Raw genomic sequence first — 107249 nt, 5'->3', positions numbered from 1 at the left:
TCCCGGCCCGTCCTTGCCCCTGACAGCGACCAGGGGCAAGGACGGGCCGGGAGGCCCGTGAAGGCGGCCCCTGAAGGCGGGCCTTGTCTTCGCCCTCGTCCCCGCCGTCCGGCGCAGCGCAGGGGGCTTTTCGCAACGTTTAGGGCACCTCTTCGCCTTCAGCCTTGACATGACTTCACCCCATTGGCTCTGCTTGAAGTTCAGAAGTTGTATTCAAGGCCGAAAACAAGGCCGCGCACAGGTCTCCGCCGCAAGGGCGCGGGGAGGATGGATCGATCATGTCCGTGGAAACGCCGGGTTCACAGTCGTCGCTGCACCGGGCCAATCTGGAGCGGGTGCTCCGGGCGGTCCGCATGGCCGGATCGCTGACCCAGGCCGAGATCGCGCGGAGCACCGGGCTCTCCGCCGCGACGGTCTCCAACATCGTCCGCGAGCTCAGTGAGGCCGGGACGGTGGTGGTGACGCCCACCTCGTCGGGCGGTCGGCGTGCGCGCAGCGTGTCGCTCAGCGCGGACGCGGGCATCGTCGTCGGCGTCGACTTCGGCCACTCCCACCTGCGGGTGGCCATCGGCAACCTCGCCCACCGCGTGCTGGCGGAGGAGAGCGAGCCGATCGACACCGACGCCTCCGCCGACCAGGGCTTCGGGCGCACCGAGCAGCTGGTGGCCCGGCTGCTGGAGCAGACCGGTTTCCCCGCCGAGAAGGTGATCGGCGTCGGGCTGGGCGTCCCGGGGCCGATCGACGTGGAGACCGGCGCGCTCGGCTCGACCGCGATCCTGCCCGGCTGGACCGGCATCGCCCCGGCGAAGGAGCTCTCCCGCCGGCTCGGCATGCCGGTGCGCGTCGACAACGACGCGAACCTCGGCGCGCTGGGCGAGCTGGTCTGGGGCGCCGGCCGCGGGCTGTCGGACCTCGCCTACATCAAGGTCTCCAGCGGCGTCGGCGCCGGCCTGGTGATCGCCGGGCAGATCTACCGCGGCCCGGGCGGCACCGCGGGCGAGATCGGGCACATCACCCTCGACGAGGCCGGTCCGGTCTGCCGCTGCGGCAACCGCGGCTGCCTGGAGACCTTCGTCGGCGCCCGGCACATCCTCGGTCTGCTGCAGCAGAGCCACGGCGCGGACCTGACCATGCCGGGCGTCGTGCAGCTCGCCCAGCGCGGCGACCTCGGCTGCCGCCGCGTGATCGCGGACGTCGGCCGCCAGATCGGCACGGGTGTCGCCAACCTCTGCAACCTCTTGAACCCGCGCCGGGTGATCCTCGGCGGCGACCTGGCCGAGGCCGGCGACCTGGTGCTGGACCCGATAAGGGAGTCGGTGGCGCGTTACGCGATCCCGAGCGCCGCGCGGCAGCTGTCGGTCGTGCCCGGAACGCTGGGCGGACGGGCCGAGGTTCTTGGAGCCTTGGCGTTGGTCATGTCCGAAATGAGCGATTCCAACGCATTGCCCATGGGCTGATGTCCGCATTCCGGGGGCGGGTGGCCGCCCTGCCTTCAGGAAGATAACGAATGGATTCGGATCGCCTGTTCATCGACTTTAATTATTGACGCCAGCCTGGGCTGCGGGGTTGACTCCTCACACCTCGGTCGCAGTGTGGCGACCGCGTCAGGGAGGCACCCCAAACGATGAACAGCACTCTGCGCCGCACGGTCGTGGTGACCACAGCCGTTTCCATCGCGCTCGGCCTGGCCGCTTGTGGCAAGGCCGGCAGCAGCAACGCCAGCTCTTCTTCTTCCTCCACCTCCGCGGCCGGCGGTTCCCAGACCATCGGCCTGCTGCTCCCCGAGAACACCACCACCCGGTACGAGCAGTTCGACAAGCCGCTGTTCGAGGCCAAGGTCAAGGCCCTGGCCCCGAGCGCCACGATCCAGTACGCCAACGCGGGCGGCAGCGCCCAGACGCAGGCGCAGCAGGTCCAGACGATGATCAACGCGGGTGTGAAGGTCCTCGTGGTCGACGCGCAGGACGCCGCCCAGATCAAGTCCTCCGTGCAGGCCGCCCACGACAAGGGCATCAAGGTCGTCGCCTACGACCGTCTGGCCCAGGGCCCGGTCGACGCCTACGTCTCGTTCGACAACGAGAAGGTCGGTGAGCTCCAGGGCCAGGGCCTGCTCAACGCCATGGGCCCCGCCGCCACCCCGTCCGCCAAGGTCGTGGAGATCGACGGCGACTCGGCCGACCCGAACGCCGCCGACTTCAAGAAGGGCTTCACCACCGCCGTCCAGGGCAAGGTGAACATCGCCTACGACGCCTCCGGTCTGTGGAAGCCCGACGTCGCCGCGCAGAAGGCCACCGCCGCGTTCAACCAGCTCGGTGCGAAGAACGTCGCGGGCGTCTACTCCGCCAACGACGGCATGGCCGCCGGTATCGTCACCTCGATGAAGAACGCGGGCGTCACCGCCCCGATCGGTGGCCAGGACGCCCAGCTCGACGCGGTCCAGCGCATCGTGGCCGGCACCCAGGCGTACACCGTCTACAAGGCGTACAAGCCGGAGGCCGAGGCGGCCGCCCAGCTCGCCGTCGACCTGCTGAACGGCCAGTCCATCAGCTCCGTCGCGACGGTCACCAAGACCAGCCTCTCGGGCAACTCGGTCCCGTCCGACCTGCTCACGCCGGTCCTGCTGACCAAGACCAACATCAAGGACACCGTCGTCGCCGACGGCCTGTACCAGGTCAGCCAGATCTGCACCGCGGACTTCGCCGCCGCGTGCAAGGCCGCCGGCCTGCAGTAATCCGGTCCGTCAGCCGTCCGCCCGCGCACGGGATTCCCGTGGGCGGGCGGACGCGGGACAGTCAAGTCATCTTGCTCTACGCACGACCTCGCAGGCGCCCGGACGGCGCGGCATCCCACCCGAGGCACCGGGATGGGAAGAAGGAGTTGGTTCACGTGACAAGCGCGCCCGTACTGGCGTTGCGCGGAGTCTCCAAGCGGTTCGGCGCCGTCCAGGCCCTGACCGACGTCGAGTTGGAGGTCCACGCCGGAGAGGTGGTGGCCCTCGTCGGTGACAACGGCGCCGGCAAGTCCACCCTGGTCAAGACGATCGCCGGGGTGCACCCCATCGACGAAGGCGCGATCGAGTGGGAAGGGCGCGAGGTCCACATCAACCGGCCGCAGGACGCCCAGCACCTCGGCGTCGCGACCGTCTACCAGGACCTCGCCCTGTGTGACAACCTGGACGTCGTCAACAACCTGTTCCTCGGACGGGAGTTGAGGCGTCGTGGGGTCCTCGACGAGGTCGCCATGGAGCAGAAGTCCCGGGAGCTGCTGGACACCCTGTCCATCCGCATCCCCTCGGTCCGCATCCCGATCGCGTCGCTGTCCGGTGGCCAGCGCCAGGTCGTCGCGATCGCCCGCTCGCTGATCGGCGAGCCCAAGGTCGTCATCCTGGACGAGCCGACCGCCGCCCTCGGCGTCGAGCAGACCGCGCAGGTCCTCGACCTGGTCGAGCGGCTGCGCGAGCGCGGCCTCGGCGTCATCCTGATCAGCCACAACATGGCCGACGTCCGCGCCGTCGCGGACACCGTCGCGGTCCTGCGCCTCGGGAAGAACAACGGCACCTTCCCGGTGCAGGAGACCACGCAGGAGACCATCATCGCCGCCATCACCGGCGCCACCGAGAACGCGGTGACCCGGCGCGCGGCGCGCACGGCGGAGGCCGCGAAGTGAGCAACGACACCAAGACCCAGGCCAGCGCGCCGACCTCGGCCGTCGACCCGCGGCTGCTCCAGCGCGAGTCCGGCCTCCAGGGCTACCTCAACGAGTTCAAGCGCAAGATCCGCGGCGGCGACCTCGGCTCGCTGCCGGTCGTCGTCGGACTGCTCGTCATCTGGGCCGTCTTCAGCTTCAACGACAGCAAGTACTTCGCCGCCACCACGGGCACTTTCGTCGCCTACTACATGGTCGGCGTCGGCCTGCTCTCGCTCGGCCTGGTCTTCGTGCTGCTGCTGGGCGAGATCGACCTCTCCGTCGGCGCGGTCAGCGGCCTGGCGGCTGCGTTCTTCGCGGTGCTCTCGGTCAACCACGGGATGAACCCCTGGCTCGCCGTGGTGCTCACGCTGGTCGGCGGCGCGCTGATCGGCGCGCTCCAGGGCTGGATCTTCGCCAAGATCGGCGTGCCCGCCTTCGTGGTCACCCTGGCCGGATTTCTCGGCTGGCAGGGCGTCATGCTCTGGCTGCTCGGTTCCACCGGCACGATCAACCTGCCGGACAGTGGCCTGAACCACTTCCTCTCCGGGAACTCCTTCTTCCTGGGCGGTGACATCTCCGGCGGCTACATCCTGGCCCTGCTGGCGGTCGCCTCGATGGCCGTCAGCAGCCTGCTGGAGCAGCGCCGCCGGCGTTCGGCGGGCGTCCCGTTCCGCCCGACCAGCGAGATCGTGCTGCGCAGCGCCCTGCTCGCGGTCGGCGCCTTCGGTGCCGCCTTCGTGCTGAACCAGGACCGGGGCGTGCCGAACGACCTCGTGCTCTTCCTGGCGCTGCTGATCATCGCCGACTTCGTGCTCCGTCGGACCAGCTACGGCCGCAAGATCTTCGCCGTCGGTGGCAACATCGAGGCCAGCCGTCGTGCCGGTATCTCCGTCTCGGCCATCCGCATCTCGGTCTACGCGATCTCCGGAGCCTTCGCCGCGCTCGGCGGTCTGGCCATCGCGTCGACCACCAGCGCCGCCGGTCAGGCCGGCGCCGACCCGAACAACCTGATGATGGCCATCGCCGCGGCCGTCATCGGCGGCACCAGCCTCTTCGGCGGGCGCGGCCGGGTCTGGTCGGCCCTCCTGGGCATGCTGGTCATCTCGTCCATCCAGGCGGGTCTCTACATGCTCGGACTGAACCTGGACATCCAGTACATGATCATGGGCGTGGTGCTCCTCGCCGCCGTGGTCGTCGACTCCCTGTCCCGCCGTACCCAGAAGTCCTCGGGCCGCGCCTGACGGCGCACCGCCTTCGCCCGAAAGGCTGAGACCTCCGGAGACGGCGTGCGAAACGCCGTCGGCCCTCCGCAACGTGCCCGGTTCTCTTGAGGGGGAGAGCCGGTCACGGGGCTGACGGAACGCAAAATGACCGCCCGGCACCGACACCGCTCCGGTGCCGGGCGGTCGCGCGTCCACGGCAGCCAACTAGACTGAGCGGACTTGGGCGCGTCCACGGCGGCCCGGGTGGGAGAGGGCTCCGGGCGAAGACGCCCTGAGTCGGACGAGATAGAGGAGGAACGGGTGGCCCTGCTGACCCGCATTCGGGGACCGCGCGATCTGGACCGTCTCAGCCCGGGACAGCTGGCCGTGCTGGCCGAGGAGATCCGTGGCTTCCTGGTCGAGGAGGTCTCGAAGACGGGCGGCCACCTGGGGCCGAACCTCGGCGTCGTCGAGCTGACGATCGCCCTGCACCGGGTCTTCGAGTCGCCCGCGGACCGCATCCTCTTCGACACCGGACACCAGTCCTACGTCCACAAGATCCTCACCGGCCGTCAGGACTTCAGCCGGCTGCGCAGCAAGGGCGGCCTCTCCGGCTACCCGTCGCGCGCCGAGTCCGAGCACGACGTCATCGAGAACTCGCACGCCTCCACCGTCCTGGGTTACGCCGACGGACTGGCCAAGGCCAACCAGCAGCTCGGTCACCACGACCGCACCGTCGTCGCCGTCATCGGCGACGGCGCGCTGACCGGCGGCATGGCCTGGGAGGCGCTCAACAACATCGCCGAGGCCAGCGACCGCCCGGTGATCATCGTCGTCAACGACAACGAGCGCTCCTACTCGCCCACCATCGGCGGCCTGGCCAACCACCTCGCCACGCTGCGCACCACCCAGGGCTACGAGCGCTTCCTCTCCTGGGGCAAGGACGCGCTGCAGCGCACCCCCGTCGTCGGCCAGTCCCTCTTCGAGACGCTGCACGGCGCCAAGAAGGGCCTGAAGGACTTCATCGCCCCCCAGGGCATGTTCGAGGACCTGGGCCTGAAGTACGTCGGCCCGATCGACGGCCACGACGTCCAGGCCGTCGAGTCCGCGCTGCGCCGCGCCAAGGGATTCGGCGGGCCGGTCATCGTCCACTGCATCACCCAGAAGGGCCGCGGCTACCGCGCCGCCGAGCAGAACGAGGAGGACCGCTTCCACGCGGTCCCGGTCATCCACCCCGACACCGGCCTCCCGGTGAAGTCCTCGGGCCAGGACTGGACCTCGGTCTTCGGCGAGGAGATGGTCGCCATCGGCCGCGAGCGCGAGGACGTGGTCGGCATCACCGCCGCCATGCTCCACCCGGTCGGCCTGGCGCCCTTCGCCAAGGAGTTCCCGGACCGCATCTACGACGTCGGCATCGCCGAGCAGCACGCGGCGGTGTCGGCGGCCGGTCTCGCGACGGGTGGGCTGCACCCTGTCGTCGCCGTCTACGCGACCTTCCTGAACCGTGCCTTCGACCAGGTGCTGATGGACGTGGCGCTGCACCGGTGCGGCGTGACGTTCGTGCTCGATCGAGCCGGTGTCACCGGGGCTGACGGCGCCTCGCACAACGGCATGTGGGACATGTCGATCCTGCAGGTCGTCCCCGGCCTGCGGCTCGCCGCCCCGCGCGACGCCGACCAGCTGCGCGCGCAGCTGCGCGAGGCCGTCGCGGTCGAGGACGCTCCGACGGTCGTCCGCTACTCCAAGGGCTCGGTCGGCCCCGCGGTCCCGGCCGTCGGCCGGATCGGCGGCATGGACGTGCTGCGCGACGGCGCGGTCGACGGCACCGACGCGGACCTGCTCATCGTCTCCGTCGGTGCCATGGCCCAGACCTGCCTCGACGCGGCCGAGAAGCTCGCCGCCCAGGGCATCGCGACCACGGTGGTCGACCCCCGCTGGGTCAAGCCCGTCGACCCCGAGCTCGCGCCCCTCGCTGCGCGGCACCGCGCGGTCATCACGGTCGAGGACAACGGCCGCGTGGGTGGCGTCGGCGCGACGATCGCGCAGGCGCTGCGCGACGCGGGCGTGGACGTCCCGCTCCGGGATCTGGGCATCCCCCAGGAGTTCCTGGACCACGCCACCCGCGACGAGATCCTCAACCAGATCGGGCTCACGCCCGACGGCGTGGCGGAGAAGGCGGCGGCGCTGGTCGCCAAGGTCTCCCTGGATCCGGCCACGGTGCTCTGACGTCACGGCTGACCTCAGGTGGCACAACCTCAGGGGCGCGGTGAACTGCGCGGGCAATCACCCAGTGCGAATGGCCCTGCTCGATCAGGGACCTACCACTTCGGCTGGGGGCACCCCCGCCCGAAGGGTGGGGGATTGTCGCGCAGTTCCCCGCGCCCCTGGGTTGTGCACATGGCTCTTCTCGCAGCCGTAGCCGTGCTCGTCCACATTCCCTCGTTCGTACGACCCTTCTGGAATCCCGACGAGGGCTACCTCGCCACCGAGGCGAGGATGCTGGCGCACGGGGGCACGCTCTACGTCGACGTCGTGGACCGCAAGCCGCCCCTGCTGCCATGGCTCTACCAGGGCGCGTTCGCGGTCTTCGGCTCGGACTCCCTCTGGCCGCTGCGCGTCCTCGCGATTTTTGCCTGCTTCGTCACCGCGCTGTTCGTGGCGTCCGTCGCCCGGCGGCGGTGGGGCGGGAGCGCGGGCACGGTGGCGGGCCTGTTCACGATCCTGCTGAGCGTCGCCCTCGCGCCCGAGGACACCCAGGCGGCCACCTTCGAAGTCTTCATGCTGCCTGCCACCGCCGCCGCGTTCTGGTGCGCGGACCGTCACCGCTGGACCGGGGCCGGACTGGCCACCGCGCTCGCCGCGATGGTGAAGCAGACCGGGGGAGTGGTGCTGCTCCCCGCGCTCTACCTGCTGTGGCGTCACGATCGCAGCCCCCGTGCGGCAGCGCGCCTGCTGCTCGCGGCCGCCCTCCCCGTCCTCGCGCTCGCGCTGCTGACCGGCCCGAGGAACTTCCTCTTCTGGGTGGTCTCCGGCTCCGGCGACTACACCTCCCTCGACGGCGCCTGGGCGACCGCCCTCGGGCGGGCCGCCGGGAACGCCGGGATCATGCTGGCCGCCCTCGTGCCCGCGGTGATCCTCCTGGCCCGCCGCCTCCGCGTCTCCCTGCGCGAGGACGCAGACCTGTGGATCTGGCTCGGCGGGTCCGCCGTCGGGGTCGCGGTCGGCTTCCATTTCTTCGGGCACTACTACCTCCAGCTCGTGCCGGCGCTTGCGCTCCTCTGCGCCGGGGCCCTGCACCGCGTGGCGGAGCCGCGGTGGGCCCGGCTCGCGCTCGGGTGGGCCGCGGTCGCGGCCGCGGTCTTCGTCACACTGGGCCTGACCGCGTCGACGCAGCCGGTCGGGCGCGTGCAGGCCGTGGCCCGGGCGATCGACGCGCGGTCGACCCCGGACCAGCGGGTGCTGGTGTGGGGCATGCATCCGGAGATCTACTGGCTCGCCGACCGCGCGCCCGCGAGCCGCTATCTGACCGCCGGCCTGCTCACCAACTTCGCCGGCGGCCGGGACGGCAGGGGCGTGAGCGTCCAGAAGGCCGTGGCGGGCTCCTGGACGACCTTCGAGCACGAGATGCTGGCGGCCCCGCCGACGCTCGTCGTGGACGACTCCCAGGGCGCTCCGTACGCCCCGGCGGCCGTGCCACCGATCCGGACGCTGCTGGCCGCCCGCTACGAGCGCGTCGGCACCGCCGGAGGGGCCGTGATCTACCGGTTGCGGGGGCGTTGAGCGGTGATCCAGTTGAAGCCTTCTCACGTTCGCATGAGAGGCTGACCTCCGTCCGCCGACTGAGCAGTAGGCCAGTCGGGATTCACAGCACGGACCGAGTAGTCGAGGACAGGTGGAAGTGGACAGCTCCACGGACAAGAGCCCGCAGCCGGCGGGGGCGCAAGTTCGCAAGACCCCGTGGCGACGCTGGGTCACGGCCGGGGCCGCGATCGTCGCGATCTTCGTGGTCGCGGGCCTGATCGGTTCCGTGGTGCGTGCCCACAAGCAGACGCAGCTGGCCCCGCCCGCCGGTACCACCGGTGAGAGCGCGCTGGCCGTGCCCGAGTGGGGCCACGCGGCGGTCACCCTCACCGTCTACGAGGACATGCGCGACCCGGCGACGCTCTCCTTCGAGAACACCTACGGCGCGACCCTGCGCCAGCTGGTCGCCTCCGGCGCGGCCAACGTCCTCTACCGCGAGACCACCGGTGTCGACACGACCCAGGGCGGCAGCGGCTCGCTGCAGGCCGGGAACGCGCTGGGCTGCGCGCTGGACGCCAAGAAGTTCGCGGACTTCCGCGCGGTCCTGCTGAACCACCAGCCGGCCGAGTCGGACGACGCGTTCGCCTCCAAGGGCCACCTGATCACCCTGGCGAAGAAGGTCAAGGGCCTGGACACCGACGTCTTCCGCGCGTGCGTGGACAACGGCGACCACAAGGTCTGGGTGCAGGACTCCACCAAGCTCTTCTCCGCGGCGAACCTGGGCGCGGTCCCGGTCCTGCAGATGCAGGTCGACGCGACCGACACCAACAGCGCGGGCGCGCAGACGATCCTGTCCTCGACCCAGTCGCTGACCCCGAAGCAGCTGCAGGACCGCGTCCTGGCCGCGGCCGTCGCCGCGACGCCGACCTCGGCCGACCTGCCGTCGATCAGCGTCACCAACGGCGCGACAGCCACGCCGCAGGCGGCGCTCACCCCGAGCACCTCGCCGACCGCGAGCGCGACCCCGTCCGCGAAGGACGGCGCCAAGGACAAGAAGAAGCCCACGGCGACGGTCTCCCCGTCCGCCTCCGCAACGCACTAGCAGGCGCACCCGCACGAAGGCGCGGGGCCGTACCGACCTCCGGATCGGTACGGCCCCGCGCCTTTTGGTGCGCCGACGCCGAAGGGCGGCCCCCCGATCTCTCGGAGAACCGCCCTTCGGCGTTGTTCGGCTACCGCCTCACGCCGGGATGCTCGCGACGCCCTGGGCGAGGAAACGCTTGCCGTTGACCCGCTCGGAGACGCCCTCGCGGTCCAGGTACGGCGTGATGCCGCCCAGGTGGAAGGGCCAGCCCGCGCCGGTGATCAGGCAGAGGTCGATGTCCTGCGCCTCGGCGACGACGCCCTCGTCCAGCATGAGCTGGATCTCCTGCGCCACCGCGCCGAGCGCGCGCTCGCGGACCTGCTCCTCGGTGAGGACTTTGTCGCCGAGCTGGAGCAGCGCCACGACCTCGGGGTCCAGCTCCTGCTGGCCCGACGCCCAGGTGTAGAAGCCGCGCTTGCCGGCCTGGACCACGCGGGCCAGGTTCTCGGAGACGAAGAAGCGCTCCGGGAAGGCGTTGTGCAGGGTCTCCGACACGTGCAGGGCGATGGCCGGACCGACCAGCTCCAGCAGCACGATCGGGGACATCGGCAGACCGAGCGGCTCGACGCCCTTCTCGGCGACGGCGATCGGCGTGCCCTCGTCGATGATCTGCTGGATCTCGCCCATGAAGCGGGTGAGAATCCGGTTCACGACGAACGCCGGGGCGTCCTTGACCAGAACGGCGGTCTTCTTCAGCTTCTTCGCGACACCGAACGCGGTCGCGAGCGACGCGTCGTCCGTCTGCTCACCGCGGACGATCTCCAGCAGCGGCAGGACCGCGACCGGGTTGAAGAAGTGGAAGCCGACGACCCGCTCGGGGTGCTCCAGCTTCGACGCCATCTCGCTGACGGACAGCGAGGAGGTGTTGGTCGCCAGGATGCAGGTGGGCGAGACCACGGCCTCGACCTCGGCGAAGACCTGCTGCTTGACGCCCATCTCCTCGAAGACGGCCTCGATGACGAAGTCCGCGTCGCCGAAGGCGGCGGCCTTGTCGAGCGAGCCGGTGACGAGGCCCTTGAGGCGGTTGGCGTTGTCGCCGTTGACGCGGCCCTTGGCGAGCAGCTTGTCGATCTCGCCGTGGACGTAGCCGACGCCCTTGTCGATGCGCTCCTGGTCGATGTCCGTGAGGACGACCGGCACCTGGAGACGGCGGGCGAAGAGCAGCGCCAGCTGCGAGGCCATCAGACCGGCGCCGACGACGCCGACCTTGGTGACCGGGCGGGCCAGCGCCTTGTCCGGCGCACCGGCCGGGCGCTTGCCGCGCTTCTGCACCAGGTTGAACGAGTAGATGCCGGCGCGCAGCTCGTCACCCATGATCAGGTCGGCCAGCGCCGCGTCCTCGGCGTCGAAGCCGGCCTGCAGGTCGCCGTCCTTGACCTGGGCGATGATGTCCAGCGCCCGGTAGGGGGCGGGAGCCGCGCCGTGGACCTTGCCGTCGACGACGGCGCGGCCCCAGGCCACGGCGTCGTCCCAGGCCTGGCCGCGGTCGATCTCCGGACGCTCGACCGTCACGGCGCCGGTGAGGACCTGGGCGGTCCACAGCAGCGACTGCTCGACGAAGTCGGCCGGCTCGAAGATCGCGTCGGCGATGCCGAGCTCGAAGACCTGCTTGCCCTTGAGCTGCTTGTTCTGGGCCATCGCGTTCTCGATGATGACCTGGACGGCCTTGCCCGCGCCGATCAGGTTCGGCAGCAGGGTGCAGCCACCCCAGCCCGGGACCAGGCCCAGGAAGCACTCCGGCAGCGAGAAGGCCGGCAGGCCCGAGCTGACGGTGCGGTAGGTGCAGTGCAGGCCGACCTCGACGCCGCCGCCCATCGCCGCGCCGTTGTAGAAGGCGAAGGACGGGACGGGCAGGGCCGCGATCCGCTTGAAGACGTCGTGGCCGCCCTTGCCGATGGCCAGCGCGTCGCTGTGCTCCTTGAGCACCTCGACGCCCTTGAGGTCGGCGCCGACCGCGAAGATGAACGGCTTGCCGGTGATGCCGACGGCGACGATCTCGCCGGCCGCGGCCTCGCGCTCGACCTGGTCCAGCGCCTCGTTCAACTTGGCGAGGGAGCCCGGGCCGAAGGTGGTCGGCTTGGTGTGGTCGAAGCCGTTGTCCAGAGTGATCAGCGCGAAGCGGCCGGCACCCAGCGGCAGGTCGAGGTGACGCACGTGAGCGGTCGTCACGACCTCGTCCGGGAACAGCTCGTGAGCCTTGAGCAGCTGCTCGGTGGTGGTGGTCATCACTTGCTCCCGTTACCGTCGAAGTGCGGGTTCTCCCAGATGACCGTCGCGCCCATGCCCATGCCGATGCACATGGAGGTGAGGCCGTAACGGACGTCCGGACGCTGCTCGAAGCGGCGGGCCAGCTGCGTCATCAGACGCACGCCGGAGGAGGCCAGCGGGTGGCCGAAGGCGATCGCGCCGCCGAACGGGTTGACCCGCTCGTCGTCGTCCGCGATGCCGAAGTGGTCCAGCATCGACAGGACCTGGATGGCGAAGGCCTCGTTGATCTCGAACGCGCCGATGTCGTCGATCGTCAGACCGGCCTTGGCCAGCGCCTTCTCGGTCGCCGGAACCGGGCCGATACCCATGACCTCGGGCTCCACGCCGACGAAGGCGTAGGAGACCATGCGCATCTTGACCGGCAGGCCCAGCTCGCGCGCGACGTCCTCGGCGGCGATCAGGGAGGCGGTGGCGCCGTCGTTCAGACCGGCCGCGTTACCGGCGGTGATCCGGCCGTGCGGGCGGAACGGGGTCTTGAGGCCCGTCAGCGACTCCAGCGTGGTGCCCGGGCGCATCGGCTCGTCGGCGGTGGCCAGGCCCCAGCCGGTCTCGCCGCCCGCCGGGTCGGTGCGGCGGATGGCCACCGGCACCAGGTCGGGCTGGATGTTGTTGTCGGCGTAGGCCTTGGCGGCCTTCTCCTGGCTGCGGACGGCGTAGGCGTCGCAGCGCTCCTTGGTCAGGTGCGGGAACCGGTCGTGCAGGTTCTCCGCGGTCATGCCCATGAACAGGGCGGACTCGTCGACCAGCTTCTCGGAGAGGAAGCGGGGGTTCGGGTCGACGCCCTCACCCATTGGGTGACGGCCCATGTGCTCGACGCCGCCGGCGAGGGCGATGTCGTAGGCGCCGAAGGCGATGCCACCGGCCACGGACGTCACGGCGGTCATCGCGCCGGCGCACATGCGGTCGATGGAGTAGCCCGGAACGGACTTGGGCAGGCCCGCCAGCAGCGCCGCCGAGCGGCCCAGGGTCAGGCCCTGGTCGCCGATCTGGGTGGTGGCGGCGATCGCGACCTCGTCCACGAGGGCCGGGTCCAGGTTGGGGTTCCGGCGCATGAGCTCCCGGATCGCCTTGATCACCAGGTCGTCGGCGCGGGTCTCGGCGTAGATGCCCTTGGGGCCGGCCTTGCCGAAGGGGGTGCGGACGCCGTCGACGAAGACGACGTCCCTCGCGGTACGAGGCACTATGGCTCTCCTCCCAAGCGCCCGTTCGCGGCGGGCACGGTGTGGTCACTGGGGAACGGAGGCAGTCGACGGCGACAACGGCTCGCGACTGCACGTCCCGACAGTGATGCTACCCGCCGGTAACCAACGCGCCAAGGAGGGGGAGGATGAGCTCTGGGTCACTCCCGGGCGGAGCCGCTCGGCGAGTCGCCGTTCGGGCTGACCTTCGCGGTCGCGAAGGCGGTGGCGATCACCGGGGAGACCTGCGCCACCTGCCAGGGGCGCGCGCCGAGCAGGGCGAGGGCGTCCGCGACCGAGTCGGCGGTGACGCGGTGCGGCGGCGCCCAGGCGAGACGTCGCACCAGTTCGGGGGTGACCAGGTTCTCCTGCGGCAGGTGCAGGTGCTCCGCCAGCGAGGTCACGGCGGCGCGGGCGCCGGAGAGCCGGGCGGCCGCGAGCGGGTCCTTGTCCGCCCACGCCCGGGGCGGCGGCGGGCCGTCGTGTGCGGCGGTGGCCGGCGGCAGTTGTGCCTCCGGCAGCGCGCGGGCGACGTCGATCGCGGCTATCCACTGTTCCAGCGCGCGTCGGTGCACGCGCGGTCCGAAGCCGGGCACCGCCTGCAACGCGGGCACGTTCGGCGGCATCGCGAGCGCGGCCGCGACGATCGCGGCGTCGGAGAGCACCCGCCCCGGCGAGACGTCGCGCTCGCGCGCCAGCCGGTCCCGCACCTGCCACAGCTCCCGCACCGCCGCCAGCTGGCGGCGCCGACGGATCTTGTGCACGCCGGACGTCCGCCGCCACGGGTCCACCCGCGGGGCGGGCGGGGGAGCGGCGACGATCGCGGCGAACTCCTGCTGCCCCCACTCGAGCTTGCCCTGCTCGCTCAGCTCCTGTTCGAGCGCGTCGCGCAGCTCGACCAGCACCTCCACGTCGAGCGCCGCGTAGCGCAGCCAGGGCTCGGGGAGCGGACGCGTCGACCAGTCGACGGCGGAGTGCCCCTTCTCCAGGCTCAGTCCGAGCACGTTCTCCACCATCGGGCCGAGGCCGACGCGGGGGAAGCCCGCGAGACGCCCGGCGAGCTCGGTGTCGAAGAGGCGCGTGGGTCGCATGCCCAGCTCCGCGAGGCACGGCAGGTCCTGGTTGGCCGCGTGCAGCACCCACTCCGTGTCGGCGAGCACGCTTCCGAGCGCGGACAGGTCCGGGCAGGCGACGGGGTCGATCAACGTGCTGCCGGCGCCTTCGCGCCGCAGCTGCACGAGGTAGGCCCGCTGCCCGTACCGGTACCCCGACGCCCGCTCGGCGTCGATCGCGACGGGCCCGTGCCCCCGCGCGAACCTCCGCACGACCGCGTCGAGCGCGTCGGCATCCGCGATGACGGGCGGAATGCCCTCACTGGGCTCAAGCAGGGGAACCGCGTGGACCTCTTGCCCGGGGGCATCGCTGCTGACTCTGTCGATGGCGTCTTCACGGGCGTCGGTCACGAGCTAAAGACTACGCCCGTAGGAGCTGGATGCTCTTGCTGACGTATGCAGAGAGGGACGTCGCACAACCAGGGGCGCGAGGAACTGCGCGACAGGCCACGCTGTGCGGTTGAGCCCCGATCGAGCAGGGCCATCCGCACGCCGTTGGTTTCTCGCGCAGTTCCCCGCGCCCCTGACGGCGCGCTGAAACGTTCCCTCGGGACCCCTAGTGGATGATCCCCGTGCGTAGAGCGACAGCGACCATGCCCGCGCGGTCACCCGTGCCGAGCTTGCGGGCGATGCGGGCCAGGTGGGACTTGACCGTCAGTGCGGAGAGGCCCATGGCGACGCCGATCGCCTTGTTCGACTGGCCCTCGGCGACGAGCCGCAGCACCTCGACCTCGCGGCCGGAGAGCTCGCGGTACGCCTGGGGCGCCGGCTGGCCCGGCGTCGTCGGCTGCGCGCCCGGCGCGCCAGGGGGGAGTTGCATGCCGGGACGGCGCAGGTGGGACGCGGCCGAGGGGAGGCCGGGACGGAGCGCGGGGACGCCGCCCATGCCGGGACGCTGCGGGACGCCGTTGCCGACACGGGTGCCGGTCACGACGTAGCCCTTCACGCCGCTGGCAAGCGCACTGCGGACCGCGCCGATGTCGTCGGCCGCGGAGAGCGCCAAGCCGTTCGGCCAGCCCGCTGCGCGGGTCTCGGCCAGGATGGCGAGCCCGGAGCCGTCGGGGAGGTGGACGTCGGCGACGCAGATGTCTCGGGGGGTGCCCACACGCGGCCGGGCCTCGGCGAGAGAGGAGGCCTCGATCACGTCGCGCACGCCAAGGGCCCAGAGATGCCGGGTGACCGTGGAGCGAACGCGCGGGTCCGCGATGACCACCATGGCGGTGGGCTTCGTCGGACGGTAGGCGACCATGTTTGCGGGGTGCTCAAGGAGAACGGACACCAGGCCTCCTGTATGAGGTGCCGGGAAGAGGGTCACTGTCTGCTTCGGCACCATCGCTGCCCGGCTTTAGCGAATGATCACGATTGAGTGAGGGGCAAATCGGGCAGTTCGGATATTTTGTTCAGCTTGAGTGAGCCTAAGTCACCCGTAAGTGATCAAAAGCGGTCGACACGCCGAACATGTGACCCAAATGTCCGAAATCGGATACCCCAGCGTACGCCGAAGCTGACGAACCTTCACCTGATGGGACAGGAGAAACCCGCGTCGCAGCTCACACACCGCCGCGCGGCTGGCGGCGCGTCGGCATGGGCACGACGCTGCTCGTCTGGGCCGCGGTGGACGGTGACGGGGCGCCCGGCGCGGGCAGCGGCAGCGGTGACGGGGGCAGACCCGCGCACTGGCACAGCAGCTCGCCCCACGCACGCAGGTGCGTGCCGAGGTCGAGCGAGCCGTCACCGCGCGGAACCGGCGTCCAGGACGCGCGGATCTCGATCTCCGTGCTGGACGGGCGCTCCGCCATCGCGCCGAAGTACTGCGAGTACGCACGCGAGACGGTGCCGCCCGGTTCGACGTAGGCGCAGCCGAACTGCTCCAGCGCGTCCGTCAGCCAGGACCAGCCGACCTCGGCCAGCAGCGGGTCGTCCGCGATCTCGCGCTCCAGATCGGCCTGCGCGAGCGAGACCAGCCGGAACTCGCCCCGCCACGCCTCGTGCCCGGAGGGGTCGTGCAGCAGCACCAGCCGGCCGTCGGCGAGCTCCTCGCCGTCGACCTCGACGGTCGCGGTCAGCGCGTGCGCGTAGGGCGCGAGCCGGCGGGGCGCCGGGGTCTCCCCGAGCGTGATCTCCGGCCGCAGCCGGGTGCCGAGCAGGTCGGCGACGGCGGCACGGAACGCCTCGGGCAGAGCCGGCTCCCCCGACGCCCCGTCACCGAACCCGGAACCGCCCTCGTACCTCGGCTTTCCGCCGCTCACCCCAGCCATGCCGGAAGACTATGCGCCCGGCCCTCCCGCGCAGCGCAGACACCACGGAAGAGGCCCGCTTCGAGCGTGCGAAGATTTCAGGGTGACCCAGAGCGAGAGCGGCCCGATCGGCCAGAGCAGCCCCACGTACGAATCCGCGTTCATGCGCGCCTGCCGTGGGGAGGAGGTTCCGCACACCCCTGTCTGGTTCATGCGCCAGGCGGGTCGTTCGCTGCCGGAGTTCCGCAAGGTGCGCGAGGGCATCGCGATGCTGGACTCCTGCATGATGCCGGAGCTGGTCAAGGAGATCACCCTGCAGCCGGTCCGCCGGCACGGCGTGGACGCGGCGGTCTACTACAGCGACATTGTGGTGCCGCTCAAGGCCATCGGCGTCGACCTCGACATCAAGCCCGGCGTCGGCCCCGTCATCGCCCACCCCGTGCGCACCCGCGAGGACCTCGCGCAGCTGCGCCCGCTGGAGCCCGACGACGTCCCCTATGTCACCGAGGCCATCGGCCTGCTGGTCGCCGAGCTCGGCGCGACCCCGCTGCTCGGCTTCGCCGGCGCGCCGTACACGCTGGCCAGCTACCTCGTCGAGGGCGGCCCGTCGCGCACGTACGAGAACACCAAGGCGATGATGTACGGCGACCCGGAGCTCTGGGCCGAGCTGATCGACCGCCTCGCGGTCATCACGGCGGGCTTCCTGAAGGTCCAGATCGAGGCCGGCGCCTCGGCCGTGCAGCTCTTCGACTCCTGGGCGGGCGGGCTGGCGCCGGACGACTACCGCCGCTCGGTGATGCCGGCCTCGCAGAAGGTCTTCGCGGAGGTCGCCTCCTACGGCGTCCCGCGGATCCACTTCGGCGTGGGCACGGGCGAACTGCTGGGCCTCCTGGGCGAGGCGGGCGCGGACGTGGTCGGCGTCGACTGGCGCGTCCCGCTGGAGGAGGCGTCCCGCCGGGTCGCCCCCGGCAAGGCGCTCCAGGGCAACCTGGACCCGACGGTCCTGTTCGCCCCGGAGTCCGCGGTCCGCGCGAAGACGGACGAGGTCCTCGCCTCGGCGAAGGCCTCCGGCCGCGGCCACGTCTTCAACCTCGGCCACGGCGTCCACCCGACCACGGACCCGGACGCCCTCACCCGTCTCACGGCATACGTGCACGAGCGGACGCAGCGGTAGCCGCCGCTCACGCTCCCGCAGCTGGTTGCACCATCCAGGGGCGCGGGGCGCTGCCGATGTGCGACCATCCCCCGGCCGAAGGCCGGGGGATGGTCGCGCCCACGCGGCGGAGCCGCATCATTGGCAGAGCCTCGCGCCCCCTGTGTCAGTCCTCGTTCGCCTCGTCTTTCCGGTTCCTCCGCAGGTAGCGGTAGAGGGCGTAGCCGAGTACGGCGAGCAGCACCAGGAACGGCAAGCTGGCCGACACCACGACCAGCAGGCCGCGGCCGACCAGGTACAGGCCGTGCCAGCCGGCGGCGAGCGCGTGGCCGGCGGAGCCCCACGCGCCGGAGGGCTTGGGCTTGGGCGCGGGCGGGGCCGCGGTCTGGAAGAACTCAACCGTCACGGTCGACATCGCCACCTGCCCGCGCAGGGACGCCTCCTGGGACTCGAGTGAGTTGAGGTCGGACTCCCGCTGGGTGACCGCCTGTTCCAGGGTGAGCATGTCGTTCAGGGAACCCGCCTGCCGCATCAGTGCGTCGAGCCGGTCCAGGCTCGCCTTCTCGCTGGTGATGCGGGCGTCGAGGTCGACGACCTGCTCGGTGACGTCCTGGCTGGCGCGCTCGCGGGCCAGGACCGTGCCGAGCGTGCCGAGCTGGGTGAAGACCGCGTCGTAGGACGCGGAGGGGATCCGCAGCTGCATGATCGCCGCCTCGCCGGACGCGTCGGGCGGGGGAGCGAGCGGCAGCGCCTGCGACGGGGGTGGCGTCGAGCCGTCGGGGTTCGTGGACGGGGCGGCCACGCCGACGTTCCACGGCATGGAGGCGGCGTCGCCGACCTGCTCGGAGTCGATGTAGCCGCCGACGGCCTGGACCACGGCCTGTGCCTGCTGGACCGCCGCGTCGACGCGCGCCGAGCGCAGCTGGATCTCACCGCTGTAGATGACCGACCGGTCCGCCGCCCCGGCGTTCGGCGTCCCGGACGGCGCGGACGAAGCCGACGGCGCGGGGCTGGGCGCGCTGCCGGCGCTGCCGCCGCGGGGCTGGACGCCCACCCCTGCGCCGCTCCTCGCCTGGCCGCCCGCCGCCGCGCCGTTCGAGCTCCCGCTCGACGCCGAGCAGCCGGTCAGTGCCAGCCCGGCCGCCAGGACTCCTGCGGCAAGGGACGTCCCGAAAAGGCGTCTGTGGCTCCTCTTTCGCATCTGTCTGCTCCCCTCGTCACGTGGTCGCGCATTGGATGCCCGGAGCGGCCCGCGGGTTCCCGACACGGTGTCAACAAGGCGGTAACGAAAGCGTTGAGAACCGGCCGCGGTCGGCGGCCCGAGGACGGTGTGCGAGAGTGAGGGACATGCACAGCACGCCATCCCTCCCGCATGTCCTGGTCGTCGGCGGCGGCATCGCCGGCCTCGCGGCCGCCGCGCGGCTGCGCGGGGTCGTCGACGGGACGGTGCGGGCCCGCGTCACGCTGCTGGAGGCCTCGCCGCGCTTCGGCGGCAAGCTGCTCTCCGGCGAGGTCGGCGGAGTCCGGGTGGATCTGGGCGCGGAGTCGATGCTGGCCCGGCGGCCGGAGGCGACGACCCTCGCCCGCGCCGTCGGCCTGGCCGACGCGCTGCAGCCGCCGAGCACCGCGAAGGCGTCGATCTGGACCCGCGGTGAGCTGCGCCCGCTGCCCACCGGACACCTGATGGGCGTGCCCGGCGACCTCGACGCGCTCGCCGCCTCCGGCGTGCTCTCCGCCGAGGGCCTGGCCCGCGCCGCCGAGGACCTGACGCTGCCGCGCACCGAGGTCGGCGAGGACATCGGCGTCGGGGAGTACGTCGCCGCACGGCTGGGCCACGAGGTCGTGGACCGCCTCGTCGAGCCGCTCCTCGGCGGCGTCTACGCCGGCCACGCCGACGCGATCTCGCTCAGCGCGGCCGTGCCGCAGCTGCTGGCCATCGCGCAGCGTTCGCGTTCCGCGGTCGAGGGCGTGCGGGCGGCGCTGGCCGGTGCCGCGAAGAACCCGAACCCGGCCCCCGTCTTCACCGGCCTCGACGGCGGCATCGGCGCCTTCCCCGGCGCGGTTGCGGAGGCCTGCCGCGCGGCCGGGGCGGAGCTGCGCACCGACACCCCCGTCGCCGCGCTGCGCCGCACCGCGAACGGTTGGGACGTGGTCACCGAGGACGGCGGCACGGTGACCGCCGACGCCGTGGTGCTGGCCGTCCCGGCGCCCGTCGCGGCGCGGCTGCTGGCCGAGCTCGCGCCGGAGGCCGCGGCCGAGCTGGGGGCGATCGAGTACGCGGGCATGGCCCTGGTCACCCTCGCCTACGACCGCGCCGAGCTCGGCCCGCTGCCCGGCAGCGGCTTCCTCGTGCCGCCGGTCGACGGCCGCGCGATCAAGGCGTCCACCTTCTCCAGCAACAAGTGGGGCTGGCTCGACAAGTCCGCCCCCGACCGGTTCCTGCTGCGCACCTCGCTCGGCCGCCAGGGCGAGGAGGCGGTGCTGGACCTGGACGACGACGAGCTGGTCGCGCTGTCGCGCGCGGACCTGCGCGAGGCGGCGGGCATCACCGCCACGCCCTACGCGCAGGCCGTCACGCGCTGGCGGTCCGGTCTGCCGCAGTACCCCGTCGGGCACCCGCAGCGCGTCGCCCGCGTCGAGGCGGCGGTCGCCGCGCTGCCCGGCCTCGCCCTGTGCGGCGCGGCCTACCACGGCGTCGGCATCCCCGCCTGCATCGCCGACGGCTGGCGTGCGGCGACTACGGTGACTGCCGGCGAGGTCTCGCCGGACCTGCTGTCCGGAACCCAGTGAGCAAGGGAGACAATGGCCCCATGAGTGACCAGCACACCGAAAAGTCGAAGCCCAAGGCCCGCGAGCTCAACGACGTCATCCGCTACACCCTGTGGTCCGTCTTCCGGCTCAAGGACGTGCTGCCGGACGACCGCGCCGCGATGGCCACCGAGGTCGAGGAGCTGTTCGCACAGCTCGCCGAGAAGGACGTGACGGTGCGCGGTACCTACGACGTCTCCGGCCTGCGCGCCGACGCCGACCTGATGATCTGGTGGCACTCCGAGAGCAGCGACAACCTGCAGGAGGCCTACAACCTCTTCCGCCGCACCGAGCTGGGCCGCCGCCTGGAGCCGGTGTGGTCGAACATGGCGCTGCACCGTCCGGCGGAGTTCAACAAGTCGCACATCCCCGCGTTCCTGGCGGACGAGACGCCGCGGGGTTACGTGTGCGTCTACCCGTTCGTGCGCTCGTACGACTGGTACCTGCTGGACGACGCGGAGCGTCGGGAGATGCTGTCCGAGCACGGCAAGATGGCGCGCGGCTACCCCGATGTCCGCGCCAACACGGTCGCGTCGTTCGCGCTGGGCGACTACGAGTGGCTGCTCGCCTTCGAGGCGGACGAACTGCACCGCATCGTCGACCTCATGCGCCACCTCCGCGCTTCCCGCGCCCGCCTCCACGTCCGCGAGGAGGTCCCCTTCTACACGGGCCGCCGCCGCGCGATCGCGGACCTGATCACCGGGCTGGCGTAAGGCCCCGCGCCCCTTTGGCCGTGCAACTACCTCTTGGAGCGCGCGGTCAGCGCTGTGCGGAGCCGTGGGTCGCGGAGCGCGGAGGGGCCGCGGAGGATCAGCGCGAGCAAGGGGTCGGCGACCCGGCGGAGGCCGCGTGGGCGGAGGACGCGGAGGAGGTCCTGGCCGGCCGGGGCCGCCCATGGCGTGATCGGGTGGAACTCCGCACGGGCCATCAGCAGCGTGCCTGCCGTGAGGATCAGCGGCAGGACGAACCAGGCCGTGGGCACGAGCACGCCGTCGTGCCCACCGAGCAGCAGGTCGCGGACTCCGATCACGGCCAGCGCCGTTCCGCCCAGGGCCAGCGTGGCGAGGAACGCGAACCGGACCGCCGCGACCGCCTCGGCGAGAGCCGACGCCCCGCCCGGCGGGACGGCGAGGCCGAGGTCCGCGAGGGAGAGGCCGAGGGCGCGGACGGACGCGCCCGACGCGACCTCGCGGCGGACCTCGTCGGTGCGGCGCTGGCCGTCGGGGCCGAGCGCGGCGAAGACCTCGGACTCGAGCTCGGTGTCGGGCTGCGGGCGGGCCACCGAGGTCCAGCCGGTGTGGGCGATGTGGAGCAGGCCGCGGCCGGTCATGTCGACCAGGGTCACGTCCACGACGCGGTCCGGACCGCCGGCCAGGTACGCGGCCTCGGTCGGCGCGGGCAGGGGGCGGTCATACGGGCTCGGCCCCGACGCGTCGGTCCGCAGCACGTCGCTCGCGGCAGCCAGTCGGCACAGGCGGAGCGACGACAGGGCCGCCAGCAGCACGGCGGGCACCAGGAACAGGTAGGGCATGTCCGCCAACCAACCCGAGCGGAGCCCGCTGCTCAAGGCGGCGGCGCCGACGGATACCCAACCGTGATGCCACACCGCCGCGTCGGCGCAGCGCGACGGCCCGCGCGGCCCAGGCCACGACCGCGAGGACGAGGAAGCCGACGAGCGGCGGACGGCCCGGCGCCGTCGGCGCGGGCGGGCCGGGAAGGGACGTGCTGGCGCCCATCGTGGCGTCGGACCAGCGGAACGTGGCGATCGCCGCCAGCAGCAGGGCCAGCAGCAGCGAGGCGCGGAGCAGACGCCGGGCGGCCAGGAAGGCGCGGGCACTGAACCGGGCGCACGAGCTGGTCAGCAGCACCAGGCCGGCCGCCGGGCCGACCGTGGCGGCCGCGGCGAGGCACAGAGGATCGAGGCTCATCCGGACACCTCCTCCAAAGAGGGAAGGAGCCAGGTCCCCCGCACCTGGCTCCATGGGGAGAGCATGTCGGCTACGCCGTTCCCCGGGAAGGGCCGGATCGGATTCTCAGAGCTAGATTTGAGCTTTCCTCATCTGTTGTCCGGGAGCCGCGGCGCGAACTCCTCGGGGCCGGAACTGGTCCGGTGCAGGTGGCGGCCGGTTTCCGTCATCCGGTGCAGCAGTTCGTGCGCTTCCGACGGGGTCAGCAGGCGCTCGCGCGCGGCGGCGGCGACGAGGTCGTAGGTCTCCAGCGTGGTGACGCCGCGACGGCGGGCGTAGCGGGCGGCGTCACGGTCGTCGGAGATCCAGACGGAGCGGCGGAACTCCGGCTCCTTGGTGATCAGGGCGAGGGTCTCGGCCTCGCCGAGGTGCTGGGTCGGGCGGCGGCGGTCGCCGCCGAAGACGGCGCGGCGCAGGCGTTCGACCTCGCCTCGGACGTCCGTGTCGGTGATCTCGATCGGCTCGCCCAGCGAGCTGCGCTCCACCAGGCCGGTCAGCGGCGGCAGATGGCGGGCGGACAGCCGGGCCTCGTGGGCGACCGCCTCGGACCAGCGGCCTCTCCCGTCGAGCACCTTCTCCAGTAACGTCAGCCGGTCGACGGCCGCGAAGTTGCAGAGCACCGTGTTGTCGGGGAACCACCACTGGGTCCGGCCGGTCATGGTTGGTAGATCAACTCCCCGCCCTCGGCCCGGAGTTCGAAGGCCGGGTCGAGCAGTGTCTCCGACGTCTCCAGCCGGCCCTCCAGCTCGTCCGGGGCCATGCCGAGCAGCGCGGCGAGCGGGCGCAGCGTCGTGTCGCCCGCCTCGAACGCGGCCCACAGGCCCTCGGCGAGGCGCGCCGGCGGGCGCTCCGCCGTGGCGAGGGCGGCCTCGCGCAGGTAGGCGTCCATCGCGGCGGCCGCGAGGTGGCACTCGGCGGTGGTCCGCCGGCGCAGCCGCGCGTGCTCGGCGGCGTCGACCAGGCCGAGGCGGCGCAGTCGGGCGGCCAGCGCGCTGGGGGAGACCCGGAAGCGCACCACGAGCTCGGCGAAGTCCAGCTCGGCGGCGGTGGCGCGGACCTCCGGCTCGGGCAGGAGCAGCGCGGCGGCGAAGGCGTTGGCGCGCACCTCGTCCGGCTCGGCCTGGCGGCCGGGCGCGACGGGGGATTCGGCGAGCGGCTCGGCGGCGTCCCCGGCGAGCAGATGACCGAGCTCGTGCGCGAGGGTGAAGCGCTGTCTGGTCCAGCGTTCGTCGCGGCGGGCCAGCGCGAGCCGGAAGCCCTCCTCCTGCCAGGCGAACCCGTCGACGGCGCCCGGGAGTTCGGTCACGGCGAAGTCGACGCCGAAGGCGTGCTCGCACACCGACAGCAGGTCTCCGGTGCCGAGCAGGGCCGGCTCCGCGCCGGTGGCGGCCTGGAGCCGGGTGCGGGCGTCGGCGGCCAGCAGTTCGCCCTGCTCGTCCGGGGCGCCCGGCGGCAGCGGCGGCAGTTCGGGCAGTTCGGGGGTACGGCCCAGTAGTTCGAGCACGTCGAAGGCGGCCGTGAAACGCTCGGCGTACTCGGCGAGGCGCTGCCCGTGCGCGGCGGCGCTGTGGCCGACGGTGGCGGTGCGCGCCGCGACGCCGGCCGGTGCGTGGCGGCGGCCGGTCAGCAGCCAGTCGACGCTGACCTGCGCGGTCTCCGCGATCAGTGCGAGGTCGAGGGAGCTGAAGCGGCGTACGCCGCCCAGGGACTTGGAGAGCTTGTCGGGCGTGATTCCCGTGCGCGCGGCGAAGGCGGCCTGGCTCAGACCCGCCGCCCGGATCACCTCGCGTACCCGCCCGGAGACGGAGTCGTCCATGCCTCCACGGTACGGCCGTATTGCGAGAATCGCAACGCTGCTACGGTTCCCCGGAAGGGCCGCTCGACGGGGCCCGTAACGGGAGGGGAGGCGGCCATGAGCACGCCCGGGTATCAGCAGGTCCAGGTCTCCGACATCGCGCGCGGTCGGCTCGACGGCTCGCGACAGGGGCGTCCCTGCTTCACCTCGGACCTGTCGGTCAACGAGTTCGTGCTGGTCGCCGAGTCGGGCTTCGACCCGCTCGGCATGGTGATGGGCACCAGCGTCTACCACGTCGGTGTGCAGTACGGGAACTGGAAGGCCAGCCAGGAGCTCGGCGTCCTCACCCAGGCCATGTACAACGTGCGCGAACTGGCCATGGCCCGGATGGAGGCGGAGGCCGCCCAGCTCGGCGCGGACGGGGTCATCGGCGTCTCGCTGCGCCCCATGCACTACCAGTTCCTCGGCGACGTGGTGGAGTTCATCGCGGTCGGCACCGCCGTCAAGGCCACCGACGGCGCGAACTACCGCGCGCCGAACGGCAAGCCCTTCACCACCAACCTCTCCGGCCAGGACTTCTGGACGCTGTGGGAGCACGGCTGGCTGCCGCGCCGGCTGGTGCTCGGCAACTGCGTCTATCACGTGGCCCACCAGACCCTGCGGCAGACGCTCTCCCAGGTCGGCCAGAACGCGGAGCTGCCGCAGTTCACCCAGGCCCTCTACGACGCCCGCGAGCTGGCCATGGCCCGCATGCAGTACGAGGGGCAGCAGTTGGGCGCGGACGGCGTCGTCGGCACCTTCGTGGAGGACTTCCGCTACTGGGGCGAGCACGCGGTGGAGTTCTTCTCGACGGGCACCGCGGTCAGCAAGGTGCGCCCCGACGTGAACCCGATCAAGCCGACGATGACGATGCCGCTCAACTGCTGAGACCTGCTCGGTCCGGCACATGCGACGCACAGGCCACCCGTGGGTGGACTACCTGTGCGAACCGTGTGAACAGACTCGGTCATAGCTGGATTATCCGACCGATCGGTCGATATGGTCGCTCGGCAGTGCCCCCCATGCGAACGAGACTGTCGTGACAAGTACCCTCCTCGACCAGCCGACCGCCGCCAAGGACCTGAAGGAGTCGACACCGCAGACCGAGCCGCGGCCCGCCGAACGGAGACGTCCCCGGCTGGCCGTACTGGACGGGCTCCGGCTCGTCGCCGCGCTGGCGGTGCTCTCCTGGCACTGGATGGGGGTCCAGGGCTGGCCGGCGATCTGGCACGGCATGAGCGGCGCGAAGATGCCGTTGGGCGCCTCGATCGGCGCCTACGGCTGGCTCGGGGTCCAACTGTTCTTCCTGATCAGCGGCTTCGTCATCTGCATGTCCTGCTGGGGCCGCAGCCTGGGCGACTTCGTGACCTCGCGGGTGACCCGCCTGTTCCCGGCCTTCTGGGTCGCCGTGCTGGTCACCACCGCGGTGCTCTGGTTCGCGCCCCAGCGCTGGGGCGTCGACTCGCAGCGGCCCACCCTGGTCCGGATGCTGACCAACCTGACGATGATGCCCAATCCCGTGGGCACCACCAACATCGACCAGTCCTACTGGACGCTCTGGATCGAGATCTGCTTCTACGTGCTGTTCGGCGTCGTCGCCGCGTTCGGCCTGACCTACCGCCGGGTGCTGGTCTTCTGCGGAGTCTGGGCCTTCGCCTCGATCATGGCGATCAGCTCGGGCTTCCCGCTGCTGAACAGCCTGGTGCAGCCGGACTTCTCCTGGTACTTCATCGCCGGGATCGCGTTCTTCCTGATGCACAGGTTCGGCCCGAACCTGCTGCTCTTCGGCATGGTCGGGTTCTGCTGGCTGATGTCGCTGAACCGGATCGAGCGGCTGGTCCACGACAACTCGGCCGGGGCGGGGCACCAGCTGTCGTGGAAGATCACCGCACTGGTCATCACGGCGAGCTTCGCGCTGGTCGGGGCGACCGCCCTCGGCGCCTTCAACCGGGTGCAGTGGCGCTGGCTCACCGTGGCCGGCTCGCTGACCTACCCGCTCTACCTGGTGCACCAGGAGATCGGCTTCGAGATGATCACGCGGGTCAGCCGCTACCTGCCCGGCTACGCGACCGTGGCCGTCTGCCTGGCGGTGATGCTCGGCGCGGCCTGGCTGCTGCACCGCTTCGTGGAGCGTCCGTTCGCGCCGATGCTCAAGCGGGGCCTGGCCCGGTCCTTCGCGCAGGTCCGCTCGAACGGGCAGGTCGCGGCGCGCTCCTGAGCGGACGGACGAACCCGTCCCGGGGCGGGTGCCCGGGGACGGGTCCCGTGTCGGCTAGGCCTCGGCCGGGCGCAGCTTCAGCGAGATGGAGTTGATGCAGTACCGCTGGTCGGTCGGGGTGTTGTAGCCCTCGCCCTCGAAGACGTGGCCCAGGTGCGAGCCGCACTTCGCGCAGCGGACCTCGACACGGTGCATCCCGTGGCTGTCGTCGGTGATGTACTCGACGCGGTCCTCGGCCAGCGGCGCGAAGTAGCTCGGCCAGCCGCAGTGCGACTCGAACTTGGTCTCCGAGCTGAACAGCTCGTTGCCGCACGCGCGGCAGGAGTACACGCCGACCGTCTTGGTGTCGGTGTACTCACCCACGAACGCTCGCTCGGTCCCGGCCTCCCGCAGCACCGCGTACTCGGCCGGCGTCAGCTCCGCGCGCCACTCCGCGTCGGTCTTCTCGATGTCGTAGCCCATGACGGTGCTCCTCCGGTCGGCTCGGTCGGCTGCGGCGACGGTTCGCCTCAGCCGAGGGTGTCCAGGCGGGAGAGGATCTCCGGACCGAGGAAGGTGACGTCCCCGGCGCCCATGGTCAGAACGAGATCACCCTGCTTCGCGATTCCCGCGACCAGCTCCGGCACGGCGGCCAGCGAGTGCGCGCCCTGCACGTCCGCGCCCTTGGCGCGGGCCGCCTCGATCACGATCTCGCTGGTGATGCCCGGGATCGGGTCCTCACGGGCCGGGTAGATGTCCAGCACCACGACCTGGTCGGCCAGCGACAGCGCCTCGCCCATCTCCAGGCCCAGCTCGCGGGTCCGGCTGAACAGGTGCGGCTGGAACACCACGACGACCCGGCCGTCGCCCGCGGCCTCGCGGATCGCCTGCAGGTCGGCGGCGATCTCGGTCGGGTGGTGCGCGTAGGAGTCGATCACCTGCACGCCCGCCGACTCGCCCTTGAGCTGCAGGCGCCGCCGCACGCCCTGGTAGCTGCTCAGCGCGGGGGCCAGCTCGGCGGCCGGAACGCCCAGCTTCACGCCCGCGGCGAGCGCGGCCACGGCGTTGTGCGCGTAGTGGCGTCCCGGGACGTTGACGGTGAAGGTGAGCTCCTCGCCCGTCGGCAGGGCGACAGTGACCTCGCTGGTCATCCCGCGCGGGGCGATCGTGAGGATCCGGAAGTCGGCCCCCTCGGTCTCGCCCACGGTGACGACCTCGAACTGCCGCCCGGCGACGCGCGAGGCCAGCTCGGCCGCGCCCGCGTGGTCGACGTCGACGACCAGCGCGCCGCCCGGCGTGATCCGGTCGCAGAAGGCCTCGAAGGACTCGTAGATCTCGTCCATGGAGGCGTAGTTGGCGTGGTGGTCCAGCTCCACGTTGAGGACGATGGCGACCTCGGGCGTGTACTTCTGGAAGCTGCGGTCGCTCTCGTCCGCCTCGGCGACGAAGATCTCGCCGGTGCCGTGGTGGGCGTTGCTGCCGGGCTCGTTCAGGTCGCCGCCGATGGCGAAGGACGGGTCCAGCCCCAGCGCGGTGAGGCTGACCGCCAGCATGCTCGTGGTGGTCGTCTTGCCGTGCGTCCCGGCCACGGCCAGCGCCCGGCGCCCCTCCATCAGCGCGGCCAGCGCGTCGGAGCGGTGCACGATCGGCAGGCCGCGGCGGCGGGCCTCGGCGATCTCCGGGTTGTCCTCGCGGATCGCACTGGAGACCACGATCGCGCTGGCGCCGGCCGGCACGTGCTCGGCGGCGTGCCCGACATGCACCTCCGCGCCGAGCTGGCGCAGCGCCAGCACGACCGTCGACTCCTTCGCGTCACTCCCGGACACCTGCGCGCCGCGCAGCGCGAGGATCTTGGCGAGCCCGGACATACCGGCGCCCCCGATGCCGATGAAGTGCGGTGCGTTGAGGGGCGCGGACGAGTCGGTCATGGTGTCGGGCTCCGAGGGTCGCGTCGAGCGGTCCCGTCGATTCTGCCGTATCGGGGGACGGGCGCGATGCAGGTGGCCACCTCACCGAGGTGGCGCCCGCCCGCCGAGCGCTAGCTCTGCTGCGCGAAGAGCTGCAGCACCGGGACGCCCACCTTGTGCCGGGCCTGCGAGGCCCAGTCGCGGTGGAAGAGGCCCTCCACCCAGTGCGGCGCGGCCAGCACGATCACCTCGTCCGCGGAGACCTCCTTGACCAGCTCCTGCAGGCCCTCCAACGGGTTGTGGTCCACAACGGCGCCCTCCGCGCCGGCCGCGCCGGAGTGCCGGAGCGCGCGCAGCGTGTGCTGGAGCGCCGCGTCCGCCGCGCCGAGCGCGGCCTGGCCGTGCGGCTCCTCCCGCTCCTTCGCGGCCTGTTCGAGGTAGCCGAAGGCGACGTCGTCGATCGCGCGCAGCAGCTCGTCCTGCTTGCCGCGCGGCTGCATGATCACGTGGAAGAAGACCTGCTCGTCCGTGTGGAGGGTGGTGACCAGCTCGACGTCGGCGGCCGACAGCGCCTTCTCGATCAACAGAACGGTAGTGAACACGTGAGTCCTTCTTCCCTCGTCAGCCGGAGAACGTCGTCCAACTGCCACTGCCTCTGCATCTTCTCGCAATATCCGGAGGTGATCCCTCCGTTATTGCGCAATCTTCACGCTACGGGCGTAGCGAGCGAAGAGGAAACCTTTCTCCTCCAGCAGTCCGACCAGTTCCAGGCGCTGAGCGATCGACTTCGATCCGTGTGCGATCCGAGGCGCGTCTCCGGCGGCGAGCAGGGGTGCGAGCGTCAGACAGAGTTCGTCCAGATGGTCCGACTCGGCGAGCTGGCCGAGCAGCCGCGGCCCGCCCTCCGTCAGCTGGCGGGTCCAGCCGCGCTCCGCGAGGGCGGCGACGGCGCGGGCCAGGTCCACGTGGTCCGGGCCGGCCAGGACGACGTCGGCGACCCGACGGGCCGCGGCCAGCCGGTCGGCCGGGGCGGACTCGGCAGTCACGACGACGGTCGGCACCAGCGGCGAGGTGAACAGGGGGAGGGTGAGGTCGAGGTCCAGGCTGTTGCTGACCACCGCGATCACCGGCGCCGGGCCCTGCCCGCGGGCCGCGCGTTCCGTCGCGAACTCGGCCCGCGCCCGGGCAGGGCGGTAACCCTCGGCGCGGACCGTCTGCGCGCCGACCAGGATCACGTCCGCGAGCGCCCGCAGCACCCCGAAGATCCGCTTGTCGGCAGGGGAGGAGAGGCCCTCCGAGAGCCCGTCCAGCCGGGCCGCGCCGTCGAGACTGCTGACCATGTTCGCCCGCAGCCAGGGCCGGCCGGCGCCGACGACCTCGGCGGGATAGGCGTAGGCGTCGGCGAGCGCCTCGAGGCTCCACTCGCCCTCGTCGGACCGGCCCGGACCAGCAGCGTTCTCGCCCGGCCTGGAGGTGAGGTCCGTCACATCCGGGGCGTAGGAAAGCAGTCTGCGCACATGAGGCAGTCTTCCACGCCCCCGCGGACCGTACCCTTGGGACTCGTGTCGCCTGTGCCTCCCATAGCCCTTGCCGAGCGTCGGCCCGTCGTCGCCGCGGAGCGGCTGATCGCCGAGATGGTCCCGCCGCCCCGCTTCCAGCAGGCGCGCTTCAGCACCTACATACCCGACCCGGAGCAGCCCAGCCAGGCTGAGGCCGTCCGGGTGCTGGAGGCCTTCGCGGCGGGCCTCACCCCTCGGGACGGTGCCGGGGCCAAGCCCGCGAAGAAGCGCTGGTTCGGCCGCGCCGCGCAGCCGGCCGTGCCGGCCGGCCCCGGCGGGGTCTACCTCGACGGCGGCTACGGCGTCGGCAAGACCCACCTGCTGGCGTCCCTGTGGCATGCCACCCCCGGCCCCAAGGCCTTCGGCACCTTCGTCGAGCTGACCAACCTGGTCGGCGCGCTCGGCTTCCAGCAGGCCGTGCAGGCGCTGTCCGGGCACACGCTGCTCTGCATCGACGAGTTCGAGCTCGACGACCCGGGCGACACCGTCCTGGTCTCCACCCTGCTGACCCGCCTCGCGGAGGCGGGGGTCAAGCTCGCGGCCACCTCCAACACGCTGCCCGGCAAGCTCGGCGAGGGCCGCTTCGCGGCGTCCGACTTCATGCGCGAGATCCAGGGCCTGGCCTCCCGCTTCCGCAGCCTGCGCATCGACGGCCAGGACTACCGCCACCGCGGCCTGCCGGAGGCTCCGCCGCCGTACTCCGACACCCAGGTCACCGAGCTGGCCGCCGCGTACGGCGCGGGCGCGACCCTGGACGACTTCGACAAGCTGCTCGCCCACCTCTCCGACGTCCACCCGAGCCGCTACGGCGCGCTCCTCGACGGTGTCGACGCGGTCTTCCTCCGCGACGTGACGGCCGTCCCGGACCAGAGCACCGCACTGCGCCTGGTCGTCCTGGCCGACCGGATGTACGACCGCGAGCTCCCGATCGTCGCATCCGGCACGGCCTTCGACGCCATCTTCAGCGAGGAGATGCTGAACGGCGGCTACAAGAAGAAGTACTTCCGCGCCATCTCCCGCCTCGTCGCGCTCGCACGCGACAGCAAGCAGATCGCCCCCACGAGCTGAGCCGACGGTAGGGGCCCCGCGTGGGGCCACCCCTGCCCTCGCGCGCCCACGCGGCGGAGCCGCCCTGCCTCCGTGGCGGGTGCTGGTAGCTAGACCCTGGCCGCAGCCAGGAGGTGGGCGCTGGAGGCGAGGAGGGCCGGGTCCTGTTCGGCGGCGCGGGCGGCGCGGGTCGCGGCGGTGATGAGGTCCTCGCGGTCTTCGACCAGCTCGGAGGCGAGGAGGGGCCACAGGGGGCCCTCGACGCCGTAGAGCTCCGGGTCGTCGAGGCCCGCGTCGAGGTACTCCGAGCGGAGTTCCGCAGCCGTGTGGAAGTAGGCGACCGTGAAGCCGGTGGCCGGGTCGTTCACGCCGCTCTCGGCCAGCTCCGCGGCGAGCGTCCGCGCCGCCTCGTCGGTCGGCAGGCGGCCGAGTGCCGACAGGTGCAGCAGCGGCGAGTGGCGGGAGATCACCGCGGCCAGCACCACGCCGCCGGGCCGCACCACGCGCCGTGCCTCGCGCAGCGCCGCGACCCGCTCCTCCCGGTCCGTGAGGTGGTAGAGCGGACCGAGCAACAGCGCCACGTCGACGGAGGCGTCCGGCTGCTCCAGGCGGCGGGCGTCGCCGTGGGCGGCGGTGAAGGAGCCGTGCCGGGAGGCCTGCTCGACGTGGAACGGGACCGGGTCCAGCAGCGTCACCTGGTGGCCCCGCGCGGCCAGCTCGGCCGCGTAGACCCCGGGGCCGCCGCCGATGTCCAGCACCCGGGCGGGGGCGGCCGGCAGGTGGCGGTCCAGCAGCTCCAGGGTGCGGAGCCGCTCCACCCGGCCGCGCGCGTTCCGCTGCAGGCGTCCGGCCTCGTCGTAGGCGTCCGTGTAGAAGTCGATGATCTGTGTATCGATGGTCTGTCGGATCGCGGTCATGACGGGATGCTGCCACCCTGCCCGAGGGGGCGCCTCCCGATTTCGCGGCCGTTTGTCAGTGGGGGGTCGTACGGTTGGTGGCGTGAGACCCATCACCGAGCTTCAGCGGTCCGTGGCGCCCTTCGAGGTCGTCAGTCCCTACGAGCCCAACGGCGACCAGCCCGCCGCCATCGCGGAGCTGGAGCGTCGCGTCCGCGCGGGCGAGAAGGACGTCGTGCTGCTCGGCGCCACCGGCACGGGCAAGTCCGCCACCACCGCGTGGATGATCGAGAAGCTGCAGCGCCCCACGCTGGTGATGGCGCCGAACAAGACGCTGGCCGCCCAGCTGGCGAACGAGTTCCGCGAGCTGCTGCCGAACAACGCGGTCGAGTACTTCGTCTCGTACTACGACTACTACCAACCCGAGGCGTACATCGCGCAGACGGACACCTACATCGAGAAGGACTCCTCGATCAACGAGGAGGTCGAGCGGCTGCGCCACTCGGCCACCAACTCGCTGCTCACCCGGCGCGACGTCGTCGTGGTCGCCTCCGTCTCCTGCATCTACGGCCTTGGAACGCCGCAGGAGTACGCGGACCGGATGGTCCAGCTGAAGGTCGGCGACGAGATCGACCGGGACGCGCTGCTGCGCCGCTTCGTCGAGATCCAGTACAACCGCAACGACGTCGCCTTCGCCCGCGGCACCTTCCGGGTGCGCGGGGACACGATCGAGATCTTCCCGGTGTACGAGGAGCTCGCGATCCGGATCGAGATGTTCGGCGACGAGATCGAGGCCCTCTCCACGCTGCACCCGCTCACCGGCGAGGTCATCAGCGAGGACGAGACGGTCCACGTCTTCCCTGCCTCCCACTACGTCGCCGGCCCGGAGCGGATGGAGCGCGCCATCGCCGGGATCGAGGCGGAGCTGGAGGAGACGCTCGCCCGCATGGAGAAGCAGGGCAAGCTGCTGGAGGCGCAGCGGCTGCGCATGCGCACCACGTACGACATCGAGATGATGCGTCAGATCGGCACCTGCTCCGGCATCGAGAACTACTCGCGCCACATCGACGGCCGCACCGCCGGCAGCGCGCCGAACACCCTGATGGACTTCTTCCCGGAGGACTTCCTCCTGGTCATCGACGAGTCCCACGTCACCGTGCCGCAGATCGGCGCGATGTACGAGGGCGACGCCTCGCGCAAGCGGGCCCTGGTCGAGCACGGCTTCCGGCTGCCCTCAGCGATGGACAACCGGCCGCTCAAGTGGGAGGAGTTCGTCGAGCGCATCGGTCAGACGGTCTACCTCTCCGCCACGCCGGGCGACTACGAGCTCTCCCGCGGCGACGGCGCGGTCGAGCAGATCATCCGCCCGACGGGCCTGATCGACCCGGAGATCGTGGTCAAGCCGACGGAGGGTCAGATCGACGATCTGGTCCACGAGATCCGGCAGCGCACCGAGAAGGACGAGCGCGTCCTGGTCACCACACTGACCAAGAAGATGTCCGAGGACCTCACCGACTACCTGCTCGAGCTCGGCATCCGCGTCCGCTATCTGCACAGCGACATCGACACGCTGCGCCGGGTGGAGCTGCTGCGCCAGCTGCGCGCGGGCGACTACGACGTGCTGGTCGGCATCAACCTGCTCCGTGAGGGCCTCGACCTGCCGGAGGTCTCCCTGGTCGCGATCCTCGACGCGGACAAGGAGGGCTTCCTGCGGTCGCCCCGGTCGCTGATCCAGACGATCGGTCGTGCCGCGCGTAACGTCTCGGGCCAGGTGCACATGTACGCGGACCGGATCACCCCGGCCATGGAGCACGCGATCTCCGAGACCAACCGGCGTCGCGAGATCCAGCAGGCCTACAACGCCGAGCACGGCATCGACCCGCAGCCGCTGCGGAAGAAGATCGGCGACATCCTGGACACCCTCGCCCGCGAGGACATGGACACCGCCGAGCTGCTGAGCACCGGCTACCGCGGGTCGGGCGGCGGTGGCCGCGGCCAGAAGGCGCCGGTTCCGGTGCTCGGGCTCAAGGCGGACGGCCAGCAGGCCAAGAGCCTTCCGGCCGCCGAGCTGGCGGAGCTGATCGCGGAACTGACGGAGCGTATGCACGGCGCCGCGGCAGAATTGCAGTTCGAGGTGGCCGCCCGCCTGCGCGACGAGGTGAACGAACTGAAGAAGGAGTTGCGCCAGATGCGGGAAGCCGGAATGGCCTGAGTGTTCGACGCCCCTTTCCTCCGCGCCAAGTCGAGGTCGAGCGCCTAAGGTGCTCGATAGCAGCTGCATGGAACGGACAGAGGTCCACGGGCGTCCGACAAAGGGGAGGGCCGAGCCGTGTCGGTGAGTCTGAGTACGGGCCAGAGCATCCGCCTCGAACGGGCGGACGAGGCGGGGGGACCGCCGGTGATCCGGCTCGACCTCGGCTGGCTGGGAGCGCCGCGCCGGGGCATCTTCGGATCGCGTCGGCGCGATGTCGAGCTGGACGCCTCGGCCGTGCTCTTCGCCGGCCGGACTCTGGCCGACGTGGTCTTCTTCCAGCACCTGGTCAGCAACGACGGCTCGGTGCGGCACACGGGCGAGAGCGAGTCGATCACGGTGGAGCTGAGCCGGGTCCCGCCCCGGATCACCCAGATCGTCTTCACCGTGAACTCCTACGTCGGCCCCAGCTTCGCCGAGGTCCAGCGCTTCCACTGCCGGCTGGTGGACGACGCCAGCGGGGCCGAGCTCGCCAGCCTCACGCTGAGCGGCGGCGGGGAGCACCGCGGCCAGGTGCTGGCCAAGGTCGCCCGGGATCCGGACGGCGCGTGGGAGCTGACCGCGATCGGCGTTCCCGCGCAGGGCCGCACGTTCCGGGAGATGCTTCCCGCGATCGAGGAGCACTTGTGAGCCCCATGGGGCTCGAGTAGGTGCGTGTGAGAGAAATCTCTTCCTCGAAAGAATGTTTGGAGTCGATCTTTATATCTGCCTAATGTGCCTGCGTCCGTCCCCACAGTCGACGGACGCCGGTAGCGGGCACGCCTAGTCCAGCCCCTCGATGCCGGGAAACGACGAGTCACCAGGGCCGGAGCGGGGGAACCAGGTAAGCCGCCCCTGCCCGTTTTCCGGTCGGGGCTCGGGGTGAAGCCGCGTGTGCGCGCGGCCGGGCCACACTTCTCCGGTCCGAATCCGACAGCTCACCTCGCAGGCGTCGGAGAGGCCCGACCCATGCGCCGCACCCTGTCGACCCCTGCCCGCATCGCCGCACTCACCGCCGCGCCCGCCCTGCTCCTGGGCGGTGTCGCCGTCACCCAGGCCCAGGCCGCGACGCCCCGCGTCACCGAGACCGGCCTGACCGCGACCACCACCGCCTCCGGCACCTCCGCGAAGGTGACGGTCAAGGCGAGCTCCTGCGTGACCGTGCGCGCCCTCGGCGTGGCCGTGCGCGACGCCCACGGCAACAACCTGGACTTCCCGCAGTGGCGCAGCAACGCGCGCGTCTGCGCCGGGGGTCTGACCTTCGCGGCCGGCTCCCGCCAGTTCCCCGCCGGCAGCTACACCATGTTCGGCGCCTATCTGGACACCGCCGGTACCTGGCACAACCTGACCTCGAAGACCCTGACGGTCGGCTCCGCCGTGGCCCCCAAGCCCGCGCCGGCGCCCTCCGGCACCCCCTCGTCGACGCCGACCCCGTCGGGCACCCCGTCGACCCCGGCCGCCACCGGCTCCATCCCGGCGGGTGTCGCCTCCTCGAACACCCCGATCTGGTCGGACGAGTTCAACTCGCTGAACACCAGCCGCTGGGTCTCCAACACCACCAGCTCGTACCAGTACGGCGACCACAACCCGAACGACAACAAGCTCGACTGGCTCGACCCGAACGACGTCTCCGTCGCGAACGGCGTCGCCACCTTCACCGCGCAGCCCAGCTCGCACACCCTGGAGAACGGCCAGAAGGCCTGGACCACCGGTCTGCTCACCACCGAGGGCTCCTCGGAGGGCTTCCAGGTCAAGACCGGCGACTACGTCGAGGCCCGCGTCAAGCTGCCGACCCAGCAGGGCGCCTGGCCGGCGCTGTGGACCTGGAAGAACGGCAACGGCGAGATCGACTCGTTCGAGTACCACCCGGACAACCCGAACCTGCTGGAGCTGTCCAACCACGTCAACTCCGGGTCCGACTACTACACCGACGCGAACGCGATCAAGCCGGGCCAGTGGGTCACCATCGGCACCAAGTACGGCGCGAACTCCGTCGACTGGTACGTCAACGGCCAGAAGGTCTACTCGGACAACACCGGCGTCGGTGCCAACTGGTCCGCGTACCTGATCCTCAACCTGTCCCTCTCCGCCGGTCAGTACCACCCGGCGCCGAGCGGCAGCACCCCGATCACCTTCGCGGTCGACTACCTGCGCGTCTACCACTGAGTCCGGTTTGTTAACCTGGTCTGGTCATCGGAGGGGAGTACTCCCTGAAACGATGCGTCCGTCATCACGGAGCTGCCACGGCGGCTCCCGGGCGCATCGGCCCGGCCGGGCTCGGCGGGCGGAGGAGACCTCCGGCAGTCTCGTCTGCCGGAGGAGCACCGTCCCATGGACGTTTCCGTGACCATGTGGGTCACCACCATCCTGGTCCTTGTCGCGTTGATCGCCGTCGACTTCTTCGTCGGCGCCCGCAAGCCGCACGAGGTGTCGCTGCGCGAGGCGGCCGTCTGGTCCGCGATATGGATCGCGCTCGCCGGGCTGTTCGCCTGCTTCCTGTGGTGGCACTCCGGCTCCGCGCCCGCCGGGCAGTTCCTGGCCGGGTGGGTCACCGAGAAGTCGTTGAGCGTGGACAACCTCTTCGTCTTCGTGCTGGTCATGGCGAAGTTCGCCGTCCCGCGCGTGCTCCAGCAGCGGGTGCTGATGATCGGCGTGCTGATCGCGCTGGTGCTGCGTGCGGGTTTCATCGCCGCGGGTGCGGCGGTGATCGCCTCCTTCTCGTGGATCTTCTTCCTCTTCGGCGCCTTCCTGATCTGGACCGCCTGGAAGCTGATCAAGGAGGCCCGCGCGGGGGAGCAGGACGGCGCGTACGAGGAGAGCCGGCTGCTGCGCGCGGTCGAGCGCCGCTTCCCCACCGCGGACGGCTACCGCGGCACCCGGCTCACCGTCGTCGAGGGTGGCCGCCGGCTGGTCACCCCGATGCTGCTGGTGATCCTCGCGATCGGCAGCACCGACGTGCTCTTCGCGATGGACTCGATCCCCGCGATCTTCGGGCTGACCCAGGACGCGTACATCGTCCTCACCGCCAACGCCTTCGCGCTGATGGGCCTGCGCCAGCTGTACTTCCTCATCGGCGGCCTGCTGGACCGCCTGGTCCACCTCTCCTACGGCCTCTCGGTGATCCTCGGCTTCATCGGCGTGAAGCTGCTGCTGCACGCCCTCCACGAGGCCGGTGTGCACGGCGCGCCGGAGATCGGCACGCCGCTCTCACTCGCCGTCGTGGTCGGGGTCCTGGCCGTCACCACCGTCACCTCGCTGCTGTCCTCCCGCCGGTCCGCCCGCGCGGGCGAGGCGAAGGAGCTGTCACGCGCGGGGGAGCGCTAGTTCCTCCAGCTCCACCGCCGGGACGATCCCGGCGACGCGCGGCGGGTCGGCCGGCTCCACCAGCCGGCTGGGCTGCCCGTCCACACCGACGGGCACGTCCCCGTCGAGGGTGATCCGCCGGACCAGGCGCGGCTCGTCGCCGTAGTCGTTGACGGCGTAGTGCTGGGTGGCGCGGTTGTCCCAGATGGCGACGTCGCCGACCTCCCAGCGCCAGCGGACGGTGTGCTCGGGCTTCTCGACGAAGCGCTGGAACAGCGCGATCAGCTCCCGGCTGTCGTCGCTGGAGAAGCCGACCAGGCTCTGCGTGAAAGCGCCCAGCAGGATCGTCTTCTCGCCGGTGACCGGGTGCACCCGCACCACCGGGTGCTCGGTCTTGAACGCGGTGGCGACGAAGACCTGCCGGAACAGCTCGGCCACCTCGCGGTTCTCGGCCAGCTCCGGGCGCAGCCCGAGCCGGGCGGCGTAGTCGAAGTCGTTGGTGTGGATGCCGCGCAGGTGCTCGGCGAAGACCTTGAGCGCGGGCGGCAGCGAGCGGTAGGCGGCGGCGGTGTTCGCCCAGACGGTCTCGCCGCCGTAGGGCGGCAGTTCGATCGCCCGCAGGATCGAGGCGGCCGGGTAGGCCGGCACGAAGGTGACGTCGGTGTGCCAGTTGTTGGCCCGCACGCCCTTGGTCGCGTCGAGCTCGAAGACGTAGCGCCCGTCGGCGGCGGGCACGGTGGGGTGGCCCACCGGCTGCCCGAGCAGCCGGGCGAAGGCCTCGTGGCTGATGTCGTCGAGGTGCTGCTGGCCCTTGAAGAAGATCACCTTGTGAGTGTGCAGGGCCGTGCGGATCGCCTCGACGGTTTCCGTGCCGAGCTCGCCGCCGAGCCTCACGCCGTGCACGAGCGCGCCGATGCGACCGCCGAGTCGCGTGAGTTGCAAGGGAGTTGGCGCCACAGCCATGGCATTCGTCCTTCCAACGAGAACGTGTTTCAGGTCATCGTGGACCCGTCCTGTTGCGAAGTCATGGCCCGTGCATGAAGGATCATTCGACGCCTTGGGCGAGGATGGAGGGCATGAGCGATCAGCAGGAGGCCCCGAAGCGCGCCGCCGCCCGTCGGCCGGGCCGGCGTCCCGGCGGGGCCGACACGCGGGGTGCGGTGCTGGAGGCCGCGCGCGCCGAGTTCGGCGCCCGGGGCTACGACAAGGCGAGCATGCGCGGCATCGCGCGGGTGGCCGGGGTGGACGCCGCCCTGTTGCACCACTACTTCGGCAGCAAGGAGCAGTTGTTCCTCGCCGCGCTCGACTTCCCGATCGACCCCGCCGCCGTCGTCGAGCTGATCATGGACGGCGAGCGGGAGCAGATGGGCGAGCGGCTGGTGCGCTTCATGCTCACACTGTGGAGTCAGCCGGAGATCCTCGACCGGCTGCTGGCCGTGCTGCGGACCGCCGTCGGCAGCGAGCAGATCGCCGCGCTGCTGCGGGACTTCATGGTCCGCGAGCTCGTGGTCCGGCTCGCGGCCGAGCTGGACCTCGAAAACCCGGAGCTCCGGGCGGAGTTGGTGCTCTCGCAGATCCTCGGGCTGGCGGTGGCGCGCTATGTGCTGCGGGCCGAGCCGATCGCCTCGGCGACGGCGGACGATCTCGTCCCGCTGCTCGCGCCGACCTTCCAGCGGTATCTGGTGGGGCCCGTGGGTTGACGGGCGTCCCCGTGGACGCAAAACTCAACACATGATGAATTCAGCGCCTCCCGCCGACGGGCCCGCCGTCGACGTGCGCGGACTGCGGGTGCTGCGCGGCGGCAGACCCGTGCTGCAGGAGATCGACCTGACCGTCGCGCGGGGCTCGGTCACCGGCCTGCTCGGGCCGAGCGGGTGCGGCAAGACCACGCTGCTGCGCAGCATCGTCGGCGTGCAGCGGACCGAGGCCGGTGAGGTCCGGGTGCTCGGGCTGCCGGCCGGAGCCCCGGCCCTGCGGGACCGGGTCGGGTACGTGACCCAGGCGCCGTCCGTCCACGCCGACCTCTCCGTGCTCGCGAACCTGCGCTACTTCGCCGAGGTGCTCGGCGCCCCGCGCAGCGACCCGGCTCGCGTGCTCGACGAGGTCGGGCTGCGCGAGCACGCCAAGGACCTGGTCGGGAAGCTCTCCGGCGGCCAGCGCGCCCGCGTCTCGCTCGCCGCGGCGCTGCTCGGCGCGCCGGAGCTGCTGGTGCTGGACGAGCCGACCGTCGGGCTCGACCCGGTGCTGCGTCAGGAGCTGTGGCAGCTGTTCCACCGGCTGGCCGAGGCCGGCGCGACGCTGCTGATCTCCAGCCACGTCATGGACGAGGCCGCGCGCTGCACCGCGCTGCTGCTGATGCGTGAGGGCCGGCTGCTGGCCCACGACACCCCGCGGGCGCTGCTCGCGGCGACCGGCACGGCCGACGTCGAGTCGGCCTTCCTCGCGCTCGTCGCCGACGCCGACGCCGACGCCGACCCCGGCCGCACCGCCTCGGAGGGTGTCTCGTGAACGCCGCCCGGACCCTCGCCACCGCCCGCCGGGTGCTGCTGCAGCTGCGCGCCGACCCGCGCACCGTCGCGATGCTGCTGCTCGTCCCGTGTCTGCTGATCGTGCTGCTCAAGTACGCCTTCGACGGCCGGCAGGCGGTCTTCGACAGCCTCGGCGCGCCGCTGCTCGGGATCTTCCCGATGGTCGTGATGTTCCTGGTCACGGCCGTCGCCACGCTGCGCGAGCGCACCACCGGCACGCTGGAGCGGCTGCTCACGATGCCGCTGGGCAAGCTGGACCTGCTGCTCGGCTACGCGCTCGCCTTCGGGCTGGTCGCGCTCGTCCAGGGACTGCTGGCCTTCGGGCTGACCGTGGGCCTGCTCGGGCTGGACATCGCGGGTCCGAGCTGGGCGCTGCTCGCCGTCGCCGTCGCGGACGGGCTGCTCGGCATGGCGCTCGGGCTCTTCGTCTCGGCCTTCGCGGCCACCGAGTTCCAGGCCGTGCAGTTCATGCCGGCCTTCCTGCTGCCGCAACTGCTGCTCTGCGGCCTGTTCACGCCGCGGGACACCATGGCGGGCTGGCTGCACGCGCTCTCGGACGTGCTGCCGCTCAGCTACGCCGTCGACGCGATGAACCGGCTGACCTCCGAGACCGGCCTCGGCGGTGCGGTCGCCGTCGACCTGGCCGTGGTGCTGGGCTGCACGCTGCTCGCGCTGGCGCTCGGCGCGGCCACGTTGCGGCGGCGGACGGAGTGAGCGGTGGCCGCTCCGGGCAGGTTGTCTTATGGTCCGAGAAGACTGCAGGGACGAAAGGGGCGAAACGTGAAGGTGCTGGAGATGATCGGGTTCTCGATCGCCGTCATCGCCATCTGCGCGGGGCTGCTGATCTTCCTGATGGGCGGCCTGAAGTTCCCGAACGAGGGTGGGCACAAAGGCGCCCACTGAACCGCCGAACCGCATGACAGAGCCCCGCACCGGGCAGGCCGGAGCGGGGCTCTGTCTCGCGCTTTCGCGTGCCGCTGAGTTCAGCTCTGCGGGACGATGTTCTCGGCCTGCGGGCCCTTGGGGCCCTGGGTGACCTCGAACTCGACCTTCTGGCCCTCGAAGAGCTCGCGGTAGCCCTGCGAGGCGATGTTCGAGTAGTGGGCGAAGACGTCGGCGCCGCCGCCGTCCTGCTCGATGAAGCCGTAGCCCTTCTCGGCGTTGAACCACTTCACGGTACCGGTGGCCATAGGAATCCCCATTCTCCAGAGTTGGTCGGCCGGCGCGGGTGTGCGTTGGCCGGGTCGCCGGAATGATCACCCTGGTCGGAGAGACCTCAGAAAGCACGAACGCCCGTGATCGCGACCACGGGCGGTGAAGCTTAGGGAACCACGACTGCAACTGTTACCAAGCGTACAGGATGGGTCCGGATCACTCTTCGGCGTGGCGTACCGCGAGCTTCGTGGTGAGGTGATCGCCGAGCGTGTACCGTCATGGCTTGCACGACCGCAGATCTGGAGAAAGAAAAAAATTATGGCGACCGGTACCGTCAAGTGGTTCAACGCCGAGAAGGGCTTCGGCTTCATCGAGCAGGACGGCGGCGGCGCCGACGTCTTCGCCCACTACTCGAACATCAACGCCCAGGGCTTCCGTGAGCTGCAGGAGGGCCAGAAGGTCGAGTTCGACGTCACTCAGGGTCAGAAGGGCCCGCAGGCGGAGAACATCACCATCATCGCCTGAGACGCCCGCGCCGTCTGCTGACGGTCCCGGCTCACGTACGACGCCCCGCCCCGGTCCGCCGGGTGCGGGGCGTCGTCGTGTGCGGCGTCAGACGGCGTGGCGCAGGAAGCCGCTGGTCGCGCGCTTGGGCGCGGCCGGGTCCGGCAGGATCGCCAGGGCCTCGAGCTCCGGCTGCCGCTCCGCCCAGGAAAGGCCCAGCTCCGGGCCCATCGCGAAGGCCGCGGTCGCGTACGCGTCGGTGCGGGCGAGCCTGGCCCGGCCGGAGGCGACCAGGGTGAGCGAGAGCAGCCCCGTCGGCGCCTCGCCGGTGCGCGGGTCGAGGATGTGCGCGCCGCGTTCGGCCGTGCCGGAGGTGGCGACGACCAGGTCGCGGCCGGCCACCACGGTCGCCAGCTCGCCGGGGCGGAACGGGTCGGCGACGCCGATCCGCCAGGGTCCGCCGACCGACTGCACGTCACCGCCGCCGTTGACACAGTGCTCCCGCGACCCTGCCTCGCACAGGAGTTCGCAGGCTTGCTGCACGGCCCAGCCCTTGACCCACCCGCTCGGGTCCAGCCGGCCCTCGCGGTAGGGGCTGAACCAGCCGTCGGTCTGCTGCGCGACCTCCGCGCAGCGCTCCAGCACCTCGGCCAGCTCCGGGCTCGCGTCCGCGAGCTCCCGCTCCCCATGGGCGATCCGGCTGACCTCGCTGTCCGCGCGGTAGGGGGAGAAGCGCGCGTCGATCGCGTGCAGCCGGGCGACCGCCGCCCGTACCGCCTCGTCGACGGCCGGGCTCGGGTCGCGCACCATGAAGGAGAAGACCGTGCCCATCACGTGCTCGGCGTGACGGGTGATCACTTGAGGCCGGCCTGGTCGAGGGCGCTCTGCAGTGACTGTGTGTAGCCGTCGCTGGTGTAGGTGGCGCCGGAGACGGCGTCGATCTGCGCGCTCTGGGCGGAGAGCGCCTCCTGGTTGAGGACGGGCAGCGCGTAGCTGTTGATGTCCTGGTCGCGCTGCTGCCCGTTCGGGTACTGCAGTACGTCGATCTTGCTGACCTTGCCGCCGCTGACGTCGATGCGGACCTGGACCGGCCCGTAGCGGGTGTCGACCGCCGTGCCGGTGTAGCTGCCGCTGCCCGACTTGGTCCCGGACGGGGCCGAGGTCGAGGACCCGCTGCCGGCGGAGCTGCCACTGCCCGAGCTGCTGCTGCCGGTGCTCGAGCTGCCACTGCCGGTGTTGCCGGTGTTGCTGGTGTTCGAGGTGTCGCTGCCGGAGCTGATCACCGGCGCCTGGGCCGAGGCCGACTGGCTGCCGTGCGGCTTGAGCGAGAGCAGCAGGACGACGCCGGCCGCCGTGGCGGTGGTGGTGACGATGGCGCGGCGCATGGCGGGCCTCCGGAGCGCGAGGATGGTTCGGAACGCGGGGACGGTTCGGACGCGGGGGCGGATCAGAAGCTGAAGGACTCGTGGTGGATGCGGTGCCGCGGCACCCGCGCCTGGCGCAGGGCGGTGACCGCCTGCTCCATGAACGCTTCCGGTCCGCAGACGTAGACGTCGTGGGCGGCCAGACCCGGGACGAGGTTGCGCAGCACGGTGGGCTGGATCGGGTTGCCGACCTCGCTGCGCCGGCCGAGCAGGAACTGCAGCCGCGCGCCGCGTGCCTCGGCGATCGCGGTGAGCTCCCGTCGGAACAGCAGGTCCTCCTCGGCGCTCGCCCGGTAGAGCAGGGTGAGCTCGCCGGGCGCGGCCGGCAGGGTCTCGAAGAGCGCGCGCAGTGGGGTGATCCCGACGCCCGCCGCCAGCAGCAGCACCTGCCGCGAGCGGCGGCGGCGCGCGGTGAACGCCCCGTACGGACCCTCGGCGCGGACCTTGGTGCCGGGCTTCACCCCGGCGACGGCCGCGCTGTGGCCGCCCAGGTCCTTGACCGTGAAGCGCAGGTAGTCGCGGGTCGGCGGGGCGGAGAGCGAGTAGGGGTTGGCGGCGAAGCGCAGGCCCTTGGCCAGGAACTGGAGCCGGAAGAACTGGCCCGCCTCCGCGCCGAGCTCGTCCAGGTGCCGCCCGGTCAGGAAGAGCGAGACGGTGCCCGGCCCCTCCGGACGGACCTCGGCGACCCGCAGCTGGTGGCGCCGGTCGAGCTGCCAGGGGCGCAGCAGCCGGTACCAGCCGATCACCGCGGCCGTACCCAGGTAGAGGCCGTACCAGAGCAGCCGTTCCGGGCCCTCGCCCAGGTCGGCGCCGTTGCTCAGCTGGTGCGCGAAGCCGAGCGCGACGGCGACGTAGGTCGCCAGGTGCAGGTAGTACCAGGTGTCGTAGCCGAGCCGCTTGCGGGCGGCGCGGGCCGAGAAGAAGCCGGTGGCCAGGAGCAGCAGCGTGCCGAAGCTCGCCTTCAGCATGTCCGGGTAGGTGAGCACCATGGTGACGCCCTCGCCGATCACGTTCTTGCGGGCCGTCAGCGCGTAGCCCCAGATGATCGTGACGACGTGCGTGGCGATCAGACCGACCAGGTACCGGCCGCCCATCGCGTGCCAGCGGGCCAGCCGGTCCGAGCCGACCTCCCGCTCCAGCAGCGGGATCCGCGCCATCAGCAGCAGCAGGACCGGCGCGGTGTAGCCGGCGAGCAGGCCGGTGATCCGGCCCGCGTTGGTCAGCCACTGGTCCAGGCCGACGACCCCGAGGGTGTTCTTCCACCAGATCGCCACCACGGCGAGGGCGCCGACGGCTATCGCCGCCAGCACCACCCGGGCCACCGTGTCCACCGGCATCGGGGACCCGGAGGCGGAGGCGCCGCGGTGCGCGCCCGGACGTGCGGCGCGCTGCTGCGTGACAGCACTCATCCTGCGGCTCCTTGTGTCCCACTGTCCTGAAATCGGCACAGCGTCCTGATTCGCGTACAGCAGCACCCTGACAGCGCAGATTCAGAATTCCCTATGAGTAAGAGGTGGATCAGCCCTGAAGCGCAAGCGATCACCGCAGGTCAGGAGCGTGTCGCCGCGGACTTTGGCGCGCCGGGCGGCCGAGGTGATCTCATTGCATTCTCATGGCACGTCCCCCGGTTGCCCCAGAATGGCCCCATGTCCCAGGAGACCCTCATGTCCACCACCGCGCGGCGCATCCTCGTCGTGGACGACGAGCCCGACCTCGTCGAGGTGCTGTGCGGAGCGCTGCGCTACGAGGGGTGGGAGACGCGCGGAGCCAGAAACGGCGAGGAGGCCGTCGAGATCGCCGGTCTCTGGCGGCCCGACGCGATCGTGCTGGACGTGATGCTGCCGGACTTCGACGGCCTGGAGGTGCTGCGCCGCGTCCACGCCGAGCAGCCCGAGGTGCGAGTGCTCTTCCTGACCGCCCGCGACGCCGTCGAGGACCGGATCGGCGGGATCGCGGCCGGCGGGGACGACTACGTGACCAAGCCGTTCAGCCTGGCCGAGGTCGTGGTCCGGCTCCGCGGCCTGCTGCGCCGCGCCGCCCAGCCGGCGACCGGGACCGCCGGGTCGGCAGGCTCGGCCGAGGCGGACACCGAGGACGTGCTCACCCTGGCCGACCTCGTGCTCGACGAGCGCGCCCACGAGGTGACCCGTGGCGGCGAGCTGATCGACCTGAGCCCCACCGAGTACGCGCTGCTGCGCTACCTGCTGCGGCACCCGCGCCGGGTGCTGAGCAAGGCGCAGATCCTGGACGCGGTCTGGTCCTACGACTTCGGTGGGCAGGCGCACGTCGTCGAGCTCTACATCAGCTACCTGCGCAAGAAGATCGACCACGGGCGCGAGCCGCTGATCCACACCGTGCGTGGCGCCGGCTACCTGATCAAGCCCCCGCACGCGTGAGCGCCGCGTGAGCATCCGGGCCGGGCGTTTCCACCGGGGACTGCGCCGGTTGACCCCGAGGCCGCCGCGCACGCTGCGCGGCCGGCTGATCGTGGGTCTGCTCGCGCTGCTCGCCGCGGCCAGCACGGCGATCGGCCTGGTCACGGTCTCCGAGCTGCACCGGTTCCTGGTCGACAAGGTCGACCAGCAGCTGATGGAGACCGGCGGCCGCTACGCCGCGAGTCTGGAGACCGAGCCGCACGGCGACACCCGGGCGCAGACCGTCGGCACCCTCGGCGTCACCCTCACCGGCGGGCAGGTCGAGTCCGCCGGCGTGGTCGACGGCGACGCGGACGACGCCATCGGCGGCGACACGGACGACCACCCCGTCTTCGCCGAGCACCTCCGGGCCCAGCTCGCGTCCCTCCCGATCGGCGGCCGGCCCACCACCCGGCACCTCGGCCCGCTGGGGGAGTACCGCCTCGTCGCCCAGCGCGCCGCGGACGGCGACACGCTCGTCACCGGCCTGCCGCTGAGCCAGGTGGAGAGCACGGTGCGCCGTCTGCTCCTGGTCGAACTGCTGGTCTTCGCCGGGCTGTTCGCCGTCATCGCGGTGGCCGGCACGTTCTGGGTCCGGCTCGCGCTGCGCCCGCTGGAGCGGGTCACCCGCACCGCCGAGCAGGTCAGCGCGCTGCCGTTGGCCAGCGGCGAGGTCGAACTGCGCGAGCGCGTCCCCGACGAGAACCCGCAGACCGAGGTCGGCCGGGTCGGCGTCGCCCTCAACCTGATGCTCGGTCACGTCGAGGACGCCCTCGCCAAGCGCCAGGCCGTCGAGGAACGCCTGCGCGAGTTCGCCGCCGACGCCAGCCACGAGCTGCGCACGCCCGTCGCCGCCATCCGCGGCCACGCGGAGCTGGCGCTCCGCAGCCCCGAGCCGACCCCCGAGTCCGTCCAGCACTCGCTCCGCCGGATCGAGGCGGAGTCGCTGCGCATGGGCGCGATCGTCGAGGACCTGCTGCTGCTCGCCCGCCTCGACGCCGGCCGCCCGCTCGCGTCCACCGAGGTCGACCTCACCCGCCTCGCCCTCGACTGCGTCACCGACGCCCGCGCGGCCGGCCCCGAGCACAAGTGGCAGCTCGAACTCCCCGCGGAGCCGGTCCACGTCCCCGGCGACGCGGACCGGCTCCGCCAGGTCGTCGCCAACCTGCTGGCCAACGCCCGGGTCCACACCCCGCCCGGCACCCAGGTCTCCCTCGCCCTCCGGTCCACCCCCTCGGACGTCCGCCTCACCGTCACCGACACCGGCCCCGGCATCCCGCCCCAGCTCACCCCGCACGTCTTCGAACGCTTCGTCCGCGGCGACCGCACCCGCTCCCGCGCCACCGGCTCCACCGGACTCGGCCTCGCCATCGTCCACGCGGTCACCACCGCCCACGCCGGCACCGTCACGGTCGACTCCGCCCCGGGCCGCACCACGTTCGAAGTGCGGTTGCCCGGCTAGGAATCAGCGCGTCAGGTCGCCGAGGCCGGCGCGGGTGTGGAGGGCGCGGAGGTCGCGGAGGAGGGCGTGGTCGGGGCCGAAGGAGGCCTGGGCGGCGGCGAGAGCGGGGTGGAGGACCGCGGCGGCCTCCTGGGGGCGGCCCAGGGCGAGGAGGGCTCGGGCCTGGGTGAGCGCGGTGGCCACGGAGGTCTCGGTGGTGAGCTGGGGCGGCCGGGGCGCGACCGCGAGGAGGTCGAGGGCCTCGGCGGCGCGACCCTGCGCCTCCACGGCGTTGGCCAGGTTGACGTAGAGGACGTAGGCGTTGGTCGCCGACCGCGGTCCGCCCTCCGTCGAGGCGATCACCAGGCCCTGACGGGCCGCCGACTCCGCCTCCACGGCGCGGCCCTGGCCGCAGAGCGCGACGGAGAGCAGGATCAGCGCGGAGAGCCGCACCCCGGCGCCGTTCGGACCCGCACCGCTGCCCGCGGACTCCAGCAGGCGCTGCGCCTCCTGCTCGGCCTCCGCGTAGCGCTCGGCATGGCACAGCGCGGCGGCCCGCTGTGCGCGGGCGATCCGGGCCACGTCCCTGCGGTCCAGGTCGTTCGCGGCGTGCTCGCCGAGCGCCGCCCAGGCGTCGGCGGCCTCCGCGTGGCGGCCCTGGCTGTCGAGCGCGTCCGCGGACAGCACCCACGCCTGGACCAGGACCTGACTCAGGCCCAGTCGTTCCCGCTGCGCCACCACCGCGGCCGCCTGCTCGCCCGCCTCCGCGACGGCGCCCGTCGCCCGCAGCGCCGCGGCGAGCCGGTACCGCAGCTCCACCGTCACGTCATGCTCGGGCCCGAGCCCCACGAGGGCCTGGTCCAGCCAGGTGCGCAGCGGATGCACCATCTCGCCCTGGCGCCCGCTGTCGAAGTACGGCTTCGTACCCAGCACCTTCGCCGCCAGATCCCCCTCGAGCCGCTGCCGCTCCCGCCGCTCCTGCCACCACCCCATGCCCACCCCTCCTCGATCCCGGTGCCCGGCATTGTGCCAGGTCACTGGGAGGGGAGGTCCTGGAGACAGCGCTGCCCGTCCGCGACAACGGGGGAATGGCGCGGACGGGCAGGCGGGAGCCATCCTGCACCGTGGGTGATCAATTGTCGAGACCTTGCGGAGCCTGATCCTCCGTCGCCGCAAAGCCGTGACATTGGAGAACCGGCAGACGCGGGTAGCGCGGCAGGGTCGCGTCCGTGCCGGCGAGGCCGCAACGGAGGTAGGCGGTCCCCCGTCGGGTCTCGTTCAGGAGCCGGTGGCGGCAGGCCGCGCACAGGCCCGGGTGGGCGCCGAGCTTGGCCAGGACGTCGCCGGACTGGGCGGCGGACTCGTCGGACACGGAGACTCCTACAGCTGGACGGACGCGGGGTCGACGGGCCACGCCCGACGGAACCACCGCCGTGAGTGCACTGACCTGCTCCGGACCGGTGGGCACCGGCGCGTCGACGACCACCAGCGTGCCACCCACCCGCACCACGAACGCGCCGCCGCGCTGGACGCGGGTTCGACCGGCATTCGACCGCCACTGGGTCGCGGACGTGTTGAGTGAGACGCCGGGCCCTCACCGCGTCCGGCGCGGCCGATGAGGAGCTGAGGACATGGCAGAGGGCGTGGAGCAGCGAACGCGGCGAACGGCGCCGTCCGGCCTCGGCGAGATGCTGAACCGAGCCCGGCTGCGCACCGGTTGGCGGCGGCGAGAGGCGGCGCGGATCCTCGGGATCGCCCCGTCGTACCTCTTCGACCTGGAGGTCGGTCTGCGCTCCCCCTCCGTGACGGTGGCTCAATCCCTCGCCGACGGCCTGGCACTCACCGATCCCGAGCGCGCCGCGCTCCTCGCCGCCGCAGTCGCGGACGCCGGTCCGAACCGTCCGATCAGGCCGGCTGCCCGGGACGTGGTACGGCTCGTCAAGCACTGATGGTCCCCGGCGCGGCCGGGCGACCCGCCCCGGGGTCACCAGCCGCGGGACTCCCACTCGGGCAGGTGCGGGCGCTCCGCGCCCAGCGTGGTGTCGTCGCCGTGGCCGGGGTAGACCCAGGTCTCGTCCGGGAGCGGGTCGAAGAGCTTGGTGCTGACGTCGTGGAAGAGGCTGCGGAACGCGGCCGGGTCGCCCCAGGTGTTGCCGACGCCGCCGGGGAAGAGGCAGTCGCCGGTGAAGAGGTGCGGGTGGCCCTGCGGGTCGTCGTAGAGCAGGACGATCGCGCCCGGGGTGTGGCCGACCAGGTGGCGGGCGGTGAGGGAGACCTCGCCGACGCGCAGCGTGTCGCCGTCGTCGAGCGGGAGCTCCGTCGGGACCGGGATGCCCTCGGCGTCGATGCGGCCGGCCGCCGTCCGCGCGCCGGTGGCGCGGACGACGTCGGCGAGCGCGTTCCAGTGGTCCTGGTGCCGGTGCGTGGTGACCACGGTGGCCAGGCGGTCGCCGATCGACTCCAGCAGGACCGGCGCGTCCGCGGCGGCGTCGATCAACAGCTGCTCGTCGGTGGCGCGGCAGCGCAGCAGATAGGCGTTGTTGTTCATGGGCCCGACGGCGATCTTGGTGATCACCAGGTGTGCCAACTCCCGGACGTCGGGCGTCCCGCCGACCTTCACCGCTCCGTGGTACGTCATGGGATCAGCCTAGCGGCGGGAGCGTCGGCAGGACGGAGTTGGCCGCCACGTCGAGGGCCAGGCCGTCGGAACGGCCGGTGAGCCAGGCGAGCAGGGCCGGGCCCGGGCCGTGCACGGTGAGCTCGGGTGTGCCGGCGGCGGGCCGGGCGCCGGTCTCGTAGGCGTCCCCGGTCACGGCGTCGACCACGGTGAGCCGCGGCAGGTCGGAATGGCCCGCGAACTTCCCGCTGACGAGCTCCAGCTGCCCCCGCACGAAATCCGGCGGCCAGTCCGCCGGGGCGTAGGCGTCCGGCAGCCCGAGGTCGACGTGGTGGTACTCGACCTCCTGGATCCGCTTGGCGACCACCCCGCTCGCGGGGAACGCCCCGAGCCGGTGCGGGACCTCGACCGACCAGGCGGCCTTCGGCATCGCCGCGACCGCGGCGTCGAAGCGGGCCGCGCTTGCGCGCAGGTCCGCGACGTGCTCGGCGAGGGAGCGCTTCGAGCCCGCCTCGATGTCGCGCTCGCGCGCCTCCATGCTGGCGTACATGGGCGTGGGCACGCCCGTCCGCGCGCCGTCGAGCAGGTTGGCGAGGCCGTCGGCGTTGCGCGCGAGGTGGGCCAGCACGTGGCCGCGCGTCCAGCCCGGGAGCAGGGAGGCCTCGGCCGGCTCGGGCTCCCGCATGGCCTCCACGGTCGCCAGCAGGCGGGCCGTCGCGGCGGTCAGGACGGGAATGTCAGTGGTGGGTGCGATGCTCAAAGGATGTCCCCCATGGAAGCCCTGGCAGCTGGTTCGGCCCCGGATCGTGACTCGGCGCACTTGTCCGTCGTTCCCACGAGCGGAGCCCTTCACGCGCTAGCGTTTCATCCGTTCGGGCGAACGCGGTCGATTGCCTGAGAAATCGAACACGTGATCCCATTACTCTTGACTCAACCATGGTTCATCCGTCCCGTTCATCCCGCTTCGAAGGGCGCAGTAGCGTGGCAGACCGCCTCATCGTCCGCGGTGCTCGCGAGCACAATCTGAAGAACGTCTCGCTCGACCTGCCGCGTGACTCGCTCATCGTCTTCACCGGCCTCTCCGGCTCCGGCAAGTCCTCCCTGGCGTTCGACACGATCTTCGCCGAGGGCCAGCGCCGCTACGTCGAGTCGCTGTCCTCCTACGCCCGGCAGTTCCTCGGGCAGATGGACAAGCCCGACGTGGACTTCATCGAGGGCCTCTCCCCGGCCGTCTCGATCGACCAGAAGTCGACCTCGCGCAACCCGCGCTCCACGGTCGGCACGATCACGGAGGTCTACGACTACCTCCGCCTCCTCTTCGCGCGCATCGGGCACCCGCACTGCCCGGAGTGCGGCCGGCCGATCTCGCGGCAGTCGCCGCAGCAGATCGTCGACAAGGTGCTGGAGCTGCCCGAGGGCACCCGCTTCCAGCTGCTGTCGCCGCTGGTCAAGGGCCGTAAGGGCGAGTTCGTCGACCTCTTCGCCGACCTGCAGACCAAGGGCTTCTCCCGCGCCCGGGTCGACGGCAGGACCATCCAGCTCAGCGAGCCGCCGACGCTCAAGAAGCAGGAGAAGCACACCATCGAGGTGGTCGTCGACCGCCTCACGGTCAAGAAGAGCGCCCAGCGCCGGCTGACCGACTCGGTGGAGACCGCCCTGGTCCTCTCCGGCGGCACGGTCGTGCTCGACTTCGTCGACCTCCCCGAGGACGACCCGGAGCGCGAGCGCATGTACTCCGAGCACCTCTACTGCGTCTACGACGACCTGTCCTTCGAGGAGCTGGAGCCGCGCTCCTTCTCCTTCAACTCGCCGTTCGGCGCCTGCCCCGAGTGCACCGGCATCGGCACCCGGATGGAGGTCGACCCGGAGCTGATCATCCCCGACGAGGAGAAGTCCCTCGACGAGGGCGCGATCCACCCCTGGTCGCACGGCCACATCAAGGACTACCACCTGCGCCTGATCAAGGCGCTGGGCAAGGAGCTCGGCTTCCGCACCGACATCCCGTGGGCGGGCCTGCCGCAGCGCGCCAAGAAGGCGCTGCTGTACGGGCACAAGACGGAGATCGAGGTCACCTTCACCAACCGCTACGGCCGCGAGCGCTCCTACACCACGGGCTTCGAGGGCGCCGTCCCGTTCGTCCAGCGCCGCCACGCGGACGCGGAGAGCGACAGCGCCCGCGAGCGCTTCGAGGGCTACATGCGCGAGACGGCCTGTCCGGCCTGTCACGGCGCGCGCCTGAAGCCGGTCGTGCTCGCCGTCCGGATGGCCGGCAAGTCGATCTCCGACATCTCCTCCATGTCGATCGCCGACTGCGCCGAGTTCCTGGGCGGCATGGAGCTGAACGACCGCGAGAAGACCATCGCCGAGCGGGTGCTCAAGGAGGTCAACGAGCGGCTGAAGTTCCTGGTCGACGTCGGCCTCGACTACCTCTCGCTGGACCGCGCGGCCGGCACGCTCTCCGGCGGCGAGGCGCAGCGCATCCGCCTGGCCACGCAGATCGGCTCGGGTCTGGTCGGCGTGCTCTACGTGCTGGACGAGCCCTCCATCGGCCTGCACCAGCGCGACAACCACCGACTGATCGAGACGCTGGTCCGGCTGCGCGACCTCGGCAACACGCTGATCGTCGTCGAGCACGACGAGGACACCATCCGCACCGCGGACTGGGTCGTCGACATCGGCCCGGGCGCCGGTGAGCACGGCGGCAAGGTCGTCCACTCCGGCTCCCGCGAGGGCCTGCTGGCCAACAAGGAGTCGCTGACCGGCGCCTACCTGTCCGGCCGCAGGGCGATCCCGCTGCCGGAGGTGCGCCGTCCGCTGGACGCCAAGCGGCAGATCACCGTGCACGGCGCCCGCGAGCACAACCTGCGCGACGTCGACGTCTCCTTCCCGCTCGGCCTGTTCACGGCCGTCACGGGCGTCTCCGGCTCGGGCAAGTCGACGCTGGTCAACGACATCCTCTACACGCACCTGGCGCGTGAGCTGAACGGCGCGCGCAGCGTGCCCGGCCGCCACACCCGGGTCACGGGCACGGATCTGGTCGACAAGGTCGTCCACGTCGACCAGTCGCCGATCGGCCGCACCCCGCGGTCCAACCCGGCCACGTACACGGGCGTCTTCGACCACGTGCGCAAGCTCTTCGCGGAGACGACGGAGGCGAAGATCCGGGGCTACCTGCCCGGCCGCTTCTCCTTCAACGTCAAGGGCGGTCGCTGCGAGAACTGCGCGGGTGACGGCACGATCAAGATCGAGATGAACTTCCTGCCGGACGTCTACGTCCCCTGCGAGGTCTGCCACGGCGCCCGCTACAACCGGGAGACGCTGGACGTCCACTACAAGGGCAAGTCCATCGCCGAGGTCCTGGACATGCCGATCGAGGAGGCCCTCAGCTTCTTCGAGGCCGTCCCGGCGATCGCGCGGTACCTGAAGACGCTGTCCGAGGTCGGCCTCGGGTACGTCCGGCTGGGCCAGTCCGCGACGACGCTCTCGGGTGGCGAGGCGCAGCGCGTCAAGCTCGCCTCGGAGCTGCAGAAGCGCAGCAACGGCCGGACGATCTACGTCCTGGACGAGCCGACCACGGGCCTGCACTTCGAGGACATCAGCAAGCTGATCAAGATGCTGACGGGCCTGGTCGACAAGGGCAACACGGTCATCGTCATCGAGCACAACCTCGACGTGATCAAGACCGCCGACTGGGTCATCGACATGGGCCCCGAGGGCGGCTCCGGCGGCGGCATCGTGGTCGCCGAGGGCACGCCGGAGGCGGTCGCGGCGGTGGGGGAGAGCCACACCGGCAAGTTCCTCCGCGACATCCTCGGCGAGGAGCGGGTCTTCGACTCCGTCCCCAAGCCGCGGAAGAAGCCCGCGGCACGGAAGAAGGCCGCGGCGAAGGCCTAGGGCCTGTCCGCTGAGCTCGCACACAGGCAAGCCGCATAGGGTGGTGGGCGGTCCCCGCGAGGGCGGGGACCGCCGCCCGATCGCGAGGAGAGCCTGCCGCCGTGAACAGTGAGAACACTTCTGAGTCGGCCGGCTGCTGCCGTCGCCAGGTGCTGCGTGGCGCGGCGGCCGTCGGGGTCGCCGGGGCCGGCGTCGCAGTCCTCGCCGCGTGCGGCGGTTCCTCCTCCGCCTCGACCCAGTCGGGCCCGGTGACCCTCGGCCCGACCAGCGACGTGCCGGTCGGCGGCGGCAAGGTCTACCGCGCACAGCAGGTCGTGGTCACCCAGCCGAGCGCGGGCTCGTTCAAGGCGTTCAGCGCGGTCTGCACGCACGCCGGCTGCGTGGTCGACGGCGTGACCAACGGCGTCATCACCTGCCCCTGCCACGGCAGCCAGTTCAAGTCCACGGACGGCTCCGTCGCCCAGGGCCCGGCCCAGACGGCGCTGCCCTCCATCCCCGTCGCCGTCCAGAACGGCAAGCTGGTCGCGACGCTGAGCTGACCCCTCAGCTCAGAGCGCGGCGTGGCGTTCGCACAGGAGGGCGACTCCCTGGCCCTCCAGTTCCTCGCAGTAGGCCATGCGTCCGGCCATGGCCATCACCAGCGCCAGGGTGGTGCCTGACAGTTGTGGCCCGTCACCGGCGGCGAAGGGGCCGTCGGTGGCCGTGAGGCGCAGGCCGGCGACCCGCTTCTTGGAGCGAACGGGCAGGTCGGAGCACTGGTAGTAGGTCGCCAGGGTGGTCAGGGTGGCGACGGGGTAGTCGTGCCCGATACCCAGCGGCCGCCGGATGTCCTCGGCGTGGACGACGGTCTCGCCGAGCATCGCCAGGGTCGACGGAAGCGGCTTGGTCGTGCTGCCCGCCACCTGCCGGAACCGCGCGAGCGTCTCGGTCGGGGTGGCACCCAACTGCTCGGCCAACCGCATGGCGACCTGGCGGTCGAAGTCGAAGCGGCAGCGGAGCACGCCCGTCATCCAACGCAAGAAGCCGAGGTCGGCCCCCGCCGTCAGGTGGGCCAGCACCTCGCGGACGGTGAGCCCGTCGCACAGCGACCCGGTCACCCACTGCTCGCCGGTCAGTCCCGCGAGGTCGTCGGCCAGGGCCTCCCGCTCGGAGTGGATCAGTGACCAGGTGCTCGATGCCGGCGGCGTGGTCGGTGTCATGGCGGTGATGCTCCTTCGCTCCCCGGTGGGGTGGGCGCGTGTTCGTGTGTGGTCACAGGTGAGACCGCGGCCATCGGGCAGAATCGTCGCTCATGGGAGAGATTTCTTCCGACCCGGAGAGCGGCCCGGTCGCGGACCTGGCCCAGGCCCGCGCCGGGGACGACGCCGCGTTCACCCGCCTGGTGACCCCGCTGCGCGGAGAGTTGCACGCCCACTGCTACCGGATGCTCGGTTCGGCCCACGACGCCGACGACGCCGTGCAGGAGACGCTGGTGCGCGCCTGGCGGTCGCTGGCCCGGTTCGAGGGCCGGAGCACACTGCGCACCTGGCTCTACACGGTGGCCACCCGGGTCTGCCTGGACGCGGTCGCCGCCCGCGGCCGACGGGCGCTTCCGGTGGACCTCGGCCCCGCGAGCGGCCACGCGGTGCTCGACCAGCAGCCGCGGACGGACATCCCCTGGCTCGGCCCCTACCCCGACGCAGGCCTCCCGCACGGCCCGGCCGGGCCGGAGGCCCGCTACGAGCAGCGCGAGGCGGTCGAGTTGGCGTTCGTCGCCGCCTGCCAGCACCTGCCGGGGAACCAGCGGGCCGCGCTGCTGCTGTTCGACGTCCTCGGGTTCTCCGCCGCCGAGATCGCCGCGATGATGGACACCTCCACGGCGTCGGTGAACTCCGCGCTCGCCCGTGCCCGCCGCGTCCTGGCGACGCGGATTCCCGCCCGCAGCCAGCAGCAGACCCTGCGCGCTCTCGGCGGGGCGGAGGTGCGGGCGCGGGCGGCGGGATTCGCCGGGGCGTTGGAGCGCGGCGACGCCGACGCGCTGGTCGCGCTGCTCACCGAGGACGTCACCTGGTCGATGCCGCCGCTGCCGCACTGGTACCAGGGCATGGACGCAGTCCGCGACTTCGCCGTGGAGGTCCCGATCACCCGGTGCCCGAGCTGGCGACACCGGGTGATCAGCGCGAACGGCCAGCCGGCCGTCGCGTTCTACCTCGGCCCGGACCCCGCGGGCCCGCATGACGGCTGGGCGGTCGCGGTCCTGGACCTGCGGGACGGCCTGATCGCCGGGATCACCTCGTTCCTCGACCCGGCCCAGTTCGGCCGGTTCGGTCTGCCCGCCCGCCTCGACTGAGCGGCGGCTCGAAGCGGGCGCGTGAGCCGGCGCGCGGGCCGGACGCGCGGGTCAGTCGGAGAACTCGCTCAGCAGGGCTTCGGCGGCCTGCGCCGCGGGGACGGCGCCGATGTGCCGGTAGAGCGCGAGAGCCTCGCGCAGCTCGGTGACCGCCTGCGCGGCGTCGCCCAGCGACGCGTGCGCGCGGCCGAGGCCCTCCAGCGCGCGGGCCGCCTCCAGCGGGCTCGGGACGCGCCGCGCGAGGCGGAGCGCCTCCTCGTAGCAGGGGAGGGCGGACTCCGGGCCGGAGACGGCGGAGCGCAGCGCACCGGTGCTGTTGAGGACCTCCGCCTCCCCGTGGGGGTCGCCGAGGTCGTGGAAGAGCGAGCGCGCCTGCGTCAGCAGCTCGGCCGCCTCCGCCGCGCGCCCGAGCGCGTGCCGGGCGCGGCCGAGGTCGTGGCGGGCGTTGGCCTCGCCGTTGCGGTTGCCGGAGGCGAGGAAGATGGCCAGCGACTGCTCGTGCAGTGACGCCGCGCTCTCGGGGTCCCCGGCGCTGAGGCGGACCCGGCCGAGGTCCCAGAGGCTGCGGGCGACGGCCTGCTCGGCCGCCATCGCGCGGAAGAGTCGCAGCGCCCGCTCGAACAGGCCCGTGGCCGCGGCGGGTTCGCCGAGGTCCTGGTGGATGCGTCCGAGCGCCTGGCAGGCGGTGGCCTCGCCGAGGTGGTTGTCGATCGCGCGGAACGCCGCGAGCGCCCGCTCGCCGAGCTCGACCGCGGCGCGCAGCTCCCCGCTCAGCTGCCGCACCCGCGCCAGATCGCAGAGCACGTGGCCCTCGCCCCAGCGCTTGCCGAGCGCGACGTAGAGCTCCAGGGCGCGCTCGCCGCGTTCGCCGCCGCGGGAGAGGTCGCCGGTGAGGCGGTAGGCGCGGCCGAGTTGGAAGAGCGCGTTGGCCTGGCCGAGGTCGCTGCCGATCTCCCGGTAGAGCTCCAGGCACTGCTCCAGCAGCGGCACGGCGGCGGCGTAGTCGCCGCTGAACAGGTGGACGCAGCCGCGCTCGTAGATCGCGTTGGCCTCGCCGAGGCGCGCACCCTGCGCGCGGTAGAGGGTGAGTGACTCCTCGTGGGCGCGGTGGGCGTCGGCGAAGTCGCCGCGCTGCATGTGGATGCGGCCGAGCTCGGTCAGGCACTCGGCCCGGCCGAACCGGTCGCCCGCGTCCCGCGCCGCCTCGGCGCAGGCGCGGAGCAGGTCCGCGGCGTCGGCCAGCGGGCCCTCCTGGTGCAGCAGCGGCGCGAGCGCGAGGGCCAGTTCGATCCCGACGGGTACGCGGTGCGCGGGCCGGCCGTCGCCGACGGCGAGCCGCGCCGAGGCGAGCAGGTTCTCGCGCTCCGCCCGCATCCACGCCAGCGCCGACTCCTCCGCCCACCCAGCTACCCGGCCCCACCCCGGCCCGGCGCTCCGGTCGCCGACCCGAGCTTCGCCGGCAATGCCCGAGCCGGGGCCTTTGTCTGAGCCGCTGCCCGCACCCGCGCCCGCGCCCGCGCCCCGCTCGTCCGGACAGGGTGTCGGGACTGCGCGGGGCCAGCGGCGGAGTTGGGTGGCGGCGTGTTCGGCGCCGTGGGCGTAGTGGGTGAGGAGGCGGTCGAGGGCCGCGTCGTGCTCGACCGCGTCCCATTGGCGCGGCTCGCGGCAGTAGAGGCGGATCAGGTCGTGGAAGCCGTAGCGGCCGGGCACGTGCTGGGTCAGCAGGTTCTGGTCCAGCAGCGAGTCCAGCAGCTGTTCCGCCGTGACGCCGTCCCCGCCGAGCAGGGCCGCGGCGGCGGGCGCGTCGACGTCGGTGCCGGGGGTGCGTGCGAGCAGGGTCAGCAGGCGCTGCTCGGCGGCGGGCAGCGCGGTGAAGGAGGTCGCGAAGACGGCGCTCAGCCCTCGCTCCTCCGGCTCCGCCGCCAAGGCATCGCCCGCGTCGGAGCCGTCCAGCTGGTCGAGGCGGGGGAGTCGGTGGTGCTCGTCGCGCAGGCGCTCGACCAGGTCGGTCAGGCGCAGCGAGCGGCGGCGCCGCAGCTGCGCGGCCGCGATGCGCAGCGCGAGCGGTACGAAGCCGCAGAGCGCGGCCAGTTCGCGTGCCTCGGGCTGCTCGGCGGGCACGCGCTCCGCGCCTGCGACGCGGCGCAGCAGGGTGAGCGACTCGGCCTCGCTGAGGACGCGCAGCGAGACGGCGTGGGAGTCGTCGAGCCCGGTCAGCCGCTTGCGGCTGGTGACCAGGACCAGGCAGCGGGAGGTGGCCGGCAGCAGTGGGCGGATCTGCGCGCTACTCAGCGCGTTGTCGAGGACGATCAGGGTCCGCGTCCCGGCCAGGCGGTCGCGGAGCTGGACCGCGCGCTCCGCCGGGTCCCTCGGGATCGTCTGCGGGGGCACGTCGAGGGCGCGCAACAGTGCGTCGAGGGCCTCGGCGGTGGTCATCGGCGCCGCGCTCGGGGTCCAGCCGCGCAGGTCGACGAAGAGCTGGCCGTCGGGGAAGTCGGCGCGCACCCGCTGGGCGACGTGGACGGCGAGCGCCGACTTGCCGACTCCGGCCATGCCGTCGACGGCGGCGACCACCGCCCAGCCGGTCTCCTCCCCGTCCGCGGCCTGCCGGGCGCAGCCGAGCAGCCGCTCGACCTCGGCCGCACGCCCGGTGAACGCGCGTGCCTCCGCGGGAAGTTGGCAGCGCACCGGCGGCCCGGCGAGCGCGGCCGCAACGCCGGACGCGTCGGCTGCCGCGGCCGTCGGCGACGACGGCGTCGGTTCGGCCCGCCGCCGGGCGGCGGGCGGAGCCTGGCGCTCCAGCCCCGCCGGTGCGTCCTCGGCCAGCGCCTGGAGGTAGACCTCCTGCACGGCCGCGCCCGGATCGACGCCCAACTCTTCACTGAGGCGCAGCCGCAGGCGTCCGTAGACGTCCAGGGCCTCGGCCCGGCGGCCGTCGTGCAGCAGCGCCGTCATCAGGTCCCGCTGCAACTCCTCGGCGAGCGGATGCTCGGCCGCCCAGCTGGTGAGCTCGGGGACGAGGTCGTGGTGGCGGCCCAGCCGCAGTTCCGCCGCGGCGCGCCAGGAGCGCAGCTGCAGACGGGAGTTCTCCAAGGCGTGCTGGAAGGTGTCGGCGGTGTCGGCCTCGGCGAGCGAGGGGAGGTCCTCCAACGGCCGCCCCCGCCACAGCCGCAGCGCGGCGTCGGCCTCGGCGCTGACGGCCTCCCAGTCCCGGGCGAGCCGGGCCCGCCGGGCGTCGTCGGCGCGACGGCGGAACTCCTCGGTGTCCAACTCGTCCGTCTCGACCCGGATCAGGTAGCCGGACGCGGTGGTGCGGATGCGCTCCTGCTCGGCCGCGCCGAACAGCCCGCGCAGCCGGGCGACGTGGTTCTGCAGGGAGGCGCGCGCGGTCGGCGGCACGGCGTCGCCCCACAGCGCGTCGAGCAGGCCGGCCGTCGGCACCGTCTCGTTGGCGCGCAGCAGCAGCGCACCCAGCAGCAGCCGGCCCTTGCGCGACTTCAGCGGCATCGCGCCGGCCGTGCCCTCCACCACGAGCGGCCCGAGCAGCCCGAATCGCATCTCCCACCCCTCACTCACCCCGCGTCCCAGTACGCGAACGGGAGGCGCGAAGGATGCTAACAGCCCGTTCGACTGCGGCCGACCCTCGCCCAACTGCGGTTTCCCTCACGCCGGGACGGTCTGTTGGTGATCCGTTGGCGAAAGCGTGGAATATTCCGTTATCGGCTCGGCCGACGGTCCGGGGGGAGCGTCGGCCGTGCCCGACGGGGGCATGGGCGTGTCCGACGTCACCGTGGTGCCGAGGCGGGGGGACCGCCGAAGCTCGGTGCTCGCTCCGGGACGAGGAACGCCGCCGCACGGGCTCGGATCGGGGGATACCGAGCCCGTGCGGCTGAGTGCTGCCCACAGACGCCGCTGTCGTAAACACCGGCGTCTGTGGACTCAGGGGCACCGTGCGCTACAGCATGACGGCGCCTACTCGAGGATCGCCTGCACCGCCCCGGCCGCGACCGTGCGGCCGCCCTCGCGGACGGCGAAGCCCAACCCCGGCTCCAGCGGCACGGCCTGACCGAGCGTCACGGTCAGCTCGACGGTCTCGCCCGGCCGCGCGACCGCGACGCCGTCCGGCAGCAGCACGTCACCCACGACGTCACCGGTCCGCAGGTAGAACTGCGGGCGGTAGCCGCTGGTGATCGGCGTGCGGCGGCCGCCGTCCGCCGCGGAGAGCAGGTGCAGCCGCGCGGTGAACACGCTGTGCACCGACGCGCTGCCCGCCGCCGCGACGACCATGCCGCGGCGGACCTGGCCGCGCTGCACGCCGCGCAGCAGCAGGGCGACGTTGTCGCCCGCCTCGGCGCTCTCCATGGTGCGCCCGAAGGTCTCCACCCCGGTCACCACGGAGCCGAGCTCCGAGCCGTAGCCGATGACGTCGATCCGGTCGCCCATGCGCACGGTGCCGCGCTCGACCGCGCCGGTCACCACCGTGCCGCGGCCGGTGATGGTCAGCACGTTCTCGACCGGCATCAGGAACGGCGCGTCGGTGTACCGGACGGGGGTGGGCACGTACGCGTCCACCGCGTCCAGCAGCTCCAGCAGCGCCGCGGTCCAGATCGGGTCGCCCTCCAGCGCCCGCAGCCCGGAGACCCGGACGACGGGCGCGCCCTCGCCGTCGTAGCCGTGGGCCCCGAGCAGCTCGCGCACCTCCAGCTCGACCAGGTCCAGCAGCTCCGGGTCGCCGGCGTCGGCCTTGTTCAGCGCGACGACGACGTGCTCGACGCCGACCTGCCGCGCGAGCAGCACGTGCTCGGCGGTCTGCGGCATCACGCCGTCCTGCGCGGAGACCACGAGGATGGCGCCGTCCAGCTGGGCCGCACCGGTGATCATGTTCTTCACGAAGTCGGCGTGGCCGGGCATGTCGACGTGGGCGTAGTGCCGCGTGGCCGTCTCGTACTCGACGTGCGCGATGTTGATGGTGATGCCGCGGGCGGCCTCCTCCGGCGCGCGGTCGATCCGGTCGAACGGCACGAAGGCGGCGCCGCCGTGCTCGGCGAGCACCTTGGTGATGGCGGCGGTGAGCGTGGTCTTGCCGTGGTCGACGTGACCCATGGTGCCGATGTTGAGGTGCGGCTTGGTCCGCACGAAGGCCTGCTTGGCCATGACGCTTCTCTTCTCCGGGAGTTGACTCCTGACGGGACCTCAGGGCGGGGCCGACCTTCCCCGGCAGAGGTCCCGGGGGATCGACCCGGGGAAGGTCAGCTTCGCGCGCCGCCGAAGGCGGCTGCGGGCCGTGCGTCGCACGCGCCCGCGGCGGCTGCGGACGTCAGGGCAGCGGCCATCGCGCCCGCGACTGCGGGGAACTGGGCGATGGCGTACCGGAACATGCGCACCATCGTGCCCGGGCCCTCGCCCCGGACGCCAACGGTTTTCGGGCGGGCGGCGGTTTCCGGGCGACGCGGACGCGATGCGCACAGCCCGGGCGTAGCCTGGGAGGACGGTGTGCGAGTGAGGAGGCGCACCATGCTCGGCGACCTGATAGGCGAGGAACAGGGCCGGATCACGGTCCAGCGGGTGCTCCCGTCCGAACACGGGCTGCCGCCAAGCGTCGAGACCACGTTCCAGGCGTCCGGGACCTTGCTCGGGGTCACGATCAGTGACATGGGGACCTACGTCGGCACGCTGCGGCCCGACGGCACGCTCTACGGCACGGGGACGGGCGTCATCATGAGCCCCGACGGGGCCTTCGCCAGCTGGCAGGGCACCGGCGTCGGGACGCTCGGCGAGGGCGGGACGGTCTCCTGGCGCGGCTCCATCGTCTACCTCAGCGACTCACCGGCCTTCGCCGGACTGCGCGGTGTGGCGGGAGCCTTCGAGTGGGAGACGGACCAGTCCGGGAAGGCGAGTGGGAAGCTCTGGGCCTGGCGTTGAGGCCAAGCCCGCCACAGGTGCGGGAGCCGACCAGATCGGGGTCCGGCATGGACACGGTGATCCGGGTCTCCGCCCTCCGGATGCGGTACGGCCCGTTCGAGGCCGTGCGGGGGATCGACCTGGAGGTGCGGCGCGGGGAGGTGTTCGCCTTCCTCGGGCCGAACGGGGCGGGCAAGACCACGACCGTCGAGATCCTGGAGGGGTACCGCAGGCGGACCGCCGGGGAGGTCGACGTGCTGGGGGAGGACCCGGCGCGGGCGGGTCCCGCGTGGCGGGCCCGGATCGGGGTGGTGCTGCAGGAGTCGCAGCCCGAGCGGGACCTCACCGTGGCCGAGTGCATGCGCCTGTACGCCGGCTACTACCCGGCGCCGCGTCCCGTCGGTGAGACGCTGGAGCTGGTCGGCCTCGCCGAGCAGGCGGACGCGGCCGCCACCCGGCTGTCCGGCGGCCAACGCCGTCGGCTCGACGTCGCGTTGTCGCTGATCGGCGACCCGGAGCTGCTCTTCCTCGACGAGCCCACGACCGGCTTCGACCCCTCCGCCCGCCGCGCCGCCTGGGACATGATCGCGGGCCTGCGCGCGCTCGGCGTGACGGTCTTCCTGACCACCCACTTCATGGACGAGGCCGAGCACCTCGCGGACCGGGTGACGGTCATCTCCGACGGGCTGATCGTCGCCGAGGGCACGCCCGGCACCATCGGCGGCCGCGAGCGCGCGGCGGCCGAGATCCGGTTCACCCTGCCGCCCGCCACCGGGCTCGCGGACCTGCCTCCGGCCGTCCGGGCGGCGCTGGCGGACGGCGAGGGGGAGGGCCGCCGCCTGCTGCTGCGGGCCGACCGCCCGCTCACCGTGCTCGGTCCGCTGATCGGCTGGGCCGAGGCGCGCGGCCACGAGCTGCCGGACCTCGAAGTGCGGCGTCCCAGCCTGGAGGACGTCTACCTGGCGCTCACGGCGAACGAGACGGCCGCGACGGAGGTGCCCTGATGGCCTCCCCGAAGAGCGCGCCGCCGGGGGACGTGGTCCGGCTGGCGCTGCACCAGTTCCCCTACGACCTGCGGGCGTTCCTGCGCAATCCGCAGTCGCGGTTCTTCACGCTCGCGCTGCCGGTGCTGTTCCTGGTGATCTTCGCCTCGGTCTTCGGCGGGCACAACACGGTGAAGGTGGCCGGTGGCACCATCGACACCTCCGTCTACTACGTGCCGGGGATCATCGCCCTCGGCATCATCGGCGCGTCCTTCGTCAACCTGGTGATCTCCGTGACCGCCCAGCGCGAGGCGGGCGTGCTCAAGCGCCGTCGGGCCACGCCGGTCCCGGCCGCGTCGGTCATCGCGGGCCGGGCGCTGACCGCGGTGGTCGTCGCCGTCGTCATCACCGCCGTGCTGCTGGTCATCGGCTGGGCCGCGTACCACGCGCACATCCCGGCCCGGACCGCTCCGGCGCTCGCGGTCACCGTGATCGTCGGCGCGCTCTCGTTCTGCTGCCTCGGCTACGCGCTGACCTCGGTGATCCGCAACGAGGACGCGGCCCAGCCGGTCACCCAGGCCGTGATGCTGCCGCTCTACTTCATCTCGGGGGTGTTCATCGCATCCTCGGTGCTGCCGCGCTGGCTGGTGGACGTCGGGAACGTGTTCCCGGTCCATCACCTCGTCGAGGCGCTGCTGACCGCCTACAACCCGCACACCACCGGTGCCGGCTTCGCCTGGACCGACCTGCTGATCATCGCCGCGTGGGGCCTGGGCGGTCTGCTGATCGCCCTGCGCCGCTTCAGCTGGCTGCCCCGCGGGGGCTGAGGGAGGAGGAGAGATGGCAACCGAGACGCAGAGCAGACGAGGGCGCTGTCCGCGCCACGGCACGGTGGAGGCGACCAGGGACCTGCCCGCCATCACCTTCCCGTGGCTGTACCACTGGGCCCGCCGCACCCTGGCTGCGCGCCGCGAGCCCTTCCGCTGCCCGGAGTGCGGCGCGCCCGTGGAGACCTGAGGTGCGCTGACGGCTCAGGTCGTGCCGAGGAGCGGTTGCCGGTCCTGCTCGCCGGAGCCGGACGGGTCGGCCGTGCCGGGGTCCGGCGCGAGGTGATCGTCCGCGCTCGTGGCGGCCACGCGCCAGGCCGAGCCGGCGATCAGGATGAGCAGCAGGCCCGCGCCGAGGAACAGGGTGCGGGGCCCGTGGAGCCAGGTCACGGCCGCACCCGCGAGGGCGGCGCCCAGGGGGTTGACCGCGAGGCTGATCACGCGGGCGGCTCCGGTGACCCGGCCGAGGAGCTCGCGGGGGGTGACGCGTTGGCGGAGGGTTCTGATGACGACCGTGGCGCAGGTGGCCGTCAGGCCGAGGACGAGATTGGCGGCGCCGAGCAGCCACACGGAGCGGGCCGCGCCGATCCCGATGACGCAGGCCCCCATGGCGAGCACGGAGAGCAGGATGACGGTGGACTCGCTGACCTTCCTGGCGATCAGGGGCGACACGGAGGCGCCGACGATCCCGCCGATACCGGCGGCTGCCACCGCGATTCCGCACAGGGACTGCGAGAGGTGGAGGGTCTCGCGCCCGAAGAAGACGATGAGCGTCTCGACGCCGAGGACGAAGTTGACGGCGCCCTGCAGCGCGGTGATGGCGCCGAGTTGCCGGTTGCGGCGGATGAACGCCAGCCCCGTGCGCGAGTCCTGGACGACCTGCCGCAGCCGGCCGGACGGCTCGCACGGCTCGGACGGCTCGGACGGTCGGGCCGAGGGGGCGGTGCGGGCGGGCAGGAACGCGAGGGTGGCCAGCGAGACCACGAAGGTCGTCGTGTTGATGACGAGGGCGCCGGTGAGGCCGATGACGGCGGTGAAGGCGCCGACGGCGGCGGGGCCGGCCACCAGGGAGATCTGGGAGGCGGTCTCCAGGTAGGAGTTGGCCGAGACCAACCGCGCCGCGGGGACCGCGTCCTTGACGGCGACGCTGAGGGCGCACTCGAAGAAGGCGCCGGCCGACGAGGCGATGAACGCGCAGATCAGGACGGCGACCACGTCGGTGGAGCCGGTCGCGCTCAGGATCGTGATGACGGCGAAGGCCGAAAGGCGGACGGTGTCGGCGACGAGCATGACCCGGCGCGGGTCCGCGCGGTCGACGACGACGCCGGCGATCAGCCCGACGAAGAGGTAGCCCACGGTGCGCGGCACGGCCGACAGCGCGGTGGCCAGCGCGCTGTGGCTCATCGCGAGGACGACCAACGGCACGGCCAGGAGCGCGAATCCGTCCCCGAGCAGCGAGACGGCCTGGCCGTCGAGGAAGACGCGCAGGCGCATCCTGGACAGGGTGGGGGCGGTGGGCTGCCCGTTCATGCGGAGGCCCCGACGGTGGCAACGGGTTCGGCGGGGGAGACCTGGATCGCGGCGCGGGCCCAGGCCGCCGCGGCACGCAACCGCTCTTCCACGGTGGCCTCGTCGGGGCCGCAGGCGAGCACGCTGCCGGCCTTGTTGAACGAGGAGGCGCTGGTGTCGGGCGTGGCCTGACCCACCTCGACGTTCAGGCGGACCTCGACGACACCGGGCAGGGCGAGAAGCTCCTCCGCCGTCGGCATCGCGGTGATCCGGCCGGGTGGGGCGGTCAGTTGGACCCATCCGTAGCAGTCGCGCGACTCGGCCGGGACGGGAGCGGGCGAGAGGCCGAGGACGGCGCGGGCCCAGCCGTCGGCGAGGCTGGTACCGAACTGAGCGCCCATCACCTCGCGGATCAGGCCGCCGCCCGTTCGTCCCGCGCATTCGCTGAAGGTCAACCGGCCCTCGTGCAGGAAGACTTCGAGGTGGAAGACGCCGTCGCGCAGGTCGAGCCCGGCCAGGGCCTGTTCGGTCAGGGCGCGGGCGTGGGCGTACAGATCGCGGTGGCGCTCGGGAGCCAGCCCGACCGACCCCACCAACTTGCCCTCGCGCAGGGCGAGGACGTTGTGCAGGTAGCGCGAGATGCCGAAGCCGGTGACGGCGCCGTCGCGCACGACGCCGTCCAGGTGCAGCTCCCGCCCCTGGGTGAACGTCTCCACCAGCCAGGGACCGGGGCGCGTGGGGGCGGTGGCGTTCGGGCTCGCCAGGGCCTGCCGGGCCTCCTCGTCGAGCACGGGGAAGGTGTCCGCGGTGGCGGCGCCGGCGACGGGCTTGACGACGAACGGCGGGGCGACCGGCAGCAGGGGAATCTGCTCGAGGGTGTCGGCCAGCGCACAACGGGCGGTGGGCAGCCCGATCCTGGTGATCACCGACTTCTGGACGTACTTGTCGCGCAGGGCGATCGCCGCGTCGACGGGCATGCCGCGCACGCCGAGGAGTTGGGCGAGCGTGGCGGCGGTGACGACGGTGAACTCGTCGTCGCTGGCGACCGCCGCGACGTTCGAGGCGCTGTGCCCGGCGCGGGTCAGCGCGGACAGCGCCTGCTCGATACCGGCGGGATCGGCGACGAGCAGTGTCTCGTCCACCGAGGGGGACACCCGCGCCGTTTCGTAGTGCGCCGGACTGCTGAGGCAGATGACGCGTGCGCCCAGCCGGTGGAGCGCGGTGGCGGCGTGGGGACGCCACCCGACGAGGACGACGGCGGGGGCTCCGGTGGGAGCCGTGCCGGCATCGACTGCTGATGGAACGTCAGGCTTCACGAAGTTCCGCTCGCTGTTTGTGAATTGGGGTCGCCCGGCGGTCCCGAAATCACGGTGTCTACGCGAATAGACTCCGGTGTGGTCCATTCGAATAGACGGAGAGCTGGTTCTGTCTGCGATTCCAGGGTTCTGTCGCGAGCAGGTCAGACCATATCACGATCGTGTGTCGGTGCTTTTGGTCCCAGTGCGGCCGGAATTCACCGTTCCGCCGGGCGCCTTTCGGGGCGAGTGGGCGATCCAGGTGCTTTGGGACAGCTTGGCGGTGGGATGTCCGTTTCGCCGGTGATGATGGTATGCATCCAGATAGACTCTGTATGAAGTGCCAAAGTCTTGGGTGGAAACTGTGTTTGACATGTAGTTACGTACATGCCTAAGCTGCCGTCCGCCCAAGTGAGGGCCTCGTTGTGCCTGCTGGATCGAAGCCTCGATCGCCGCCCAACGAATACGTGCCGCATCCTTTTTCCCTTTCTTGAACGGGGCTATATCTCCATGTCCATCGACGCTCGTGCAGACGTTTTCCGTGAGGGTGCCGAAAGGATCGCCGAACTTTCCTGGACGCGTGCCGACGCGGAAGTCGACACGTCCTGGCGGGTGGAAGTCACCGCGGATGTCCTGCAGGAATTCAAGACCCTGGTGTCGGGGCTCGAGGTGACCCAGGAGCTGCTCGACGGGATCGAGTCGGGCGACCACGCCCTGCCGGCGCTCGCCGACTGCGCCGCCCTGGTGCGCCGTCAGGTGCTGGGCCGCTTCGGCTTCGCGCACGTCGTCGGCCTCGGTCACGGTGGCTTCAGCGAGATGGAGCAGCGCCTTTTCTACGTGCTGGTCTCGCTGCACATGGGCGAGATGATGACGACCTACGGTCGTCTCCACGACGTCAAGGACCGTGGCTACGACTTCCGCAGCGTGGACGTGTCGGTGTCCAAGACGCGCGTGGAGGCCCCGTACCACACGGACAGCACCTCGCTGCGCACCTTCCCCAACGTCTTCGGGCTGCTCTGCCTGCGCCCGGCGATGGACGGCGGCCGCAGCCTGCTGGTGAGCGCCTGCCGTGCCTACCAGGAGATCGCGGCGAGCAGCCCCGAGCACCTCCCGGCGCTGTTCAAGGACCACTTCCGCAACACCGTCACCCCTGGTGACGAGGAGACGGACATCTTCGACAACACCTTCCCCATCTACTCCTGGGGCCAGTTCTCGAACGGTCCGACGCTGCGCTACATGCGCCACTGGATCGAGACCGGCTACGCCAAGGCCGGACGGAGCCTCACCGACGCCGACGTGGCGGCCTTCGACCGGCTCGACGCGGTGCTCGGCGACGAGGAGCACGTGCTGGGCGTCGACCTGGCCGCCGGCGAGTTCATCTTCTTCAACAACTGCACCGTGGCCCACAACCGCACCGCGTTCGTGGACTTCCCGGAGGACGAGCGGTCCCGGCTGCTGGCGCGCGCCTGGCTGCGCGTGCCGGAGGACGACTGACCCCGCAGCTCGTATCCGGACGCCTGCCGGGCACCGGCAGGCGTCACCGGCGGCAGCCGCCGAACCATCTTCGATCCGTCCACGCCATCATCACCGAACGAGGGAGACCATGCGCAAGGCCCTGCGGCGCGCTGAGACCAACGAACGCTACTGGGACCGGCGTTGGGAGGAAGCGGGCTCCGACGCCGCCGCCTTCGACAGTCTGGACATCTACCCCGTCAAGTACGCCCAGATGGTGATGACCGACCCGGACAGCAGCGCGCTGGAGCTGGGCTGCGGGCTGGGCCGGGTGGTCAAGCACTACCACCGCAACGGCTGGAAGATCACCGGCATCGAGCGCAGCCCCGTCGCGGTGGACCGGATGCGCGAGGACGATCCGGAGCTGGACGTGGCGGTCGGCGACGCCACCGACATCAAGCTCGAGGACGGCGCGGTCGACGTGCTGATGGCGTTCGGGCTCTATCACAACATCGAGAACGAGCTGGAGCAGGCGCTGGCCGAGTCGGCGCGCGTCATCGCCCCGGGCGGACGGTTCTGCATCACCATGCGCCCCGACAACATCGAGATGCGCCTCAACGAGCGCTACTGGCGCTGGCGCAACCGCCACCGCTCCGGGCCGATGCACTTCCACAAGTGGCTGGTGGGCCGGGACGAGTTCGCCGCGCTGCTGGCCACGCACGGCCTGAACGTCACCGACGTGCACTACGCCCGCAACATGTCGATCCTGTACCGGGTGCCGTGGCTGCGCGACCGTCGCATCGCGACCTCCGCGGAGAGCGTGCGGCGCGCGGGCGGCTACCGCCTCAACCGCTTCGGGCGGGCCGTCGACGGCTTCCTGATGCGCCGTCGCCCGCAGGACTTCTGCAACGTGTTCGTCTTCATCGGCACCAAGGGCGCGCCGTGACCGCGGGCCTGATCACCGGGGGGCAGCCGGAAGCCGGCTGCGAGGGCTGGCGCTTCGGCACCAAGGCGGAGACCCTGGACCGTCTCGGGCCGCTGATCACCGAGGCCCAGGTTCCGCCGCTGCGCTACTTCCAGGTCCGGCGCTGGCGGCAGGAACGCGAGCAGGTGCTGGACGAGCTGTTGGCGGCGGCGTGGGCGGACGCCCCGCTCATCGTGCGCAGCAGCACCCTGCACGAGGACGACCCGGACCACGGGCAGGCGGGTCGCTACGACTCGATCAGCGGGGTGCGCGGACGCGCCGCGCTGGCGCGGGCGGTCGACGAGGTCATCGACTCGTACGGTCGGTCCGAGCCGGTGGACGACCTCGGCGCGCACCAGGTGCTGGTGCAGCCGCAGGTGGAGCCGGTGCGGCTCAGCGGGGTGATGTTCACCTGCGACCCGAACACCCGCGCGCCCTATCTGGTGATCAACTACGAGGAGAGCGGCGACTCCGCGGCCGTGACCAGCGGTTCCGCCGTCCCCACCACCACCTTCTACGGGTGGAAGGAGAGCCGCCGGCCGCTCGCCGACGCGCGGCTGGAGCGCCTCGCGGTGCTGGCGCGCGAGATCGAGGCGGTCACCGGTCACGACTGTCTGGACATCGAGTTCGCCTTCGATCACGACGGAACGCTGCACCTGCTGCAGGTGCGCCCCCTGCCCGTGGCGCCCCTGGAGGCCGGTCAGGCGCAGGAACTGCAGCACGCGCTGCAGGCCTGCTACGACAAGGTGGCCGGTGCGGTGGCCCATCCGACGCTGCTGGGCGGCCGTGCGGTCTACGGGGTAATGCCGGACTGGAACCCGGCGGAGATCATCGGGGTGCGGCCGCGACCGCTGGCCCTGAGCCTCTACCGTCGTCTGATCACCGACCAGGTGTGGGCGGACCAGCGACACCGCTACGGCTACCGCGACGTGCGCGGCTGCCCGCTGATGGTCGACTTCATGGGCCTGCCCTACATCGACGTGCGGGCCAGCTTCAACTCCCTGGTCCCCGCCGACCTGCCCGAGCACCTCGCGGGCCGCCTGGTGGACTTCTACCTCGACCGGCTGGCCGAGAACCCGGCGCTGCACGACAAGGTCGAGTTCGCGGTCGTGCACTCCTGTTACACCTTCAGCACCCCCGACCAGGTGCGCGAGCGGCTGGGCGAGCGCTTCGGCGCCGACGAGCGGCAGGCGCTGGTCGACTCGCTGCGGCGGCTGACCAACGCCCTGCTGGACCCGCGGCATCCGGCGCGCCGTCAGGACCAGGACGCGCTGGCGGAGTTGGAGCGACGCTGGGACGTCGTCAAGAGCGCCGGCGTGGAGCCGGTGGCCGAGGCGCGGTGGCTGCTGGAGGACTGCGGGCGGCTGGGCACGCCGGCCTTCGCCGGCTTCGCGCGCCTGGGATTCATCGCCGTGGAGCTGCTGCGGTCGCTGGTGGCCGCGGGCGTGTTCTCCGAGCGTGACGTGGACCAGCTGATGGCGGGGCTCGACACCGTCACCAACCGCATGGCGCACGACCAGAACCGGCTGGAGCCGGGCGAGTTCCTGCGTGTCTACGGGCACCTGCGGCCCGGTACCTACGACATCCGCTCCCCGCGCTACGACGAGGCCCCCGAGCTGTACTTCGACTGGCCGCAGACGCGTGGCGCCCACCCGGGCGAGCCCGGGGCCCCGTTCCGGGCCGACGCGGGTCAGCTGCGCGCCGTCGAGGAGCTGATCAGGGCGCACGGCCTGCAGGTCGGGGCCGAGGACCTGGTGGACTTCATCACCACCAACATCGCCGCACGCGAGAACTCCAAGTTCCTGTTCACCCGCCACCTCAGTGAGGTGCTCACCCGCGTCCAGGCGCTGGGCGCCAAGGCGGGCCTGGACGTGGACGAGTGCTCCTACCTGGACATCCGCGTCCTCGAGGAGCTCTACCAGGGGGCCGGGGTCCCGCAGTCGGTGGTGGCCGCCGCGGCGGCGTCCGGGCAGGCGGCCTACCGGCAGACGCAGCAGCTGATGTTCCCCCCGCTGATCACCGAGCCGGGTGAACTGCTGGCCTTCCACTACCCGCCGTCGGAGCCGAACTACATCACGCACAAGACGGTGACCGGACCGGTGGAGGCGGCCGAGGGCGCGACCTCGCTGGAGGGCAAGATCCTGCTGCTGCCCAGCGGTGACCCGGGCTTCGACTGGATCTTCTCGCACCGCATCGCCGGGTTCGTCACCCAGTACGGTGGCGCCAACTCCCATATGGCCATCCGCGCCCATCAGTTCGACGTGCCGGCCGTCATCGGCGCGGGCGAGGGCCTGTTCCAGCGCCTGCAGCGCGCCTCGCTGGTCCGGCTGGACTGCGCGAACCGCAGGGCGGACGTGATCCGGTGATCCCCGTCCTGGTCACGCAGAACGTGGACACGGTGGGATCCCACGCGACGCGCAGCGACGTGCTGGACCAGCGCTGGCACCGCTTCCTGCACCGCGTCGGCCTGGTTCCGGTTCCGGTGCCCAACGACCCGCGCGTCGCCGAGCAGTTGCTCGACCGTCTGCCGGAGACGGCCGGGGTGATCCTGACCGGCGGCAACGACCTGGTCGCCTACGGCGGCCGGGCACCCGAGCGCGACGCCACCGAGACGCTGCTGATCCGTCACAGCCTCCAGCGCGGCCTGCCGTTGCTGGGGGTCTGCCGGGGCATGCAGCTCCTGCAGCACCATTTCCACGTCCCGTTGACGCAGGTCTCCGGGCACGTCAGGGAACGGCAGGTGATCCACGCCGACGGTGTGGAGCGCCCGGCCAACAGCTATCACCGCTGGGGCACGACCGAGACCCGCCCGCCGCTGGACGTGTGGGCCACGGCCGGCGACGGCGTGGTCAAGGGCGTACGGCATCGGACCCACCCGTTGCTGGGCATCATGTGGCACCCCGAGCGGCTCACCCCGTTCGAGCATGCCGACCTCGACCTGTTTCGACGCCACTTCGGAGCCGCCTGATGCACGCCGTGATCCTCGCCGCCGGCCGCGGAAGCCGGCTCGGCGCGCACACCGACACCCGTCCGAAGTGCCTGGTGGACCTGCACGGCCGGAGCCTGTTGCAGCACCAGCTCGCCGCGCTGGGCGATGCCGGGGTCACCGGGATCGCCGCCGTCACCGGCTATCAGGCCGAGCAGATCGCCGCGCACGTCCCCACCACCTTCCACGCCCCGCGCTGGCAGCAGACCAACATGGTGGTCTCGCTGACCGCCGCCCGGCCCTGGCTCTCCACCCGGCCGTGCCTGGTCGCCTACGGCGACATCTTCTACTCCGCCTCCACCGCCGCCGCCCTGTTCCACGCGCCGGGGGAGAACCTGGCCATCGCCTACGACCCGGGCTGGCTGGAGCTCTGGCGGGCGCGCTTCGCCGATCCGCTCGACGACTGCGAGACCTTCCGGCTCGACGCCGGGAACTCGCTGCTGGAGATCGGCCGCACCCCCACCGACACCGGTGACGTCCAGGGGCAGTACATGGGGCTGCTGCGCTTCACCCCCTCGTCCTGGGCGCAGGTCGAGGAGCACCTGGACGGCCTCGGTGACGGGCAGCGCGACGCCCTCGACATGACCTCGCTGCTGGGCGCGCTGGTCGCGCGCGGGGTCACCGTCGACTGCGTGGCGCGCACCGGCCCGTGGGGCGAGGTCGACACCCCCGGCGACCTCGAGGTCTACAGCGCGACCGCGCTGGCCGCACTCAACGACTACAACGTCAGGGACGACAACTCGTGATCACGTGGCTCATCGGCATGTCCGGCGCAGGCAAGACCACCATCGGCACCCGGGTGGCCTCCCGCCTGAAGGAGCAGCGCCCCCAGACGGTGTACCTCGACGGCGACATCCTGCGGGAGGTGTGGGGCGACGCCCCCGGGCACAGCGTGCCGGGCCGCGCGCTCAACGCCCACCGCATCTCCCACCTCTGCGCCATGCTGGACCGTCAGGGCCTGGACGTGGTGGCGGCGGTGCTGTCGATCTTCCCCGAGTGGCAGGCGTGGAACCGGGAGCACTTCTCCTCCTACTACGAGGTCTTCCTGGACGTGCCGCTCGACACCCTCCGCGAGCGGGACACCAAGGGCCTCTACGCCGCGGCCCTGCGCGGGGAGACGGAGAACGTGGTGGGCGTCGACATCCCGTTCCCCCGCCCCGCCCACCCGGACCTGGTGCTGGACTCCTCCGGCGCGGCCGGTGACGCCGACCACCTGGCCGACCTGATCGTCGCCCAGCTGCACGAGTTCGGCCGCCGATGATCTGGCTCTCCGTCATCGGCGCGGTTGTCGGGGCCTGGCTGGCGCTGGAGGCGCTGGCCTTCGCCCTGGTGCGCTGGCATCGTCCGTTCTTCCCCTGGCTGATCACCCCGGCCGACAGCGCCCCCGTCATCGACGAGGCGGTCGTCGCGGCGCACCGGGACCGCTCCTTCGACCCCGACCTCGGCTGGTGCCGCCGGCCGGGCGAGCACGCGACTGAGCACACCGACGACGGCGACGTCACCTTCCGCACGGACGCGCTGGCCCGCCGCGCCAACCCCGGCCACGAGGACACCCCCGCCACCGTCGCCTGCTTCGGCGACTCGTTCACCTTCTGCCGCCTAGTCGACGACGACCACACCTGGCCCCACCACCTGACCCGGCTCACCGGGGAGGTCACGGCCAACTACGGCGTCGGCGGCTACGGACTCGACCAGGCACTGCTGCGCCTCGAACGCGAGCTGCCCCGACTGGGGTGCCGGACCGTGATCATGGGCGTGGTGCCGGAGACCATGGCGCGCGTCCACTCCGCGTGGAAGCACTACTTCGAGTACGGCAACACCCTGGCCTTCAAGCCGCGCTTCACCCTCGAACGCGACGGCAGCGGCCTGCGGCACCACCCGCCAGCGGTGACCTCCCCCGAGGGCTACCGCGGATACCAGGCGCAACTGCCCGCGGTCCAGGCCCTCGACCCCTTCTACCGCGCCAAGTTCCGCCGCGACCTGCTCGCCTTTCCGTACACGCCGCGGCTGCTGGCCCGGGCCCGGCGCATCCTGCCGATCCTGGCCGAGCTGACCGTCTTCCGTGCGATGCGCCGCCCGGAGACGGCGTTCCGCCGCGCCTTCGCCACCGTGCTCACGGAGAACAACCGCGCCAGCAACCGGCTCTACCACGACAGCGGCGCCACCGACCTGCTGCGCGCCCTGGTCGTCCGCTTCGCCGACACCTGCCGTGACGCCGGTGCGCAACCGCTGCTGGTGATCCTGCCGCAGCCGGGCGACCTGCGGAACGACCGCACCGCGCGGACCCGGGCACGCTTCTTCGCCTCCCTCGAGGAGGTCCTGCCGGTGGTGGACGTGACCGAGACCTTCCGCACCCACCCCGATCCGGCTCGGCTGTACGCGGGCGGCCGCCTCGGTCCGCACGCGAGCGACGCCGGCAACCAGCTGGTCGCCGCCGCCGTCGCCGCGCGACTCGCCACCCTTCCCACCGTCGCCGCCCTCAGCAAGGAGCCCCGATGAGCCAGCAGCCCGCCGTCGTCTTCCTCTACCGGGAGAGCAAGCCCCTGCACCGGGAGATCTTCCGCGACTTCGTCCGGGCCATCGCCGACTGCGGCCACCTGTCGGTCTGCGTCGCCCCCGAGGGCACCGACCTGGGCGCGGAGCAGCTGGACTTCTTCGAGCCCTACCCGACCGGTCCCGGACGCGAGGAGGCGATGCGGCAGGCCGTGGCCCGCGCGATCGAGCGGCACCGGGTGGTCCGGATCATCTCCACCACCGAGGACGACGTCATCGCCGCCGCGCGGCTCCGCGAACACCACGGCGTCCCCGGCACTGGCCTGGAGACGGCCATCCACTTCCGGGACAAGAACGCCATGGTGGCCCGAGCCCGGGAACTGGGCTTCCGCGTCCCCCGGTCCTGCGTGCCGCACACCCTCGGCACGCTCGAGGCCTTCGCGGGGACCGTCGGCTACCCGATCGTGGTCAAGCCCCACAACGGCATCTCCTGCGGCGGGACCCACAAGGTCGAGGACGTGGATCAGCTGCGCGCGCTGTGGCCGACGATCCATCAGGAGCGGCACGACCTGCGGGCGGAGGAGTTCGTCGAGGGACGTCAGTTCCACATCGACACCGTGCTGCGCGACGGTCAGGTCGTCTTCGAGGCCGTGTCCGCCTACGCCGTGACCCTGCTGGACCACTTCCGGCACCGCTCCATCGGCAGCGTCGTCACCGGCACCCAGGACAGCGCACTCGAACAGCGTCTGGCCGCCGCGACCCGCGCGGTGGTGACCGGCCTCGGCCTACGGACCGGCATCGCGCACACCGAGTTCTTCGTCTGCCCCGACGGCGAGTTGGTGTTCGGCGAGACGGGCGCCCGGATGGGCGGCGGCTACATCTTCCCGCTGTACCGCCAGGCCTTCGGCGTGAGCCTGCCCTACACCTGGGTGCGCGCCGAACTCGACGCCGGCTACCGCCCGGACCCCACCCACCGGCGCACCGCGGCGGGCGACCTGCTGTTCAGCGCGGACAGTGGCGTGATCAGCGACATCACCACCGCCGACGAGCTGCTGGCCCTGCCCAACGTCGGTGAGGCGCAGGTGTGGAAGAACCCCGGCCACCACCTCGCGCACGTCGACGAGGCGGGGGGCCAGGGCCTCGGCTTCACCGTCGTCACCGGTGACGACGCCACCGACGCCCTGGAGAACGCCGCGAGCACGCTGCGCGCGTTCCGCGTCGCCACCCAGGCCGCTCGCTGACGGTCCCCACGGCAAAGGAACAAGGAACACAGCCATGTCTTCGACCCACGAACTCCTCGAAGCAGCCGAGCACGGGGGGTTGGGCAACTACCGCCCGGCCCCGCTCGTCGCCCTGACCGGGTCGGGCCGGCACCTGCGGGACACGGACGGCCGCAGCTACCTCGACCTGACCGCGGGCAACGCGGTCACCGCGGTCGGCCACGCCCACCCGAGGGTGACCGCCGCCATCGCCGAGCAGGCGGGGCGAGTGCTGCACACCTCGAACCTGTTCCACAACGAGCCGTCCATCCGCTTCACCCAGGAGCTGATCGCCCGGACCGCGTTCGACCGCGTGTACCTGTGCAACAGTGGCGCGGAGGCCAACGAGACGCTCATCAAGCTGGCACGCCGTCACCACTTCCGGCACGGCGCCACCGAGCGGGTCCGCATCGTCGCGACCACCGGCGGCTTCCACGGCCGCACCATGGGCGCGCTGACGCTGACCGGACGCGACCTCTACAAGACCGGCATGGGCCCGCTGCTGGGCGGCGTGGACCACGTGCCGTACAACGACCTCCGCGCCATGGAGGAGGCCGTCACCGAGACCACCGCCGCCGTGATCGTCGAGACGATCCAGGCCGAGGCCGGCGTGATCCCCGCGCGCGAGGACTACCTGCGCGGACTGCGCGAGATCTGCGAGCGGACCGGCGCCCTGCTCTTCTTCGACGAGGTCCAGACCGGCTACGGGCGCACCGGCGCCTTCCTCTCCCACGAACACAGCGGCGTCGTCCCGGACGCCTGCTCCCTGGCCAAGGGGATCGCCGCGGGCTTTCCGATGGGCGCGGTCGCCGTCCGCGAGCACCTCGCCGGGGCGCTCCCCCCCGGCACCCACGCCAGCACCTTCGGCGGCAACCCGGTCGCCTGCGCCGCGGCGCTGGCGGTCCTGGACGTCTTCGAGGACGAGGACCTCCTGGCCAACGCCACCAGCCGGGGCGAGGCACTGGCCACCGCCCTCGCCGCCATGGTCGCGGACCCCGCCCTGCCGGCCACGGCCTCGCGCGGCAAGGGGCTGCTGCAGGGTCTCGTGCTGGCGGACGACGTCGACGTCGCCGCGCTCCTGACGGGCCTGCGCGAGCAGGGCGTCCTACTGGCGCGGGTGGGCCACCAGGTGCTGCGGTTCTCCCCGGCCCTGAACATCACGGCCGAGGAACTGGACGAGGGCCTGGCCGTCGTCACCCGCGTCCTCGCGGAGGCACCGCGTGCAGCAGCCTGACCCGGCCACCGGGTGGGAGCTGGTGGATCGGCAGATCCCCTTCACCTACCGCCTGGGACACATCCGCAAGGACCGCCTCCGGATCGCCGAGGACCGGGAGCGGACGATCACCGTGCTCGAGAACGCGGGAGCGGTCTACGTCGTCCCCGTCACCGCGGAGGGCGAGGTCGTCCTGATCCGGCAGTACCGCTACACCGTCGACGACTGGGTCCGGGAGGTCCCGGCGGGCGGGCTGTTCGACCACGACGGCGACCTGGCGAGCCTGGCCGTGCGGGAGCTGCGCGAGGAGACCGGGGGCGAGGCGGAGGAGGTGCGGGAGGTCGGCTGGTTCTACGACAGCGTGCCGATCTCCACCTCCCGGTGCCACGTGTTCCTGGCCCGTGGCGTCCGGCTCGCGCATGTCCCGCGCCCCGGCGCCACCGAGCTCATCAGGACCGAGCTGGTCCCGGTGGCCGAGGCGATGGCCATGGCCCGCGACGGGCGTATCACCGACGGCCGTTCCGCGCTGGCACTGCTGCGGTGCGAGCCCCTGCTGACCGAGGCGCCCTGACCGGGCCGACGGCTGAAGGACCGCGGCCGAGGCGCCCACATGGCGGGACAGGCCTGTCCACCAACGACTGGTTGATCTACATTGCGAGGCACACCGTCGTCGGGGGGGTCTAACGGCGCTGTGCCTGGTCAGGCCCCCAGGGATATGAATACGGGGGATTCATGTCACATCCGCTGGCTGCCCAGAGCTTGCACGCGGCGCTGCCAGGCATCGTCGAGTCCTATCGCATGGGACTCCTTCGCCTCAACAGCCTGCTCGTCCTGCATCCAGCGGCATGGGACCAGTGTCGTCGTCAGGCGGTGACGATCATCCGGGAGTGCATCACCAGCCTGGAGGGCGACACGTCCGCGCAGGCAACGGAATCGGACGGATACACCCGACTGCTGGGGGCTCATCGGGCCCTGCAGGGCATACCCGCGGCCGAGTCCATCCGTGCTGTCGAGGTCCTCTGGTCGTCCCTTCAACCAGCCGTGCACGCTGCCGCGACATGTGAAGCGCCCGCGCAACGGATGCTGGTCTGGCAGACGGTCAACTCGGCCTTTCGAAGAGCGACGAGCGAGCGTCTCTATGCGGGGACGCTCGGCTACGACGAGACCAGAAGTCGCATCCTCGCCGTCGAACGCCAAGGAGCCCAACCCGTCACTCGCCGAGAGCCCGGCCCTTCGCCGGCAACCGAAGAGGGCGGGCCGCAGCGCGACGAGTTGACCGCGCGGGAGCGCGAGGTCATCGACGCGGTCTCCCGTGCCATGACCAACCGTCAGATCGCCCAGCAGCTGGGAATCAGCGAGGGTACGGTCAAACGCCATCTCTCCAACATCTTCGGAAAGCTCGGTGCCTCCTCCCGTATGGACGCGGTGCGGAAGGCAGCCGCATCCTGATCAGTGTGTGGCCAGCACCACGAGCATCACGGCATTGGCCGCGTACTGAGTGAGCATGAAGGCTCGGTAGGCGCTGCGGCGGGCACCTCGATCTCCTTGCTTCGACCGGCGCAGACGTCGGCACTCCACGGTGACCCAGGCCGCACCCACCGTCAGCACGGCGGCACCGGGGACTGCTTCGGGCGCCCAGATCGCCGCGGCGACCGGAGCTCCGCCGCCGACCAGTACCGCGCCGAGCAGAGCGAGCCGGGTGGCGGCTTGTGGCCCCCTCGTCGCCGCGAAGGTGCGTCGCCCCGCCGCCGCGTCTCCCTCGGCGTCCCCCAGATCCTTGACCACCGCGCCGACCAGCGCCATCCACGCGGCCATGACGCTCGCGAACACCACCGGCACGGCGCTTCCCATGTCGCCGCCGGCAGCCGTCACTCCCGCCGCATAGGACGTCCAGCCAAGGCCGAACACGACGATCGCGCAGGACGTACTGTGCCGCTTGGCCGCGAACGGCGATGCCGAATAAGCCCAACCGAGGGCCAGGAAGACAGCCACCCATCCGACAAGTCCCGGGACGCACCAGGCAATACCGAGTGCTGCCAGGGCCAGGGCGGCGGTGAAGACGCCGGCGGTCGGCAATGCGAGGTCCCCGCGGGCAATGGGACGGCGCGAACCGTTGTGGCGGTCCTCCTCCACATCCATGACACCGTTGATCAGGTAGGCGAAGACGATCGCACACCACCATGCCAGCGCCCCGAGTGCCACGTGAAGTAAGTTCACGGGTTGGTCGATGGCCAGTCCCACGCCGACCACGTACCTCAGGACGAAAACCACCTGAACGACCGGCCGAGCTTCCATCAGGCACAGCCACGCCGCCCGCGCAAGTCTGCGCAACTTCGTGCGCCCTGAAGGGTCGCCGATAACCGACCACGGGGCGCCAATGAACTCAGCCACGGGAAGGAGGATACAAGCACTCCAGCGGCGATCGAGCGGGAATGTACCCCGTCTGCAACTAAAGACACACAACCCGGCCCGGGTTCGCTACGACGCCGACGCCGCGCGGACCGCACGTGTGCGACGTTTCTGGGCGTGGCGTCACGGGGGCAGGCATGGGACTTTGGAGACATCCTGATGTCTCCTTCGGCATAACGGCATTGCTGAAGGGCTGATCCCTCTTCTAGCGTTGGCGATCTGCACTGTGACGTGCCATTCCGTCATCGAGGGGGACACGAAGTGGACTACGGTATTGCTACGGTCACCTTGGGTGGCGCCCTGCGAGGCAAGATGGAAGCCATCGCCGCGGCCGGCTTCCCTGGCTTCGAATTGATGGAATGGGACCTGCAGGGAACGTCGGCGCCTGCCGCCCGGGGCATGGCGGCGGACCTCGGCCTGGAAATCCTGAATTACCAGCCGCTTCGAGACTTCGAAGGCGGCCCCAGGGACCAGCTCCTGCCCAAGCTGGAGCGGGTCGAGCGAATCTTCGACGGCATGGAGCAGTTGGGGACGCGCACGCTGCTCGTGTGCAGCAACGTCAGCGACGTTCCGGACCTCGACGACAACGCCGTCGCCGACGACCTGGCGCTCCTGGGCGAACGGGCCGCAGCCAGAGGGTTTTCGATCGGTTACGAGGCGCTGTCCTGGGGACTGCGCGTCAATACGTTCCGTCAGGCGTGGCGAATGATCGAGCGTTCCGGTGCCGACAATATCGGTCTGGTGCTGGACAGCTTCCACACCTTTGCCCTGAACGACCCGTTCGAGGACCTGGCCGAGGTGCCCGTCGACCGCATCGCGCTGATACAGGTGTCGGACGCCCCCTGGATGGATCTGGACGTGAAGTCCTGGAGTCGGCATCACCGCTGCCTTCCGGGCGAGGGGGATTTCGACGTCGCCGCGTTCCTGGCGCCCGTCCTGGCCAACGGCTACGCCGGACCGATCTCCCTCGAGATATTCAATGATCATTACAAGCTGCGGCCTCCGGCGCCGCTGGCGCGACAGGGCATGGCCGCGTTGCGCGACGTCACATCGGCGGCGATGGACCTGACCACCAGGTCGTTGATCGCAAGCCCCTGATGCCCCACCGGCATGTGGATGCCGGCCTCCTGAGCAGAATGGAAGTTCGTTGAGCGCAGAATTCGAATACGAGGTATTCGACTTCCCGGAGGTCAAGCCGGGCCCGGAGAAGCCGTTGGTGCTCGGCCCGGCGGGCGAGGTCTTCAACTTCTTGCAGACCGGCGAAAGCAACGGCGGCAAGTACCTGTTCTCCAAGCTGACCGTGCCGCCGCACGTCGGCCCGCCGCCGCACATCCACCACCGTACCGACGAGTGGTTCTATGCGCCGAACGGCGGATTCAGCATCTTCATGGGGCCCAACGAGTTCCCCGACCTGGACGTGACGCCGGGCGACGGTGCCCCCAAGGAAACGCTCACCATGCTGCCGATGCGCCCGAAGGAGCTGCTCTACGTTCCGCGCAACTACACGCATGCCTTCGTCAACACCTCCAGCGTCAACCAGGAGATGTGGCTGGTCTGGACGCCGGACACGCCGGAGAGCTCGATCCTCCCGTACTTCATGAACGCGGGCAAGGTCGTGACCAGCAAGGAGGACGTCGAGGAGCCGGAGTTCCTGTCCCGTATCCGCCTTGTCTCGATGGCTCGCGACTACGGGATCAACCAGAGCGCGGACTTCTGGGACTTCGTCCAGACCGTCGTGGAGGACAGGCCCGACTGGTTGCCGAGCGACAGGCGCGGGGCGCTGCTGAAGCTGATGCACGACGAGATCGAGGCGCACGGCCAGTGAATTCCATAGCCATTGTCGGCGGCGGACTGGGCGGAGCCGCGACGGCCGTGCTGCTGCAGCAGGCCGGTTACTCCGTGGCGGTTTTCGAACAGACGCCGAGGTTCGACCCCGCCGGTGCCGGGATCCATCTGACGCCCAATGTGATGCGCATCCTGGCCCACATCGGGATCGCTGACGCACTGGTCGCGTCCGGACGCCTGCCCGCATCGTTCACCAGCCGGGACCTGGCGTCGAATTCCGTCCGGTGCGCGCTGTCGCTCGGTGAGCGGGCGGAGGAGAGGTACGGAGCTCCCTATCTCACCGTCGGCCGCGGCGTTCTCCATCGAGAACTGATCAACGCCCTGCGTCCGGGCACCGTGCGGTACAGCAAGCGACTGGTCGGGCTCGACGACCGCGGTGGCGCGGTGCAGCTGCGCTTCGCCGACGGAAGCACCGCCGAAGCCCCCTGCGTCATCGGTGCCGACGGTCTGGGGTCTCAGGTCCGCGAAGTGATGCACGGCGCCGAACGCCCCAGCTTTTCGGGCCAGATCGCGTACCGGGCGGTGCTGCCCGCGAGCGGCCGAGTCGCGGTCGACCGGCAGTGCATCACCAAGTGGTGGGCCGACGACAGGTTTGTCATCGGCTACTCGACCGACTCCCGGACCGATGACTACTACTTCGTCGCCGGCGCGCCGGCCGAGGCGTGGACGCATCCGCAGTCCTGGGTCGACGGCGACAGGGACGAGATGCTGGACGCCTTCGCCGACTCGTGCGAGGAGGTTCTCGGCCTCCTGAACGCGAGTCAGTCCCTGACCAAGTGGCCGCTCTTCGAGCGCCCGCCGCTGCAGCAGTGGGGCCGGGGGCGCATCGCGCTCCTGGGCGACGCCTGCCATCCCATGAGGCCGCACATGGCCCAGGGCGCGGCCATGGCCATCGAGGACGGCGCGCTGCTGCTGCGCTGCCTGGCAGCCGAGGACGAGATCGAGGAAGCCTTCTGGCGTTACGCCGAGAGTCGCAAGCAGCGCACCGCCCGGGTCCAGGCGGTGTCCGCCGAGAACTCGTGGCTCAAGGATGCCGAGGACCCGTCCTGGGTCTTCAGCTACGACGCGATGCGCATTGATCCGGCGCCGGGCCGGCCCAGAACCCTCACCGTTGCATGAAACGCTCGAACATGAATTCAGGAGACATTCCACGTGTACGACACTGACGTCCTGGTCGTCGGGAGCGGTCCGGCGGGGTCATCCGCTGCGCTGATGCTGAGCACGTACGGCATCGACAACATCGTGATCACGAAGCATCGCTGGCTCGCCAACAGCCCGCGCGCGCACTACAAGAACCAGCGCACGATGGAGGTCTTCCGGGACCTGGGCGTGGCCGACGAGATCCGCGCCAAGGCCTCGCCCAAGGAGGTCATGGGCAACGTCGTCTTCTGCACCAGCCTGGTGGGCGAGGAGCTGGGTCGGCTGCCCTACGGCGCCAACAGGCCGCAACGGCAGAGCGACTACGCGTCGGCCAGCCCCGCGGAGCACTGCGACCTGCCGCAGAACCTGCTGGAGCCCATCCTGCTGTCCAATGCCGCTGAGCGTGGCAGTCACGTGCGGTTCGACACGGAGTTCCTGCGGTTCGAGCAGGACGAGCACGGTGTCACCGCTCACGTCCTGGACAGGCTGAAGGGCGAGGTCTACCAGATCCGGGCCAAGTACCTGATCGGGGCCGACGGCGGCAACAGTCTCGTGGCGGAGCAGCTCGGCCTGCCCATGGAGGGCCACATGGGGCTCGCCGGCAGTATCAGCATCATTCTGCAGGCGGATCTCTCCCACCTCGTGGCACACCGTCCCGGCTATCTCTGGTGGATCATGCAGCCGGGCGCCAATGTCGGGGGCATCGGCATGGGCCTGCTCCGCATGGTGCGCCCGTGGAACGAGTGGCAGATCGTCTGGGGCTACGACATGGGGGCGGGCGAGCCCGATGTCTCCGAGATCGACGCGGTCGGCATCGCCCGGCAACTGATCGGCGACGCTTCGGCGGACATCACCATTCGCTCGGTCTCGACGTGGACCGTGAACCAGATGTACGCCACTCGCTTCTCCCAGGGGCGGGTCTTCTGTATGGGCGACGCGGTGCACCGTCATCCGCCGTCCAACGGCCTGGGCTCGAACACGTCGATCCAGGACGCCTACAACCTGACGTGGAAACTGGCGATGGTCCTGAAGGGGCAGGCCTCGGACCGGCTGCTGGAGACCTACGACCAGGAGCGCGCGCCGATCGGCCGGCAGATCGTGGAACGTGCCAACAAGAGCATCGAGCAGTTCGGAGGCATCTTCTCCGCGCTCGGGCTGGACGCGGACCTGGATGCGGACCAGATGCTTGCCAACATGTCCGTCCTCAAGGAGGCCTCCGCGGCGGGCGCCACGAAGCGCAAGATGTTGCGTGAGGCCATCGAGCTCAAGTCCTACGAGTTCGCGACGCAGGGCGTCGAACTGAATCAGCGTTATGAGTCCGGCGCCGTCTGCCCGGACGGCACTCCGGAGCCCGCATGGCTGCGCGATCCCGAGCTGTACTACCAGGCGTCCAGCCGGCCCGGCGCGCGCCTGCCGCACGCATGGCTCGACCGGCAGGGCCGGCAGGTCTCCAGCCTGGACGTGGTGGGCAAGGGAAGGTTCGCCCTGCTGACGGGGCTGAACGGACAGGCGTGGCTGGAGGCCGCCGAGCACGTTGCGCAGGAGTTGGGCATCGAGATCGCTGCGCATGTCATCGGTCCCGGCCATGCCGTGCAGGATCTCTACGGTGATTGGGCGGACGTCTCGGAAGTACCCGAGGACGGCTGTCTGCTGGTGCGGCCGGACGCGTTTGTCGCCTGGCGCGCCGCGGATTCCGTGGCGGCGGTGGACTCGCTGCGCGCAGTCCTTTTGGAGATTCTCGGGCTGGGTCTGGAGGAGCAGGTCTCGGCAGCTCTTCCGGACATGGCGATGAGCGAGTAGGAGAGCTGCCAATGACCATCCAGACGTCTTTCCAGGCCGAGCCCTTCACCCACGAGGATGCCGAGACCGAGGCATCGGCGGCCGGCATCCGCAGGATGCAGGAGCTCATCCGCGGCATGGCGGTCACCCAGATGATCGCCGCGGCCTGCGAAGTCGGGCTGCCCGACGCGGTGGACGGCGAGGGAACCTCGCTGACCTCACTGTCCGAGCACTTGAAGGTCCACGCGGACGTCCTGACCCGGCTTGCCCGAGCGCTCTCGTCCTTCGGCATCTTCGAGGTCGACGCGGACGGCAGTATTCGCCACAACGCATCCTCGCGACTGTTGCGGACCACGACCGGCCCCTCCCTCCAGGCGGCGGCACGCTTCTGGGCGATGCCGGGCATCTGGCGGTCCTGGGGGGCGCTGAGCCATTCCGTCGACACCGGCGAGGAAGCGTTCACGCACGTCAACGGCCAGGACTTCTTCTCCTACATGAACGGAAGCCCTGAGGAGGAAGCGCTCTACCAGCGGTACATGGCGAGCGGCTATCCCGGTCGCTACGCGGCGATCGCCGATGTGCTCACCGTGGCCCCGGGCCAGCGCGTGATCGACGTCGGCGGAGGAACCGGCAGCCTGGCGCGGACGATCCTCGAACGCAATCCGGACGTGCAGGCCCTCGTGTACGACCAGGCCAGCGTGATTTCGGCCGGGCCCGGGGCGTCCGGGAACGAGCGACTGAGCGTACGCGCGGGTAGTTTCTTCGACGCGGTGCCGACCGGGGGAGACCTGTACATCCTGTCGTGGATTCTCCACGACTGGCCGGACGAGCCGGCGGAGACCATTCTGCGCAACTGCCGCAGGGCGATGGACCCCGGCGCGCGGCTCGTTGTCGTGGACCGCGTGCTGCAGGAGGCGCCGCAGGAGTGTGATCCGCTCGATCTGGTGCTGGACCTGCAGATGCTGCTGTTGCACGGAGGGCGCGAGCGCACGCTCGACGACTTCGAGCGGCTGCTGGGTGCGGCAGGCTTTTCGGCGCCTCAGGTGCTGTCTGCCCGTCCGGAATTCGCGGTCATCCAAGCATGTGCCGTGTAAACGTCTAGTTCTACTTTGCCGAGAGAGTCATGGAAACTGTGACAGCGCCGCGCAAGACGGTGCAGCTGAGCATTTCACGCGGACTGACCTTCTTGATCGCCCTGGCATGCGGCGCGGTCGCAGCCAACATCTACTACGCGCAGCCCCTGGTGGGTCTGATCGGCCCAGCTGTGGGCCTGAACGCGCATGCCTCCAGTCTCGTGGTGACCCTGACGCAGATCGGCTACGGCGTCGGCCTGGTCGTGCTGGTTCCGTTGGGCGACATCTTCGAGAACCGTCGTCTCATCATGGTCACGCTGGTGGCGTGCATGGCGGCGCTGCTGAGCGCGTCAGTCGCCTCGAACGCCGTCCTGTTCCTTGCCACGTCGCTGGTCATCGGTCTGAGTTCGGTCGTGGTGCAGATGCTGGTGCCCTTCGCGGCCCATCTCGCCCCGGACGAGAGCCGTGGACGGGTCGTCGGCAACGTCATGAGCGGGTTGCTGATGGGCATCATGCTGGCGCGGCCGGTGGCCAGCATCACGACCGATCTGCTCGGCTGGCGTGCGATATTCGGCATCTCCGCCGGACTGATGCTGGTGCTCGCCGTGACCTTGCGCCTGGTCCTTCCGGAGCGGAAGCCGAGCGCGTCCGTCCCCTACCCGGTGTTGTTGCGGTCGATGGGTGAACTGCTCGTCCGCACGCCGATCCTGCGGCGACGGGCGTTCTACCACGCCATGCTGTTCGGGGCGTTCAGTCTGTTCTGGACCGCTGTGCCGCTGATCCTGGCGAGCCCGGCGTGCGGACTGGGCCAGGGCGGCATCGCCCTGTTCGCCCTGGCGGCGGTGCTGGGCGCGTTCGTGGCGCCGGTTGCCGGCCGGATGGCCGACCGTGGTCTGACGAAGCCCGCGACGGGCGCCGCGATCGTGGCCGTCGTGGCCTGTTTCCTCCTGGTGTTCGCAAGCGGCGGACATGTTGTCGCGACCCTGTTCGTCGCGGCGCTGCTGCTCGACGTCGGGGTCTCGTGCAACCTGGTGCTGGGGCAGCGCGCGATCTTCTCGCTGGGCGCGGAGATTCGCAGTCGACTGAACGGCCTTTACATGGCGATCTTCTTCTGTGGCGGCGCGGTCGGGTCGGCCGTGGCCAGTTGGGTGTACGCGACCTACGGTTGGATGGGTATCGCCTGGTGCGGTATTGCCTTCCCGTTGCTGGCGGGCCTTCACTATCTGACGGAGCTGGTGCCGCGGCGTCTCGCCACGGCGGCGTGACGCCCACCCGATACTGATCGTCAGGAGTCCATCGGCCCCGCTCACCTGGGTCGATGGACTCGATCATTCCGCTCCATCTGGCCCCGTTTTCCTGCGAGTTGGGATAAGCTGGGGCCACGCGTTCCCGTGGTCTGCCGCGGGATCCTGCTTGAGCCGTCACGAACGGCTCGCTCTGCTCCGACGAGAGTGCTGATCCCTCGGAGCCGCCGTGCGCGTGGTCGTCACCCGACACCGCTCGCAGCGCGCCACCTCGTAGTACTTCCCGGACATACCTTCCGCGAACTGCCGAGTTCTGCGCGCGCTGCCATTCGAATTCGTCTTGTGAACCACGCCAACAGGAACGAGCAGATGACCGAACAGATGACAGGTGCCCAAGCTCTGGTCAGGGCCCTGGAGAACGTCGGAGTCGATACCGTGTTCGGATTCCCGGGCGGCGCGATCCTGCCCGCCTACGATCCGCTCTACGACGCGACCAAGGTCCGCCACGTACTGGTGCGGCACGAGCAGGGCGCCGGACACGCCGCGGAAGGGTACGCCCAGGCCACCGGCAAGGTCGGCGTCTGCATGGCCACCTCGGGCCCGGGCGCCACCAATCTGGTCACCCCGATCGCCGACGCGTACATGGACTCCATCCCGATGGTCGCCATCACCGGTCAGGTGCCCAGCGGCCTGATCGGTACGGACGCCTTCCAGGAAGCCGACATCTGCGGCATCACCCTGCCGATCACCAAGCACAACTTCCTGGTGACCGACGCCGGCGACATCCCGCGCACCATCGCGGAGGCCTTCCACCTCGCCTCCACCGGCCGCCCCGGCCCGGTCCTGGTGGACATCACCAAGGACGCGTTGCAGGCCCGTACCGAGTTCCACTGGGATCCGACGCCGCAGCTGCCGGGCTACCGGCCGGTCACCCGGCCGCACGCCAAGCAGATCCAGGAGGCGGCCAAGCTGATCTCCGAGGCGGAGTGCCCGGTGCTGTACGTCGGCGGCGGCGTGCACAAGGCCGGCGCCTCGGCGGAGCTGCTCCGCCTGGCCGAGCTGACCGGTATTCCGGTCGTCACCACGCTGATGGCCAGGGGCACCTTCCCCGACAGCCACCCGCTCCACATGGGGATGCCCGGCATGCACGGCAGCGTCTCCGCGGTGGGCGCGCTGCAGCAGGCCGACCTGCTCGTCGCCCTGGGTGTGCGCTTCGACGACCGGGTCACCGGGCAGCTGTCGTCGTTCGCCCCGCGGGCCAAGGTCATCCACGCGGACATCGACCCGGCGGAGATCTCCAAGAACCGGGTCGCGGACGTGCCGATCGTGGGTGACTGCAAGGAGGTCATCGGCGCCCTCGTCGACGCGATCGACCGCCCGGGTGACTACGTCAAGTGGCGCGCGCAGCTCGACCGGCTGAAGGAGACCTACCCGCTGGGGTACGAGGACTTCGCGGACGGCTCGCTGGCTCCGCAGTACGTCCTGGAGCGGCTCAGCGCCATCGCCGGACCGGACGCCCTCTACGTGGCCGGCGTCGGGCAGCACCAGATGTGGGCGTCCCAGTTCATCGGTCACGAGAAGCCCGGTGCCTTCATCACCTCCGGCGGTCTGGGCACGATGGGCTTCTCCGTGCCCGCCGCGATGGGCGCCAAGATGGGGCGGCCGGACACGACGGTCTGGGCGATCGACGGGGACGGCTGCTTCCAGATGACCAATCAGGAGCTGGCCACCTGCGCGATCGAGGGTGTGCCGATCAAGATCGCGGTCATCAACAACGGCAAACTCGGCATGATCCGCCAGTGGCAGCGGCTCTTCTACGACGAGCGGTACTCCAACAGCGATCTGCAGACGGCCCAGCGCGTCCCCGACTTCGTGAAGCTCGCGGACGCCTACGGCTGCGTCGGTCTGCGGTGCTCTCGGCCCGAGGACGTGGACAGCACGATCGCCAAGGCCATGGAGATCAACGACGTGCCGGTGGTCGTCGACTTCGTGGTTCACGAGGACGCCATGGTCTGGCCCTTCGTCCCCTCCGGGACCAGCAATGACGACATCAAGATCGCCCGGGACATGACTCCGAGGTGGGAGAGCTACGACTCATGAGCAAGCACACGTTGTCGGTCCTCGTCGAGGACAAGCCCAGCGCGCTCACCCGGATCACCGCCCTCTTCAGCCGGCGCGGCTTCAACATCGACTCCCTCGCCGTCGCCCCCGCCGAGGTAGGCGGCTTCTCCCGGGTCACCCTGGTGGTCGACGAGGACGACTCGGCGCTGGACCAGGTCACCAAGCAACTCGAGAAGCTCATCAACGTGCTGAGCGTCACGGAAGTCGGCCGGGCGCGGCCGGAGACCGTCTACGCGTCGGTGGCGGACTGAGCCGTGGCGGGGACGGGGCACACCCCGGAACCACGCCTTGCGTTCCGGTTCGCCCCGTCCCCGCCTCGTGATCCCCGCTGTGGATTGCCTCGGACAACTCCACGCTCTGTCGTTCCAGGGCGCTAGTGTCTTCAGTGTCCAGGCTCGTCCGTTTGCAGGGGAGAACGCGCATGTCACGGCCTCGTGGGTGCTGGTCGGCGGCGGCCCGCACGGTGGGGGGGAAGTGATGGCCGACCCTTCCACCTACCGCCCCGCGCCTGGGCAGATTCCCGACTCACCCGGGGTCTACAAGTTCCGCGACGCCGACGCGCGGGTGATCTACGTCGGCAAGGCCAAGAGCCTGCGCCAGCGGCTGGCGAACTACTTCCAGGACCTGGCGAACCTGCACCCGCGCACGCGGCAGATGGTGACCACGGCCGCGTCCGTCGAGTGGACCGTGGTCGGCACGGAGGTCGAGGCGCTCCAGCTGGAGTACACCTGGATCAAGGAGTTCGACCCGCGCTTCAACGTCAAGTACCGGGACGACAAGAGCTATCCGTTCCTCGCCGTCACCATGAACGAGGAGTTCCCGCGCGCGCAGGTGATGCGCGGGTCCAAGAAGAAGGGCGTGCGGTACTTCGGTCCCTACGGGCACGCCTGGGCGATCCGCGAGACCGTCGACCTGATGCTGCGCGTCTTCCCCGTGCGCACCTGCTCCGCCGGGGTGTTCAAGCGGGCCGAGCAGATCGGGCGGCCCTGCCTGCTCGGCTACATCGGCAAGTGCTCCGCGCCCTGCGTCGGGCGGATCTCCGCCGAGGACCACCGGGAACTCGCCGAGGAGTTCTGCGACTTCATGGCCGGCCACGCCGGCACCTACGTCAAGCGCCTGGAAGCCCAGATGCGCGAGGCGGCCGTGGAGCTGGAGTACGAGAAGGCCGCCCGGCTGCGGGACGACATAGAGGCGCTCAAGCGCGCCATGGAGAAGAACGCCGTCGTCCTCGGCGACGGCACCGACGCCGACCTGCTGGCCCTCGCCGAGGACGAGCTGGAGGCGGCCGTGCAGATCTTCCACGTGCGCGGCGGCCGGGTGCGCGGCCAGCGCGGCTGGGTGACGGACAAGGTCGAGCAGATCGACACCGCCTCCCTGGTCGAGCACGCGCTGCTGCAGCTCTACGGCGAGGAGAGCGGCGAGGGCGTCCCGCGCGAGGTGCTGGTGCCGGCGCTGCCCGAGCCCGTCGAGCCGGTGCTGGCCTGGCTCGCGGAGCGCCGCGGCAGCAAGGTGGACCTGCGCGTGCCGCAGCGCGGCGACAAGCGCGAGCTGATGACGACGGTGGAGCGCAACGCGCTCCAGGCCCTGGCGCTGCACAAGACCAAGCGCGCCGCCGACCTCACCACCCGCAGCGTCGCGCTGCAGGAGATCGCCGACGCGCTCGGGCTGGAGAGCGCGCCACTGCGGATCGAGTGCTACGACATCTCCCACCTCCAGGGCCAGGACGTGGTCGCGTCCATGGTCGTCTTCGAGGACGGCCTGGCGCGCAAGTCGGAGTACCGGCGCTTCTCGATCAAGAGCTTCGAGGGCCAGGACGACGTCCGCTCCATGCACGAGGTGCTCACCCGGCGCTTCCGCCACCAGGAGCAGGCCCCGGCCAAGACTGAGCAACTCAAGGACCCGGAGACGGGCAGGGCCCGCCGCTTCGCCTACCCGCCGCAGCTGATCGTCGTCGACGGCGGTCAGCCGCAGGTGGCCGCCGCCCAGCAGGCGCTGATGGAGGCCGGCGTCACCGATGTGGCACTCTGTGGACTGGCCAAGCGCCTGGAGGAGGTCTGGCTGCCGGACGAGGACGACCCGGTGGTCCTGCCCCGCTCCAGCGAGGGGCTGTACCTGCTGCAGCGGGTGCGCGACGAGGCGCACCGCTTCGCCATCAGCTACCAGCGCCAGAAGCGGGGCAAGCGCGCCACGAGCAGCGCCCTGGACACCGTCCCCGGCCTGGGCGAGACCCGCCGCCAGGCCCTGCTGAAGCACTTCGGCTCGCTGAAGAAGCTGAAGGCCGCGACGATCGACGAGATCTGCGAGGTGCCGGGGGTCGGGCGGCGTACGGCGGAGGCCGTTGCCGCAGCGTTGGCCTCGCGTACACCGAGTGCTCCGGCGGTGAACATGGCCACGGGCGAGATTATGGAAGAGTCGGACATCATGGGCATCACCCCTGAGGCTGACGTCACTCCGGAGAGTGATGAGGGGAAGCCCTAGACGACCGCGCGCGTTGTGACTGTTGATGTGACCGAAAGCGGGGAGAAAGAAGTGAGTACGCCTGAAGGGCTGGTGCAGGGCGAGCCACAGGACAGCTCCGAGGTTCCGGAGCTGGTGATCATCTCCGGGATGTCGGGTGCCGGCCGCAGCACCGCGGCCAAGTGCCTGGAGGATCTCGGCTGGTTCGTCGTCGACAACCTGCCGCCGGCGTTGATACCGACCATGGTCGATCTCGGCGCCCGCTCGCAGGGCGCGGTGGCCCGGATAAGCGCCGTCGTGGACGTGCGCGGCCGCAGCTTCTTCGACGACCTGCGCACCGCGCTGGACGATCTGGAGAAGGGCGGCGTGCGGCTGCGGGTCGTGTTCCTCGAGGCCTCCGACGAGGCCCTGGTCCGCCGGTTCGAGAACGTCCGCCGGCCGCACCCGCTGCAGGGCGATGGCCGGATCGTCGACGGCATCGAGAGGGAGCGCGAGCTGCTGCGCGAGCTGCGCGGCGAGGCCGATCTCGTGATCGACACCTCCAACCTGAACGTGCACGAGCTGCGCGCCAAGATGGACGCCCACTTCGCCGACGACGCCGAGCCGGAGCTGCGGGCGACGGTGATGTCCTTCGGCTTCAAGTACGGCCTGCCGGTGGACGCCGATCTGGTGGTGGACTGCCGCTTCCTCCCGAACCCGCACTGGGTCCCGGAGCTGCGCGCCCACACCGGCACCGACGAGGAGGTGGCCCGGTACGTCTTCGACCAGCCGGGCGCCAAGGAGTTCCTCAACGGCTACGCCGAGCTGCTGCGGATCGTCACCGAGGGCTACCGCCGCGAGGGAAAGCGCTATATGACGATTGCCGTAGGCTGCACCGGAGGAAAGCACCGCAGCGTGGCGATGTCGGAACGACTGGCGAAGCGCCTGATCGCCGACGGCCTGGAGACGGTGCTCGTCCACCGGGACATGGGGCGTGAGTGACGAGGCGGCGGCACGGACGGTAACCGCGCCGCACCTCGACACGCTGAGGTGATAGGGGCGCGGGTTGGCGGGTACCTACAGCGGTGCGGCCGGCGGGCCGGGCGGGGCGTTCCGAGCGGCACGTCGTCGTGACAGACGGGCCCCGCGGATCGTGGCGCTCGGCGGCGGCCAGGGGCTCTCCGCCTCCCTGCGCGCCCTGCGGCGGCTCACTGACGAGCTGACCGCCGTGGTCACCGTCGCGGACGACGGCGGCTCCAGCGGCCGGCTCCGCGACGAGCTGGGCGTCCTGCCGCCCGGTGACCTGCGCAAGGCGCTCGCCGCGCTCTGCGGCGACGACGAGTGGGGCCGCACCTGGTCCGAGGTCATCCAGCACCGCTTCCAGAGCGACGGCGAGCTGCACGGCCACGCCCTGGGCAACCTGCTGATCGTCGCGCTCTGGGAGAAGCTGGGCGACCCGGTCGCCGCGCTGGAGTGGGTCGGCCGGCTGCTCGGCGCGCACGGGCGCGTGCTGCCGATGTCGAGCGTCCCGCTGCAGATCGAGGCGACGGTGCGCGGGCTGGATCCGGCGCGCCCCGACGAGCTCAGCACGGTCCGCGGCCAGGCCGAGGTGGCCGTGACGCCGGGTACCGTGGAGGCGATCAGGCTGCTGCCCGAGGACCCGCCCGCGGTTCCCGAGGCGGTGGAGGCGGTGCACGCCGCGGACTGGGTCGTGCTCGGCCCCGGTTCCTGGTTCACCAGTGTGCTGCCGCATCTGATGGTCCCTCAGTTGCGCGACGCGGTGGCCGGGACGCAGGCCTGCAAGGTGCTGGCGCTCAACCTGGTCGCCCAGCCCGGCGAGACCGAGGGTTTCTCGCCGCAGCGGCACCTGGAGGTCTTCCTGGAGCACGCCGGCGGCGTCGAGCTGGACTTCGTCCTCGCGGACTCGGCGGCGGTGGGCGCCGTCACCGACGGCGAGGAACTGCGGGACGCGGCCAAGCGCCTGGGCGCCGAACTCGTCCTGGCGCCCGTCGCGGCGAGCGACGGAGCGCGACACGACCCGGAGCTTCTGGCCGCAGCGTACGACCGGATCTTCAGAACGCATGGAAGGATCGCGCCATGGCGATGACGGCAGCTGTGAAGGACGAAATCAGTCGGCTACCCGTCACCCGGGCTTGCTGCCGCAAGGCAGAGGTGTCGGCGATCCTCCGCTTCGCGGGCGGTCTGCACATCGTGAGCGGACGCATCGTGATCGAGGCCGAGCTGGACACCGGAGTAGCGGCAAGGCGGCTGCGCAAGGATCTGCTGGAGATCTTCGGACACTCCTCGGACCTGGTGGTGATGGCCCCCGGCGGGCTGCGCCGCGGCAGCCGGTACGTGGTGCGGGTGGTCAAGGACGGCGATCTGCTGGCCCGGCAGACGGGCCTGGTGGACGGGCGTGGACGCCCGATCCGGGGGCTTCCCCCGGCGGTGGTCTCCGGAGCGACGTGCGACGCGGAGGCGGCCTGGCGCGGTGCGTTCCTCGCGCACGGCTCCCTGACGGAGCCGGGACGGTCCTCCTCCTTGGAGATCACCTGCCCGGGCTCCGAGGCGGCGCTGGCGCTGGTGGGCGCGGCCCGCCGGCTCGGCATTCCCGCGAAGGCGCGGGAGGTACGGGGTGTGGACCGGGTCGTGATCCGCGACGGTGACGCGATCGGCGCGCTGTTGACGCGCCTGGGCGCGCACGAGTCCGTCCTGGCCTGGGAGGAGCGGCGGATGCGCCGCGAGGTCCGGGCCACGGCGAACCGTCTCGCGAACTTCGACGACGCGAACCTGCGCAGGTCCGCGCGGGCGGCGGTGGCGGCGGGCGCGCGGGTGCAGCGGGCGTTGGAGATCCTCGGCGACGAGGTGCCGGAGCACCTGGCTGCCGCCGGGCGGCTGCGCATAGAGCACAAGCAGGCCTCCCTGGAGGAGCTGGGTTCCCTGGCGGACCCGCCGCTCACCAAGGACGCGGTCGCCGGGCGCATCCGCCGCCTGCTGGCCATGGCGGACAAGCGCGCGAGCGAACTGGGGCTCCCGAACACGGAACAGAGCCTGACGGAGGAAATGGTCGCCGGCTGAGGCAGTGGGGGAGTTGCACCCCCAGGGGCGCGAGGCTGTACCGATCTGCGGCTCCTCCCCCAGCCTTCGGCCGGGAGGTGCCCCCAGCGTGGGCGCGACCGGTAGTTGCAACCCCCAGGGGCGCGAGGAACTGCGCGACAAGCCACCGAAGTGGTGAGTCGCTCAGCGAGCAGGGCCATCCGCACAGGGTGGTTGCTTGCGCAGTTCCCCGCGCCCCTGGCGTTTGCAACTGGCTCATCTGCCTCAGACACCCCAGGCGCCACAACTGTTCGTTGTGCCAAAAGTCCCGTGTCCCACGGGCCGGTCGGATGTGCTCAAGAACACCTTGCGGAGGTAGGGTCGTAGGCGGTCGGGGACATCCCAAAATTTCCAGCTCGTCGGCCGGCGAAGGCCGACGTACCAGCGAGGAGATCGGTTCGTGACGATCCGGGTAGGCATCAACGGTTTTGGCCGTATCGGCCGCAACTACTTCCGAGCGATCGCGTCCCAGGGCGCCGACATCGAGATCGTCGGTGTCAACGACCTCACCGACACCAAGACCCTGGCGCACCTGCTGAAGTACGACTCGACCCTGGGCACCTTCCACGCCGAGGTCACCCACACGGATGACACCATCACCGTCGATGGCAAGACCTTCAAGGTCACCGCGGAGCGCGACCCCGCCAACCTGCCCTGGGCGGCGCTCGGCGCGGACATCGTGATCGAGTCCACCGGCCACTTCACCAAGGCCGAGGGTGCGAAGAAGCACCTCGACGCCGGCGCCAAGAAGGTCCTCATCTCCGCCCCCGCGTCGGGCGAGGACATCACCATCGTCATGGGCGTCAACGACGACAAGCTCGACGTCGCGACGCAGAGCATCATCTCCAACGCCTCCTGCACCACCAACTGCGTGGCGCCGCTGGCGAAGGTGCTGCAGGAGGCGTTCGGCATCGTCACCGGCTTCATGACGACGGTGCACGCCTACACCAACGACCAGGTCACCCTGGACTTCCCGCACAAGGACCTGCGCCGGGCGCGGGCCGCCGCGCTGAGCATCATCCCGACGTCGACCGGCGCCGCCAAGGCGACCGCGCTGGTGCTGCCGGAGCTCAAGGGCAAGCTGGACGGCACCTCGCTGCGCGTCCCGGTGCCGACCGGCTCGATCACCGACCTGGTGGTGACCCTGCAGCGCGAGGTCACCAAGGACGAGGTCAACGCCGCGTACCAGAAGGCCGCCGAGGGGCAGCTGAAGGGCATCCTGGCCTACAACGAGGACCCGATCGTCTCCCGCGACATCGTCAACTCGCCGTACTCCTGCATCTTCGACGCGCCGCTGACCATGGTCCAGGGCAACCAGGTCAAGGTCTTCGGCTGGTACGACAACGAGTGGGGCTACTCCAACCGTCTCGTGGACCTGACCGTCGCGGTCGGCGACCAGCTCTGACGGACGGGAACACGTCAGTGTGAAGCGGACAGGGTCCGGGCGATATCGTCCGGACCCTGTCCACGTGCAGAAACCCCATGCCCGTGAAGCACCAGAAGCAGAAGAGGGACACAGCCCGACCATGCAGACCATCGACGACCTGATCGCCGGCCCCGGTGTCGCCGGCCAGCGTGTCTTCGTCCGTGCCGACCTCAACGTGCCCATGTCGGACGGCCTGATCACCGACGACGGCCGCATCCGCGCGGTGCTGCCCACCATCAAGAAGCTGGTCGAGGCCGACGCCAAGGTGATCGTCGCCTCGCACCTGGGCCGCCCCAAGGGTGCCCCGGACCCGGCGTTCTCGCTGCTCCAGGCCGCCGAGCGGCTCGCCGAGCTGCTGGGCAAGCCGGTCGCGTTCGCGCAGGACACCGTCGGCCCGGCCGCCCACGACGCCGTGAAGGGCCTGGAGCCCGGCCAGGTGGCCGTGATCGAGAACCTGCGCTTCAACCCCGGCGAGACCAGCAAGGACGACGCCGAGCGCGGCGAGTTCGCCGACCAGCTGGCGGCCCTGGCCGACCTCTACGTCGGCGACGGCTTCGGCGCGGTGCACCGCAAGCACGCCTCCGTCTACGACCTGCCCGCCCGCCTGCCGCACGCGGCCGGCCTGCTGATCGGCACCGAGGTGGGCGTGCTCAAGCGCCTCACCGAGGACGTGCAGCGCCCGTACGCGGTGGTGCTCGGCGGCGCCAAGGTCTCCGACAAGCTGGCCGTGATCGACAACCTGCTCGGCAAGGCCGACCGGATCCTGGTCGGCGGCGGCATGATGTTCACCTTCCTCGCGGCCCAGGGCCACCAGGTCGGCAGCTCGCTGCTGCAGGAGGACCAGATCCCGGCGGTCAAGGAGTACCTGGCCCGGGCCGAGCGCGAGGGCGTGGAGTTCGTGCTCCCCGTCGACGCGCGCGTCTCCGGCAGCTTCCCCGACCTCAAGACCAAGGCCCCCGTCGACGACGTCGAGGTCGTCGACGTGAGCGCCATGCCCGCGGGCAAGATGGGCCTGGACGTCGGCCCGAAGACCGAGGAGCTGTTCGCGGCCAAGCTCGCGGACGCCAGGACGGTCTTCTGGAACGGCCCGATGGGCGTCTTCGAGCACCCGGCCTTCGCCGACGGCACCCGCGCCGTGGCGCAGGGCCTGCTCGACTCGGACGCCTTCACCGTCGTCGGCGGCGGCGACTCGGCCGCGGCCGTGCGCACGCTCGGCTTCGACGAGTCGAAGTTCGGCCACATCTCCACGGGTGGCGGCGCCAGCCTGGAGTACCTCGAAGGCAAGTCCCTGCCGGGCCTCGCCGCACTGGAGAAGTGAGCTCACCGATGACATCTCGCACGCCGCTCATGGCCGGCAACTGGAAGATGAACCTCAACCACCTCGAGGCCATCGCGCACGTCCAGAAGCTGGCCTTCGCCCTCGCCGACAAGGACTACGACGCGGTCGAGGTCGCCGTCCTGGTCCCGTTCACGGATCTGCGCTCGGTGCAGACCCTGGTCGACGGCGACAAGCTGAAGATCAAGTACGGCTCGCAGGACATCTCCGAGCACGTGTCCGGCGCCTACACCGGCGAGATCTCCGGGCCGATGCTGGCCAAGCTGAAGTGCGCCTACGCGGTGATCGGCCACTCCGAGCGCCGCCAGTACCACGGCGAGAACGAGGAGATCGTCAACGCCAAGGTCAAGGCCGCGTTCGCGCACGGCATCGTGCCGATCCTCTGCATCGGCGAGGGCCTGGACGTCCGCAAGGCCGGCAACCAGGTGGCCTACACCCTGGCCCAGCTGGACGGCGCGCTGGCCGACGTCCCGGCCGAGCAGGCAGCCACCATCGTCGTCGCCTACGAGCCCGTCTGGGCCATCGGCACCGGCGAGGTGGCCACCCCCGAGGACGCGCAGGAGGTCTGCGGCGCGATCCGGGCCCGCCTGTCCGGGCTGTACGGCCAGGAGGTCGCGGACAAGATCCGCGTCCTGTACGGCGGCTCCGTCAAGGCCGGGAACGTGGCCGCCATCATGGCCCAGCCCGACGTGGACGGCTCGCTGGTCGGCGGCGCCTCGCTGGACGCGGACGAGTTCGTCCGGATCGTGCGCTTTCGCGACCAGTGATTCCAGGCTGTCGACCCGACGGCTTTCCTCGTAGGCTGTCGCACGCCTAAGGTGATAGGGCCCGGGCCTGTAGGCTCGGGTCCTACCGCCAGCAGTGGCAGTCCCGCATCGACAAGATAGGTCCGGCTGTGATCCTCGGTTTCTCCATCGCGCTGATCTTCTTCAGCGTGATGATGGTCATCCTGGTCCTGCTCCACAAGGGCAAGGGCGGCGGCCTGTCCGACATGTTCGGTGGAGGCATGTCCTCCACCGGCGGTGGTTCCGCGGTGGCCGAGCGCAACCTGGACCGCATCACCATCTTCATGGGCGTCGGCTGGTTCGTCTGCATCATCGTCCTCTCGCTGCTGATGAAGGCCAAGAACGGCTGATTTCCAGCAGCTCAGCGGGGTGACGTCAGGACTTCTGACGCAGCGTCGCCTCCACGCCTATCATGGGTGACAGTCGTCACCGAGACAGGGGTGTGGGGCGACGCTTATGCGTTCCGTACACTAGGACGACCTTCGCCCGGGGCGAGTCGCCGGGACGACTTTCGCAGTACCGCACCATCACGCAGGGAGTCAGACCGTGGCAAGTGGCAACGCCATCCGTGGCAGCAGGGTCGGGGCCGGCCCGATGGGAGAGGCCGAACGCGGCGAGTCCGCTCCGCGCCTCCGTATCTCCTTCTGGTGCGCCAACGGGCACGAGACGAAGCCGAGCTTTGCCTCCGACGCCCAGATTCCGGACACCTGGGACTGCCCGCGTTGCGGCTTCCCGGCCGGTCAGGACGAGGAGAACCCGCCGGCGCCGCCGCGCACCGAGCCGTACAAGACCCACCTGGCCTACGTGCGCGAGCGTCGCAGCGACGCCGACGGTGAGGCGATCCTCGCCGAGGCGCTGGCCAAGCTGCGCGGCGAGATCTAAGGCCTGGACGCTTCCCTGGATGCGGCTCAACTTGCATGCAGGGAAGCCATCTTGGCGGCTACCATCGCCAGGTGGATCCCCCGCCGCTGCCGACCACGTCGTGGGCTGTGCTCGGTCTGCTCTCCTTCGGGCGGGAGTTGACGGGCTACGAGCTGAAGAAGTGGGCCGAGCAGACGCTGGCGCACTTCTACTGGAGCCCCCAGTCCGGCGAGATCTACCGCGAGCTGTCGCGCCTGGAGGGCGCCGGCTACGTCGCCGTCGACACCCTCCCGGGGGAGTTGGGCGGCAGGCGCCGCTACCGGATCACCCCCGACGGCGAGGACGCGCTGCGTGGCTGGGTCGCCCGCACGCCGCTCCCGGCAGCGTTCCGCCTCTGGCTCGGCCACCTCCAGGACCCGGACCGGCTGCGCGACTCCCTGCGCGCAGCCCGTGCCGCGGCCGACAAGCTCCGCGCCCACGCCGAGGCGGACGCGCTGACCCTCTCCGACAGTCCGGAGCTGGCCCACGCGGTTCTGGCGCTCCGCCTCTCGGCCCGCTCCCACGCGGCCGAACGCGACCGTCTCACCGCCGCCCTGACGGAGCTGGACACCTGACCCCGACTCAGACCGCTGCCGGCTCGCCCGCCTTGCCGGCCACCTGTCGTCCGGCAGGACCGGGTCCCAGGCGAGTACGGCATCGGTCCGGGACTCGGCGGCGCGCGCCGCGTTGACGGCGTCGCACACCGATCCCCTCAGGAAAGCAAGGGCCCGCCTCCGACGGACGGAGACGGGCCCCTCGTGGCGGGACGCCTACGCGACGTCCGGCGGGTAGAGCTGAGGCGGGATCTTGGCCGCGGCCGCGCGGTCCAGGAGCCAGAGGGTGCGCTGGCGGCCGACCGCGCCCGAGGCCGGGGCCTGGACCGGGCCGGGGCCGGAGAGGGCCAGGGCGACGGCGTCGGCCTTGTCCTCGCCGGCGGCCAGCAGCCAGACCTCGCGCGCGTTGCGGATCGCCGGGAGGGTCAGCGAGACCCGGTTCGGCGGCGGCTTGGGCGCGCCCCGGACGCCGACGACAGTCCGCTCGGTCTCCCGCACGCCCGGGTGCTCAGGGAAGAGCGAGGCCACGTGGGTGTCCGGGCCGACGCCCAGCAGCAGCACGTCGAAGCTGGGCACCGCCACCCGGTCGGTGGGCGACGCCGCCTTGGCGAGCTCCTGCGCGTAGGCGGCGGCCGCCGCCTCCGCGTCGTCGCCGAAGGCGCCGCCGGAGGCCGGCATCGGGTGCACCCGGGCCGGGTCCAGCGGCACCGCGTCGAGCAGCTCGGTGCGCGCCTGCGTGTAGTTGCGCTCCGGGTCGCCCTCCGGCAGGAACCGCTCGTCGCCCCACCACAGGTCCAGCCGGGCCCAGTCGATCGCGTCCCTGGCGGGGGAGGCGGCGACGGCCGCGAGCAGCGCGTTGCCGTTCCGACCGCCCGTCAGCACCACCGAGGCGGAGCCGCGCGCGGACTGGGCGTCCACGATCCTGGTGATCAGCCGTGCCGCCGCGGCAAGGGCCATCAGCTCCTTGTCGCGGTGGACGACCAGCTGCGGCGCCGTCACTTCTGCGTCCGCGACGGCGAGGCGGTGGACTTCTTAGCCGCCTTGGCCGGCGCGGACTTCGCCTCGGGCGCGTCGACGACCTCGCGGGTCGCCGAGCTGGAGTGGAGGTTGTCCACGCCGTAGCGCACCGCGGACGCGTAGATCAGGTCCGGGTCCAGGCGGCGCAGCTCCTCGGCGATGAGCTCCGAGGTCTCCCGGCGCTTGAGCGCCACCATCCGGTCCGGCTGGCCCGGCATGGACAGCTTGGCCAGCGCGCCGTCGGGGCGGTCCAGGCAGACGTCCCCGTCCACGGTGTGCATCCGCACGGCCGTGATACCCGGTCCCTGGCTGACCTTGCGCTCGACCTTGATGCCGAGGCGCTCCGCCAGCCACAGGGCCAGGAGCTCGGTGGAGGGGTTGTAGGACTCGCCCTCCACCGTCGCCGAGTCGACGCTGACGTGCTTCTGGTCCAGGGCCGCGGCGAGCATGGAACGCCACGGGGTGATCCGGGTCCAGGCCAGGTCGGTGTCGCCGGGCGCGTAGGACGCGGCCCGCGTGGCCAGCTGCTCCACCGGGTTCTCCGCCGTGACGGCGTCGGTGATCCGGCGCTGGGCGAGCGCGCCGAGGGGGTCCTTGGCCGGGTCGGCCGGAGCGTTGTCCGGCCACCAGACGACGACCGGCGCGTCCGGCAGCAGCAGCGGCAGCACGACGGACTGGGCCTGGCCGGCCAGCTCGCCGTGGAGCCGCAGCACCACCGTCTCGCCGGTGCCCGAGTCGGAACCGACGCGGACCTCGGCGTCCAGGCGCGCCTGGGACCGCGCCCGGGGCGAGCGCCCCGGACGCTTGATGACGGCCAGGATGCGCGAGGGGTGCTCGCGCGAGGCGTCGGAGGCGGCCTTGAGCGCGTCGTAGGCGTTGCCCTCGTCGGTGACGATGACCAGGGTCAGCACCATGCCGACGGTCGCCGTGCCGATGGCACGGCGGGCGTCGATCAGCGCCGCGTTGATCTTGCTGGAGTTGGTGTCGGTGAGATCGATCTTCATGGCCGGCGCCAGCTCCTGCCGTCTCGTGCGAGCATCTCGTCCGCCGCGGCCGGGCCCCAGGTCCCGGACTCGTACTGCGCGGGCTTGCCGTGTGCGTCCCAGTACTTCTCGATCGGGTCGAGGATCCGCCAGGACTCCTCGACCTCCTGGTGGCGCGGGAACAGGTTCGCGTCCCCGAGCAGCACGTCCAGGATCAGCCGTTCGTAGGCCTCGGGGCTGGACTCGGTGAAGGACTCGCCGTAGGCGAAGTCCATCGTCACGTCCCGCACCTCCATGGAGGTGCCCGGCACCTTGGAGCCGAAGCGCACCGTCACGCCCTCGTCCGGCTGGACGCGGATGACCAGTGCGTTCTGGCCCAGCTCCTCCGTCGCCGCGGCGTCGAAGGGCAGGTAGGGGGCCCGCTGGAAGACCACCGCGATCTCGGTGACGCGACGGCCCAGCCGCTTGCCGGTGCGCAGGTAGAACGGCACACCCGCCCAGCGGCGGTTGTTGATCTCCAGCTTGATCGCGGCGTAGGTGTCGGTCTTGGACTTGGGGTCGATCCCCTCCTCCTCGAGGTAGCCCGGCACCTCCTCGCCGCCCTGGAAGCCGTGCGCGTACTGGCCCCGCACGGTGTGCTTGCCGAGGTCGTCGGGGATCTTCACCGAAGTGAGGACCTTGAGCTTCTCGGTGACCAGCGCCTTCGGGTGGAAGGAGGCGGGCTCCTCCATCGCGGTCAGCGCCATCAGCTGCAGCAGGTGGTTCTGGATGACGTCCCGGGCCGCGCCGATGCCGTCGTAGTACCCGGCCCGACCGCCGATGCCGATGTCCTCGGCCATGGTGATCTGCACGTGGTCGACGTAGCCGCGGTTCCAGATCGGCTCGAACATCGAGTTGGCGAAGCGCAGCGCCAGGATGTTCTGGACCGTCTCCTTGCCGAGGTAGTGGTCGATCCGGAAGACCTCGTCACGCGGGAAGACCTCGTGCACGACCTTGTTCAACTCCTGTGCGGAGGCGAGGTCGTGACCGAACGGCTTCTCGATGACGGCACGTCGCCAGGAGCCCTTGGGCGGGTCGGCGAGGCCGTGGTCCTTGAGCTGCCGCACCACCTGCGGGAAGAACTTCGGCGGGACGGAGAGGTAGAAGGCGAAGTTGCCGCCGGTGCCCTGCTCCTTGTCGAGCTCCTCGATGGTCGAGCGCAGCTTGTCGAAGGCCGCGTCGTCGACGAACTCGCCCTGGATGAAGCGCATGCCCTTGGCCAGCTGCTGCCAGACCTCCTCGCGGAAGGGCGTGCGCGAGTGCTCCTTGACGGAGTCGTGCACGACCTGGGCGAAGTCCTCGTCCTCCCAGTCGCGGCGGGCGAAGCCGACGAGCGAGAAGCCCGGCGGCAGCAGACCGCGGTTGGCCAGGTCGTAGATCGCGGGCATCAGCTTCTTGCGCGACAGGTCGCCCGTCACACCGAAGATGACCAGGCCCGACGGCCCCGCGATACGCGGGAGCCGTCGGTCCGCCGGGTCACGCAGCGGGTTGATCCACACATTGGTCTCGCCAAAGTTCTCCGGCGCCACGTCGTCGAGGACGGGGTCGTCGGATACCGCTGCGGGGTCGGTCACTTGGCCGCGCCGCCCTTCGCGTCGAGGGACTGCTGCACGGTCTCCAGCAGCTCCTTCCAGCTGATCTCGAACTTCTCGACGCCCTCGTCCTCCAGCACCTGGACGACGTCGTCGTAGGAGATGCCGAGCGCGGCGACCTGGTCCAGTACGGACTTGGCGTCGGCGTACTCCGGGGTGATCGTGTTGCCGCGGATCACGCCGTGGTCGGCGACAGCGTCCAGGGTGGCCTCGGGCATGGTGTTGACCGTGCCCGGGGCGACCAGGTCCACGACGTACATGGTGTCGTCGTAGTTCGGGTCCTTGACGCCGGTGGAGGCCCACAGCGGACGCTGCGGCTTGGCGCCCGCGGCGGCCAGCGCCTTCCAGCGGTCGCTGCTGAACACCTCCTCGTACGCCTGGTAGGCCAGGCGGGCGTTGGCGATGGCCGCCTTGCCCTTGAGGGCCAGCGCCTCCTCGGAGCCGATCTTCGTCAGGCGCTTGTCGATCTCCGTGTCCACGCGGGAGACGAAGAAGGATGCCACGGACTCGATCGTCGACAGGCTGTGGCCGTTGGCCTTGGCCTGCTCCAGGCCGGTCAGGAAGGCGTCCATGACGGCCTTGTAGCGCTCCAGCGAGAAGATCAGCGTGACGTTGACGCTGATGCCCTCGGCCAGTACCGCGCTGATGGCCGGCAGGCCGGCCACGGTGGCCGGGATCTTGATGAAGGTGTTCGGCCGGTCGACCAGCCACCACAGCTGCTTGGCCTCGGCGACGGTCGGCGCCGTCTCGTGGGCCAGCCGCGGGTCGACCTCGATGGAGACCCGGCCGTCGCGGCCGTTGCTCGCGTCGTAGACCGGGCGCAGCACGTCGGCCGCGTCGCGGACGTCGGCGGAGGTCATCATCCGCACGGCCTCGTCGACGGTGACGCCGCGCACGGCCAGGTCGGCCAGCTGGGCCTCGTAGCCATCGCCGGAGCCGATCGCCTTCTGGAAGATCGACGGGTTGGTGGTCACGCCCACCACGTGCTTGTCGCGGACCAGCTCGGCCAGGTTGCCGGAGGTGAGCCGCTTGCGGGACAGGTCGTCCAGCCAGATCGCCACGCCTTCGTCGCTGAGGCGCGCCAGGGAGTCAGTCATTTTGAAGCTCTTTCCTCTGCGATACGTAGGGTTCAGCGACCGGCGGCGGCCAGAGATTCCTTGGCGGCGGCGACCACGTGCTCGGGGGTGAAGCCGAACTCGCGGAAGAGCACCTTGGCGTCGGCGCTGGCGCCGAAGTGCTCCAGGGAGACGATGCGGCCGGCGTCGCCGACGAACCGGTACCAGGTCAGGCCGATGCCGGCCTCGACCGCGACCCGCGCCTTGACCGAGGGCGGCAGCACGCTGTCGCGGTACTCCTGGCTCTGCTCCTCGAACCACTCCACCGAGGGCATCGAGACCACCCGGGTGGGGACGCCCTCGGCCTGCAGCGCCTCGCGGGCCGCGACGGCCAGCTGCAGCTCGGAGCCGGTGCCGATCAGGATCACCTGGGCGGAGCCGCCCTCGGCCTCGGTGTGGACGTAACCGCCCTTGGCCGTGTCCTCGTTGCGCGCGTAGGTGGGGACGCCCTGACGGGTCAGCGCCAGACCGTGCGGCGCCGGGTTGGCGCTGTGGCGGCGCGTGATCTCCTCCCACGCCACCGCGGTCTCGTTGGCGTCGGCCGGGCGGACCATGTTCAGGCCCGGGATCGCGCGCAGCGCGGACATGTGCTCGACCGGCTGGTGCGTCGGGCCGTCCTCGCCCAGGCCGATGGAGTCGTGCGTCCACACGTAGGTGACCGGCAGCTTCATCAGCGCGGCCAGCCGCACGGCCGGGCGCATGTAGTCGGAGAAGACCAGGAACGTGCCGCCGTAGACGCGGGTGTTGCCGTGCAGCGCGATGCCGTTCATGGTCGAGCCCATGGCGTGCTCGCGGATCCCGAAGTGGATCGTGCGGCCGTAGGGGTTCGCCTCCGGCAGCGGGTTGCCCACCGGGAGGAACGACGAGGAGGCGTCGATGGTGGTGTTGTTGGAGCCGGCCAGGTCGGCCGAGCCGCCCCACAGCTCCGGCAGCACCTTGCCCAGGCCCTGCAGCACCTTGCCGGACGCGGCACGCGTCGCCACCGAGGAGCCGACCTCGAAGGCGGGCACGGACTGCTGCCAACCCTCCGGCAGCGCACCGGCCTGGACCCGGTCGAACAGCTCGGCGCGGGCCGGGTTGGCGGTGCGCCAGTCGGTCAGCTGCTTCTCCCACTCGGCGTGCGCCTCGGCGCCGCGCTCGCCGACCTCGCGGGCGTGCGCGAGCACCTCCGGCTCGACGACGAAGGACTTCTCGGGGTCGAAGCCGAGCACCCGCTTGGTGGCGGCGACCTCGTCCGCGCCGAGCGCGGAACCGTGGGCGGCCTCGGTGTTCTGCTTGTTCGGGGCCGGCCAGGCGATGATCGTGCGCATCGCGATGATGGACGGCTTGCCCGTCTCCTCCTTGGCGGCGGTCAGCGCGTCGTTCAGCGCGTGCACGTCGATGTCGCCGGACTCCGCCGGCTCGATGCGCTGCACGTGCCAGCCGTAGGCCTCGTACCGCTTCAGCACGTCCTCGGAGAAGGCGGTCTCGGTGTCGCCCTCGATCGAGATGTGGTTGTCGTCGTAGAGGAAGACGAGGTTGCCGAGCTTCTGGTGGCCGGCCAGCGAGGAGGCCTCGGAGGAGATGCCCTCCTCCAGGTCGCCGTCGGAGACGATCGCCCAGATGGTCTGGTCGAACGGAGAGGCGCCCTCGGGCGCCTCCGGGTCGAACAGGCCGCGCTCGTAGCGGCTGGCCATCGCCATGCCGACCGCGTTGCCGATGCCCTGGCCCAGCGGGCCGGTGGTGGTCTCGACGCCGACGGTGTGCCCGTGCTCCGGGTGACCCGGCGTCAGCGAGCCCCAGGTGCGGAAGGACTCGAGGTCCTCCAGGGTCAGGCCGTAGCCGGCGAGGTAGAGCTGGATGTAGAGCGTGAGCGAGGTGTGACCGGGCGACAGGACGAAGCGGTCGCGACCGACCCACTGCGCGTCCGCCGGGTCGTGGCGCAGAAAGCGCTGGTAGATCAGGTACGCGGCGGGAGCCAGGCTCATCGCCGTCCCGGGGTGACCGTTCCCGACCTTCTGCACCGCGTCCGCCGCCAGCACACGCACGGTGTCCACCGCGCGCTGGTCGAGTTCGGTCCATTCGAAGGTGTTACTCGGCGTCGTGCTCACCCTGAATCAGGGCTCCTTCCGTAACGTCTTCCGACTCGCGCCAAGACCGACAACGGCGGCGGTTACTTGTCACAGTGCGTTGACCCTCTTTACAGACGCGAGCCTACCGCTCATACGTGCGTCCGTTCCCGCTGAACGGAGCAGACCGGTTACGGGCCGCGAGCACAGTTCGCCCGCCGTTCACCCTGGTGAAGACGGCGTTCTCGCCGACACGGCCCCCCGCCGCAATAGCGGAGATATGGAGCGTCTAAGGTGGCGTGGTACTGCTGAGCTTCTTCACCAGGGGTGTTCGTGACCGCCGTCGAAACCCGTCCGGCCGGTCTGGTCGAGCGGAACCCCGGGCACCGGCCGCTGACGGCCCGCCTCGGGGCCTTCATCGCACTGACCAAGCCGCGGATCATCGAGCTGCTGCTGATCACCACCGTGCCGGTGATGTTCCTGGCCCAGCGCGGCGTCCCGGACCTGCTGCTGGTGCTCGAGGTCGTCGTCGGCGGCTACATGTCCGCGGGCGGCGCCAACGCGCTCAACATGTACATCGACCGCGACATCGACGCGCTGATGTCCCGCACCGAGCGGCGTCCGCTGGTCACCGGCATGGTCTCCCCGCGCGAGGCGCTGGTCTTCGGCATCAGCCTGGGCGTCATCTCGACCGCCTGGTTCGCGGTGCTGGTCAACCCGCTGAGCGCGGCCCTGTCGCTGACGGCCCTGCTCTTCTACGTCTTCGTCTACACCCTCGGCCTCAAGCGCCGGACTTCGCAGAACATCGTCTGGGGCGGGATCGCGGGCTGCCTGCCGGTCTTCATCGGCTGGACCGCCGTCACCGACTCGCTGGCCTGGCCGCCGCTGGTGCTCTTCCTGGTGGTCTTCTTCTGGACGCCGCCGCACACCTGGCCGCTGTCGATGAAGGTCAAGGACGACTACGCGAACGCCGGCGTGCCGATGCTGCCCGTGCTCGCGACCAACGAGGCGGTCGGCAAGCAGATCGTCGCCTACAGCTGGGTCATGGTCGCCGTCTCGATGGCGCTCTGGCCGCTCGGCCACACCAGCCTCGTCTACCCGATCACCGCGGCCGTGCTGGGCGGCATGTGGCTCAAGGAGGCGCACGGCCTGCTGGCCCGCGCCAAGGCCGGGATCGTGGGCGCGAAGCTCAAGGAGATGCGGCTGTTCCACTGGTCGATCACCTACCTGACGCTGCTGTTCGTCGAGGTCGCGATCGACCCCTTCCTGAAGTAGCCGTTCGAGGCTGGGCCCCGGTGTGCAATAACGCACACCGGGGCCCGGTCGTCTGCTGCCGTACTGCTGAGTAATCTGCTGCTATGACCACCGAAGAGACCACCGCCGTCCTCTCTCCCCGGGACGAGAAGCGCGCGCAGCGCATCGCCAAGAACGTCAAGGCCTTCGCCGCCGCGCACGGTGGCAGCGCCGACGGCGTCGTCGAGTACGTCGGCAAGCTCGCGACCCGCATCGCTCTGGTGGGCGCGGACGGCGCCTGGGGCGACCAGGTCGCCCGCACCAAGGCCGTCGCGGACCGTGCGGTCGAGCTGTCGGGCATCACGCGGCACGAGTCCTTCGAGGGCGAGCTCGGTCTGAAGGTCAAGACCAGCGCGTACG

Annotated in this window: 98 protein-coding genes, 1 pseudogene and 1 riboswitch; of the genes and pseudogenes, 63 read left to right on the top strand and 36 right to left on the bottom strand. The window is 71.2% G+C overall.

Going from position 1 to position 107249, the window contains the following annotated elements:
- Positions 1 to 284: 284 nt before the first annotated feature.
- The 7 genes from DN069_RS07180 (at position 285) to DN069_RS07150 (ending at position 9732) form a co-directional block, all read left to right on the top strand.
- Complete coding sequence (locus DN069_RS07180; protein ID WP_111500008.1) at positions 285 to 1457, top strand: ROK family transcriptional regulator; 1173 nt, start codon at positions 285 to 287, stop codon at positions 1455 to 1457.
- Positions 1458 to 1624: 167 nt separating this feature from the next.
- On the top strand, positions 1625 to 2731 hold the full coding sequence (locus DN069_RS07175; protein ID WP_111499996.1) for a sugar ABC transporter substrate-binding protein: 1107 nt from the start codon (positions 1625 to 1627) through the stop codon (positions 2729 to 2731).
- Positions 2732 to 2886: 155 nt separating this feature from the next.
- Entirely contained in the window at positions 2887 to 3666 is a 780-nt protein-coding gene (locus DN069_RS07170) for an ATP-binding cassette domain-containing protein (RefSeq protein WP_111499995.1), read from the top strand.
- Positions 3663 to 4928, top strand: coding sequence for a sugar ABC transporter permease (locus DN069_RS07165; RefSeq protein WP_111499994.1), 1266 nt, complete (start codon positions 3663 to 3665; stop codon positions 4926 to 4928). The genes DN069_RS07170 and DN069_RS07165 overlap by 4 nt, the downstream gene beginning before the upstream one ends.
- A gap of 282 nt (positions 4929 to 5210) precedes the next feature.
- The gene (dxs, locus tag DN069_RS07160) at positions 5211 to 7115 is read left to right on the top strand and encodes a 1-deoxy-D-xylulose-5-phosphate synthase (RefSeq protein WP_111499993.1); all 1905 of its coding nucleotides are present in this window, start codon (positions 5211 to 5213) and stop codon (positions 7113 to 7115) included.
- A 171-nt stretch (positions 7116 to 7286) separates the two neighbouring features.
- Positions 7287 to 8669 carry a glycosyltransferase family 39 protein gene (locus tag DN069_RS07155; RefSeq protein ID WP_111500007.1) on the top strand — a complete coding sequence of 461 codons (1383 nt, stop codon included), beginning with the start codon at positions 7287 to 7289 and terminating at the stop codon, positions 8667 to 8669.
- 118 nt (positions 8670 to 8787) lie between these two features.
- Complete coding sequence (locus DN069_RS07150) at positions 8788 to 9732, top strand: DsbA family protein (RefSeq protein ID WP_111499992.1); 945 nt, start codon at positions 8788 to 8790, stop codon at positions 9730 to 9732.
- A gap of 138 nt (positions 9733 to 9870) precedes the next feature.
- Here DN069_RS07150 and DN069_RS07145 read toward each other — a convergent pair whose 3' ends face one another.
- The 5 genes from DN069_RS07145 to DN069_RS07125 form a co-directional block, all read right to left on the bottom strand.
- The gene (locus DN069_RS07145) at positions 9871 to 12000 is read right to left on the bottom strand and encodes a 3-hydroxyacyl-CoA dehydrogenase NAD-binding domain-containing protein (RefSeq protein ID WP_111499991.1); all 2130 of its coding nucleotides are present in this window, start codon (positions 11998 to 12000) and stop codon (positions 9871 to 9873) included.
- Positions 12000 to 13223, bottom strand: coding sequence for a thiolase family protein (locus DN069_RS07140; protein WP_111499990.1), 1224 nt, complete (start codon positions 13221 to 13223; stop codon positions 12000 to 12002). The genes DN069_RS07145 and DN069_RS07140 overlap by 1 nt, the downstream gene beginning before the upstream one ends.
- 158 nt (positions 13224 to 13381) lie before the next feature.
- A complete protein-coding gene (locus tag DN069_RS07135; protein WP_111499989.1) occupies positions 13382 to 14683 on the bottom strand; it encodes an HRDC domain-containing protein in 1302 nt (433 codons plus the stop codon).
- Positions 14684 to 14888: 205 nt separating this feature from the next.
- On the bottom strand, positions 14889 to 15611 hold the full coding sequence (locus DN069_RS07130; RefSeq protein ID WP_111499988.1) for a response regulator transcription factor: 723 nt from the start codon (positions 15609 to 15611) through the stop codon (positions 14889 to 14891).
- 271 nt (positions 15612 to 15882) lie between these two features.
- Positions 15883 to 16590, bottom strand: coding sequence for a DUF3000 domain-containing protein (locus tag DN069_RS07125; RefSeq protein ID WP_111499987.1), 708 nt, complete (start codon positions 16588 to 16590; stop codon positions 15883 to 15885).
- Positions 16591 to 16732: 142 nt separating this feature from the next.
- On the opposite strand from DN069_RS07125, the gene hemE reads away from it, so the two are divergent.
- Entirely contained in the window at positions 16733 to 17743 is a 1011-nt protein-coding gene (hemE, locus tag DN069_RS07120; protein WP_243638973.1) for a uroporphyrinogen decarboxylase, read from the top strand.
- A 145-nt stretch (positions 17744 to 17888) separates the two neighbouring features.
- Here hemE and DN069_RS07115 read toward each other — a convergent pair whose 3' ends face one another.
- A complete protein-coding gene (locus DN069_RS07115) occupies positions 17889 to 18776 on the bottom strand; it encodes a DUF4349 domain-containing protein (RefSeq protein ID WP_165845403.1) in 888 nt (295 codons plus the stop codon).
- Between the two features lie 293 nt (positions 18777 to 19069).
- On the opposite strand from DN069_RS07115, the gene hemG reads away from it, so the two are divergent.
- Positions 19070 to 20512 carry a protoporphyrinogen oxidase gene (gene hemG / locus DN069_RS07110; RefSeq protein WP_111499984.1) on the top strand — a complete coding sequence of 481 codons (1443 nt, stop codon included), beginning with the start codon at positions 19070 to 19072 and terminating at the stop codon, positions 20510 to 20512.
- Between the two features lie 20 nt (positions 20513 to 20532).
- On the top strand, positions 20533 to 21243 hold the full coding sequence (gene hemQ / locus DN069_RS07105; protein ID WP_111499983.1) for a hydrogen peroxide-dependent heme synthase: 711 nt from the start codon (positions 20533 to 20535) through the stop codon (positions 21241 to 21243).
- Between the two features lie 26 nt (positions 21244 to 21269).
- Here hemQ and DN069_RS07100 read toward each other — a convergent pair whose 3' ends face one another.
- The 4 genes from DN069_RS07100 to DN069_RS07090 form a co-directional block, all read right to left on the bottom strand.
- On the bottom strand, positions 21270 to 22052 hold the full coding sequence (locus DN069_RS07100) for a TIGR04222 domain-containing membrane protein (protein WP_243638972.1): 783 nt from the start codon (positions 22050 to 22052) through the stop codon (positions 21270 to 21272).
- A complete protein-coding gene (locus tag DN069_RS41365; protein WP_243638967.1) occupies positions 21940 to 22458 on the bottom strand; it encodes a hypothetical protein in 519 nt (172 codons plus the stop codon). Before DN069_RS41365 ends, DN069_RS07100 begins: the two co-directional genes overlap by 113 nt.
- 128 nt (positions 22459 to 22586) lie before the next feature.
- Complete coding sequence (locus DN069_RS07095; protein WP_111499981.1) at positions 22587 to 23156, bottom strand: PIN domain-containing protein; 570 nt, start codon at positions 23154 to 23156, stop codon at positions 22587 to 22589.
- A complete protein-coding gene (locus DN069_RS07090; protein WP_111499980.1) occupies positions 23153 to 24313 on the bottom strand; it encodes an XRE family transcriptional regulator in 1161 nt (386 codons plus the stop codon). Before DN069_RS07090 ends, DN069_RS07095 begins: the two co-directional genes overlap by 4 nt.
- Before the next feature lie 96 nt (positions 24314 to 24409).
- Between DN069_RS07090 and DN069_RS07085 the strand changes: the two genes are divergently transcribed.
- Together DN069_RS07085 and DN069_RS07080 are read left to right on the top strand one after the other, a co-directional pair.
- Positions 24410 to 25219: a heavy metal-binding domain-containing protein gene (locus DN069_RS07085; protein ID WP_111499979.1), complete on the top strand. Its 810-nt coding sequence runs from the start codon at positions 24410 to 24412 to the stop codon at positions 25217 to 25219.
- A gap of 151 nt (positions 25220 to 25370) precedes the next feature.
- Positions 25371 to 26549 carry an acyltransferase family protein gene (locus DN069_RS07080; RefSeq protein WP_165845402.1) on the top strand — a complete coding sequence of 393 codons (1179 nt, stop codon included), beginning with the start codon at positions 25371 to 25373 and terminating at the stop codon, positions 26547 to 26549.
- Between the two features lie 54 nt (positions 26550 to 26603).
- Here the strand turns inward: DN069_RS07080 and msrB are convergent, their stop codons facing one another.
- The 4 genes from msrB to DN069_RS07060 all read right to left on the bottom strand — a co-directional run bounded on the left by msrB (position 26604) and on the right by DN069_RS07060 (position 29952).
- Positions 26604 to 27011: a peptide-methionine (R)-S-oxide reductase MsrB gene (msrB, locus tag DN069_RS07075; RefSeq protein WP_111499977.1), complete on the bottom strand. Its 408-nt coding sequence runs from the start codon at positions 27009 to 27011 to the stop codon at positions 26604 to 26606.
- 47 nt (positions 27012 to 27058) lie between these two features.
- The gene (gene murC / locus DN069_RS07070; protein ID WP_111499976.1) at positions 27059 to 28456 is read right to left on the bottom strand and encodes a UDP-N-acetylmuramate--L-alanine ligase; all 1398 of its coding nucleotides are present in this window, start codon (positions 28454 to 28456) and stop codon (positions 27059 to 27061) included.
- A gap of 110 nt (positions 28457 to 28566) precedes the next feature.
- Entirely contained in the window at positions 28567 to 29037 is a 471-nt protein-coding gene (locus DN069_RS07065; RefSeq protein WP_111499975.1) for an indole-3-glycerol phosphate synthase, read from the bottom strand.
- A 90-nt stretch (positions 29038 to 29127) separates the two neighbouring features.
- On the bottom strand, positions 29128 to 29952 hold the full coding sequence (locus tag DN069_RS07060; RefSeq protein ID WP_424556260.1) for a pyrimidine reductase family protein: 825 nt from the start codon (positions 29950 to 29952) through the stop codon (positions 29128 to 29130).
- Here DN069_RS07060 and zapE point away from each other — a divergent pair, their 5' ends adjacent.
- Positions 29953 to 31062 carry a cell division protein ZapE gene (gene zapE / locus DN069_RS07055; RefSeq protein ID WP_111499974.1) on the top strand — a complete coding sequence of 370 codons (1110 nt, stop codon included), beginning with the start codon at positions 29953 to 29955 and terminating at the stop codon, positions 31060 to 31062.
- Positions 31063 to 31151: 89 nt separating this feature from the next.
- Here zapE and DN069_RS07050 read toward each other — a convergent pair whose 3' ends face one another.
- Positions 31152 to 31958, bottom strand: coding sequence for a class I SAM-dependent methyltransferase (locus DN069_RS07050; RefSeq protein ID WP_111499973.1), 807 nt, complete (start codon positions 31956 to 31958; stop codon positions 31152 to 31154).
- Positions 31959 to 32040: 82 nt separating this feature from the next.
- On the opposite strand from DN069_RS07050, the gene uvrB reads away from it, so the two are divergent.
- The 4 genes from uvrB (at position 32041) to DN069_RS07030 (ending at position 37491) form a co-directional block, all read left to right on the top strand.
- Positions 32041 to 34149 carry an excinuclease ABC subunit UvrB gene (gene uvrB / locus DN069_RS07045; protein ID WP_111499972.1) on the top strand — a complete coding sequence of 703 codons (2109 nt, stop codon included), beginning with the start codon at positions 32041 to 32043 and terminating at the stop codon, positions 34147 to 34149.
- Between the two features lie 117 nt (positions 34150 to 34266).
- Positions 34267 to 34818: a TerD family protein gene (locus DN069_RS07040; RefSeq protein ID WP_111499971.1), complete on the top strand. Its 552-nt coding sequence runs from the start codon at positions 34267 to 34269 to the stop codon at positions 34816 to 34818.
- A gap of 157 nt (positions 34819 to 34975) precedes the next feature.
- Positions 34976 to 35134, top strand: a riboswitch (cyclic di-AMP (ydaO/yuaA leader).
- Positions 35135 to 35136: 2 nt separating this feature from the next.
- A complete protein-coding gene (locus DN069_RS07035; protein WP_111499970.1) occupies positions 35137 to 36333 on the top strand; it encodes a glycoside hydrolase family 16 protein in 1197 nt (398 codons plus the stop codon).
- A gap of 165 nt (positions 36334 to 36498) precedes the next feature.
- Positions 36499 to 37491, top strand: a complete 993-nt coding sequence (locus tag DN069_RS07030; protein ID WP_111499969.1) for a TerC family protein — start codon at positions 36499 to 36501, stop codon at positions 37489 to 37491.
- On the opposite strand, the gene DN069_RS07025 is transcribed toward DN069_RS07030, so the two are convergent.
- The gene (locus DN069_RS07025) at positions 37471 to 38433 is read right to left on the bottom strand and encodes a TauD/TfdA dioxygenase family protein (RefSeq protein ID WP_111499968.1); all 963 of its coding nucleotides are present in this window, start codon (positions 38431 to 38433) and stop codon (positions 37471 to 37473) included. The two genes, DN069_RS07030 and DN069_RS07025, sit on opposite strands and share 21 nt — an antisense overlap.
- A 113-nt stretch (positions 38434 to 38546) precedes the next feature.
- Between DN069_RS07025 and DN069_RS07020 the strand changes: the two genes are divergently transcribed.
- The 4 genes from DN069_RS07020 (at position 38547) to DN069_RS42340 (ending at position 40901) form a co-directional block, all read left to right on the top strand.
- Positions 38547 to 39170, top strand: coding sequence for a TetR/AcrR family transcriptional regulator (locus tag DN069_RS07020; RefSeq protein ID WP_111500005.1), 624 nt, complete (start codon positions 38547 to 38549; stop codon positions 39168 to 39170).
- A gap of 31 nt (positions 39171 to 39201) precedes the next feature.
- Complete coding sequence (locus DN069_RS07015) at positions 39202 to 39978, top strand: ABC transporter ATP-binding protein (RefSeq protein ID WP_207892070.1); 777 nt, start codon at positions 39202 to 39204, stop codon at positions 39976 to 39978.
- A complete protein-coding gene (locus tag DN069_RS07010; protein ID WP_111499967.1) occupies positions 39975 to 40712 on the top strand; it encodes an ABC transporter permease in 738 nt (245 codons plus the stop codon). Before DN069_RS07015 ends, DN069_RS07010 begins: the two co-directional genes overlap by 4 nt.
- 66 nt (positions 40713 to 40778) lie before the next feature.
- Entirely contained in the window at positions 40779 to 40901 is a 123-nt protein-coding gene (locus DN069_RS42340) for a hypothetical protein (protein ID WP_279387878.1), read from the top strand.
- Positions 40902 to 40981: 80 nt separating this feature from the next.
- Here the strand turns inward: DN069_RS42340 and DN069_RS07005 are convergent, their stop codons facing one another.
- Positions 40982 to 41188 carry a cold-shock protein gene (locus DN069_RS07005; protein WP_111499966.1) on the bottom strand — a complete coding sequence of 69 codons (207 nt, stop codon included), beginning with the start codon at positions 41186 to 41188 and terminating at the stop codon, positions 40982 to 40984.
- 283 nt (positions 41189 to 41471) lie between these two features.
- Here DN069_RS07005 and DN069_RS07000 point away from each other — a divergent pair, with 283 nt between their 5' ends.
- Positions 41472 to 41678 (top strand): cold-shock protein, encoded by a 207-nt coding sequence (locus DN069_RS07000; RefSeq protein ID WP_111499965.1) that lies wholly within the window; start codon positions 41472 to 41474, stop codon positions 41676 to 41678.
- Positions 41679 to 41765: 87 nt separating this feature from the next.
- Here DN069_RS07000 and DN069_RS06995 read toward each other — a convergent pair whose 3' ends face one another.
- From DN069_RS06995 to DN069_RS06985, 3 genes are all read right to left on the bottom strand, one after another.
- Positions 41766 to 42488 (bottom strand): FAD:protein FMN transferase, encoded by a 723-nt coding sequence (locus tag DN069_RS06995; protein WP_111500003.1) that lies wholly within the window; start codon positions 42486 to 42488, stop codon positions 41766 to 41768.
- 23 nt (positions 42489 to 42511) lie between these two features.
- The gene (locus DN069_RS06990; RefSeq protein WP_111499964.1) at positions 42512 to 43042 is read right to left on the bottom strand and encodes an FMN-binding protein; all 531 of its coding nucleotides are present in this window, start codon (positions 43040 to 43042) and stop codon (positions 42512 to 42514) included.
- Positions 43043 to 43104: 62 nt separating this feature from the next.
- The gene (locus DN069_RS06985; protein WP_111499963.1) at positions 43105 to 44490 is read right to left on the bottom strand and encodes a ferredoxin reductase family protein; all 1386 of its coding nucleotides are present in this window, start codon (positions 44488 to 44490) and stop codon (positions 43105 to 43107) included.
- A gap of 237 nt (positions 44491 to 44727) precedes the next feature.
- Between DN069_RS06985 and DN069_RS06980 the strand changes: the two genes are divergently transcribed.
- Together DN069_RS06980 and DN069_RS06975 are read left to right on the top strand one after the other, a co-directional pair.
- Positions 44728 to 45477, top strand: a complete 750-nt coding sequence (locus tag DN069_RS06980) for a response regulator transcription factor (RefSeq protein ID WP_111499962.1) — start codon at positions 44728 to 44730, stop codon at positions 45475 to 45477.
- A 7-nt stretch (positions 45478 to 45484) separates the two neighbouring features.
- A complete protein-coding gene (locus DN069_RS06975) occupies positions 45485 to 46957 on the top strand; it encodes a sensor histidine kinase (RefSeq protein ID WP_243638965.1) in 1473 nt (490 codons plus the stop codon).
- 3 nt (positions 46958 to 46960) lie between these two features.
- On the opposite strand, the gene DN069_RS06970 is transcribed toward DN069_RS06975, so the two are convergent.
- Both DN069_RS06970 and DN069_RS06965 read right to left on the bottom strand, forming a co-directional pair.
- Complete coding sequence (locus tag DN069_RS06970) at positions 46961 to 47929, bottom strand: tetratricopeptide repeat protein (protein ID WP_111499961.1); 969 nt, start codon at positions 47927 to 47929, stop codon at positions 46961 to 46963.
- Positions 47930 to 48068: 139 nt separating this feature from the next.
- Positions 48069 to 48308 carry a hypothetical protein gene (locus tag DN069_RS06965; RefSeq protein WP_111499960.1) on the bottom strand — a complete coding sequence of 80 codons (240 nt, stop codon included), beginning with the start codon at positions 48306 to 48308 and terminating at the stop codon, positions 48069 to 48071.
- Between the two features lie 259 nt (positions 48309 to 48567).
- Between DN069_RS06965 and DN069_RS06960 the strand changes: the two genes are divergently transcribed.
- Positions 48568 to 48885 (top strand): helix-turn-helix domain-containing protein, encoded by a 318-nt coding sequence (locus DN069_RS06960; protein WP_111499959.1) that lies wholly within the window; start codon positions 48568 to 48570, stop codon positions 48883 to 48885.
- A 35-nt stretch (positions 48886 to 48920) separates the two neighbouring features.
- Here the strand turns inward: DN069_RS06960 and DN069_RS06955 are convergent, their stop codons facing one another.
- On the bottom strand, positions 48921 to 49574 hold the full coding sequence (locus tag DN069_RS06955) for an MBL fold metallo-hydrolase (RefSeq protein ID WP_111499958.1): 654 nt from the start codon (positions 49572 to 49574) through the stop codon (positions 48921 to 48923).
- A 4-nt stretch (positions 49575 to 49578) separates the two neighbouring features.
- The gene (locus tag DN069_RS06950; RefSeq protein WP_243638964.1) at positions 49579 to 50313 is read right to left on the bottom strand and encodes a maleylpyruvate isomerase family mycothiol-dependent enzyme; all 735 of its coding nucleotides are present in this window, start codon (positions 50311 to 50313) and stop codon (positions 49579 to 49581) included.
- A 221-nt stretch (positions 50314 to 50534) separates the two neighbouring features.
- On the opposite strand from DN069_RS06950, the gene uvrA reads away from it, so the two are divergent.
- Positions 50535 to 53447, top strand: a complete 2913-nt coding sequence (uvrA, locus tag DN069_RS06945) for an excinuclease ABC subunit UvrA (RefSeq protein ID WP_111499957.1) — start codon at positions 50535 to 50537, stop codon at positions 53445 to 53447.
- 101 nt (positions 53448 to 53548) lie between these two features.
- Positions 53549 to 53986 carry a Rieske (2Fe-2S) protein gene (locus tag DN069_RS06940; RefSeq protein WP_207892069.1) on the top strand — a complete coding sequence of 146 codons (438 nt, stop codon included), beginning with the start codon at positions 53549 to 53551 and terminating at the stop codon, positions 53984 to 53986.
- Between the two features lie 9 nt (positions 53987 to 53995).
- On the opposite strand, the gene DN069_RS06935 is transcribed toward DN069_RS06940, so the two are convergent.
- Positions 53996 to 54646, bottom strand: coding sequence for a maleylpyruvate isomerase family mycothiol-dependent enzyme (locus DN069_RS06935; protein WP_111499956.1), 651 nt, complete (start codon positions 54644 to 54646; stop codon positions 53996 to 53998).
- 92 nt (positions 54647 to 54738) lie between these two features.
- Between DN069_RS06935 and DN069_RS06930 the strand changes: the two genes are divergently transcribed.
- Complete coding sequence (locus tag DN069_RS06930) at positions 54739 to 55776, top strand: sigma-70 family RNA polymerase sigma factor (protein WP_111499955.1); 1038 nt, start codon at positions 54739 to 54741, stop codon at positions 55774 to 55776.
- 51 nt (positions 55777 to 55827) lie between these two features.
- Here DN069_RS06930 and DN069_RS06925 read toward each other — a convergent pair whose 3' ends face one another.
- The 3 genes from DN069_RS06925 to DN069_RS42335 form a co-directional block, all read right to left on the bottom strand.
- Positions 55828 to 59334 carry an AfsR/SARP family transcriptional regulator gene (locus DN069_RS06925; RefSeq protein ID WP_111499954.1) on the bottom strand — a complete coding sequence of 1169 codons (3507 nt, stop codon included), beginning with the start codon at positions 59332 to 59334 and terminating at the stop codon, positions 55828 to 55830.
- 414 nt (positions 59335 to 59748) lie between these two features.
- Positions 59749 to 60930 (bottom strand): elongation factor Tu, encoded by a 1182-nt coding sequence (gene tuf / locus DN069_RS06920; RefSeq protein ID WP_111499953.1) that lies wholly within the window; start codon positions 60928 to 60930, stop codon positions 59749 to 59751.
- A gap of 95 nt (positions 60931 to 61025) precedes the next feature.
- Positions 61026 to 61154 (bottom strand): hypothetical protein, encoded by a 129-nt coding sequence (locus tag DN069_RS42335; RefSeq protein WP_279387877.1) that lies wholly within the window; start codon positions 61152 to 61154, stop codon positions 61026 to 61028.
- Positions 61155 to 61290: 136 nt separating this feature from the next.
- Here DN069_RS42335 and DN069_RS06915 point away from each other — a divergent pair, with 136 nt between their 5' ends.
- Genes DN069_RS06915 through DN069_RS39895 form a run of 4 tightly spaced genes read left to right on the top strand, consistent with a single transcriptional unit; the run spans position 61291 to position 63677 of the window.
- Positions 61291 to 61698 carry a hypothetical protein gene (locus DN069_RS06915; protein ID WP_111499952.1) on the top strand — a complete coding sequence of 136 codons (408 nt, stop codon included), beginning with the start codon at positions 61291 to 61293 and terminating at the stop codon, positions 61696 to 61698.
- A gap of 47 nt (positions 61699 to 61745) precedes the next feature.
- Complete coding sequence (locus DN069_RS06910) at positions 61746 to 62681, top strand: ABC transporter ATP-binding protein (protein WP_111499951.1); 936 nt, start codon at positions 61746 to 61748, stop codon at positions 62679 to 62681.
- Positions 62681 to 63487 carry an ABC transporter permease gene (locus DN069_RS06905; RefSeq protein ID WP_111499950.1) on the top strand — a complete coding sequence of 269 codons (807 nt, stop codon included), beginning with the start codon at positions 62681 to 62683 and terminating at the stop codon, positions 63485 to 63487. Before DN069_RS06910 ends, DN069_RS06905 begins: the two co-directional genes overlap by 1 nt.
- Before the next feature lie 13 nt (positions 63488 to 63500).
- Positions 63501 to 63677, top strand: coding sequence for a hypothetical protein (locus tag DN069_RS39895; RefSeq protein WP_165845401.1), 177 nt, complete (start codon positions 63501 to 63503; stop codon positions 63675 to 63677).
- Between the two features lie 14 nt (positions 63678 to 63691).
- Here the strand turns inward: DN069_RS39895 and DN069_RS06900 are convergent, their stop codons facing one another.
- The gene (locus DN069_RS06900; protein WP_165845400.1) at positions 63692 to 65017 is read right to left on the bottom strand and encodes an MFS transporter; all 1326 of its coding nucleotides are present in this window, start codon (positions 65015 to 65017) and stop codon (positions 63692 to 63694) included.
- Complete coding sequence (locus tag DN069_RS39890) at positions 65014 to 66312, bottom strand: ATP-grasp domain-containing protein (protein ID WP_165845399.1); 1299 nt, start codon at positions 66310 to 66312, stop codon at positions 65014 to 65016. The genes DN069_RS06900 and DN069_RS39890 overlap by 4 nt, the downstream gene beginning before the upstream one ends.
- A 591-nt stretch (positions 66313 to 66903) precedes the next feature.
- On the opposite strand from DN069_RS39890, the gene DN069_RS06895 reads away from it, so the two are divergent.
- From DN069_RS06895 to DN069_RS41360, 11 genes are all read left to right on the top strand, one after another.
- Positions 66904 to 67785, top strand: coding sequence for a TauD/TfdA family dioxygenase (locus tag DN069_RS06895; protein ID WP_165845398.1), 882 nt, complete (start codon positions 66904 to 66906; stop codon positions 67783 to 67785).
- Between the two features lie 109 nt (positions 67786 to 67894).
- The gene (locus DN069_RS39885; protein WP_165845397.1) at positions 67895 to 68689 is read left to right on the top strand and encodes a class I SAM-dependent methyltransferase; all 795 of its coding nucleotides are present in this window, start codon (positions 67895 to 67897) and stop codon (positions 68687 to 68689) included.
- Positions 68686 to 71073 carry a PEP/pyruvate-binding domain-containing protein gene (locus DN069_RS06890; protein ID WP_165845396.1) on the top strand — a complete coding sequence of 796 codons (2388 nt, stop codon included), beginning with the start codon at positions 68686 to 68688 and terminating at the stop codon, positions 71071 to 71073. Before DN069_RS39885 ends, DN069_RS06890 begins: the two co-directional genes overlap by 4 nt.
- On the top strand, positions 71070 to 71675 hold the full coding sequence (locus DN069_RS06885; RefSeq protein WP_165845395.1) for a gamma-glutamyl-gamma-aminobutyrate hydrolase family protein: 606 nt from the start codon (positions 71070 to 71072) through the stop codon (positions 71673 to 71675). Before DN069_RS06890 ends, DN069_RS06885 begins: the two co-directional genes overlap by 4 nt.
- A complete protein-coding gene (locus DN069_RS06880) occupies positions 71675 to 72439 on the top strand; it encodes a phosphocholine cytidylyltransferase family protein (protein ID WP_111499945.1) in 765 nt (254 codons plus the stop codon). Before DN069_RS06885 ends, DN069_RS06880 begins: the two co-directional genes overlap by 1 nt.
- The gene (locus DN069_RS06875) at positions 72436 to 72954 is read left to right on the top strand and encodes an adenylyl-sulfate kinase (RefSeq protein ID WP_111499944.1); all 519 of its coding nucleotides are present in this window, start codon (positions 72436 to 72438) and stop codon (positions 72952 to 72954) included. The genes DN069_RS06880 and DN069_RS06875 overlap by 4 nt, the downstream gene beginning before the upstream one ends.
- Positions 72951 to 74192 carry an SGNH/GDSL hydrolase family protein gene (locus DN069_RS06870; protein ID WP_111499943.1) on the top strand — a complete coding sequence of 414 codons (1242 nt, stop codon included), beginning with the start codon at positions 72951 to 72953 and terminating at the stop codon, positions 74190 to 74192. The genes DN069_RS06875 and DN069_RS06870 overlap by 4 nt, the downstream gene beginning before the upstream one ends.
- Positions 74189 to 75427 (top strand): ATP-grasp domain-containing protein, encoded by a 1239-nt coding sequence (locus DN069_RS06865; RefSeq protein WP_111499942.1) that lies wholly within the window; start codon positions 74189 to 74191, stop codon positions 75425 to 75427. Before DN069_RS06870 ends, DN069_RS06865 begins: the two co-directional genes overlap by 4 nt.
- Before the next feature lie 34 nt (positions 75428 to 75461).
- Complete coding sequence (locus DN069_RS06860) at positions 75462 to 76679, top strand: aspartate aminotransferase family protein (protein WP_111499941.1); 1218 nt, start codon at positions 75462 to 75464, stop codon at positions 76677 to 76679.
- Positions 76666 to 77229 (top strand): NUDIX domain-containing protein, encoded by a 564-nt coding sequence (locus DN069_RS06855; RefSeq protein WP_111499940.1) that lies wholly within the window; start codon positions 76666 to 76668, stop codon positions 77227 to 77229. The genes DN069_RS06860 and DN069_RS06855 overlap by 14 nt, the downstream gene beginning before the upstream one ends.
- A 161-nt stretch (positions 77230 to 77390) precedes the next feature.
- The gene (locus DN069_RS41360) at positions 77391 to 78107 is read left to right on the top strand and encodes a helix-turn-helix transcriptional regulator (RefSeq protein ID WP_243638963.1); all 717 of its coding nucleotides are present in this window, start codon (positions 77391 to 77393) and stop codon (positions 78105 to 78107) included.
- Here the strand turns inward: DN069_RS41360 and DN069_RS06845 are convergent, their stop codons facing one another.
- Positions 78108 to 79049: a UbiA prenyltransferase family protein gene (locus tag DN069_RS06845; RefSeq protein WP_111499939.1), complete on the bottom strand. Its 942-nt coding sequence runs from the start codon at positions 79047 to 79049 to the stop codon at positions 78108 to 78110.
- A 279-nt stretch (positions 79050 to 79328) separates the two neighbouring features.
- Between DN069_RS06845 and DN069_RS06840 the strand changes: the two genes are divergently transcribed.
- The 18 genes and pseudogenes from DN069_RS06840 to DN069_RS06755 all read left to right on the top strand — a co-directional run bounded on the left by DN069_RS06840 (position 79329) and on the right by DN069_RS06755 (position 98823).
- A complete protein-coding gene (locus DN069_RS06840; protein ID WP_111499938.1) occupies positions 79329 to 80165 on the top strand; it encodes a sugar phosphate isomerase/epimerase family protein in 837 nt (278 codons plus the stop codon).
- Positions 80166 to 80214: 49 nt separating this feature from the next.
- Positions 80215 to 80892: a cupin domain-containing protein gene (locus tag DN069_RS06835; protein WP_111499937.1), complete on the top strand. Its 678-nt coding sequence runs from the start codon at positions 80215 to 80217 to the stop codon at positions 80890 to 80892.
- On the top strand, positions 80889 to 82031 hold the full coding sequence (locus tag DN069_RS06830; protein WP_111499936.1) for an FAD-dependent monooxygenase: 1143 nt from the start codon (positions 80889 to 80891) through the stop codon (positions 82029 to 82031). Before DN069_RS06835 ends, DN069_RS06830 begins: the two co-directional genes overlap by 4 nt.
- A 33-nt stretch (positions 82032 to 82064) precedes the next feature.
- Positions 82065 to 83852, top strand: a complete 1788-nt coding sequence (locus tag DN069_RS06825; protein ID WP_111499935.1) for an FAD-dependent oxidoreductase — start codon at positions 82065 to 82067, stop codon at positions 83850 to 83852.
- A gap of 11 nt (positions 83853 to 83863) precedes the next feature.
- Positions 83864 to 84925, top strand: a complete 1062-nt coding sequence (locus tag DN069_RS06820; protein WP_111499934.1) for a methyltransferase — start codon at positions 83864 to 83866, stop codon at positions 84923 to 84925.
- Positions 84926 to 84954: 29 nt separating this feature from the next.
- On the top strand, positions 84955 to 86169 hold the full coding sequence (locus DN069_RS06815) for an MFS transporter (RefSeq protein ID WP_111499933.1): 1215 nt from the start codon (positions 84955 to 84957) through the stop codon (positions 86167 to 86169).
- Positions 86170 to 86475: 306 nt separating this feature from the next.
- Positions 86476 to 88248 carry an acetolactate synthase large subunit gene (locus DN069_RS06810; protein ID WP_279387879.1) on the top strand — a complete coding sequence of 591 codons (1773 nt, stop codon included), beginning with the start codon at positions 86476 to 86478 and terminating at the stop codon, positions 88246 to 88248.
- A pseudogene (ilvN, locus tag DN069_RS06805) lies at positions 88245 to 88475 on the top strand (acetolactate synthase small subunit); the annotation flags it as partial. The gene DN069_RS06810 and the pseudogene ilvN, both read left to right, overlap by 4 nt.
- A gap of 271 nt (positions 88476 to 88746) precedes the next feature.
- On the top strand, positions 88747 to 90747 hold the full coding sequence (uvrC, locus tag DN069_RS06800) for an excinuclease ABC subunit UvrC (protein ID WP_111499930.1): 2001 nt from the start codon (positions 88747 to 88749) through the stop codon (positions 90745 to 90747).
- Positions 90748 to 90798: 51 nt separating this feature from the next.
- Positions 90799 to 91707: an RNase adapter RapZ gene (gene rapZ / locus DN069_RS06795; protein ID WP_279387876.1), complete on the top strand. Its 909-nt coding sequence runs from the start codon at positions 90799 to 90801 to the stop codon at positions 91705 to 91707.
- A 64-nt stretch (positions 91708 to 91771) separates the two neighbouring features.
- Entirely contained in the window at positions 91772 to 92812 is a 1041-nt protein-coding gene (locus tag DN069_RS06790) for a gluconeogenesis factor YvcK family protein (protein ID WP_111499928.1), read from the top strand.
- Positions 92803 to 93783, top strand: a complete 981-nt coding sequence (whiA, locus tag DN069_RS06785; RefSeq protein ID WP_111499927.1) for a DNA-binding protein WhiA — start codon at positions 92803 to 92805, stop codon at positions 93781 to 93783. The genes DN069_RS06790 and whiA overlap by 10 nt, the downstream gene beginning before the upstream one ends.
- A gap of 418 nt (positions 93784 to 94201) precedes the next feature.
- Positions 94202 to 95206: a type I glyceraldehyde-3-phosphate dehydrogenase gene (gap, locus tag DN069_RS06780; RefSeq protein WP_111499926.1), complete on the top strand. Its 1005-nt coding sequence runs from the start codon at positions 94202 to 94204 to the stop codon at positions 95204 to 95206.
- A 121-nt stretch (positions 95207 to 95327) separates the two neighbouring features.
- Positions 95328 to 96545, top strand: coding sequence for a phosphoglycerate kinase (locus DN069_RS06775; protein ID WP_111499925.1), 1218 nt, complete (start codon positions 95328 to 95330; stop codon positions 96543 to 96545).
- An 8-nt stretch (positions 96546 to 96553) separates the two neighbouring features.
- The gene (gene tpiA, locus DN069_RS06770) at positions 96554 to 97330 is read left to right on the top strand and encodes a triose-phosphate isomerase (protein ID WP_111499924.1); all 777 of its coding nucleotides are present in this window, start codon (positions 96554 to 96556) and stop codon (positions 97328 to 97330) included.
- 128 nt (positions 97331 to 97458) lie between these two features.
- Positions 97459 to 97698, top strand: coding sequence for a preprotein translocase subunit SecG (gene secG / locus DN069_RS06765; RefSeq protein WP_042363812.1), 240 nt, complete (start codon positions 97459 to 97461; stop codon positions 97696 to 97698).
- Positions 97699 to 97942: 244 nt separating this feature from the next.
- Complete coding sequence (locus DN069_RS06760) at positions 97943 to 98230, top strand: RNA polymerase-binding protein RbpA (protein ID WP_042363813.1); 288 nt, start codon at positions 97943 to 97945, stop codon at positions 98228 to 98230.
- A gap of 71 nt (positions 98231 to 98301) precedes the next feature.
- The gene (locus DN069_RS06755) at positions 98302 to 98823 is read left to right on the top strand and encodes a PadR family transcriptional regulator (protein WP_243638960.1); all 522 of its coding nucleotides are present in this window, start codon (positions 98302 to 98304) and stop codon (positions 98821 to 98823) included.
- Between the two features lie 195 nt (positions 98824 to 99018).
- Here the strand turns inward: DN069_RS06755 and pgl are convergent, their stop codons facing one another.
- From pgl to tkt, 5 genes are all read right to left on the bottom strand, one after another.
- Positions 99019 to 99801, bottom strand: a complete 783-nt coding sequence (pgl, locus tag DN069_RS06750; RefSeq protein WP_111499922.1) for a 6-phosphogluconolactonase — start codon at positions 99799 to 99801, stop codon at positions 99019 to 99021.
- Positions 99798 to 100823, bottom strand: a complete 1026-nt coding sequence (opcA, locus tag DN069_RS06745; RefSeq protein WP_111499921.1) for a glucose-6-phosphate dehydrogenase assembly protein OpcA — start codon at positions 100821 to 100823, stop codon at positions 99798 to 99800. Before opcA ends, pgl begins: the two co-directional genes overlap by 4 nt.
- Positions 100820 to 102340 carry a glucose-6-phosphate dehydrogenase gene (zwf, locus tag DN069_RS06740; RefSeq protein WP_111499998.1) on the bottom strand — a complete coding sequence of 507 codons (1521 nt, stop codon included), beginning with the start codon at positions 102338 to 102340 and terminating at the stop codon, positions 100820 to 100822. Before zwf ends, opcA begins: the two co-directional genes overlap by 4 nt.
- 71 nt (positions 102341 to 102411) lie before the next feature.
- Positions 102412 to 103530 carry a transaldolase gene (gene tal, locus DN069_RS06735; protein WP_111499920.1) on the bottom strand — a complete coding sequence of 373 codons (1119 nt, stop codon included), beginning with the start codon at positions 103528 to 103530 and terminating at the stop codon, positions 102412 to 102414.
- 32 nt (positions 103531 to 103562) lie between these two features.
- Positions 103563 to 105638 carry a transketolase gene (gene tkt, locus DN069_RS06730; RefSeq protein ID WP_111499919.1) on the bottom strand — a complete coding sequence of 692 codons (2076 nt, stop codon included), beginning with the start codon at positions 105636 to 105638 and terminating at the stop codon, positions 103563 to 103565.
- A 291-nt stretch (positions 105639 to 105929) separates the two neighbouring features.
- Between tkt and DN069_RS06725 the strand changes: the two genes are divergently transcribed.
- A complete protein-coding gene (locus tag DN069_RS06725; RefSeq protein WP_111499997.1) occupies positions 105930 to 106871 on the top strand; it encodes a heme o synthase in 942 nt (313 codons plus the stop codon).
- 83 nt (positions 106872 to 106954) lie between these two features.
- On the top strand, positions 106955 to 107249 hold a 295-nt coding region (locus DN069_RS06720), incomplete at its 3' end, for a hypothetical protein (protein ID WP_111499918.1).

Source organism: Streptacidiphilus pinicola, from assembly GCF_003258295.1.
In the GTDB taxonomy this organism is placed as follows: Bacteria; Actinomycetota; Actinomycetes; order Streptomycetales; family Streptomycetaceae; genus Streptacidiphilus; species Streptacidiphilus pinicola.
This window is presented reverse-complemented; position numbering and strand designations above follow the sequence as displayed.

What these genes read in the sequence shown, in the direction of transcription:
- DN069_RS07175 (WP_111499996.1), top strand. Translation starts at nt 1,625, where the DNA reads ATGAACAGCACTCTGCGCCGCACGGTCGTGGTGACCACAGCCGTTTCC.
- DN069_RS07155 (WP_111500007.1), top strand. Translation starts at nt 7,287, where the DNA reads ATGGCTCTTCTCGCAGCCGTAGCCGTGCTCGTCCACATTCCCTCGTTC.
- DN069_RS07145 (WP_111499991.1), bottom strand. Translation starts at nt 12,000, where the DNA reads ATGACCACCACCACCGAGCAGCTGCTCAAGGCTCACGAGCTGTTCCCG.
- DN069_RS07125 (WP_111499987.1), bottom strand. Translation starts at nt 16,590, where the DNA reads ATGGCTGGGGTGAGCGGCGGAAAGCCGAGGTACGAGGGCGGTTCCGGG.
- hemE (WP_243638973.1), top strand. Translation starts at nt 16,733, where the DNA reads ATGCGCGCCTGCCGTGGGGAGGAGGTTCCGCACACCCCTGTCTGGTTC.
- hemG (WP_111499984.1), top strand. Translation starts at nt 19,070, where the DNA reads ATGCACAGCACGCCATCCCTCCCGCATGTCCTGGTCGTCGGCGGCGGC.
- hemQ (WP_111499983.1), top strand. Translation starts at nt 20,533, where the DNA reads ATGAGTGACCAGCACACCGAAAAGTCGAAGCCCAAGGCCCGCGAGCTC.
- DN069_RS41365 (WP_243638967.1), bottom strand. Translation starts at nt 22,458, where the DNA reads ATGAGCCTCGATCCTCTGTGCCTCGCCGCGGCCGCCACGGTCGGCCCG.
- DN069_RS07095 (WP_111499981.1), bottom strand. Translation starts at nt 23,156, where the DNA reads ATGACCGGCCGGACCCAGTGGTGGTTCCCCGACAACACGGTGCTCTGC.
- DN069_RS07090 (WP_111499980.1), bottom strand. Translation starts at nt 24,313, where the DNA reads ATGGACGACTCCGTCTCCGGGCGGGTACGCGAGGTGATCCGGGCGGCG.
- DN069_RS07085 (WP_111499979.1), top strand. Translation starts at nt 24,410, where the DNA reads ATGAGCACGCCCGGGTATCAGCAGGTCCAGGTCTCCGACATCGCGCGC.
- msrB (WP_111499977.1), bottom strand. Translation starts at nt 27,011, where the DNA reads ATGGGCTACGACATCGAGAAGACCGACGCGGAGTGGCGCGCGGAGCTG.
- murC (WP_111499976.1), bottom strand. Translation starts at nt 28,456, where the DNA reads ATGACCGACTCGTCCGCGCCCCTCAACGCACCGCACTTCATCGGCATC.
- zapE (WP_111499974.1), top strand. Translation starts at nt 29,953, where the DNA reads ATGAGGCAGTCTTCCACGCCCCCGCGGACCGTACCCTTGGGACTCGTG.
- DN069_RS07050 (WP_111499973.1), bottom strand. Translation starts at nt 31,958, where the DNA reads ATGACCGCGATCCGACAGACCATCGATACACAGATCATCGACTTCTAC.
- DN069_RS07035 (WP_111499970.1), top strand. Translation starts at nt 35,137, where the DNA reads ATGCGCCGCACCCTGTCGACCCCTGCCCGCATCGCCGCACTCACCGCC.
- DN069_RS07030 (WP_111499969.1), top strand. Translation starts at nt 36,499, where the DNA reads ATGGACGTTTCCGTGACCATGTGGGTCACCACCATCCTGGTCCTTGTC.
- DN069_RS07025 (WP_111499968.1), bottom strand. Translation starts at nt 38,433, where the DNA reads ATGGCTGTGGCGCCAACTCCCTTGCAACTCACGCGACTCGGCGGTCGC.
- DN069_RS07020 (WP_111500005.1), top strand. Translation starts at nt 38,547, where the DNA reads ATGAGCGATCAGCAGGAGGCCCCGAAGCGCGCCGCCGCCCGTCGGCCG.
- DN069_RS07015 (WP_207892070.1), top strand. Translation starts at nt 39,202, where the DNA reads ATGATGAATTCAGCGCCTCCCGCCGACGGGCCCGCCGTCGACGTGCGC.
- DN069_RS07005 (WP_111499966.1), bottom strand. Translation starts at nt 41,188, where the DNA reads ATGGCCACCGGTACCGTGAAGTGGTTCAACGCCGAGAAGGGCTACGGC.
- DN069_RS07000 (WP_111499965.1), top strand. Translation starts at nt 41,472, where the DNA reads ATGGCGACCGGTACCGTCAAGTGGTTCAACGCCGAGAAGGGCTTCGGC.
- DN069_RS06995 (WP_111500003.1), bottom strand. Translation starts at nt 42,488, where the DNA reads ATGGGCACGGTCTTCTCCTTCATGGTGCGCGACCCGAGCCCGGCCGTC.
- DN069_RS06990 (WP_111499964.1), bottom strand. Translation starts at nt 43,042, where the DNA reads ATGCGCCGCGCCATCGTCACCACCACCGCCACGGCGGCCGGCGTCGTC.
- DN069_RS06985 (WP_111499963.1), bottom strand. Translation starts at nt 44,490, where the DNA reads ATGAGTGCTGTCACGCAGCAGCGCGCCGCACGTCCGGGCGCGCACCGC.
- DN069_RS06980 (WP_111499962.1), top strand. Translation starts at nt 44,728, where the DNA reads ATGTCCCAGGAGACCCTCATGTCCACCACCGCGCGGCGCATCCTCGTC.
- DN069_RS06970 (WP_111499961.1), bottom strand. Translation starts at nt 47,929, where the DNA reads ATGGGGTGGTGGCAGGAGCGGCGGGAGCGGCAGCGGCTCGAGGGGGAT.
- DN069_RS06960 (WP_111499959.1), top strand. Translation starts at nt 48,568, where the DNA reads ATGGCAGAGGGCGTGGAGCAGCGAACGCGGCGAACGGCGCCGTCCGGC.
- DN069_RS06955 (WP_111499958.1), bottom strand. Translation starts at nt 49,574, where the DNA reads ATGACGTACCACGGAGCGGTGAAGGTCGGCGGGACGCCCGACGTCCGG.
- DN069_RS06935 (WP_111499956.1), bottom strand. Translation starts at nt 54,646, where the DNA reads ATGACACCGACCACGCCGCCGGCATCGAGCACCTGGTCACTGATCCAC.
- DN069_RS06930 (WP_111499955.1), top strand. Translation starts at nt 54,739, where the DNA reads ATGGGAGAGATTTCTTCCGACCCGGAGAGCGGCCCGGTCGCGGACCTG.
- DN069_RS06925 (WP_111499954.1), bottom strand. Translation starts at nt 59,334, where the DNA reads ATGCGATTCGGGCTGCTCGGGCCGCTCGTGGTGGAGGGCACGGCCGGC.
- tuf (WP_111499953.1), bottom strand. Translation starts at nt 60,930, where the DNA reads ATGGCCAAGCAGGCCTTCGTGCGGACCAAGCCGCACCTCAACATCGGC.
- DN069_RS42335 (WP_279387877.1), bottom strand. Translation starts at nt 61,154, where the DNA reads ATGTTCCGGTACGCCATCGCCCAGTTCCCCGCAGTCGCGGGCGCGATG.
- DN069_RS06915 (WP_111499952.1), top strand. Translation starts at nt 61,291, where the DNA reads ATGCTCGGCGACCTGATAGGCGAGGAACAGGGCCGGATCACGGTCCAG.
- DN069_RS06910 (WP_111499951.1), top strand. Translation starts at nt 61,746, where the DNA reads ATGGACACGGTGATCCGGGTCTCCGCCCTCCGGATGCGGTACGGCCCG.
- DN069_RS06905 (WP_111499950.1), top strand. Translation starts at nt 62,681, where the DNA reads ATGGCCTCCCCGAAGAGCGCGCCGCCGGGGGACGTGGTCCGGCTGGCG.
- DN069_RS39895 (WP_165845401.1), top strand. Translation starts at nt 63,501, where the DNA reads ATGGCAACCGAGACGCAGAGCAGACGAGGGCGCTGTCCGCGCCACGGC.
- DN069_RS06900 (WP_165845400.1), bottom strand. Translation starts at nt 65,017, where the DNA reads ATGAACGGGCAGCCCACCGCCCCCACCCTGTCCAGGATGCGCCTGCGC.
- DN069_RS39885 (WP_165845397.1), top strand. Translation starts at nt 67,895, where the DNA reads ATGCGCAAGGCCCTGCGGCGCGCTGAGACCAACGAACGCTACTGGGAC.
- DN069_RS06880 (WP_111499945.1), top strand. Translation starts at nt 71,675, where the DNA reads ATGCACGCCGTGATCCTCGCCGCCGGCCGCGGAAGCCGGCTCGGCGCG.
- DN069_RS06870 (WP_111499943.1), top strand. Translation starts at nt 72,951, where the DNA reads ATGATCTGGCTCTCCGTCATCGGCGCGGTTGTCGGGGCCTGGCTGGCG.
- DN069_RS06865 (WP_111499942.1), top strand. Translation starts at nt 74,189, where the DNA reads ATGAGCCAGCAGCCCGCCGTCGTCTTCCTCTACCGGGAGAGCAAGCCC.
- DN069_RS06860 (WP_111499941.1), top strand. Translation starts at nt 75,462, where the DNA reads ATGTCTTCGACCCACGAACTCCTCGAAGCAGCCGAGCACGGGGGGTTG.
- DN069_RS41360 (WP_243638963.1), top strand. Translation starts at nt 77,391, where the DNA reads ATGTCACATCCGCTGGCTGCCCAGAGCTTGCACGCGGCGCTGCCAGGC.
- DN069_RS06820 (WP_111499934.1), top strand. Translation starts at nt 83,864, where the DNA reads ATGACCATCCAGACGTCTTTCCAGGCCGAGCCCTTCACCCACGAGGAT.
- DN069_RS06815 (WP_111499933.1), top strand. Translation starts at nt 84,955, where the DNA reads ATGGAAACTGTGACAGCGCCGCGCAAGACGGTGCAGCTGAGCATTTCA.
- uvrC (WP_111499930.1), top strand. Translation starts at nt 88,747, where the DNA reads ATGGCCGACCCTTCCACCTACCGCCCCGCGCCTGGGCAGATTCCCGAC.
- whiA (WP_111499927.1), top strand. Translation starts at nt 92,803, where the DNA reads ATGGCGATGACGGCAGCTGTGAAGGACGAAATCAGTCGGCTACCCGTC.
- DN069_RS06775 (WP_111499925.1), top strand. Translation starts at nt 95,328, where the DNA reads ATGCAGACCATCGACGACCTGATCGCCGGCCCCGGTGTCGCCGGCCAG.
- tpiA (WP_111499924.1), top strand. Translation starts at nt 96,554, where the DNA reads ATGACATCTCGCACGCCGCTCATGGCCGGCAACTGGAAGATGAACCTC.
- DN069_RS06760 (WP_042363813.1), top strand. Translation starts at nt 97,943, where the DNA reads ATGGGAGAGGCCGAACGCGGCGAGTCCGCTCCGCGCCTCCGTATCTCC.
- opcA (WP_111499921.1), bottom strand. Translation starts at nt 100,823, where the DNA reads ATGAAGATCGATCTCACCGACACCAACTCCAGCAAGATCAACGCGGCG.
- tal (WP_111499920.1), bottom strand. Translation starts at nt 103,530, where the DNA reads ATGACTGACTCCCTGGCGCGCCTCAGCGACGAAGGCGTGGCGATCTGG.